The sequence below is a fragment of the Xanthomonas hortorum genome (assembly GCF_040279205.1).
GTDB classification, from domain to species: domain Bacteria; phylum Pseudomonadota; class Gammaproteobacteria; order Xanthomonadales; family Xanthomonadaceae; genus Xanthomonas; species Xanthomonas hortorum_F.
Map to the genome: position 1 here is coordinate 1 of NZ_JBEOLS010000006.1, position 115,343 is coordinate 115,343.

Here is a 115,343-nt window from a genome sequence, read left to right on the forward strand (position 1 = left end):
CAGTGGAGCGGCCGATTCATTTGTTGATGGACCGTGCTTACGAAGGCAACGAAACCCGCCAGTTAGCGCTCGATCTTGGCTTCGTGCCGGTGGTCCCGCCGAAATCCAATCGGGTCGAGCCTTGGGAGTACAACCGGGAGATGTACAAGCGGCGCAACGAAGTGGAGAGACTGTTCCGTCGCTTGAAAGGCTACCGCCGGATTTTCTCGCGCTTCGAGAAGCTGGATGTCATGTTCCTTGGATTCCTCAGCTTCGTCCTAGTCGTTGATGGGCTTCGGATGTGTTAACAGGCCCTAGTTGCATCCGTCGTATCCCTGTCAGGAGAACGCACCATGAGCGACACACTGCAGACCGCCGAACAGATCCAGCAGGACTGGGCCAGCAACCCACGCTGGACCGGCATCACCCGCAACTACACCGCGGCCGATGTGGTGCGCTTGCGTGGCACCGTGCATGTCGAGCATTCGCTGGCACGGTTGGGCGCGGACAAGCTGTGGAATTCATTGCACGCCACGCCGTTCGTCAATGCGCTGGGCGCGTTGACCGGCAATCAGGCGATGCAGCAGGTCAAGGCCGGTTTGAAGGCGATTTACCTGTCCGGTTGGCAGGTCGCCGCCGATGCGAATCTGGCCGGGCAGATGTATCCGGACCAATCGCTGTATCCGGCCGATTCGGTACCGGCGGTGGTCAAGCGCATCAACAACACCTTGCTGCGTGCCGATCAATTGCACCACGCCGAAGGCAACGATGACATCGACTTCCTGCAGCCGATCGTGGCCGATGCCGAAGCCGGCTTCGGCGGCGTGCTCAACGCCTTCGAGCTGATGAAGGCGATGATCGAAGCCGGCGCCGCCGGTGTGCATTTCGAAGATCAACTGGCCTCGGTGAAAAAGTGCGGCCACATGGGCGGCAAGGTGCTGGTGCCTACGCGTGAAGCGATCGAAAAGTTGAATGCCGCGCGTCTGGCGGCCGATGTGCTGGGCGTACCGACGCTGTTGATCGCACGTACCGATGCCGAAGCGGCCGATCTGATCACCAGCGATGTGGATACCAACGATCAGCCCTTCACCACCGGGCAGCGCACTGTCGAAGGCTTCTTCAAGACCCGCAACGGGCTGGATCAGGCGATCAGTCGCGGGCTGGCTTACGCACCGTATGCGGATCTGATCTGGTGCGAAACCGGCAAGCCGGATCTGGAATTCGCGCGCGCCTTCGCCCAAGCCATCCATGCCAAGTTCCCCGGTAAATTGCTGGCCTATAACTGCTCGCCGAGCTTCAACTGGAAGAAGCACCTGGACGACGCCACCATCGCCAGATTCCAGACCGAACTGGCGAGCTACGGCTATAAATTCCAGTTCATCACCCTGGCCGGCTTCCACGCCTTGAATTACGGCATGTTCAACCTGGCCCATGGTTACGCGCGCCGCCAGATGAGCGCCTTCGTCGAGCTGCAGCAGGCCGAGTTCGCAGCGGCGGACATGGGCTTTACCGCAGTCAAGCATCAGCGCGAGGTGGGCACCGGGTACTTCGACGCGGTGACGCAGGCGATTCAGCAGGGGCAGTCGTCCACCATCGCGCTGCGTGGGTCGACCGAGGAAGAGCAGTTTCACAGTGAAAAAGCGGCTTAGAGCGACTAACAAAACGTAGCGAGTGCCTGCCTGGCGGCCGTGCAATAGTTGTTGTTAGCCGCTCTTAGCCTGCAGCAAGCCGCCAGGTGCAGCTCGAGAGGGAGAGGGCTCGGGAAACCGGGCCCTTTTTTTTCACCTCATACCCGTCATTCCGTCTCTTCATCTGTGAGAAATAGTGTGACCTGGTGCTGAACAAAGGGGTCCTGTAGGATTTGTCCATGGGCTAACGTTGTAGGCCAGCCTAAGGGAATCTGGATGACTTGCCACAACACCGCAGGCGCGGTCGAACCGACTGGAGGCGTTGCCAAAACGTTGTCCGACGGGCTGCATGCGCTGATGACTGCCGAAGAGCTGGCGTTTTTCGCCCGCTTCGGCCGTGCGCGCGAGTTGGCGGCGGGCCAGGCGCTGTTCGAGCGTGGCGCCGTGGGTACGCAGATGTTCATCGTTGTCAGCGGCCAGATCGATCTGGATTTTGGCGAGGACCTGATGCTCAAGCATCTGGGCCCGGGCGAATTTTTCGGCGAACTCGGCTTGCTGATCGGCGACCACGCACGCAGTGCCGGCGCCAGTGCCTCCACCGACAGCCGTTTGATCGAACTGGCCCACGACGATTTTCAGCGCCTGGTCGATCACGACCCGTCGATGGTGGCGCATTTTCTGCGCCGCTCCATCGTGCGTGTGGTCAACAACGAGCAGTTGCTGATCCGTCAGCTGCGCCGTCGCAACCATGATCTGGAAGCGGCGCTGGACAATCTCTATGTCACCTCGCACAAACTCAACCACACCGAAGAGCTGAGCCGCACCGACGAGCTCACCGGCCTGCACAACCGTCGCGGTCTGGCGCTGCATCTGCAGGAATGTCGGCGTTCCGGCGCGGTGCCCGGTGTGGGCCTGATCCTGATCGATTGCGACCGTTTCAAGCGCATCAATGACGAATTCGGTCATCTGGCCGGTGACCGTGTGCTGCAGAACGTTGCCCATGCACTGCGCTCGGTGATCGCCGATGGCGATCTGGCCTGCCGGCTGGGCGGCGACGAATTCTGCGTGCTGGTCGCGCAAGGCACGCGGGAACTGATGCACCACATCGGCGAATGCATCGTGCGCGCAGTAGAAGCACGCCTGGGCAACAACCAGAGCGAGCAAGGCTGCTCGGTCAGCCTCGGCCTGTGCATGATCGATGCGGATGCGGCATGGAACGACTGGTACACGCTGGCCGATAGCGCGTTGTACCAGGCCAAGCGGCAGGGCGGTAACGTGTTGTGCATGCACGAAGCACCTGCGCCTGGCAGTACGCTGGTATCGGGCAACACGCTCGCCTCTGGCAATCACTGAGCAATGAGCACGCGCACCCACGCACGCAAGGATGCGTCGTCGGAAGCGATCCAGGCGCCGCGTCTGCGCACCTTGCTGTTGACCGATCTATGCGATTCCACCGCACTGGTCGAGCGTATTGGTGACAACGCTGCCGCCGCATTGTTCCGCGAGCATGACCGTCTGGTGGTCAAACTGCAGCAGCAATGGCGCGGCCGTCTGATCGACCGCTCGGACGGGTTGTTGCTGCTGTTCGATCGCCCCATCGATGGCCTGGGCTTCGCACTGGATTACGCACGTGGACTCAAGGCGATGGGCGATGCCCGCGCGCTGACGCTATGCGCGCGCCAGGGCCTGCACGTCGGCGAAGTGCTGACCTGGCGCAACAGCGACGAAGCGGTGAGCATCGGCGCCAAACCGCTGGAAGTGGAAGGCCTGGCCAAGCCCACCGCCGCCCGCTTGATGTCGATGGCACGGCCCGGGCAGATCCTGATCTCGGCGGTGGCCGAGTCGCTGACGCATCGCGCTGCGCGCGAACTGGGCGATCGTGGCACACAACTGTTGTGGAAGTCGCACGGCCGTTGGCGCTTTAAAGGCGTACCGACGCCGATGGAGATTTACGAAGTAGGAGAAGTCGGCCTGACGCCATTGCGCACGCCGAAGAATTCCTCCAAAGCGTGGCGAGATGTTCCATTGTGGCGGCGGCCGGCGGCGTTGGCGACCGAGCTTGCATTGATCTTCATCACAGTGGGTATTCTTTGGTTTTTCGGCCGTCCAGAACCTGCGATTGCGTTCGCCGAACGAGATTGGGTTGTGGTTGGCGATCTGCATAATCTTACCGACAGCGCGATGCTGGATGAGCCGTTGCAGCAGGCCTTGCGGCTCAGTTTGCAACAGTCCAAGCACGTCAATCTCATTTCAGAGAAACGTGCGCACGATATGCTGGAACTGATGAAGCAAAGTGAGCGCGCCAAGATTGATCGTGCACTAGGTGCTCAGATCGCACTACGTGCCGGCGCAAAGGCGCTCATATTGCCGAGCGTAGCGGATGTTGGCGGCAACCTGCGCGTCACGGTCGAGGTGATCGATCCAGCGACACAGGCAACGGTGTACATGTACAAGTCGGAGGGACGGGGGCAGCGCTCCCTACTTTCCTCGATTGACGCCGTCAGCTCCAATTTGCGCGAAGGACTTGGCGAGACGCTCGCCTCCATCAAAGCGAATTCTGCACCGTTGCCGCGCGTGTCTACTGCCAACATGGATGCATTGAATGCCTATGCGTTGGCTCAGCGCGAGTTTGGCACGGGACATTATCTGCGTGCTCGCGACTATTACCTGAGGGCAGTCGAGCTCGATCCGACGTTTGCTTTGGCCAATGTCGGCGTGGCGCGGTGTCATTTCTATCTGGAGGACACGCCAGTCGGCTTGCCGTATCTTGAGAAGGCCATCAGCTTACGGGCGAAATTGCCGCCGCGCGAGCAGGTGTATCTCGACGCGTGGTACGCGCAGATCAAGGACCCGACAAACGCCTACGAAAAATGGATGCAGATGGCCAATCTGTATCCCGATGATTTTGCAGCGGCCGAAAACACCGCATATGCTTTGGAAGTACGTAATCGCTATCAAGAGGCGCTTGTGTACGCCAAGCGCGCAGCATCGTCTCGTTACGACTTTGATCCGCTGTCTCTGGAGCTTGTCGGTCGGATGCAGTTGGCGTTGGGAAAGACGAAGGAAGCATTGGCGACATTCCGTTCTGCTAGATCCTCCGGTCTGGCTTCTGCAGCGGTATGGGAAGCGGTGACCTTGGCAGTGCTAGGCGACTTCCCGGGCGCACATGCCATCTGGCCTGCAGAGGACCGCCTGGATGTTGCGTATTTCGATCAGGTTTCGATTTATCTCGACGAAAATCGCAGCGAAAAGGCTCTTTCAGAGATAAAGCGTCTTTCGGGCGCGATTGATCGTACGTCCACGCGTTACCGGCAATCACTGGTTGCCAAAGCGGCAACGCAGTATGCACAGGGGCAACACGCCGATGCGCTGGCGACTATCAATGAATCATTCCCCGCAGCCTTGTCGAGTATTGCAACAAGTGGGGAAGGGGTCAGCCAGCGCTCTGATGCGGTAGTTGCGGCATCTCTTGCGCTGCTAAGCCAGCGCTTGGGGCATGCCGCTGCCGCCAAAGCAGTCCTCCAGGCTTTAACGAGCAGGCCGGAATTGGCCAAGATGCCCTCCGTGGCCGAACAGATAGTGCTGCTGCAAGCACGGATGGCACTTCTCGAAGGTCATGCCACCGATGCCATCCAATTGTTGAAGCCTCATCTGGATGGCAACGAAACGTACCAACACCACGTAGTCCTCAAAGAGGCCTACCTGGCCCTGGATGACCAGGGGTCTGCGTCCACCGAAACCAGATGGCTAAAAGATGCCCACGGCAGAGCATATGCGGAGTTCGGTGGGTGTGGATGGTGCCAGCAGCCAATGAATGTCTTCGACGCGGCGATGGCTGGCGGCAAGTAAGCGATGCTCTACTTGTCGCTCACTGTCATTTCTTGAGTTGCGGGGAGGATCCGGACGGAACATTCAACCGAATTGGCTGCATGTTGACCGAGGACGTCAGGCTGGCATACATCTCGTCACGTGCCTGCGCAATAGTGGCTTTGTCTGCCAGCTTTTCTACTCTGAGCTGAGAGGCAAGCAGCTCGATGTCTTCGGCCGAGTGCCCTACCTGTAAAAGGGCGTCTTTCGGATCTTTCTTGAATAGGTCGCGGAACTGATCATCAGTTGCTAGTAGGTCCAAGAGCTTATGCGCAACATCCGGCTTCAAGGGGGTAGGGCGCTTGTCTGTCTCTGTCATGCTCGTCAACGGTGAGGAAGTATTCAAGAAATCTAATTCCTGACCGTTAGAAGATCAATCTAAAGATGAGCGTAGAAGCATGCGGGTGAGTCGTTGTGCTGTTCTCTATCTTGAGCCGAGAGAATCTGTAGAGATTGACCTTGCCGATCTGTGTGCCGGGGGTTCGGGTGCTTCGCGAACGTTGCGTTGGGTAGCGCTCGCTCCGCACTTGGACCTGGAGTGCGTGCTGACCGAGGCAGAGGTCCTCTTACTAGGCCGCCTCAGTCCTAGCCAATGGCAGGATGAAGCCACAGCCGGAGAGGCGACGACGGTCTTGTCACTGGTGCGAAAAGGTTTGCTGTTGGCCGACGATTCGAGTGCGCATCCGGCACAGCAGCGCGATGCCGTGCAACGCAAGAGTCAATGGCATCCTCTGGCAGCGACCTATCATGCGTTCACTCGATGGAACGATGTGGACTCTGCGCAGGCTGCCAAGGATGCGGGCGCCGAAACGGCAGCCGCTTTGCTCAAGACCTTTGGGCCACCACCTCCCGAGCAGATCCTGCGTGGTACGACCGAGCAGATCTGCCTTCCGCGTGCCGTCGACGGCTACCTGGATGCCGTGTTACGGCGGCGTACGACGTGCAGAAATTTCGATACTGACGCACGCATGGAGTATGCGATTTTCGCAAAGATCATAGAGCGGACCTTTGCTGCAAATGCGGTGCTGGAAGCAGATTCAGAGACCGTTTTCCTCAAGCGCTCAAGTCCGTCGGGAGGCGGTTTGCATCCGTTGGATGCTTACCTTCTTATCAGGAACGTGTCGGGACTTGCAGATGGGGTTTACCACTATCTTCCGATCGACCACGCCTTGGAGCCGATAGACCTGGCTGTGCCGGATTTGCAGGGCGTGGCACTCACTATTCTTGCCGGACAGGATTGGTTCGCCAATGCACAGGTGATCGTAGCGCTGTGTCCGCGCTATTACCGGAATTTCTGGAAGTACCGCATGCACGCGAAAGCGTATCGCGCACTTGCCTTGGAAGCAGGCCATTTTTCCCAAACGCTCTACATGGCAGCGACAGATCTGGGCTTGGGCGCTTTTGTGACCTGTGCGATCAACGAGATCCAGGTGGAAGCACTGCTTGGTCTTGAACCGATCATGGAAGGTGTCTTGGCAATTTGCGGGTTCGGTATGCGCGGTGACGTCATGCAGACGATGGAGCTGGATCCGAACAACGAAGTGTGGGCCTGCAATTAGCCGGTCTCAGGTACTCGAAACGAGATGTGGTGGCAGCCGCATGAGGTGGTCGACATCGTGCGCTAAAAGATGCCCGTGATTCGGCGGCGGCGGCAGATCCGATCGTTCCGTATTGATGAATGATCAGCATTTGGCTCGCATGGGGCGACGAGGCCATGTCCAGCTCGTAAGACCGGCGACTAAGCCGCCGGTCCCGACAACACTTGCAGACCCAATATGGCGTCAACGCATCCTTAGTGGATGGCGCTACGACCACCGATTACCGCCGAATCGCCTGCGTATGCGTCTTCAACGCGTCACTCAAGCCCTGCACCTTGTCGGCGCCTTCCGGGACGGTGATGCTGGAGCCTGTCAGGTCTTCGCCGATGGGTTGCACGCGGCCGCCCAGGCATTGGCCCAGGAAACCCTCGGTCACCGCGTTGAAGGCCTTGCTGTTCTCCGGGCGCCGGAAGCCGTGGCCTTCGTCCGGGAACAGCACGTAGGTCACCGGAATGTTCTTGGCCTTCATCGCGTTGACGATCTGGTCGCTCTCGGCCTGTTTGACGCGCGGGTCGTTGGCACCCTGGCCGATCAACAACGGCTTGCTGATCTTGTCGACATGCGTGAGCGGTGAGCGATCGGTCAGCCATTGCTTGCCAGCCTCGGTGGCCGGGTCGCCCATGCGCTTGGTCGCCTGCTTGTAGAAGCTGGCCCAGTACGGCGGGATAGTGGCGAGCAAGGTGTTGAGGTTGGCCGGGCCGACGATGTCCACGCCGCACTTGAACGCGTCCGGGGTGAAAGTCATGCCGGCCAGCGTGGCGTAGCCGCCGTAGCTGCCGCCCATGATGGCGACCTCGTTGGGGGTGGTCACGCCCTGTTTGACTGCCCACTGCACCGCGTCGAGCAGGTCGTCGTGCATCTTGCCGCCCCACTCGCCGTTGCCGGCGTTGGTGAAGGCCTTGCCGAAGCCGGTGGAGCCGCGGAAATTGACCGCCAGCACTGCATAGCCGCGATTGGCCAACCATTGCTCGTACGGCCCGTAGCCGTAGCTATCGCGCGCCCACGGGCCGCCATGTACAGCGGCACCGGTTTATCCGCCTTGCCGTCGTGGTTGGCGTCGGCCTCCGCGGGTAGGGTGAGATAGCTGACCAGCTTGAGGCCGTCGCGCGAGGTCAGTTCCTGTGGCCACATCGGCACCAGCGGTTTGCCATCCAGCGCGGGCCGGGCGGAGAACAGCTTGGTCAGCTTGCCGCCATCGGCACGATCGTAGCGGTAGTAGGTGAGCGGTGTTTCTGCTGCCGAATACGCCACGATCCAGGTGCGGTCATCGAGCGTGCGTGATGCGATGCCGGCATCGCCTGCGCCAAGTGATTTGAGTTTCTGCAGATCGGCGGCGATGCCGGTATCCAAGGCCTTCCACTCTTCGCGCAGGTAGTCGGTGGACACCGCCTGCACCACGCCGGTTCTGGGGTCGTTCAAGGTGGTGCCGACATCGGCGCGCGGGTTTTCGAACAGCAGCGTGCGTGCATTGCTGGCGGTGTCGATCGCATACAGCGCCGAGGTGTCGCGGTTGCGCGAATCCTGCATGTACAGCGTCTTGCCGTCGTCGGTAAGCCCCTCGGGCGCGGTATTGGTGACGTCTTCGAACGGGATGCGGTCCACGCTCTTCCATGCCTTGCCGTCGGGCACCAGCAGTTCTCTGCCGGCATCGTCGGTGGCGCGGGTGGCGTAGCGCAGTCGGTAGTCGCCGTCGAGCAGATAGCTTTCCAGACTGTCGGTGTTCTTCTGCACCAGGGTGCGCTTGCCCGAGGCCAGGTCGACCCGGTACAGATCGTGCCACTTGGCGTCGCGGTCGTTCATGCCCACCATGATCGATTCGGGATTCTGCGCGCTGACGCGGTACATCTCGGCCGTGGTCTTCTTGAACGGTGTGAGGTCCTTGCTGCTGCCATCGGTTAGGTTGACCGAGAACAGATGGAAGTCTTCATCGCCGCCGTCATCGCGCAGATACAGCAGCGTATTGGGTTGATACGTCCAGAAATAATTGCGGATGCCGCGGGCGGTGTCCTTGGTGATCGCACGCGCCTGATCCGGCGCATCCACCGGCGCGACCCAGACATTGAGCACGCCCTCCAGCGGTGCGACCCAGCTGAGATATTTGCCATCCGGGCTGATGGTCACGTTGGCGCGCTCGGGATTGCCGAACAGCGCATCGCGGGTGATCAGTTCCGGGGGGGCTGCCGGCGCTGTCGCGGTTGCTGCGGGCGGTGCGGCCTGATCGCTCGTGGACGCGGTTTTGTCGCTGCAGGCAGCCAGCGCCAGCACGATGCTGGAAACAAGAAGCAGGCGTTGCATGAAAGCCTCCGGTGAGAATCGCGGCCACGCCGGCCGCTTTCCGCAACGCTAGGCGCAATGCCCGCGCACACGAGCGTGCCGTTGGTCACCCTTTGGTGCGGTGCTACGCAGACGCGGACACAAATTCCACTAGCGCGACGCCATCGGCGACCAGATCGCCTTCTGCGACCAGATACGCCTGCACGGTGCCATCGCCGGGCGCGTGCAGGGTGTGCTCCATCTTCATCGCTTCGAGCACCACCAGGGCTTGCCCACGTATGACCGGCTGGCCGACCGCGGCGACCAGCGACACGATGCGGCCCGGCATCGGTGCGGTCAGGCCGCCGGTTTCATGCGCGGGTTGATCTGCCTCGACCAATGCGTCGTGGTGGCGGAAGACCGCACGGTCTTCAGCGCCGATCAGGGTTAGCGTGCTGCCGTCGCGCAGCACCTGTGCGCGCCATTGCCGTCCATCTATCTCCACGCGTAGCGCGGTGTCCTGCGTTTGGTAGCGCAGTGCGTGCGTGTTGCCCAGGTCAGTAACCTGCCAACCATCGGCCAGCCGCCGCACGCCTAGCTGGCGCCGCTCGCCTGCGGCCTCCAGCGTGATGGCGTGCGCCGCATGCACGCCGATACGCCATCCATCGGTGTTTCCCCATGGCGAGAACGGGTCGGCCGGATCGGGCGTGGCGTTCGGCACCGCCTCGGCCATCAGCACGGCAGCCAGGCACCACCACGCACTGTCTGGCGCATGCGCTTGCGGAAACAGGGCCGCATGCTCGCGTTCGATCAATGCGGTGTCCAGATCCGCCGAGGCAAACGCCTTCGTACCGATCAACCGCAACAGAAACGCACTATTGGTGGTGACACCGACCGCATGGAACTGCGCAAGCGCCTCGCGCATGCGTGCAAGCGCAGCGGGGCGATCGACATCCCACACGACCAGCTTGGCAATCATCGGGTCGTAATACGGGCTGATGGTGTCGCCTTGCTCCACGCCCGCATCGATACGCACATGCGCACTGGGTGCAGGCAAGTGCAGTTGCCGCAGTGTGCCGGTCGAAGGTAAGAATCCGCGTTCGGCATCTTCGGCATACAGGCGCGCTTCCAGCGCATGTCCGTGGATGCGCAATTCGTGCTGACGCTGCGGCAACGGCTCGCCGGCAGCCACACGCAGCTGCCACTCGACCAGATCGGTACCGGTGATCAACTCGGTCACCGGGTGCTCGACTTGCAGCCGCGTGTTCATTTCCATGAAATAGAAATCGCCATCGGGGCCGGCAATGAATTCCACCGTGCCCGCGCCAACATAACCCACCGCGCGCGCCGCATCCACGGCGGCCTTGCCCATCGCAGCGCGGCGTTGTTCGCTCATGCCAGGGGCGGGCGCTTCTTCCAGCACTTTTTGATGGCGGCGCTGCACCGAGCAATCGCGTTCGAACAGATACACCACCTCGCCCTGGGTATCCCCAAACACCTGGATCTCGATATGCCGTGGGCGCTCGACATATTTTTCCACCAGCACCTGCGCATTGCCGAACGCCGATTGCGCCTCGCGCTGGCAGCTGGCCAATGCTTCTTCGAATGCAGCGCTGGCATCCACCCGGCGCATGCCCTTGCCGCCGCCGCCGGCGCTGGCCTTGATCAAGACGGGATAGCCGATCGCATCGGCCTGCGCACGCAGGAAAGCCGGCGCCTGTTCGTCGCCGTGGTAGCCCGGCGTCAACGGCACGCCGGCGCGTTGCATCAGCGCCTTGGCCGCACTCTTGTCGCCCATCGCGCGAATCGCGGCTGCGGGTGGGCCGATAAACACGATGCCGGCCTGCGCGCAGGCATCGGCAAACGCCGCATTTTCCGAAAGAAACCCATAACCGGGATGGATCGCCTGCGCGCCACTTGCGCGTGCGGCATCGAGAATGACCTCGCCGCGCAAATAACTCTGCTGCGCCGGTGCCGCACCGATATGGATCGCTTCATCGGCCAGGCGTACATGCCGCGCATCGCGATCGGCATCCGAATACACCGCCACCGTCGCGATGCCGAGCTTGCGACAGGTGGCAATGACCCGGCACGCGATCTCGCCGCGATTGGCGATCAGGATCTTGTCGAAGTACGGCCGATTTGCTGCGACAGGTTCGCGCTGGGTCATGAGCTGAGTCTCTGCACCTCGCCATGGCGGCGGGGATTGCGATGAAAAAACGGTTGCGTGCATTGCAAGATAAAGACGGCGATTGCTGCTGGTACAGGTGGTCTCCACCATGATCCGCTACTTGAAAACACGTGCGCGCTCATGCAGCGCCCCAGACAACATGCGACAAGCTGCTCGCACATGTGTGTGCAGCGCCAACCACTGAAGAGCTGCACATGCAGGCGCGCATCACCGCCTCACATCCGGAACACGCCAAAGCGTGTCGTTTCGATCGGCGCATTCAACGCAGCCGATAAGCCCAGCCCAAGCACACGCCGCGTATCGGCCGGATCGATGATGCCGTCGTCCCACAACCGCGCACTGGCGTAGTACGGATGCCCTTGCTGCTCGAACTGTGCCCGGATCGGCGCCTTGAACGTCTCTTCTTCCTCGCCCGACCAGGCCCCGCCCTTGGCTTCGATCCCGTCGCGACGCACCGTGGCCAGCACGCTGGCGGCCTGCTCGCCGCCCATCACGCCGATGCGCGCATTCGGCCACATCCACAGAAAGTTCGGCGAGTACGCGCGGCCGCACATGCCGTAATTGCCGGCACCAAACGAACCGCCGATTACCACAGTGAACTTGGGCACCTTGGCGCAGGCCACCGCCATCACCAGCTTGGCACCGTCCTTGGCAATGCCGCCATGCTCGTATTTGCGCCCGACCATAAAGCCGGTGATGTTCTGCAAAAACACCAGCGGAATGCCGCGCTGCGTGCACAGCTCGATGAAGTGCGCACCCTTGAGCGCGGACTCGGAAAACAGGATGCCGTTGTTGGCGATGATGCCGACCGGGTAACCATGTAGATGCGCAAAGCCGGTGACTAGGGTGCTGCCATAGCGCGGCTTGAATTCGTCCAGCTGCGAGTCGTCGACGATGCGTGCGATCACTTCGCGCACATCGAACGGCTTGCGTGTATCGGCAGGGATCACGCCGTAGAGTTCATCGGCGGCATGCCGCGGCGGTAGCGGTGCACGCAGTGCCAATGTTGCTGCCGGCTTGCGCCAATTGAGTTGCCCGACAATAGCGCGCACGCGCGCCAGGGCCTGCAGATCGTTGTCGGCAAAGTGATCGGCCACACCGGAGATGCGCGTATGCACGTCCGCACCGCCAAGGTCTTCGGCACTGACCTCTTCGCCGGTGGCCGCCTTGACCAGCGGTGGGCCGCCGAGAAAGATCGTGCCTTGCTCGCGCACGATCACCGTCTCATCGCTCATCGCCGGCACGTAGGCACCGCCAGCGGTGCACGACCCCATCACGCAGGCGATCTGCGGGATGCCGTTGGCCGACAGATTGGCCTGGTTGTAGAAGATGCGTCCGAAATGATCGCGGTCGGGAAACACTTCATCCTGCAGCGGCAAAAATGCACCGCCGGAATCGACCAGATAGATGCACGGCAGGCGGTTTTGCTGCGCGATTTCCTGCGCGCGCAGATGCTTCTTCACCGTCATCGGGTAGTAGGTGCCGCCCTTGACGGTGGCATCGTTGGCCACGATCACGCATTCCACCCCGGACACGCGCCCGATGCCGGCCACCACGCCGGCGCAGGGCACCTGATCGTCGTACATGCCGTGTGCGGCCAGCGGCGCGATTTCCAGCAAGGCGCTGCCCGGATCAAGCAAAGCATCGATGCGATCGCGCACCAGCAATTTGCCGCGGGCGGTGTGCTTGGCGCGCGCGGCCTCGCTGCCGCCCAATGCAGTCTGCGCCAGCGTGCGGCGCAGATTCTCGATCACTGCGCGCAGTGCGGCAGCGTTGTGTTGGAAGCTCTCGCTACTGATCTGCAGCTGGCTGGTGATCACGCTCATGATGGCTCCGTCAGGCGGTGCGTTCGAACAACTCGCGGCCGATCAACATGCGTCGGATCTCCGAAGTGCCTGCACCAATTTCGTACAGCTTGGCATCGCGCCACAGGCGCCCGGTGGGATAGTCGTTGATGTAGCCGTTACCGCCCAGCACCTGGATTGCCTGGCCGGTGAGCCAGGTCGCCTTTTCGGCCGCGTAGAGAATCGCGCCGGCCGCGTCCTGGCGCGTGGTCTGCCCGGCATCGCAGGCGCGCGCCACCGCATACACATACGCGCGGCAGGCGTTGAGCCCGACGTACATGTCGGCCAGCTTGGCCTGCATCAACTGGAAGGTGCCGATCGGCTCGCCGAACTGCTTGCGCTCGTGCACGTACGGCAGCACCACATCCATCGCGGCGGCCATCAATCCCAACGGGCCACCGGCCAACACCACACGTTCGAAATCCAGCCCCGACATCAGCACGCGCACACCACCGTTGAGCGTGCCAAGCACATTCTCGGCCGGCACTTCGCAATCGGCGAATACCAGCTCGCAGGTGTTGGAGCCGCGCATGCCGAGCTTGTCGAGTTTTTGCGCGGTGGAAAACCCTGGCATGCCCTTTTCGACGATGAAGGCGGTGATGCCGCGTGCGCCGGCGGCCGGATCGGTCTTGGCGTACACCACCAGCACATCGGCGTCCGGGCCGTTGGTGATCCACATCTTGTTGCCGTTGAGCACAAAGCGGTCGCCGCGCGCGTCGGCACGCAGCTTCATCGACACCACGTCCGAGCCGGAGCCGGCCTCGCTCATCGCCAGCGCGCCGACATGCTCGCCGGTGCACAGCTTGGGCAGGTAGCGCTGCTTCTGCTCGGGCGTGGCGTTCTTGCGCAGCTGGTTGAGGCACAGGTTGGAATGCGCGCCGTAGGACAGCCCGATCGCGCCGCCGGCCCGCGAAATTTCTTCCATCGCCACCACATGCGCCAGATAACCCATGCCGCTACCGCCGTAGTCTTCTTCCACGGTCAACCCGAGCAGGCCCTGCTCGCCGAACAGGCGCCACAGCTGCGCGGGGAAAACATTGTCCTGATCGGCAGCGGCCGCGAGCGGGGCAATATGGTGGCTGGCAAAGGCCGCCACGCTTTCGCGCAGCAGATCGATTTCTTCGCCAAGCGCGAAATTCAAGGACGGCACGTGCATGGAGCGACTCCGCAAGGATCGGGGGTGCCGGGTGGGAGCGGGCAGGCCGCACGGCGTTTGTGCGCAGCCTAGCGGTCCGCAGTGAAAAAGTGAACTAAAATTCAACTATTGAACCCAGAATCACACCATGGCTTATCGACGCTCCGCCCTGATGGAAGAACGCCTTGCCGGCAATCGCGAACGCATCCTGCACGCAGCCCGCGCCCTGATCGCCGAAGGCGGCTACCGCAATGCGCCGGTGACCGCCGTCGCCGCCGCAGCTGGCGTCTCGACCGGGCAGATTTACCGACATTTCCCTTCGAAAGCTGAGCTTTTCGTGGAAGTTCTCAACGAAGCCGTGCAGCGCGAGATGACCATCCTGCGCACCATCGCCACCACCCAGGCCAGTGCCGCCGAGCGCCTGCGTAACGCCATCGCCACCTTCGTGCGGCGTGCGCTGGCCGGCCCTGCGTTGGCCTACGCGTTCATTGCCGAGCCGGTGGAAAGCGAAGTGGATGCCGAGCGCATCCGCGGCCGGCGCCTGTTTGGCGAGGTGTTCCGCCAGTTGCTCGCCGAAGGCGTGGCGGCCGGTGAATTCCCGCAGCAATCGCTGGACGCAGCGGCGGCCTGCATCGTCGGCGCCTTCACCGAGGCCTTGGTGGGCCCAGTTGCCCCCAGCCGCGGCGACCCGCAACAGGGCGAGCAACTGGTCGAGGCGATCTGCGGCTTCTGCTTGCGCGCGGTGGGTGCGCGGCAGCCGGCCAGCTGACGGTGCACTGACCACGGAACGGCTGTGCTTCATTGGTGCGCCCAACTGTGCATATACTGTGCAAACCCCTTGCTGGAGTCGTGCGATGGTCGCCGTCCTCAATCCCCTGGCCCTGACCGAACGCCTGCGTGTCCCAGACCGCACCATCCTGTCGCCTTCTGCGATGGCCGGTTTGCTGGATCTGTCGCAACAGGAGCTGGCCGAACTGGCCGGCGTGCATCGCAACAGCCTGCGCGTGCACCCGGAAAGTCCGCGCGTGCAGGACCTGCTGCGCAACCTGTCGCGCTTGCTGGTGGCGATGGCGCAAGTCCAACCGGACGAACGCCAGGTGGTGTTCCACCTCAAGAACACGCCGATCCCCGCGTTCGAATTCGCCACCTTGCTGGAAGTGGTCAAACAGGGCCGCACCGACGATGCATTGACCTACCTGCGCACCGTTGAAGCCGGGGCTGCCGGTTGAAGCTGAGCGCCCCGGCGCATTGCACGCTGTATCGCGCCTTCACCCCGCGCTGGGCCGCCGAACCTCTCAGCGGCACCGGTGCCGCGCGCTCGGGCGGGCGCTTCAATCGCTTCGGTCAACCCGCCTTGTATCTCTCGCAGCAACTGGAAACCGCTGCCGCCGAATACGCGCAGGCCGCGCCGTTTCTACCGCCATTGACGCTGGTTAGTTACGCCGCCGATCTGCCCGCGCTGGCCGATTTGCGCCTGCTCGATGCAAGCTGGGATCCGCTCTGGGCCGATTGGACCGAGGACTGGCGCAAGGCCCTGGTCAACAAGATCGAACCGGTGAGCTGGGTACTCGGCGACATGCTGCGCGAGGCGGGCATCCCCGGCGTGATCTTTCCCAGCATGGCGTTGCCGGAGGGCATCAACGTGGTGCTGTTCCTGGACATGCTGCAGCCCGAGCAGGTGCTGCACGTGCTCGACGATGGCCGCCTGCCGCGCGATGGGCGGAGTTGGGGCGATCCGCCCATGGTGGTGTAACGGCTTGCGCGCGCGATGCATGACGCCACGCTCGAATTTTCAACCAACCAACAGCTGCACCACACCGGCCAGCACCGGCGCGGCCACTGCCGTCGGCAGAATCAATCCACGCCGATACGGCAGCAACCACAGCGACAGCAACGCCGCAGCACCGGTCAAGGTGCCAATCCACAACACCGAGCCGATGCCCCAGCCCTGCGCGTGTACCGCCAGGCCAAAGGTGAGCAGCAACAGCAGCCAACCCAGCACGCGGAGTTGCCGCGAACGCGCGGCGCCCAGCATGCGGCCACGCACTTCCTGCTGATGCTTGTCCATCGCCAGGCATAACGCAGCGAATCCCGAAAAATTCAGTGCCAGCAACAGCAATACACTCATGCGCTTTCCTGCATCGGCACGCTGTTTTGCGCAGGCGCAGGCGCAGTGGCGCGCGCGCGTCGCGCAGATGCCGATTGCGGCGCCTTCCAACGCTGCAAACGCCAGCCCGCCACGCCCAGGCACACGCCAAGGAACAGACACACCAGATCGACACCGGCCAGCGCCCATTGCCCGGCCGGCAACGTCACGCCCAGATGCACATCGGTGGTGATCGCGTTGAGCAGCGGCACCAGCGCGAACAACGCTGCGCCCAGATACAACTGCCAACTCCACATCGCGCGCCGTGGCCAGACGAAGGCGGCCAGCAATGCGGCGGCCCATGCAGCGAAAAACAGATTGGCCTCCATCGCTGCGCGCGCTTCCACCGTCACCGGCACTAAGCGGTTAGCCCAGAAGAAACTGGCAAAAGCGATCGGCAAGCCGGCGACCGTGCCGATGTTGAGCGCATCCACCAGACGCAGCCCGAAGCCGATGCGCCCGGCTTTCAGATGTTTGGGGCGTTCTTTCACTGCCCACATCACCACACCGCTGGCCACCATCAAACAACCGAGCAAACCGGAGCCAAAGAACAGTGCGCGCATCCATGGCCCGGCAAAGTGGGCGATATGCAGGCCCACCATCGTGCCGCGCGTCTGGCTGGCACCGCCCGGCGCGCTGCTACGCTGCAGGCGCTGGCCGCTGATCGCATCGAACAGAATGGACGGCGCATCGGTCGAGAGACTGCCGGCCACCTGAGTCACGCCGACCGCGGCATGCGCATCGTTGGGAAGCGACACCGCCACGTTGCCGATCTCGCCACCGCGCCAGTCGCTGTGCGCACGCGCCATGAACTGTTCCAGCGGCAGCATGCGCGCCGGTGTGCCCGATGCTTTGCGCGTATCGGCAACCCGGTTGGCGGATTCTTCGTAGAAACGCATTTCGTTGCCGGGGTACTGCGCCTTGATGCCCCACGGCAAGTACATGAACATCAATGTCACGATGCCGGTGTAGGTGATCATCGCGTGGTACGGCAACGCGGTCACCGCGCTGACATTGTGGAAATCCAGCCACGAGCGCAGGCCCTTGCCCGGGCGAAAGGTAAAGAAATCCTTGAAGATCTTCTTGTGCGTGATCACCCCGCTGATGATCGCCACCAGCATGAACATCGCGCAGAAACCCACGATATAGCGCGACCACATCACCGGCAGATAATGCAGATCGAAATGCAGCCGATAGAAGAAGTCGCCGCCCAGGGTGTCGCGTGCGGCGATCTCCTTGCCGGTGGCCGGGTCGATGATGGCGTTGCCATACATCTCGCGGCGACTGGCCGGTTTGCCATCGGCTGGCGCAGGATTTTGCCAGTACATGCTCACCACCGGATTGCGCGCATCCGGCAAGGTGATGTTCCAACTCTGCGCATCGGCCGCATGCGCTTGCAGATACTGTTCGGCGCTGCGCAGTGCGGTCGCGTTGCTCACCGTGGTGGTGGGCAGTTCCGGACGCATCCAGCGGCTAATTTCGTCGCGGTAATAACTCGCCGTGCCGCCCATGAAGATCAGCAGCAACACCCAGCCGACCAGCAGCCCGGTCCAGGTGTGCAGCCACGCCATCGACTGGCGGAATCCCTGCTTCATGCCACGCCCCGTTGCAGCCATGCGGCCAGCGCGAACATCAGCGCCGCCGGCACCGCGATGCCGGCCCACGCCCGCCACACGCTGGCGGTGGCAAAGGCCCACAGTGGGGCACATGCGCACACCACGATGCCGACCAGCATGCTGGTCAGCACCGCTTCGCTGGGGGGCATCGGCAGTACCAGCGCCAGCAACAGATTGGTGGCGCTGGCCAATGCATAGCCGCCCAAAATCGCGGCCAGCGTGCGCGCAAGCACGCCCAGCCAGGGGCGCCTGAACCAGGGAAGCGACAGGGGCGGTGCGGTAGACATCAGCTGTGCTGCATGTGCGGCCGACTTACTCGGCCAGGAAGGTCAACGTGCTGATGTGGTGGATCATCGCCACCTGCTTGCCGGCGATCTCGCGCTTCACCGGCTCCTTGTTGGTGGCGACCAGGATGTGGCGGCCGGCGCGCAGCTTGGGCAAGGTCACCTGGCCCTTGGCATCGGAGGTCAGCGTCTTCTGCCACTTCTGCGGGTCGATCACCGTCACCTCGACCTTGGGCAGCGGCTTGTTGCGATAGAGCACGGTCAGCGTGTTGCTGTTGGCGGCAGTGGGCACCAGTTCGAAATCGAGCTTGGCCGAGGGCGTGGCGCGGCCGGCGCGGGCGTAATAGCTCACCGTCTCGAAACCGCCAGCTTCGCCCTTCCAAGGCTCGAATACGCTGTCGTCGCTCAACCAGGCATCGCCGGTGCCGGACAGCGGCGCGGTGAGGAACTCGCCGCCGCGCTGCAACGCGCCGGCCTTGCCGGCCGTGCCGAACACGGTCGGCTTGACCACGCGCTTGATCTCGTCTTCGCCGTGGTCGAGGGTGTCCTGCGCCGGCTCGCCGAAGAAGATCCGCACCGGGCCGCTGCCGTCGCGCTCGATCCAGATTTCATGGGCCTGGGCAGACAGACTGATGCTGGCCAAGGCCAGGCAGGACAGCAGAAAGGACTTCATCGCGGCGACTCCTCGTAAGCGGGACCGGGCGAGGCGAGAACCGCGTCACCGTGGGTTGATGGGAATGATACGCAATTCCACGAAACGAGACCAACGCGCCATCCGGGACCTGCGGGGTTCGACCAGCGCCTGGTCATCACGCGGGGAAGCGGGTTCGGCCGTGGAGGGGTATTACCAAGCGGCACGTCATGCGGCATCGCGGCAATTTGCCGGCGGCACGCGAGGTGGCTGCGCACAAGACGTACCGCCCGCCAAGCTGCAGGACGTATCGCGGCGATAACTGTCATGCACAGTGGCCAGACTGGCGCGAACTGTGCTCTATACTCCGGCGCTAGCAGAGGTCTTCGACCAACAGCCAGGGGTGAGCGCGTGCGGAATTACGACCTCGAGTTCCTGAAAAAATTCTCGATGGTGATCGGACTACTGGTAGTGATCACCCTGGGCCTGATCGCCCTGGCAGCTTATTTGCAACGCGCCATTCCCGACGAAGTCTCGCCCACTGCGGCCAAACGCGTGCAGCAACGCATCGCACCGGCCGGTGCGGTGTATGCCGGCACCACCGGCGCATCCGCACAAGCGGCGGCTCAGGCAGCAGCACTGGCCAAGGCCTCCTCGCAGTCTGCCTACGGCGGCAGCACCGACGGCAAGACCATCTTCGACAATCTGTGCACCGCCTGCCATACCACCGGCGTAGGCAAGGCGCCGACGCTGGATCATTCGCATTGGGACGCGCGCATTGCCCAGGGCAAGGACACCTTGTACAAGCACGCGATCGAGGGCTACACCGGCCCGGACGGCGGCATCATGCCGGCCAAAGGCGGCAACCCGGCGCTGACCGAAGAACAGGTCCGTGCCACGGTCGATTGGATGCTGGGCAATCTGAAGTAGGCGCCTGAAACAAGGGCCTCCACGCACCATCTGGTCGCAGTTCGCAGCGGTTTGTTAGCCTGTTGCAACGCTCAGCCGCTCATGCGCCGCCTTCCGGGCGGCGTTTGCATTTTGGTCTACGTCTTTCTGGAGTGTGTCGATGTCGCGTTGCTCGCTTGTTGTGCTCGGTGTGATCGGTCTGCTGGCTCCGCTGCTGGGCAGTGCCGCCGATGGCGCGCCGCAACGCCTGTCGATTGCCGATGTGCAGGGCGAAGACACGCGTAGCCCCTACGACGGCCGCGTGGTGGAGGTCGAAGGTATCGTTACTGCCGATACCCGCATCGGCCTTGCCGGCCTGTTCGTGCAGCAGCCCGGGTTTGAGCCGCGGCGCTCGCACGGCCTGTTCGTCACCGGCGCCGGCGATGCCGAGGTGGCAGCGGGTGATCGCGTGCGCATCATCGGCACGGTGCGCGAAGTGTCGGCAGGCGGCGAGGCGAGCCTGACCACGGTGGACGCCAGCAGCATCGAGCGGCTTGCCAGCGGCCAGCCGGTACCGGTGCGTATGCTCAGCGGGCCGCCGGCCAACTGGGAAGCGCTCGAAGGCGAGCATGTGCGCATCGCTGCGTTGACGCTCAACGGCAGCGATCGCCTGGAGACTTATGGCGAGCTGGTCGCCGCCTTCGGTGGGCGCTTGTGGCAGCCGAGCGAAGTGGCCGCGACCGGCACTGCGGCTTTCACGCAGGTGGAGGCGGAGAACGCACGTCGCCGGGTGCTGCTGGACGATGCACGCAATGGCCGCAGCCCCAAGACGGTGGCCTATCTGCCGGCAGATGCGGTGTTGCGCGCCGGCAGCCTGCTCAAGTCGGTGGATGGCATCGTCGACCAGCGCTACGACGGCAACTACCGCATCCAGGTGCTGAATCCGCTGACGCTGCCGGCGATGCCGACCGCGGTAGCGCCGCAGGTCGGCGGCGATCTGCGCATTGCCTCGTTCAACCTGGAGAACTTCTTCAACGGCAATGGCCGCGGTGGCGGCTTCCCGACCAAGCGCGGTGCACGCACGCAGGAGCAGTTCCAGGCGCAGCTGGCCAAGCTGGTGTTCACCATCGTGCCGCTGCGCGCCGACGTAGCCGCGTTGATGGAGCTGGAAAACGACGGCAACGGTGCCGATACCGCAGTGGCGCAACTGGTGGCCGCGCTCAATGCCGCCGGCAAGGACAAGGACTGGCAGTTCGTCGACACCGGCAGCGGCCCGGGCGATGACGCGATCCGGGTTGGCATCGTCTACCGCAGCACCCAGGTCACCCCGGTCGGCAAGCCGGCCACGCTGACCGGCGGGCCGTTCGACAGCCACAGCCGTGTGCCGTTGGCGCAGGCGTTTCGCAGCACCCGCGGCGCGACCTTCGTGGTGGTCGCCAACCACTTCAAGTCCAAGGGGTGCGGCACCGCCAGCGGCGCCGATGCCGACCAGCGCGACGGCCAGGCTTGCTGGAACGCCACCCGCACCGAGTCGGCCAAGCGCCTGCACCAGTGGCTGCAGACCGGCCCCACCGGCGCGCAGACCAAACTTGCCGTGCTGCTGGGCGACTTCAACGCCTACGCCATGGAGAGCCCGATGCGCAGCCTGCGGGCCAGCGGCTGGCAGGATGCGTTCGCAGTGGCCGGAGTGAAACAGCCTTACAGCTACGTCTACGATGGCATGAGCGGGCGGCTGGACCACGCCCTGCTCAGCCCGGCGATGGCCAAGCAACTGCGCGGCGCGGTGGAATGGCATATCAACGCCGATGTCATGGACGATGCCGGCTACGCCAAGCGCAACCTGGCCGGTCCGTGGCGCAGTTCCGACCACGACCCGGTGCTGCTGGGCTTTTCGCTGTAGCGCAAGCTGGCGTTCGAGTCCCGCTGCAGGCGCGTGCGCGATACGTGCTTTCTGCAGCGTAGTTTTCGCGCGCTGCTGCGCTGCCATGGAAAGAAGGCAGGCCGCGAGCGCGCGCGGGGCTTGCACCTAGCTCGCGCAATGCCCCGCGCGGCGACGTAGCCGCAGATTGACCAAGTGCGTGCTGGCCAGTAGCAGGCTGCCGGTCACCGTGATCGGGGTCTCCAGCGTGCCGCCGGCCACCCCGCTTGCGCCGAGTACGAGGCCGGCCAGTCCGAATGCCGCCAATGCCCACACCGGCGCGGGCAGTGCGTGTCGGCGATGGCTGCTCCACAGCGCGTAGCCGCTCAGCGGCACGGCGGCGGTGGCGAACACCACATGCACCCATTCGGCCCGGCTCCAGGCGCCTAGCAGCGGGAGTGCGGCGGCCAGCAGCGGCAGGGCCAGACAGTGCAGCAGACACAGGCTGGACAGCGCGATGGCCGAGCGATCCAGCACAGAAGCGGTAACGCGCATGGAGCGTGTCCTGTCGAGCAAGTGTTATATAGTAACACTTCACTCCAGCCAGGCTCTCAGGATGTCCCTGTCCCCCAAGCGCGATTCACGTCTTCCCGTCACCGTGCTGTCCGGCTTCCTTGGTGCCGGCAAGACCACCTTGCTCAACCGCATCCTGCATAACCGCGACGGCCTGCGCGTGGCGGTGATCGTCAACGACATGAGCGAGGTCAACATCGACGCGCAGCTGGTACGCGACGGCGGCGCGGCCTTGCGACGCACCGAAGAGACGCTGGTGGAATTCAGCAACGGCTGCATCTGCTGCACGCTGCGCGACGATCTGTTGCAGGAAGTGCGGCGGCTGGCCGAGCAGAAGCGCTACGACTATCTGTTGATCGAATCGACCGGCATCGCCGAGCCGATGCCGGTGGCGGCCACCTTCGCGGTGCGCGATGCCGATGGCTTCAGCCTATCGGATATCGCGCGGCTCGACACCATGGTGACCGTGGTGGACGGCAGCCGCTTTCTGCAGGACTTCGGCTCGGCCGCCACGCTGGCCGAACTCGGTCAGCAGGCCGGCCCGGACGATAGCCGCGGGCTGGTGCAGTTGCTGGGTGAACAGGTGGAATTTACCGACGTGCTGGTGATCAGCAAGTGCGATCAGATCGAGGCACAGCAGCTGCAACGCCTGCGCGCGGTGTTGCGTGCGCTCAATCGCGAGGCGGCGATCGTGGATGCCACGCATGGCGAGGTGCCGCTGCGCAGCTTGCTCGATACCGGGCGCTTCGATTTCACCCGTGCGCAGCTGGCGCCGGGCTGGATGCAGGAACTGCGCGGCCAGCACACGCCGGAGACCGAGGAATACGGCATCAGCAGTTTCGTGTACCGCGCGCGCCGGCCGTTCCATCCGCAGCGCTTCGCGCGGATGGTGCACAGCGGTCTGCCGCAGGTGATTCGCAGCAAGGGCTTTTTCTGGCTGGCCAGCCGCATGGATTGGGTGGGTGAGTTGTCCAGCGTGGGCGGTGCCACGCAAACCAATGCCGCCGGCTTCTGGTTTGCCGCACGCCATCGCGTGGATGCACACGCGATCGGCGAGCCGCTGCAGACCAGCATCACCCCGCTGCCGTACACCGACATCGGCTGGCAACGTCAGCAGGCCGACTGCTGGACTGCACCCTTGCCCCAATTGCACGAAGTAGGCGATGCCAGCGAATACGCCGCGATGCAGCGGCTATGGCATCCGCTGTGGGGCGACCGCCGCCAGGAGCTGGCGGTGATCGGCGTGGACATGGATGCGCCGCGCACGCGCGCTGCGCTGGACGCGTGCCTGCTCAGCGATCACGAACTGCGCCAGGGCCCGGCGCAATGGCAGCTGCTGGACGATCCGTTTCCGCATTGGGAGCGGTGAAGCGACTTGGTCATACTGCCAAAGTCAGCCCGCCGGCAGACCGTATGTCATCGGCTACACGCTGTGCAAAACCTTTCGTGGCGTGCAGGATGCAAACCACATGGGCGCCTATTGCTGGCGGCATCTGCGCTGACCGCGTGGCTGCAGGGGCGTGCCGAGTTTCGACTCTCACAAATAACCATTGTCGATTGCCTCTTGATGATCGTTACGTTCTATGTCGTAAGACCGCTTACGCTCTTGCGCTGTGGTTGGCATCAATGACATCTGTCGCGGCGCTCCAATTTTATGCAGATGGTTGTCTGTTTGCTCGGTGATATTCTTCAGAGAAACCAGATTCTTGTAGCCCTGCATCATGCGTCGAAGACGCGCTATCCCGGGGGAGGGCATGGCGCCTTCTTCAAGGGACTCCAGGTACCGCTCGGCGAGCGCATAATTCTTCTTTAACATATCGCCATCGATGTTTTTATTGATGAACTCCCATAACTTGGCGCTGTTGAAGTTCACCGCGACTGCGTTGTCTTTGACCCATGACTTGGCGTTGTTGAAGGGAAGGGTGATGGGTTTCGGTGCAGGAATGTCTTCAACTGGTGCGAGCGCGGCCAATAATGTTTCGAGCTGAGGAACGCGGCCTTGCGATAGTGTGGGTGCGACCGGTACGAGCTGTGGTGTTGGCACGGTATGCTGCGGATGCTGCCTCTTATCACGGCGCATTTGCTGGGGGAGGGGGGCTTGCAATTGCGTTGCCGAACGTGCATCAGACGCCGCGTGCTGCGAGCGCTGCCCATCAGCACGGCGCATATTGTTGGAAGGTGCCAGTTGCACTTTCCCCGCTTCCTTCAGGGCAAGCATGTTTTGGTAACCCTGCATCATGCGCTTCAGTTGGCGCATCTTAGCAGGCGGTGCGCCGCTTTCCTCCAGACTGTCAAGGCGCCGCGCTGCGCGCGCGTAATATTTTTTCAGCACCTCTTCGTCAACAAACTGGAGTTGTTTCTCAAGCGATTTCAACTCGCGCTGATTATGTTCCCTGGCAAACTGCGGTATCGCGCCGGTCGTGGCGTGTGGTGCAGAGATGTCTTGCATCGGTGCGAGTGCGGCCAACAGTGCATTGAGCTCGCTGTCGCGGACTTCATTGCGCTTGGCGAGCAGCGCATAACGCTGCTCTATCACCTGCTCTTCTGCTGACGTTGCATCGCGATCCTCAACAAACAGCTGCTTGCTGATCTCGTTGTAGCGTTTGTTGATCTCCGCAAAATCCTGAGTCAAGCGGCGTAGCGAGGGTTGCCGTTCCATGCGGGCGCGCGGAGAGGCCACTGTCGACGACGCTGGCTCTACCGCAGGCGGCACAGATCGCGCACTCCCCGCGTTGTGTCGCGGCTTCGGCTGCTGCGGGGTTTCGCGATGCCTTGCGTTGGAAATGGGCCCTTGCAATTCGTGTTCGGTGCGAGGTTGCCGCTGCTGTGCCTGCTGCACATGCCCGGGTCCGGGCATGACCGGCGATGTCGCCAGTGGCGGAGAAACTATCGGAATAGGTGCCTGCCTGATCGGAGCTGGTCGCGGTATCAAGGCAGTCCGCTGTGGTTCGGGCCCCTTTACGCGCGCCGGCCCGGTGGCCTGTGGAGCAGTCTGCTGCCTGCGTGTATCGACAACTGGCTGCACGCCATGCCTTTGCGGTGGGCGAGCTGGCGTGACCACCTGCGTCACGTAAGGCCTGGGCGCAGCCGAGGTGCGCGTTGGCCGTAGCGCTGAGGAGCTCAAGTGCATTGACGGCAGCTGCTTGCGCAAAGACTCGAATGATTTGCGCGCGGACGCAAGAAGGGCTTGGGTAGACGTTTTCGCCGTGCCCTGCGCTTTGCTGGGCTTGTGCGCATGAGACAGCGGATGCTGCGTGGTCGTCTCAATGTGCTTTGTAGTCGTGGTCGAGGCGGGGCTGGGCGGTTCTGGAGCGATCTGACTGCGGCTGCTCGAAAACAGTTTCAGGCGCATGACGAACTCCTGTCGGTCGTATGTGCCCACAGTAGCGACCGCCTCCGATGGCGTGATGCAGGCTGCGAACCGCCGTCGCGCAAGCCGAAATGTCAATCTTCAATCGATGTGCACGCCGCAGGCGATCGCCACGCTTGCAGGTGCCGCTCTCCGCTTGGCGTCGAGGTATCCAACAACGTGGTCATGCATGTCCGTCGCCTTGGTTCCGCTGTTGGTTGACTTCCTTCAGGTTATTTATTCAGAGCCGACAGTCGTAGCCGCCAGGGTGCGGTAGCGTTGCATGAGCCGTTGCAGTTTCAGGATCCGCTCGCACGGCGCAGCGCTTTCCTGCAAGCCATCCAGCTGCACTTCGGCATGCCTGAAGACCTCGGCCAGGCAGGTCGAGTGAGCCATCGCTTGCAGTGCCAGCGATCGCACGTGAGCGCGCTGTATCGCATCGTTATGCGTATTCGTCAGCTGGTCGGCTGTCGTGGTCGGGGCATCCACTTGCTCCAACGGTGCAAGTGCCTGCAGCAGAAACTCCAATTGACTGTCGCGGACCTGATTGCGCCGCGCCAATAGACGATTGCGTTGATCGAGCACGCGTTGTTCCTGCGGCATCGCCTGGCGCTCCTCAAGAAACAAGCGCGTGGTGATGGCGTGGTATTGCGTGTTGAGTTGTATCAGACGGCGGTTCATGCCTTGCAACAGCGACCGCATTCCAGCGCGCGGCAATCGTGCATCGCCTGGCGGTGATGCGTGGGACGCAACACCAGCCAAGCGCGGCGATGATGGAAACCAGGCCTGCGCTGCCTGTTGCTGCGTCCGTTGAAGCGTGCAGGCAGGTGCTTGCTCCTGTCGTGCGCCAGCCGCATGCCGCAAATTTACGCCGCCAGCCGCCGCAGGCAGCCTGCGCGGTTGGGCAAACAGCCGCGATGTGCCTGAGCCGGTACCGGTTGCATCTGCGGCAGCGCTCGTTGCCTGCCGTTCTTTCAACCAGGGATTCAGCCGCATGACTCACTCCAACCGGACGACAAGCCCTGTGTGTGGTCGCTACGGTATCGAGCTTGTTTTACCGAACCCGGTACGCTGCGAACAAACGGCCCACTAACCGAACGGCTGATGTTTTCAAGCGGTGTACATGCCCCATGCAATGGCGGCGATCGCCGGGACCGCCAGCAGCAGACCCACGCGTACGCGTGTACCGAGACGCTCCTTGAACCCGAGCGCGCCCACCAGCACGCCAAGGACGACCACGCCGATGTTCATGCTCGCAAAGACCGTAGCGGGGCTGTGCGGCAATGCTTGATGGGCGCGCACATAACAAAAGATGTTGCCGAAATTGAGCATGCCCAGCAGCACGCCGGCCACGACGTTGCGGCCGTCCATCCGCACGCCGCGTGTCCAGCGCAGCCCCTGCAGCAGCGACATCAGGACGAAGGCGATGGCGAAGCACAGTGTGAGCGAGGTCAGCGACGACGTACCGGCCTGCGCGATGGTCTTGAGCAACAGATCGATCAGTGCAAAGCCCATCCACACACCCAGTAGCCACAGCCACGCAGACGAGGGAGATGGCGCCGCGCGGTCGCGCGGATCTGCGCGTTGCACGATGCATACGATGGCCAGCAGGCCCATGCCCAGTCCAGTCAGCTTCCATCCGTTGAACGGCTCGCCGAACAGGGTGAAAGCCGCCGCCAACGACAGCAGCAACGACAAACGTTGTGCCATCTCGGTACGCACGATGCCGGCGGTGGTCACGGCGCGCGCCAGCACCATGAAGATCGACGGCAGCGCAACCGAAAGCGCCAGCAATGCTGCCCACGGTGTGGACGGCGCATGCAACGTGTCCAACGCAGGATCCAGCAACAGCCACGCCAGGACGGCAGCGGTGGCGTAGTTCCAGGTGATGGTCTGGGCAGCATCCAGGCGATAGCGCGGCACCAATTTGAGAAGCACCGACACCAGGACACTGCAAACAACGGCAAACAGCAGGAAATACATAAGCAACGCAACGAAGTGTGCAGGCAGGGCGATGAATGCGGCCGGCGGGGCGGCTATTATGAGGGCATGTCCAATCTCCCATTCCCCACCGAATCGGCTGCGTTGACGTTGGAGGGGCCGGTCGGCCCGCTCGATATCGCGGTCGATCTGCCCGAGCCGGACGTCGCTGTGCAACCGGTCACCGCCATCGTCTGCCATCCGCTCTCCACCGAGGGCGGCAGCATGCACAACAAGGTCGTCACCATGACCGCGCGCGCGCTGCGCGAGCTGGGCGTCACCGTGGTGCGCTTTAATTTCCGCAGTGTCGGCAACTCGGCCGGTGCGTTCGATCATGGCGATGGCGAGCAGGACGATCTGCGTGCGGTCGCCGCGTGGGTGCGCAGCCAACGCCCGGGCGTCACGCTGTGGCTGGCCGGTTTCAGCTTCGGCGCTTACGTGTCGTTGCGCGCTGCCGGCTCGCTCGAACCGCAGGTGTTGATCTCGATCGCGCCGCCGGCCGGGCGCTGGGATTTCAGCGACATGCAGCCGCCTGCGCACTGGTTGGTGATTCAGGGCGATGCCGATGAAATCGTCGACCCGCAGGCGGTCTACGACTGGCTGGACACGTTGGAGCAGCAACCCGAGCTGGTGCGCATGCCCGACACCAGCCACTTCTTCCACCGCAAATTGATCGACCTGCGCGGTGCGATCCAGCATGGTGTCCGGCGCTGGTTGCCGGCCGCAGTCTGACCGCGGCATGGCCCACGCATAGGCGCATGGCTCTGCGATGCGCCGTTAAGCGGGCTTGGCAGCAGCCGGCCCGCGGAGAACACGATGACTGAGATGACCCCGTCGCAGCGCTACGCCGCCGGCGTACAACGCGGCGACTGGCGCGCCGATCCTGCGCAGCAGGCGGCACTGGCGGAGCTGGACCGTATCCATGAGGCCTTGGTGGACAGCGCGCAGGATGGCTGGCTGGACCGGCTGTCGGCCTTCTGGAAAAAGCCCGAGCCGGTGCGCGGCCTGTATTTCTGGGGTGGGGTGGGGCGCGGCAAGACCTTCCTGGTCGACCTGTTCTACGACGGGCTGCCGATCAAGCAGAAATACCGCACGCATTTCCACAGGTTCATGCGCGGCGTGCACGAGCAATTGCGCGAGCATGCCGGGCAGAGCGACCCGTTGGCCAAGATCGCCCAGCAGTGGCGCGAGAATCTGCGCGTGCTGGTGCTGGACGAATTCTTCGTCACCGACATCGGCGATGCGATGTTGCTGGCGCGCTTGCTGGAACGCTTGTTCGCCGAAGGCGTGACCCTGGTGACCACCTCCAATACCGCGCCGGAAAACCTCTACGCCAATGGCTTGCAGCGCGAGAGCTTCATGCCGGCGATCGGCTTGCTGCAGAAGTTCTGCGTCGAGCTGTATGCCGAAGGCACCGAGGATTACCGCATGCGCGCATTGACGCGTTCGCCGGTGTACCGCGCGCCGCTGGATGCGCAGGCCGATGAGTGGCTCAGCCAGCGCTGGAGCGAATTGAGCGGAAATGCCGAGGCACGTGGCGGCAATATCGAAATCGAAGCGCGCAAGATTGCGGTGCGTGCGCGCGGCAAAAGCATCGCCTGGTTCGACTTTGCTGCGCTGTGCGAAGGCCCGCGCGGCCCGGGCGACTACATCGAGATCGCGCGCGAATTCACCACGGTGCTGCTGGGTGGCATTCCGCACTTCGACCGCATGAACGAGGACGCAGCGCGCCGTTTCGTCAATCTGATCGACGAGCTGTACGACCGCCACGTCAATCTGGTCTGCACCGCGCAGGACGCGCCGCCCGCGTTGTACAGCGGCCAGCGCCTGGCCGGCGCCTTCGAGCGCACCGCCTCGCGTTTGATCGAGATGCAGAGCGCCGAATATCTGGCCACTGCGCATCGGGCGTGAGTTGATTGCGTGACATGCGTAGGCCAAAGGCGCACTGCACGGATTGCTTTGCTGGCCTGCGATCTTGCTGGGGCAGCAACGTCATCGCGCGTGCACCGTAGCCGTCAGGGACTTTCCCAGTTACTGCGGCTCGGGACAACGTCGAGGATTTCGGCATCGCCGTTCGGAAATCGGCGATAGATCAGAGTAAATTTTCCGCTGCAGGCGGGCGCCAGATAGGTTCCTGGCTGCACGCCTTTGCGATGGGTCATGACGCCATCAAGGGTCTGGCCCTTGTCGTATATTCGCTGATCCTGTGCGTCTGCAGTGCCTTCGTTGGTCGCTTCCATGCAACCGACCCAGTACTCGACCCTGGCTTCGTCCGCGCGTAGCGTCCAGTACACGGTCATGTCTTGGCGATGTGTTTCCTGGCCTGCTGTTTCAATGCCTGCAAGCGATCACGTGCGTGTTGGCCTGTCAGCGAGTCAGCCGGATTGGCATCGGCGGCCTCCACGGCAGAGCGCGTGCGGTCGGTCAAAAACCGCAGATACGCAGCATCCTTGTGCACGCCCGCGATGCGGCTCTGCTGATCTGCGCGCTTGCGCAATCTGATGCGCACATTGTTTGCCGGATCCGCTTGCCGGGTATTGTCGACGCGGTAGCTGTGGATGCCGATCTGGTGCAACGCTTTAGCTGCAGCCTCGATCCCGGCAAAGGTGCGCGGCTCTCCCAATTTGGAGATGAGCAGGCGCCGGCTATGGTCGCGCGCAAGCAGTTGCACCGCATAGCCATCGTCGGCCCCGAGCACGATCGCGTCTGACATGACGCCGGCTGCTACCAGCTCTTTGGCAGCCGCCAGCTTTACGGCCGGCATGTCTTTCACCAGAGGTGATGTTTTGCCCTTCAGGTGAAGTGATCGGAGGACAGATGTGAGGTCGGACATACGATTCTGGCGATACGAGCAGGATTCCCGATTACTTATAACTCAGGTGGCCGGCAGCTGCACGGCTGCAGCACATTGCGGATTTTTCTCAAGAGCGAATAAAATCGCTTGCTATTAAATAGCGCACTATGTAAATTGCAGCCATGGATACCGCCACAGCCACTACCGCCCGGACCAACGCGCTGCTGCAGCTCGACAACCAGCTGTGCTTTGCGCTGTATTCGGCCAACCTGGCGATGCACAAGCTCTACCGCGGGCTGCTGAAGGCGCTGGACCTGACCTACCCGCAGTACCTGGTGATGCTGGTGCTGTGGGAGACCGACGGGCGCAGCGTGTCGGAGATCGGCGAGCGCTTGTACCTGGACTCGGCCACGCTGACGCCGCTGCTCAAGCGCCTGCAGGCTGCCGGTTTGGTCACCCGCACGCGCGCCGTCAGCGACGAGCGTCAGGTGATCATCGGGCTGACCGATGCCGGTCGTGACTTGCGCAGCAAGGCGGGCGCGGTGCCGGAGCAGGTGTTCTGCGCGTCGGCGTGTTCGTTGGACGAACTGCGTCAACTCAAGCAGGAACTCGAAAAGCTACGCTCCAGCCTCGGCACGGCGTGAGTCGACCCACCCGTGGCTACGTTCTTGATTTACATGTCGCACACGATTCAATCGTCAACGATTCAATTACATCCTGCGCCGAGAGCGCTCACTCTGGAGAACCACCATGGCCTCACCTGAAAAGATCCTTTACACCGCCCACGCCACCGCAACCGGCGGCCGCGAAGGCCGCGCCGTGTCCTCGGACAAGGCGCTGGACGCCAAGTTGTCCACCCCGCGCGAGCTGGGCGGCGCTGGCGGCGACGGCACCAACCCGGAGCAGCTGTTCGCTGCCGGTTATGCGGCCTGCTTCATCGGCGCGATGAAGGCCGTTGCAGGTCAGGACAAGCTCAAGCTGCCAGGCGAAGTGAGCATCGACAGCAGCGTCGGTATCGGCCAGATTCCGGGTGGCTTCGGTATTGCGGTGGAGCTGCGCATCGCGGTGCCGGGCATGGACAAGGCCGAACTGCAGGCGCTGGTCGACAAGGCCCACCAGGTCTGCCCGTACTCCAATGCCACGCGCGGCAACATCGACGTCACCCTGACCCTGGCCTGATTCATGCCAGTGCCGCCACGCGCTGCGCGTGGTGGTGTCTGAAGCGGCCCGGCGCATGCGTCGGGCCGCGTTCGTTTGGACGTGCTGGCGATGCCCGCAGCCGCGCGGCACACTACGGCGATGACAGTGCTTGTTTCGCCGGCGCCAACCGGAATCTTCTGCGCATGAGCGCGCCGCGTCCCACCTTGTTGCTGCTGCCGGGCCTGCTCAACGATGCTCAGCTGTGGCAGGCGCAGCGCGTGGCATTGGCCGACGTTGCTGAGTGCGTGGTCGGCGACATCACCCAGGGCGAGAGCATGCGCGCGCTGGCGACGCAGGTGCTGGCGCAGATGCCGCCGCGTTTCGCATTGGCCGGTTTCTCGTTGGGCGGCTATGTGGCGCAGGAAATCCTGCGCATCGCGCCCGAGCGTGTGGAGCGCCTGGCGTTGCTGGATACCTCCGCACGTGCCGATTCACCCGAGCGTGTCGCGCAACGGCGCGCGCAGGAAGCGAGCGTGCGTGGCGGAAAGACGTTTCTTGGATTCGGCGAACGGCTGATGCGGCATTACGTGCATCCATCGCGCTGGCAGGACGCGGCCTTGCTGGAACGCGTGCGCGGCATGACCCAGCGCCTCGGGGTGGAAGTCTTCGTGCGCCAGAACCGGCTGGAGCGGGAAGATGGCCGCGCGTTGCTACGCGCTTACATCGGTCCGCTGCTGGTGCTGTGCGGCCAGGACGATACGATCACCCCGCCTGCATTGCACGAGGAAATGGCTGCGCTCGCTGCGCAGGCGCAGTTGGTGCAAGTACCTGCGTGTGGCCATCTGTCGCCATTGGAGCAGCCGCAGGCGGTATCGGATGCGCTGCGGGAATGGCTGCTGGCCTGATACGCGCTCTCAGTGCGCAGCCGTCACCACCACGCTGTTGGAAGCCGGCGCATCGTCTTGCTCGTTTTGCTGATGCGTCTTGAGCTCCAGCATCTGCAAGCGCTCGCCTTGAAAGCGATAGTCCAGTGCCTGTTGCACCGCGTACAACGCTTCTACCTGTGTGCATAAGGTGTGCGCCTGCGCCTCCAGCGCTTCGCTGCGTGCCTGCATCTGTTGTTCCATCCGCGCGTCCAACTGCTCCCCGTGGCGCTCCAGCTGCGCGGTGCGTCCGGTCATCACGGTCCACATCACGCTGCGGGTCAGGCCGCCGGCCAACTCTTCTGCGGCCTGTTCGACATTGGCTTCGAAGTGTTCGTCGAACAGCTCCTGCTCCCAGCGCCCGCGCCCCAGGGTGGTATCGACCTGCGCAAGTGCGGTGACGCGCAGCCGCTCCACCTTGCGCTCCTGGCGCGTGCTTCCGGTGAGCATCTGCACCACGCCGGCCAGCGCATCGAAGGTGATGTCAACCACCGACCGGGCGATGTCGGTCACTGCCGGCATCAGCGTGCGGGCGCCGTACTCGATGTCGCGCAGACGTTGCGCGTCTGCAGCGCTGACCGGTTGCGGTTGGCGGTCCACGTTGAGCTCGCCACCGTGGAAAAAGATCTCGCGCGGCACGCCCTGTTTGCGGCGTAGCCAGATGCCGCCGCTGTCGGCCAGCACGTCGTAGGACGTACGGACCTCGCACTGCTGCGAAGACACCTGAGGCTTGGCGGTTTCGGCCTGCGCGCTACAGGCCGCCAGCAATAACAGCGGCGCGAGAAAGGCAGTGGGGCGCATGGCGGCGACCTGGAATCGGAGGACCCCAGCATTACGCGTGGCGATGCGCACCGCCATGGGCAGGAAGTCAGGGTGCCGCACCCCTTTATCCGAACAAACGGCAACTGCAAAGCGTGAAACGGGTCGAGCACCTGCACGCTGACATCTTTTTAGCGGCTGGCTCACTTGACTCTCACGGCGTATGGTGTGAATTATGTTGCACAGCAGCATCGGAGCTCCGCAATGCTCGACTCACGCATCGAAAAGGTTGATCTGGCGCTGACCGAGATCGCCCAGAATCCATCGGAAAAGGTGGCGCTGTGGCAATGGGCTTGCCGCGAGATGTTGCACGAGACGCTGATCGGCATGCACCAGCTCTCGCATCTGGCCGGCATCGCCCGGCAGGTGGCCAACGACTGGCGCGAACCGGTGGATGTGATCGCGCCGGCAAAGCCCTATCTGGCTGCCTCGGCGTTGGCCGATCGGCGTCTGCCGCAGGTGCTGGATGGCCTGGGCAGCACCCACGACGATAACGACCGCGCCAACTTGTGGCGGCTGCGGTATGCCAGCCTGATCGCTGCCACCCTGCAAGGCATGCAGGCATTGGCCGAAAAACACCGCATCGATCGCCAGGCGATGGCGATGGGGCAGTTGAACTAAGCGTTTATTGCGGCACTGCGTGGCTGAGCGGCTGCGCAATTGTTCGAGGCGCCGCTTCAGTGCCGAACGGCCGCCTCTTCCATATGCCGCCACGCATGCCGCACGATCCAGCGCGCCTCATCCCAGGGCACCGACAGCATCGGTTGATAGTGGTAAAAGCCGTCCTGCAACACGCGGTAGAGCTGCGCCTCGGTAGCGCGCGGGTAAGCCAGATAAATGTCGTAGCCGAGCTTGAGCAGCCGAGCATAGTCGGCAAAATCGTAGCCGCCCAGATGGCCTTCGGCGTGGACATCGCGCCAATAGGCGATCTCTGCGTCGAGGTTGACGACGCGGCGGGTCAAGACGGATGCGGTGTGCATGGGTAGGACTCCGTTGTCGAGACTTACCCCCCTGTGGCTGGCACCGTAGCAGCGCCTGTCACGTGCAACCAGCACGCGACGACGAGCGGTCGTCGCGGCTGTTACGCCCCGTACCGGGCGATGCCACGTGGAAAACCGAGAACTCAATCCCAGTCGGGTGCGATCGCCTTCGGATTGGCCAGGCGCTGACCGCGTTCGAGTGCGGCAATCTCGCTCATGTCCTGCTCGCTCAGCTGCAACGACTGCGCCTTGAGATTGCTTGCAAGATTTTCGCGCTTGGTCGAGGACGGAATCACCGAATACCCCTGCTGCAACGCCCAGGCCAAGGTCACCTGTGCCGGTGTGGCGTCGTGGCGCGCGGCAATCGCCTCGATCACCGGATCCTTCAACACTTCGCCGACCGCCAGCGTCATGTACGAGGTGACATGGATGCCTTGCTCGCGAAGGAACGCGATCAGGGTGCGGTTCTGCAGGTAGGGATGCACTTCGATCTGGTTGGTGGCGATGGCGTCGGCGCCCAGGATCTCGATGGCCTGCTTGATCAGTGCGATGGTGAAGTTGGATACACCGATCGCGCGGGTCAGGCCCTGCTGCTTTGCCTGCGCCAGTGCTTCCAGATACTCGCGCATTGGCACCTGATCTTTCGGCGAGGGCCAGTGAATCAGGGTGAGATCGACATGCTCGGTGCCGAGCTTGCGCAGGCTTTCCTGCAGGCTCGGCAGCAAGGCATCGCGGCCGAACTTGTCGACCCAGATCTTGGTGGTCAGATACAGCTGATCACGCGGCACGTTGGAGGCGGCAATGGCCTGACCGACCTGTTCTTCGTTATCGTAGATCTGCGCGGTATCGACGGCGCGGTAGCCCAACTCCAGCGCATTGCGCACCGAGTCGATGACGATCTGGTCCTTGAGACGAAAGGTGCCGAGGCCGAATGCGGGGACTGTCATTGTGTTCCTTTGTTAATCGGGAATGGGGAATGGGGAATCGTAAAAGCGGGGGTATGCGAGGCGATGTCAGTTATTTAGTCGAGCGCGACGACGGCTTTGCCGAAGTTTTCGCCGCGCAGCAGGCTGATCAGGCCTTGCGGTGCGCTGTCCAGGCCGTGCAGCACGTGTTCGCGATACTGAATCTGGTCTTCGCGCAGCCACTGGCCCATTTCGCGCAGGAAGGCGGGCATCAGGCGAATGAAATCGTGCTGGATGAAGCCGCGCACGGTCAGTCGTTTGCGCAGCACCTGACCCATGAACTCCGGCAGACGGTCCGGCCCCGGCAGCGCCTGGCCACGGCTGTTGTAGGTGGCGATCACGCCGCACACCGGGATGCGTGCGAACGCGTTCAACTGCGGCAACACCGCGTCGAACACCTTGCCGCCGACGTTTTCGAAATAGATGTCGATGCCGTCCGGCGTGGCGGTGCGCAACTGCTCGGCAAAGTCGTCGGCGCGATGGTCCAGTGCCACATCCACGCGCAGCGTCTCGCGCAGGTAACGCACCTTTTCTGCGCCACCGGCAATGGCCACCACGCGCAACCCTTGCAGGCGTGCCAGCTGCGCCACGGTGGCGCCGACCGGGCCGCTGGCGGCCGCAACCACCAGGGTTTCGCCCGCCTGCGGCTTGCCGATTTCATGCAGGCCGGCGTAGGCGGTGAAGCCGGGCATGCCGTACACGCCGAGCGCGGTGCTCAGCGGCAAGGCATCGTCCTTGGGCAGCTTGCGTAATGGCGTGTCAGGGGTGAACAGGCTATGCGTCTGCCAGCCGCCCGGCAGCACAAGCAGATCGCCGGGTTGATAGTCGGGGTGATGGGATTCGAGCACTTCGCCCACGGTGCCGCCTTCCATCACCGCGTCGATCTCCACCGGTGCGGCGTAGGACGGGCCTTCGTCCATGCGTCCACGCATGTACGGGTCGAGCGAGAGAAAGCGATTGCGCACCAGAATCTGCTCGTGCCCGGTGGGCGGCAAGGCGACCTCTTCCAGGCGGAAGTTGTCAGCGCTTGGCTCGCCGTGCGGGCGTGAGGCCAGCACGATGCGGCGGTTGGTGATCGATGTCATGCGGAATTCCTCGCGGAAAGGACCACGCGTGCGCGGTCGAGGGAGCACAGCCGCACGGCGGCTGCGCGAGGGAGTGCGTGCGATGGGTTACATGCGCTGCAGAGGCGAGGCGTCAAGCGGCTTCGGAACGATCCGGCGCGCTTGCGCTATCCAGCTGCGCAATCTGATCGGCGCTCAGCGACACGCGCGCTGCCGCCAGTACGTCGTGTAGCTGGGTCACGCTGGTGGCACTGACGATCGGTGCGCTCAGGCCCGGCCGCGCGATCAACCAGGCCAAGGCGATCTGCGCGGGTGTGGCGGTGTGCGTGGCGGCCAGATCGTCCAGCGCCTGCAGGATGCGCAAGCCACGCGGATTGACGTACTGCTTGACCACCGACGCACCGCGCGCGCTGCTCTTGTTGGCGTCGTCTGCACTTCGGTACTTGCCGGTGAGAAAGCCGCTGGCCAGCGAGTAATAACTGATCACACCGATCTCGCGCTCGCGTACCAGCGGTTCCAGCTCGGCTTCGTAACCGACGCGGTCGTAGAGGTTGTATTCCGGCTGCAGGCTTTCGTAGCGTGGCAATTTGTATTGCTCGGAAATATCCAGTGCATCGCGCAGGCGTGCGGCGCTGTAGTTGGAGGCGCCAATCGCGCGCACCTTGCCTTGTTCGATCAAGCGGCCGAACGCGGCCAGTGTGGCTTCCAGCGGAATCGATTCGTCGTCTGCGTGCGCCTGATATAGATCGATCACGTCGGTCTGCAGACGCGTGAGCGAATCCTCCACAGCTGCGACGATGTTTTCCGGCGACAAGCCTGGATGTTCGCTCCACTTGCCTACCTTGGTGGCGATCAACACTTTGTCGCGCTTGCCACTGCGCGCGAGCCAGCGCCCGATGATGGTTTCCGATTCGCCGCCATGGTTGCCAGGCACCCAGCCGGAGTAGGCATCGGCGGTATCGATCAGATTGAAACCGGCATCGACGAAGGCATCGAGCAGCGCAAACGAGGTCGCTTCATCGGCGCTCCAGCCGAACACATTGCCACCGAAGACGATCGGTTGAATCTGCAGGCCGGAGCGGCCCAGCGCGCGGGAGTAAGTCATGGTGAAAGCTCCTGATTCCAAACTGCCGAACAGGATAGTCATGCACGCCGGCGTTGCGTGTGACACCAACGTGGATTCAGCGTTCCGCCTAGCTGCCGCAATGCCTCACAGAATTTGAACATGTGGTGCGTCGCGCGCAGTGCAGCATGCGAAGTCCTGCACATGGCAGGCTCCAAATCGCATGCTAGGCTCGCGCTACTTTTTCCCGTAAAGGGCGCTGTGATGATCCGCAACAAGCTGGTGTGTGCATGTGTGGTGGGGATGGCAGTGGCGATGAGCGCGCCGCTGGCAATGGCAATCAAACCGGCCGATAGCGCAACCCTGCCGGCGCCGGATGCGGCGCTGCAGGCGGCCATTGACGGCAACTGGCGCGACCGTGTGTATGTGCAGCGCGACGTGTATCGCCATCCGGGTCAGACGCTGGCGTTCTTCGGCATCAAGCCGACCCAGACCGTTATCGAGATCACACCGGGCGGCGGCTGGTATTCGGAAATTCTGGCGCCGTATCTGCGCGAGAAGGGCAAGTACGTAGCAGCGGTGGTCGACCCGGCGGCGGTGCCGGAAGGCCGTGGCCGCGATTCCGCGCAGCGCGGGCGCGACGAGCTGGAAAAGAAGTTCCAGGCCAAGCCGCAGGTGTATGGCAAGCCCGCGTTCGTGTCGTATGTGCCGAAGACGCCCTCGTTTGGCGTGGACAATTCGGCCGACCTGGTGCTGACCTTCCGCAACGTGCACAACTGGCGCATGGCCGGTAATGCCGAGGCGATGTTCAGTGGCTTCTACAAGGTGCTCAAGCCCGGCGGCGTACTCGGCGTGGTGGAGCATCGTGCCAAGGCCGATGTGCCGGCGGATGACAAGAGCGGTTACGTGGGCCAGGCGCAGTTGATTGCGATGGCCGAAGCGGCCGGTTTCAAACTGGCCGGCAAGAGCGAGGTCAATGCCAACCCGCGCGACACCAAGGACTATGCCGGTGGCGTGTGGACGTTGCCGCCGAGCAACAGCCATGACAAGGCCGACGATGCCAAGTACAAGGCGATCGGCGAGAGCGACCGCATGACCTTGAAGTTCGTCAAGCAGTGAGGCAGTGCCTGCATGCCGGCGCGCAGTGCGCGTTCGGCATGCAGCTGTTTGCACACCGCCAACCAACGCATGACGCCACGCACGCGCATTGCGTCCTGCTGGCGTTGTGCATCGCTCTGACGCAACGGGACTGGCATGTTGGTGTTGTTGAACAAACCCTATGGCGTGCTGTCGCAATTCAGCGACCGCTCGCAGCCGCCCAAACGCACGCTGGCCGAATTCGGCTTGCCCGCCGACGTGTACGCGGCCGGCCGTCTGGATCACGACAGCGAAGGGCTGCTATTGCTGACCGACGATGGCGCATTGGCGCACCGTTTGACCGACCCGCGCCACAAACAACCCAAGACCTATTGGGTGCAGGTGGAAGGTACGCCTGCGCCTTCGCAGTTGCAGGCCTTGCGCGATGGCGTGGTGCTCAACGACGGCCCGACCCGTCCGGCCAAGGTGCGCAGCATCGATCCGTCACCGCAGGTGTGGCCGCGCGATCCGCCGGTACGCGTGCGCAAGACCGTGCCCGACGCATGGCTGGAACTGCAGATCACAGAGGGCCGTAACCGTCAGGTGCGGCGCATGACCGCGTCGGTGGGTCTGCCCACCTTGCGTCTGATCCGCGTGGCGATCGGTGACTGGAGGTTGGATGCGCTCGCACCTGGGCAGTGGCGCGCGGATGAAACCCATCACGCGCGGCCAAGCAGAACGCGGCGCTAAATCGTCGCGGATGCGGTTGAATCCAGATCCACAAACGACAATGCCACGGCGCAGGGCCGTGGCATTGTCTGATTGACCTGGAGAGATGGCTTATTCGATGCCGTCGCTCGGGGTCACTGCACCGCGACGCTGGTAGGCCGCGCGACGTGCGCTGGCGTTGCTGGCGTTTTCGCGATCGAAACGATGCACATTGCCGCCAAGTACCTGCTGATCACGCTGGCGCTTGCGATACACCGCATAGCCGATCAGGCCGAGGCCGGCGACGGCCGCTGCCACGGTGATGGCGGGGTTGCGCTTGACCGCCTTGCTGACGACCTTGCCGCCGGTACGCACGGCACCCAGCGCGGCGCCGGTCTTGAGCCATTCGCTGGCGCCCGGGCTGAAATGACGCAGGCTGCTGCCCGCGTTGCGTGCCTTGTCGCCCGCATCGGACGCGGCGTGACGCAAATGGTCGCCGGCAGTGCCAGCCAGTTCCAGGGCACGCTCCAGGGCGCGTTCGGTGATCACAGTCAGCTTGCTCATTGGAGGCGTTTCCTTTCTGAGTACGTGGTCCGCAGTGTGTGGGCTGGTGCGTATAGACGGTGTTAGCGGTGGTGGAGCTTGTTTGGGTTGCGGTTAAGTAATGATGCGGGGTGTTGGTGCATGGGAGTCTGAGGTAGCGATAAAAACAGATCTGATGGGCATGTGCGGCACTTTCCTTCTCCCATCGGGAGAAGGTGCCCCGCAGGGGCGGATGAGGGTACGAGCGAAGCCACGTGCAGTTGAGCAACGCGAGTGCTTCGCCCGTACCCTCACCCCAACCCCTCTCCCGACGGGAGAGGGGCTATTACGTGCCGCGCGGTTTTGCTCTGTGCGTTGCCGCTGCTGTCCACGGATCGTCGGGCCATGGATGTCTGGGATACCGCCCCTTCATCTCCTTCCTGACCTCCGGATACGTCGTCACCCAGAAGCTTTTCAGATCCTGTGTGACCTGCAACGGTCGCCCACCTGGTGAGAGCAGGTGCAAGGTCAACGGGATGCGGCCGTCGGCGATGCGCGGAGTTTCGGCCAGGCCGAACAGTTCCTGCAGCTTGACCGCCAGCACCGGCGGCAACGGTTGCTCGGCGTGATCGACGGCGTAGCTGATCTGCCGCTCCATGCCCGAGGGCACGCTGATCCGGGTGGGCGCGTGGCGGTCGATCAACTGGCGGCGGTCCCACGGCAAGGCGGCCTTGAGCGCTTCGCCCAGGCTGCTTTCGTCGAGTGCGTCGAGCCGGGTTTTGCCGACGAACGCCGGGCGCAGCCAGGTCTCCAGCGTGGCCATCAGGGCTGCATCGGAGAGATCGGGCAACGCGAGTTCCGGCATCCAGGCGCACAGCGACTGCACGCGTGCGCGCCATTGGCGCAGGCCGTCGGTCCAGGGCAGGGCATCCAGGCCCAGTTGGCGTACCGCCTCGGTGAGTGCGCTGGCAGCCTGGGCGGGATCGACGCGGCCGGCCGGGCGGCTGTCGAGCACGATGCGGTCGAAGCTCGATTGCCGGCGCGCGACCAACGCGCGCTTGTCCGCATCCCACTGCACCAGATCCTGCTGCACGAAGCGCTCGGGCACGCTGCGGCGCAGATAGCCTTCGTCCACCGGTGCTGCGCGCAGCAGCAGCGCGTCCTTGGCCTCGTAACGCAATTCGCTGGCGACCAGCCAGGGTTCGCCGCGCAGGTCGCTGTGGTCGAACAGGCGCGCGCTGCGGCCGTTGGCGAGCAGGTAGCGCAGCGGGTCCGCAGGGTGGCGCGCAGCGATGCGGTCGGGGAAGGCGTGCGAGAGCAGATCGCCGAGTGCATGCGCCTCCACGCTGGCGGGCGGTGCGCTGTCGCAACGCAGCCGGCGTCGCCATTGTTTGGCGGCGCTGTCGATCGCGGCCAGGGCGCCGCGGTTCGCGTCGTGCCCACTGCGGCCTTGGCGGAATGCGGCCAGCGCACGCCAGCGCGCAGCCAGCCCATCGCCGCCCTGACGCAGCGGGTCGCGCGCTTCCAGCAAGGCGGCCAGGTCGCAGGCAAGCGCTACGCGCGGGGCATCGCCGGCTTGCGCCAGCATTGCGGCCAGGCGCGGATGCGTGCCCAGCGCGAGCATGCGCCGGCCTACGGCAGTGATGCCGCCGCTGCCGGTGAGTGCGCCCAGCCGTTGCAGCAATTCGTGTGCGGCGGCGAGCGCGCCGGCGGGCGGTGCATCGACAAAACGCAGCGCGGCGCTGCCCCAGGCGGCCAGTTCCAGTGCCAGGCCGGCCAGTTCCACCTGGGTGATTTCGGCACGCCGCTGCGGTTCCAGCCGTTGCGATTGCGGCCACAGCCGGTACGCCCAACCGCTGGCCACGCGCCCGGCGCGGCCGGCGCGTTGGTCGGCCGAGGCTTGTGCAATGGTGGTGATGTCCAGCCGCGAGAAGCCGCTGTTGGGGTCGTAATGCGGCTCGCGCGCCAGCCCGCTGTCGATCACCACGCGCACGCCGGGCAGGGTCACCGAGGACTCGGCCACATTGGTCGCCAGCACCACGCGCCGGCGCCCTGACGGGTCGGGTTGCAGTACCTGGCTTTGCGCCTCGACCGGCAGTTCGCCATGCAGCGGCAGCACCTGCACCGCCGGGTCCAGCACCTCTTGCAACGCGCTGTGCACGCGCGCGATCTCGCGCTGGCCGGGCAGGAACACCAGCACATCGCCCGGATGGGTAGACAAGGCGTGTTCCACCGCGCGGCGCGTCTGCGGCTCCAGCGCTTCGTCGCGGCGCGCGGGAAAGTGCGCGATCCCCACCGGGAAACTGCGCCCGGCGCTGCTCAGGCGTGGTGCGTCTAGAAAGCCGGCCAGGCGCTCGCCATCGAGCGTGGCCGACATCGCCACGATGCGCAGGTCTTCGCGCACCTGTGCCTGCACATCCAGCGCCAGCGCCAGACCGAGGTCGCCGGCCAGATGGCGTTCGTGGAATTCGTCGAACAGCAGTGCGCCGATGCTCTCCAGCATCGGGTCGTCCTGGATCAACCGGGTCAGGATGCCCTCGGTGACGACCTCGATGCGGGTGCGCGCGGAGGTCTTGTTCTCGAAGCGGATGCGGTAGCCCACCGTCTCGCCGACCGGCTCGCCGAGCTGGCGCGCCATGAACATCGCCGCGCTACGGGCGGCCACGCGGCGCGGTTCGAGCATCACGATCTTGCGACCGGCCAGCCATGGTGCGTCCAGCAGCGCCAGCGGCACTTGCGTGGTCTTGCCGGCGCCGGGTGGCGCTTCCAGCACCAGGCGCGGATGGGCGGCCAGGCTGTTGCGGATGTCGGGCAATAGCGGGGAGATCGGAAAAGCGGGGTCGGTCATGCGCGGGAAGGATACGGGGCCACCCGAATCGGCGCGATGGTCGGGCGGGTGGGTAAAGGCTGTCAGGGAATCGCGAGCGACGGCATGCCTGCCTAGGCATCCCTGGCTGATCCGGCGGTCGAGACCGCTTCAGACCCGCGCAGGCGCGTCGATAACTGGTGTAATCCCCGTTATTGGATTCACCCATGTCTGCTGCCACCCCGGCGTTCGTCAGCCTGCAAAGCAAACTGCTCGGCGCGCTCGCGCTGGGTCTGGCGGTCATCTTGCTTTGCGCACTCGGCGGCCTGGGCACGGCATGGTTGAGTCTGTCGGGCAAGGTGCCGCCGGAAGTGGCGCATGCCTCCAGCAGCGAGGAGATCAGCCGCGATTTCCGCCTGCAGGTGCAGGAATGGAAGAACGTGCTGATCCGCGGCCGCGATCCGGCGCAGCTGGACAAGCATCTGAGCGCCTTCCGTCAGGACGGCAAGAAGGTGCAGGCCGGTACCGAGGCGCTGGCCAAGGCAACCCAGGATCCGCAGGCGCGCGCGCTGGCGCAGGAGTTTGCCAAGGCGCATCTGGCCTTGCAGGTCAATTACGAAGCGGCGCTGGGCAAGTTTGCGCAGGCCGGCTACGACACCCAGGTGGGCGACCAGCTGGTCAAGGGCCAGGACCGCGCGCCCAGCCACACGCTCGAAGAACTGGTGACGCGCAGCAAGACCCTGGCCGATGCGGCGGTGCTGGCCAGTTCGCAATCGGCGCAGCACAAGCTGGTGTACTCGGCGGTCGCCACGATCGCTGCGGCGCTGTGCCTGGTCGCGGTGCTGGGCTGGTGGATCCGCCGCTCGATCGTGCGCCCGATCGAAACCGTTGCACGTGCGGCACGCCTGGTGGCAGCCGGCGATCTGTCGGCACGCGCGGCGGTGAGCAATCGCGATGAAATCGGTTTGCTCGGTCAGGCGATGGGCCAGGTGGTCAACACGCTCACCGATGTGTCCACCGCGCAGGCCGACATGGCGCAGCGCCATGAAGCCGGGCAGATGAGTTACCGCATGGACGCGCAGGCCTTCCCGGGCGCGTACGGCCGCATGGTCGACGACACCAACGGGTTGATCGGCGCGCAGGTGGAATTGATCGGCGGCATGCTGCAGGTGATGCAGCGTTACGCGGTGGGCGACATGTCGGTGGACATGCCGCGTTTGCCTGGCGAAAAAGCGCAGATCACCGAAGCGATGGATGCCACCAAGCGCAACCTGGCGGCGATCAATGGCGAAATCCGTGGCCTGGTCGACGCGGCTGCGGCCGGCGACTTCGCCACCCGCGGCAATGCCGAGGCCTACCAGTTCGAATTCCGCGGCATGGTCACCGGCCTCAATGGCTTGATGCAGAACGTGGACCAGAATCTGGCCGAGTTGTCGCAGCTGCTGAAGGCCATTGCCGAGGGCGATCTGACCGCACGCATGCACGGCAATCAGCAAGGCGTGTTCGCGCGCATGCGCGACGATGCCAACGCCACCGTGCAGCGCCTGACCGATATCGTCGGCGACATCACCGTGGCCGCGCAGACCATTCGCACCGCGTCGGCGGAAATCGCCGCCGGCAACAACGATCTTGCCCAGCGCACCGAACAACAGGCCGCCAACCTCGAAGAAACCGCCGCCTCGATGGAAGAACTCACCTCCACTGTGCGGCAGAATTCGGAGACTGCGCAGCAGGCCAGCCGCGGCGCGCAGGCTGCCGCAGAGATCGCCAGCCGTGGTGGCGAGATGGTGGCCAGCGTGGTCGACACCATGGGCGAGATCGAAGGCTCGTCCAGGAAGATTGCCGAGATCATCAGCGTCATCGACGGCATCGCGTTCCAGACCAATATCCTGGCATTGAACGCAGCGGTGGAAGCCGCACGTGCCGGCGAACAGGGCCGTGGTTTTGCAGTGGTGGCCTCGGAAGTGCGCGCGCTGGCCCAGCGTTCGGCCGGCGCGGCCAAGGAGGTCAAGCAGTTGATCGATGCCTCCGTGGCCAGCGTGGAGCGCGGCAGCGCACGCGTGGATCAGGCCGGACAGACCATGCAGCAGATCGTGCAGTCGGTGCAGCAGGTCACGACCTTGATCGCGGAGATTTCGGCGGCATCGCGCGAACAATCGTCCGGCATCGAGCAGGTCGCCCGTACCGTCAACGACATGGACGAAACCACCCAGCGCAATGCCGCACTGGTGGAAGAAGCCTCTGCCGCAGCACGTGCGATGGAAGAGCAGGCCGTGGAACTGAGCGAAGCGGTATCGGTGTTCCGCCTGGATGCACGCCGGCCGCGGTTGGCGGCTGCTGCGTGACACGGGACCACGAGTAGAAATGCCCGGCACCCGCCTGGATGAAGTTAACAGCTAGGTCAACAGCCTAGCTGGTCGAGGGCGCGGTGCCCTCACCGCTCGCGGGACACGCCGTGAACCCATCCCTGCGGGCTCGGTGGCGGCATCCATGCCGCCACACGGTCCCGCAAGCGGTGAGGACACCGCGCCATAAAGTTGGTCGGTGGTTGGATGAAAAGCGAGCCATCTCGTTGCATTGGCTTGCTGTTGCGGGTCGCACCCACATGAGAGCTGGCGAATCAGAAGCGCGTCATGCACTGCTTGCACCCTGCACACCAACCATCTCGATTGGTCCTTGCCCGCCCACCGTCGCGGGACCTTACGCGGCATGGATGCCGCGTAAGAGCCTACAAGGACGTACTTGCGGCGTGTCCTGCGATGGTGGGCGGGCAGGGGCCCTGCAGCAAACCCACAGATCATCCGCTCTGCAACTGATCTACCCGCGCTGAGCAATCACTTCGACACGCTGTGACTTGAGTCGTAGCGCCGTTTAGATGCAATCAGAATCTCAGGTAAAAGCCTTGTCGGTCGAGTGCGCGGTGCCTTCACCCTACCAGAGAAGTAGTCGGTTGCTTTCTTGAAAGCTGCGCAGACCGACCATTTTGACGAGTCCTTGCCCGCCCACCGTCGCGTAAGAGCCTACATGGACGTACTTGCGGCGTGTCCCGCGATGGTGGGCGGGCAAGGGCCCTGCAGCCAAGCCGCAGATCAGCTGCTCTGCTACTGACCTAGCCGCACCGCGTTGAAAAGTCCCAAGCTGCACCGGCAACCGGCAACCCGTTGCTCGTGACACGCGGCAGACGGCCAGGCCAGGCCAATCTCACCACCCAGGCATCAACCCGCTTCGCGCATCCGGGCGGTCAGGCCTTTGAGGAAGGCGCGCAGCAACTGGTCCAGGCAGGGGCGGAAATTCTTGTGGCCGGGCTGGCGGAACAGCGCAGACAGTTCCGGCTTGGACAACGGGAAGCCGGCGCTGGCGAAGATCGCGTGCATGTCCACGTCCTTCAGCTCGAAGGCCACCCGCAGCTTCTTCAGCACCAGGTTGTTGCCGACCTTGGTTTCCAGCGGGCGCACCGGCTGACTCTCGTCGCGGCCGCGGAAGCGCAGCACCAGGCCATCGAGAAAGCGCGCCATCATCGCGTCGGGGCAGGGCTCGAAGCCGGGCTCGTCTTCCTTCTTCAGCCAGGCCTGCAACTGCGCCTTGTCGAGCGCGAACTCCGGGTCGGCCAGGTGGGTGATTTCCACCACCTTGTCGTCGCTGAGGTCGAGCATGTAACGGATGCTGCGCAGTACATCGTTGTGGATCATGACAATTCCGGGGCCCCGGCCTGTCGCCGGAAAGGCGTCATTCTACGGGGCCGATGCGCAACGCGGCATATGCCGACCCTGTCCGTTGCGGACTTGAAGTCGCTCAGCTGCCGCGATAGGTGGAATACCCGTACGGCGAGAGCAGCAACGGCACGTGATAGTGGCCCTCGCCGGCGATGCCGAAGGCGATCGGCACCTGCTCCAGAAACGGCGGGTCGCTCAGCGCAGTGCCGGCCGTGCGCCAGTAGGCGGCCACCTCGAATTCCAGCCGATAACGGCCGGATTGCAGCGTGAGCGCGGCCAGTTCCGGGCAGCGCCCATCGACGTTGGTGACCCCCTCGAAGCACAGCGTCTCGCCGACGAACAGGCGCAATGCGACGCCTGCGGCGGGGCGGCCGCTGGCGGTATCCAGCACATGCGTAGAGAGCGTGCTCATGCTACCGCCTGGGTCGGTTGTGGCCATTGGCCGACGAATTCGGGCTGGTCGTAGGCCAGGTAGCTGTCGACGATGGCCTTGCGGTCGTCCAGAAACAGCTGATCGGCCACCGCGCGGGCCAGCCGTGGCAACGCGACCTTGAGCCCGGACAGTGCCGCCGCCGAGGGGCCGTGGTTGATCAGCGCCGAATAGTTGAAGGCGAACAGCCCATGCAGCAGCGCGGCATCCTCGGGCGTGCGTGGTAGCAATTCGAAGCCCGGCCCCAGATACGGGTGCGCATCCAGCACCGCATTGGCCTGGCCCGGCGGCGGCTGGTAGCGGTCGGCCCAGCAGGCGATGCGGCCGGACAGCGCGGCCAGTTCCGGGCGCAGCTGCGGGTCGGTGACCAGGCCGGTGGCTACCGCCAGAAAATCGAAGCAATGTTCGCCCTGCGGCGTGCGCACCACCACGGCGCCCTCGCGCTCGGCCACCTCCAGCCACGGCGCGCCCAGATGCAGCGCAAAGCCGGCATGCGCGCAGGCGCGTTGAAAGGTGTCGTTGGTGGGCGGCTGGTTGTGTGCGAAGAAGCTGGCCATCATGCGGTACTTGTCCGCATCGGGCAGCGTCAGAAAGCGCGGAATGATGCCGGCCTGCTCCATGTGGCGGAACGGATTGATACGCGGCAATTCGCTGCGGCGCACGAACACTTCGGCACGGGCGATGCCTTGATCCAGCGCGAAACAGGCGTTGTCGAATGCCGAGGCGCCGCCGCCCAGAATGCCCACGCGCTTGCCGGCCAGTGCAGCGAAATCGATATGGCCGGAGGTATGGGCGTAACGCTGCGCGGGCAGCGCGCTGCTGATCCACTCCGGCACCATCCATTGCCCGCCGCCCTGGATGCCGGTGGCCAGGATCAGTTTGCGCGTCAGCAGCGGCGCGCCCATCGCCAGATGCAGGCGGTGGATGCCTGGCGCCACGTCCGGTTCCACTCGTGCCAGTTGCGTGGCATTGCGCACCGGCAGGCGCAGCACGGCGCGGTACCAACGCAGATAGTCCATCCAGCTGCCGCGTGGAATCTTGTCGAGTGCGTCCCAGCCGGCGACGCCGTGTTGCGCCTCCCACCAGGCGCGGAAGGTCAGCGATGGCACGCCCAGGTCGATCGAGGTGATCTGCTTGGGCGTGCGCAAGGTCTGCATGCGCGCGTAGGTCACCCAGGGGCCTTCCTGCCCGACGGGGTTTTCGTCGATGATCAGCACGTTGTGCACGCGCTCGCGTTGCAGCGCGAACGCCGCGCCCAAGCCGCTCTGGCCCGCGCCGACAATCACCACGTCATAGACATGCCCGGCCGGATGAACGCGCGGCTGCGTCCATGCGTCGCCGCCGTGGGCCAGGCGTTGCAGATCGTGGTGGAGCTCGCGTTCGAGTTGGGCCAGGCTCATGGCAGTGCCTCCAGGCGCAGGTGAACGATCTTGCCGATCTCGGCGAGGGCAGTGGAAATTTCTTCGTTGCGCGATGCGTCCAGCCGCCGTTCCAGCGCGGCCAGAATGCCGGCCTTGTCGTGCAGCCGCACGCAGATCACGAATGGAAATCCGAAACGATGGCGATACGCCTGATTGAGCGCATGGAAGCGCTTGAACTCGGCTTCGCTGAGCCGGTCCAGCCCGGCCGAGGCCTGTTCGGCGGCCGAGGCGGCGGTGAGTGTGCGGTCAATGGCCGCCTTGCCGGCCAGCTCGGGGTGCGCGCGGATTAGGGCGATCTGATCCACCTGCGATGCCTCCAGCACCACCTGCATCAGTCCGCGATGTACATCGTCGAACGGGCGCCGTTGTGCGGCGCGTTCCACCACCCACGGCGAGTGCTCGAACAACTCGCGGTAGCGTGCCACGAAGGCGGCATTGTCCAGCGCGTTGGCATCGACCACGCTCATGCGTGCGTGCCTTGCAGGGAGACATGCGCGGCCACCACTTTCCAGCCATCGGCAAAGCGCACCCAGCTCTGGCTCTGGCGGCCGCGCGCGCTGCTGCCGTCGCGAACGAATTCCGCATGCGTGGTAGCGAAATCGTGGCCAAAGCCGTGCACTTGCACATGCGCGAGCTGGCGCTGCGGCGAGCCACCGCGGCCGATGCGGAACGCGCGGATCGCCTCGATGCCGTACAGCACTTCGCCCACGCCATAGCGCACCGTGCTTGGCGCGGCGTGAAACAGCGCGTCCATTGCGGCGATGTCGTCACCCATCAAGGCATCCTCGTAGGCATGGAAGGCGGCAGTCACTTGCGCGATCACCTCGGGCAGATCGATGTCGGAGGCGTGGATGCTCATGCCGGGTTTACCTGCAGCCAGTGGCGCGCGATGTCGATGCGGCGCGTGATCCAGGCATCGCCGCTGTCCAGCACGTGATCGACAAACCGTGCCAACGCCGCCGCGCGTGCGGGCTTGCCGACGATGCGCCCGTGCAGGCCGATCGACAGCATGCGCCCGCCTTCGCTGCGCAGTTGCTCGAAGCTGTCGCGCAGATAGCGGAAGAACGGCTCGCCATCGGCAAAGCCGTTGTAGGCGACGAACTTCATGTCGTTGGCATCCAGCGTGTACGGCACGATCAACTGCGCACGGCCATGGCGATTATCGTAATACGGCACATCGTCGGCGTAGCTATCGGCGTCGTAGACAAAGCCGCCTTCCTCGGCGACCAGCCGCGCGGTGTTGGGGCTGGTGCGGCCCTGGTACCAGCCCAGCGGGCGGCTGCCGGTGGCGCGGGTGTGCACGGCGATGGCTTCGGCGATATGCGCACGCTCGGTGGCCGCATCCACATGCTGGTAATCGATCCAGCGCAGGCCGTGGCTGGCGATCTCCCAGTCGGCGGCCTGCATCGCGGCGACTGCGTCGGGATTGGAGGCCAATGCCTGCGCAACGCCGAACACGGTCACTGGCACGTTGCGCGCAGTGAACAGCCGATGCAGCCGCCAGAAGCCGGCGCGGCTGCCGTATTCGTACAGGCTTTCCATCGCCATGGCGCGTGCGCCGGGTTGCGATTGCGTGCCGACCATTTCCGATAGAAACGCCTCCGAGCCGGCATCGCCGTTGAGCACGCAGTTCTCCGCGCCCTCTTCGTAGTTGATGACGAACTGCACCGCGATGCGCGCGCCACCGGGCCACTGCGCCGCAGGCGGGGTGGTGCCATAGCCGACCAGGTCGCGCGTTGTGCTCATGCATGCGGCTCCGCATGCCAGGCCGCCAGTGCGGCTTCCACCGCCAGCCCTGGTGTGCAGGCGTAACCTTCGGCGCGCAACACCGCTTCCAGCGCGGCCAAGGTAATCAACACCTTGTGCTTCATCGCGTTGTAGCCCATCGCGCCGATGCGCCAGATCTTGCCTTGCAACGGCCCAAACGCGGTGCCGATTTCGATCTCGAAATCCTCGCGCATGCGCCGGCGCACCGCATCGCTGTCGATGCCTGGCGGAATCACCACGCCGGTGACATTGGTCATGCGGTGCGCATCGTCACCGAACACCTCCAGCCCCAATGCGCGGATGCCGGCGCTCACCGCACGCCCGGCCGCAGCATGGCGGGCGAAGCGTGCGTCCAATCCTTCCTGCAGGGCCACGCGCGCGCATTCGCGGGCGCCGTAGAGCATGGTGGTGGCTTCGGTGTGGTGGTTGAGGCGTTTGTCGGACCAGTAATCCATGATCATCGCCAGATCGAAATAATTCGAAGCGATGCGCGGCCCGCTGCCGTTGACGATGTCGTCGCGCACGATGCCGCGTTCGACATGGCGGCGCGCGAAGATCGCTTCGGCCGCCGCGTTGGACACGGTGATCGGTGCCGAGCCGGATGGCCCGCCCAGGCATTTCTGCAGGCCGCCGGTGACCACGTCCACGTCCCAGCGATCGCTGGCGATGGGCATGCCGCCGATGGTGGCGGTGGCATCCACGTAACTCAGCGCGCCGGCCGCGCGGCATAGCGCGCCGAGGCCATCCAGCGGCTGCGCCATCGTGGTGGAGGTGTCGCCGTGCACGGTGGCCACCAGCTTGGGTGCCACGCGCTCGATCGCTTCGGCAATCGCGCTGAGCGGCACCACCTCGCCCCAGGGCGCATCCACCGTATGCACCTCGGCACCTAGGCGGCCCAGGATTTCGGTGAGCAACAAACCGAAGCGCCCGAAGTTGATGACCAGCACGCGGTCGCCCGGGGTGACCAGCGAGACCAAGGCAGCTTCGATGCCGGCGCGCGCAGTGCCATCGACCAGAAACGTCCAGCGATTCTCGGTGCCGAACAGCGGCCGGTACAGCGCCATCACCTCGTTCATGTAGGTGGTCATTTCCGGGTCGAACTGGCCGAGCAGATCGGCCGCCATCGCGCGCAGCACGCGCGGATGTGCGTTGACCGGGCCCGGGCCCATCAACAGCCGCTGCGGGGGATCGAGTTCGCCGAAGGTGTGCAGGTGACGCAGATCAGGTGACAAGGGGATCTCCCAGGTGTTCGATGAAGTGGCGCATGACCGCCAAGGCAACCTCGGCATCGGCCGGGGCGACGTGTTCGTCCGGATGATGGCTGATGCCGCCGGCGCAGCGCACGAACAGCATTGCGGTAGGGCACAGCGCTGCCATCACCATCGCATCGTGGCCGGCACCGGAGACCAGTTGGCGCGGCGCGATGCCTTGCGCGGCGACTGCGTGTTGCAGGCGCGCGATCAACGCCGGTGCGCAGGGGCTGGCGGCGAGTGTCTGCAACGGGTCGATGGCGATGGCGATGCCGCGTTCCTTGCTGATCTGTGCGAGTGCGTGTTCGATCTGTAGCACGGCCGCATCGCGGCTGACATCGTCGCCTGCGCGCACGTCCAGCGTGCAGTCCACCCGGCCCGGCACCACGTTGGTGGCGCCGGGCGCGACCTGCAGTTTGCCGACGGTGGCGACCAGATCGTCGCTGCCGGCGCGGGCGATGCGCTCGATCGCCAGGAGTGCGTCGGCCGCTGCGCTCAACGCGTCGCGGCGCAAGCCCATCGTGGTGGTGCCGGCATGGCCGGCGCGGCCGTCGAAGCGCAGCGCGAAGCGCCGTTGCGCGGCAATGGCGGTGACGATGCCGACCGGCAGGCCTTCGGCTTCCAGCACCGGGCCTTGTTCGATATGGGTTTCCAGATAGGCCAGCACGCTGCCCGGTGCGCGTGCGGCGTGGCCGATCGCTGCGATATCCAGGCCCCAGTTGGTCAGTGCGGCCGCCACCTCGACGCCGTCGGCATCGACCACGGCGAGTGTGGCCGGATCCAGTGTGCCGGCTACGGCGCGGCTGCAGAACATCGATGCCGGGAAACGCGAACCTTCTTCGTCGCCGAAGGCGATGACTTCGATCGCATACGGTAGGCGCCGACCCTGTGCATGCAGCGCGGCCACGCATTCGATGCCGAGCAGGATGCCGAGCGGGCCGTCGTAGCGGCCGGCATCGCGCACGCTGTCCAGATGGCTGCCGATCAGCAGTGCCGGCGCATCTGCATGTGCGCCGTCGTAGCGGCCGATCAGATTGGCCGCTGCGTCCAGTCGCACCTGCATGCCGGCCTGGCGCATCCACTCGCTCACCTGCGCGGTGGCCGCGCGATGCGCCGGGCTGAGCCAGGCGCGGAACAGGCCGCCGGGTGTGTCGCTGTACGGTGCGACGCCCAGTGCATCGCAGCGCGCCACCGCGCGTGCGCCGGAGCAATGGTCGGTTGCTGCGGTGATTGGAGCGCTCAGCATGTTGCGCCGTGCAGGTACTTTGTTTCACAGGCGCTGCGCGGACCGCAAGGCGAAAGATGCTGACGCATGGAACCTCCGCAGGCGGGGTGGAAAGGGGGGCGCGCCGACAGTTGGTCGCCCTTGCAGCGATGGCGACAGGAGCGTGCACGGCAGTCGGCAGCCGTCCAATCGACTATACGAACCCTCCCCCGTCACCCCAAAGCGGTTTTTTTAGGGTCAGGCGTTGCAAAAAATGCGACGGGCGGTGGCGGCTGCGGTTTTTCCTTCTCTCATCGGGAGAAGGTGCCCCGAAGGGGCGGATGAGGGTACGGCAGCGTCGAGAATGCTGGGCGGCCATACCCTCACCCCAACCCCTCTCCCGCAGGAGAGGGGCTTTGGTATCACCTCTCCTGAAGGAAAAAGGTGCCCATAGGGGCGGATAAGGGTGCGCCGCAGAGAGCTGTCAGTCTCTCAATGACAAACGCGTCGCCACGCGCCTTCAGACGTAACGCATCGCTTGCTTCGCCACGTACCGTCACCCCAATCCCCAATCCCCAATCCCCAATCCCCAATCCGCGCCCCGGCCCGGCCCGGCCCTCGCTTGCGGCGCGGGCGCACCAACGCACGCGCGCCATTGCTGCGCAAGCCGCGTGCATTGGTGCCCCGTAGGAAAAGCGGCAGAAGCGCCGCCGCCTCGCAGCCGAACGGCTGCTACAGTCGCCTACATTCCATGAATCGGATTCACCAATGGCCCGCGACAGTTTCAAGGACCTGCTGGCGCTGATCGCCATCGTTCGCGAGGGCAGCTTCACGCGTGCTGCAGCCAAGTTGGGTGTCTCGCAATCGGCGCTGAGCCACACCATTCGTGGGTTGGAAGCCAGCCTCGGGCTGCGGTTACTGACCCGCACCACGCGCAGCGTGGCGCCGACCGAAGCCGGCGAGCGCCTGATCCAGACGGTGGCGCCGCGCTTTGCAGAAATCGAAGAGGCGTTGTCCGCGCTCAGCGAGATGCGCGACACGCCTGCAGGCACGGTGCGCATCACCGCGACCGACTACGCCGCGCGCGCGATCCTGTGGCCCAAGTTGTCCAGGCTGCTGCGTCAGTACCCGGACATCAAGGTCGAGATCGTGGTCGACAACGGTCTGACCGACATCGTGGCCGACCGCTACGACCTGGGCGTGCGCCTGGGCGACCAAGTCGAAAAAGACATGATCGCCGCGCGCATCGCGCCGGACATGCGTATGGCGATCGTCGCGGCACCGTCCTATCTCGCGCGCCGGCCCATCCCCAAGACGCCACAGGATCTCACCGCGCACAGCTGCATCAACCTGCGCATGAAAACCGCCGGCGGCATCTACGCCTGGGAACTGGAAAAAGACGGCCGCGAGGTCATTGTGCGCGTGGATGGCCAGCTGACCTTCAACGGCACCTACGAAGCATTGGACGCGGCGGTGGATGGCTTCGGCATTGCGTTCGTGCAGGAAGATCTGGCGCGCCCGCATCTCAAGGCCGGGCGCCTGCGCTGGGTGATGAAGGATTGGTCGCCGACCTGGCCGGGCTTGCACGCGTTCTATCCCAGTCGCCGGCATTCCTCGCCGGCGTTCAACCTGGTGGTCGATGCGTTGCGCTACAAAGGCTGATAGATGCGCGGCTTGGATAGGCGTTCGATGCAAGCACGCCGTTGATGAGCGGGCTTCATAAGCCCGTGCGGATCAGCCATCTTTATCGCCGCCCGCTGCCTGCGTAAGCTGCAGCACCTCCAGATACGCGCACGCCCGAGCCGCAGCATCCTGCGCCCGTCGTGCGTCGCTGCAGTGGCATGTCGATGCGTCGCATCGCTGCTTGCAGCGCATCCCTCTCGAACGCCAGGTTCGCTCTCGAGCGGCGCTACATCGCGCGCTTGCGGCGTGGCGTTCTTGCCGCATCCACTCTTCGCGCAAGGCCCCCACATGCCAGCCAGTTCGCTCGCCACAGACACACCATCCCGTGCCGCACCCGCAGCAACACGCCAGACCTGGAGCGCGGTCGGCTCGATGTCGCTGTGCGTTGCGTTGTTGATCGCCTCCGAATTCATGCCGGTGAGCCTGCTCACGCCGATCGCTGCGGATCTGCACGCAAGCGCTGGCATGGCCGGGCAGGCGATTTCGATCTCCGGCCTGTTCGCCGTGGTCGCCAGCTTGCTGATCGCACCGCTGTCGTCGCGCTTCAACCGGCGCCATGTGCTGCTCACGCTGACCACGGTGATGTTGGTGTCGCTGTTGTTGATCGCCAACGCGCACAGCTTCGGCATGTTGATGGTTGCGCGTGCGCTGCTCGGCATCACCATCGGGGGTTTCTGGGCGCTGTCCACCGCCACGGTGATGCGCATTATGCCCGAGCATGCGGTGCCCAAGGCCTTGGGCATTGTATTTATCGGTAACGCGGTGGCTGCCGCATTCGCCGCGCCGTTGGGCAGCTATCTGGGCGCGACCATCGGCTGGCGTGGGGTGTTCTGGGGCATGTTGCCGTTGGTTGCGCTCACCATCGTCTGGCAATGGCGCAGCCTGCCATCGATGCCCGCGCAAGGCGCCACCTCGCTGAGCGGTATCGTCACCTTGTTGAAGCGTCGCTATGTTGCGCGCGCCATGCTGGCGGTGATGCTCGGGTTTGCCGGCGCGTTCTCCGCATTCACTTACTTTCGCCCGTTTCTGGAAACCATTGCGCAGGTCGACGTATCGCAACTGTCGTTGTTGCTGCTTGGCCTGGGTTTGGCCGGGTTCGTCGGGACCTATGCGGCCACCGCGCTGGTGCCCAAGCGCTTGTTCACCCTGCTCACGGTGCTGCCGGTCGCGCTGGGTGTGGCGACCATGTGCATGCTGCTCGCCGGCCACGTGGTGTGGGCTGTGGCAATTGCGATGATCGCCTGGGGCACGCTCAATGCGGCGATGCCGGTGGCGTGGTCCACCTGGCTGAGCCGCTGCATCAAGGATGCGCCGGAAAGTGGTGGCGGCTTGATGGTTGCCGCGATCCAGCTCTCCATCATGCTGGGTGGCGCCGCAGGCGGTGTCCTGCTGGATCATGTCTCCATTGGTGCCACCTTCGTGGGTGCAAGCGTGTTGCTGCTGGCATCGTCCTTGGTGGCAGGGCGGGGCGATCGTTTGCAGCCCTGAGTGAGCCAACCGCAGCCAATCGCGAGGCATGTCGCGCCTCCTTGTCGCCGCAAACCATCCGCGACTGGCAGTACGGCACCGGTGCCGACCCGAGCAAGCTGTCGCCCGATGGCTACACGCTGGACATCGCCTACATGGCGCGCCCGGGTGCTGAAGAGATCCAGCTCGATCTGATCCTGGACTACCGCAGCAATGTGGCCGCCTATCCGGGATTCCACGCGTATTTCCGCAACCATCAGCCACCGTTGCTGGCGGTGTGGGGCAAGCACGATCCAGCCTTCATTCCGCCGGGCGCGCAGGCGTATCGCAAGGATCTGCCGAAGGCCGAAGTGCATCTGCTGGATGCGGGCCACTTCGCGCTGGAAACGCATGCGCCGGAGATTGCGCAGTACATCGGCGAGTTCCTGTCGCGCACGTTCAAGGCATCGGCGTAACTGCGTCGTTTGCACGCGTCCTGCGGACGCAGCGACAGGGCTGCGTTCGCGCGCATATGAGCCGTTGTGTCGGCGTGCTAGGTTGCTGTGATCATTCCCCGGAGAACTACCGAGATGCTCACCGCGTACCGATGGAGCGGGTTACTGGTGCTTGCCAGCCTTTTGCCGGTGTCTGCGGTTGCCGGCACGCCCGATGGCGGTTACCGGCAGCCACCGGAGCCATTGTTGAGCGTGTTGCGCGCGCCGCTCAATCCGTCGCCGCGGTTGGACCCAACCGGCAAGACCTTGTTGCTGGTGCAGCGCACCCAGTACCCGCCGATCGCGCGCGTGGCCGAGCCGTATCTGAAGCTGGCCGGCGTGCGTGTGGAGCCGCGCACGCATAGCCGCCACGATATGTCCAACGGTTACGGCATTCGTTCCTGCCTGCAGGGCTTCAGCCTGGTGGATGTTGCAAGCGGCAGGCAGACCGCCGTGAACCTGCCGGCCGGTGCCTGTCCGGCAGCGCCGGTATGGTCGCCGGACGGGCGCCGCTTCGCCTTCAACAACACTGCGGCCGATCGCGTCGAGCTGTGGGTGGGCGAGGTGGCCACCGGCAACGTGCGCAGGATCGACGGTGTGCAACTCAACCCGGTGCTGGGCGGCGAGATCCAGTGGCTGGGCGGCAGCGACACCCTGCTGCTGAAGACGGTACCGCAAGACCTGGGCGCCGCCCCGCGCAAGGCCGCGGTGCCGCCAGGCCCGGAGGTCAAGGAAACCATCCAGGGCAAGGGCGAAAGCAGCACCTATGAAGCACGCGATACGCTCGCCAGCCCCGAAGACGAGGCCTTGTTTACCTACTACGCCACCTCCCAGCTGCTCACGGTGGATGTGGCCAACGGCAGCCAGCGCAAGCTCGGTACGCCTGCGGTCTACAGCAACGTGGATGGCGCGCCCGACGGCCGCCACGTGCTGGTGGAACGGTTGAAGCAGCCGTACTCCTACGTCACCACCTATGCGCGGTTTGCCCATGATGTGGCGGTGCTGGATCTGGCCAATGGCAGCGAGCGCGTGCTGGCCGATCTGCCGGTTGCCGACCGGGTGCCGGTGCAAGGCGTGTCGATTGGCCCGCGTGCGTATTCCTGGCGCGCCAACCAGCCGGCCACGCTGGTCTGGGCCGAGGCGCTGGATGGCGGCGACTGGAAAACCAGCGTGCCGGCGCGCGACAAGTTGATGACGCTGGCTGCACCGTTCACCGCCAAACCGCGTGAAGTCACCCGTGTACAGCAGCGTTATTCCGGCTTGTCGTGGTTTGCCGAAGGCGGGCAAGCGCTGCTGGACGAATACGACGAAAACCGTCATTGGCGGCGTACCACCTTGCTGGATGCCGACCGCCCCGGCACTGCCGGACGGGTGTTGTTCGACCTGTCCACCGACGACCTGTACGCCGATCCCGGCCTGACGGAGATGCGCGTTCTGGCCAACGGCCAGGCCGTGCTGCGCGAAGAGCGGGGTGCGTTGTTCCTGAGCGGGCAGGGCGCCTCGCCGGCGGGCGACCGGCCGTTTCTGGATCGCTATGAGCTGGCCAGTGGCAAGACCCAGCGGCTGTTCCGCAGCGATGCGAGTGTGGACGAGCTGTTCTTCGGTTTTGCCGGCGACGATGTGTCGCGCCTGTTGACCTGGCACCAGTCGCTGACCGACCCGCCCAATGTGTATCTGCGCACGCTGGGCCAGCCGCTGCCGACGGCGGCCACGGGCGAGGCGGTCCTTGCCTCGACCGCCACGCCGGTCACCCACTTTCTGGATCCGACCCCGTTGGTGCGGCAGATCAAGAAGCGGCTGGTGACCTACAAGCGCAAGGACGGCGTGGAGCTGTCGTTCACCCTGTACACGCCGCCCGGCTATAAGGAAGGCACGCGCGTGCCGGCGATCCTGTACGCCTACCCGCTCGATTATGCCGACCCCTCCAAGGCAGGCCAGGTCAGCGGCGCCAGCGAACGCGACTTCACCCGGCTGAGCTACTACCAGGTGCTGCTGCTGGCCGGTTACGCGATCATCGACGATGCCGCGTTCCCCATCGTCGGCGACCCCAAGACCGCGTACGACACCTACCTGCAGCAACTGGTGGACGACGCCACCGCAGCGGTGGACAAGGCGGTGGAACTGGGCGTGGTCGATCGCCAGCGGATCGGCGTCACCGGGCACAGCCACGGCGCGCTGATGACGGCCAATCTGTTGGCACAGACCGACCTGTTCCGCGCCGGCGCGGCTACCAGCGGCAGCTACAACAAGACGCTGACGCCATTCGGTTTTCAGAACGAGCGCCGTTCGTTCTGGGCCGCGCCGGAGGTCTACGCGCAGGCGTCTGCGTTCTTCCACGCCGACAAGATCAACGAACCGTTGTTGATCGTGCACGGCATGGACGACGCCAACCCCGGGACCGAAACCACCCAGGCACCGCGGTTGTTCCAGGCGATCCGCGGCAACGGCGGCACCGCGCGGCTGGTGCTGCTGCCGTTCGAACCGCATTGGTACACCGCACGCGAATCCACCGAAGACGTGGTCGCCGAGATGCTGGACTGGTTCGACCGCTACGTGAAAAACGCGCCGCCGCGCGATGCGGCTAGCAAGCCAAAGCAGGCGGCTGGCAAGCCAAAGCAGTAAGTGGCGTGCCAATGCAGCGTGTTATTCAAAGCTGGCATTGGCATCAGCGCGGGGTTGGAGCGTTCTTTGCAGGCAGATGCTGTCTGGTAAAGGGCGCTCCGGCCCCGTTTGGTGAGTGGCTGCATTGCCGGCCACAGCGCTGTGCACGTATCACGCAAACATGCCACGCACCACATCGGCATTGCTTTGCCCGTTGGGGTTGCCTACCGTGCTGTCGGAAGCAAGGTTCCAGCAACTCAGATGCGCCAGCGCGTTGACCAACGGATAGGAAAGATGCAGCTGGGTGACCGTGCCATAGAGCGGAAAATCGTCCACGCTTTGCAGATCCAGCTCAATCTGCGTTTCATCCGGCAATTGCTTCCACCATGCACGCACCAGATCGTTGTACACCCACAGCACTTCGACCGACTGCTGCGCCGGCACGTTGAACCAGCTGTTTGCCAGCACGCGCAAGGTCTGCCGTACCAGCAGCGCGCCACCGGATTTTTTGGCCGCCAGCAGCCCCTGTTTCAAGGCATCGAATGCGGCGGTGTCGAATACCTGGTTGTGCCGGAACATGCCGTTGGCGTCCTCGCACAATTGCTCGTTGGCGTATGCCGGATAGCTGCGCGTTTTCTCGCAGAACGGCTGCAGCCCGAACAGCGGCGGCAGGTCGTCGGCAACCACGGTTTCGCCCGATTCCGGGTCGATGTTCACCCCTTGATCGGAATTGACGAACACCAGCAGACGCGTAATGCCGCGTGCCAGCAGCGGCATGATGCCCAGGTTCTCCAGGTTGCCGCCGTCGGCGAAGCGGTAACTTAGCGTGGGTTGGCTCTCACGACCATCGACCGGCCAGTACGGATAACGCGGCACCAGGCCATTGATCTCGGGAAACTTCTCTTCGAAATCCTGCGCCGGCGCCATGCTGCTGCAACCGGCGATGTCATTGAGGCTGAAGACGCGCGGCGGCACGCTGGTAGTGACTCCGTCGGCACCAGCGTCGGCGATGTAATCGCTGCCCATCGCGAACGACTCGATCAGGCCTCCACCCATGACACCGAGTTGCTCAGGCTGGTTGAAAACGCCACGCACGCCAAGCAACCAGTTGGCTTCGAACGGCACCAGATCCGAGGTCACGCTGTCGTTGATGAAGACAGACGTATTGAAGATCGGTAACGGCCGCCCGTCGCGGATGGTGTAGAAGTTGTCGCTGCTCAACTGCGGATTGCGCAGCAGCGGGCCTTCCGCCAGATACTGCGTCGTGCCAGTGAAATAACGTGGATCCACGCCTGTGGCATCCGGATTCCACAAGCCGAAATCCTTCAGTACCAGCTTGCCGATCACCGCCTGCCACATATCCGCCGGCGCGTAGCGTTTGCTCAGCCGGTACTCGGCCAGTTCAGCGACGATCGGCAACGTGCCGAGCCGGTACGGCACCTGGCCGAGATTGTTGTCCCCCATTTGCCCCAGCACTTCCAGGGTGAGCTGCGATGGATCCAGCACCACCGGCCCGAGGAAGTCGTCATCGCTGATCGACGTCGGCAGATAGGTGAACAACACATTGGCCCATGTCCCGCCGGACACCGAAGAGATTGCGGCCACCTTGTCCAGAAGCCCCAGGGAGCGCAGCCCGCGCAGTTGACCCAGCGCACACGACAGCGCACGACTGCCGCCGCCGGAGAGACAGATGCCGACCGCATCCGACGAGGTCTCGCTTTGGGCTGCGCCCAGTGGATCGATTGCCACGCTGAATGTCGCCATGGTGTTCTCCCTGTGTGGCGCTTGGCCCTTTCAAAGCGCCGTTAAGCCTAGCGTCTGCGGATCCAATCGCCACGTGGCGTTGCGCACAGATCGCGTCGCGCAGCCGTCGGCGCTCGTGCCGATCTTTCAGATAGTCCTGTGTGAGATGACGGGCATCTCACACGAAGACCGAGCCTGCCAGCCCTAATCTGCCGAGAGCGACCCCAGGGTGAAACCGGAGACGGCATTCACTTTGCCGCGCCAAAGCACACCACGGTTGCTGGGCAATGGCTGGCCGCCGGGCGAGAAGCAACGCGACTCGATCAGGTGAAGGAACTGCGGCGGCGTGCTGCTTTGCTGAGCGTCCTCTTCCGTGTCGTAGATGCTGGCATGGCTGGCAAACGCGCGACGGATATCTTCTTTTTCTTCGACGCTGCCGGGATAGGCCGCAGAAAATTCCTGCGCGAACGCCTCGAAGTACTGCTTGCCGCTGACCAGCTGGCCAGAAACGATGATGCCTTCGACAAACAGCGTAATGCCGAACTGCACGTTCGAACTATTGACGGTCGCAACCAGCTTCTGCAGATACCAATCCAGGCTCTGGCCGTCGAACGCCAGCTTGACGTCTTCCAGGTTCGGTTGATTGTCGTCTTGATCTGTCATGTGGCTCTCCTTGGTGAAAGGTCTAACGCGTATGTTGCAATAAGCGCAGCGACGTGCCTACGCATCGCCCCGCATGCCCAAGAAAGCAAATGCGTCCTGTCCAGTGATCGGTGCGGTTGGGTCCGCTATCGTCGCCTAGGAGAGCATGCCCCAGAGTCTATGACATGTTTGCCTTGTCGGTCTGCCCTGGCTGGGGCTAGTGATCCGATGCGCCAGCCTGTGCTGCTGGGCAAGTTTTCTCTCTCTTGCGCGTGTGCCTGAGCGATATGCTTATGGCGGTTGCAGCAACGATAGACCGTCTTTTGATTCTTTCGACGCACTAGTGATCAGTGGTCGCACTTGAATTCCCCGGCAATCGTCTTGCCTGCGATCCTCATGAGAGTATTTTTTCCCACTCCCTTGAGAGTAAACGATGGCAACAGCTGCGGATTGCCAGGGTTGCGATACGTCAGGCTGATTTTCCTGGTCATTTCTTCGAATTCAATGACCTGGTAGGAGCCACTCGGTAGGCTTTTCGGCCCGTCTGATCGAGGCAGGTGAAAAAGAATTTGCTGAATTTCGCCGTAGCCAAGAAACTCAAGGTCATTAGCTGGACTACCGCTAGGGGCAGTGAAAGTACACATTGTGCTACTGGCGGTGGCTGGTGCCGCGACAAGAAAGAGTGCAGCTGAAATTGCCCAGGTAGTTTTCATGCTTGATCAGTTGGCCGGATGAAGTGCTTCGCGTTTGATGGAGTCGATGCCGTCTTGAGGGCCAGTGCAATGCTCCACGGAAAGTACGCTCAGGCTTTTGACCAGGACAGCATGAAGGCGTTTAAAGTCGAAGTTCTTGGGTTTTCGTTTGGCAAGCGCGATGCGTGAGACTGCATTGAGGAGTGATTCTTTGAAAAGCTGTAACTGTGACGCAGCCGTCATGTGTTTGACGTCATTCCAATCCAGTTGGCCGACAGAAATGAATGACTTGCTCTTGGGTCTATAACTCATGTAGCCCTTGGTCGATTCAAAATTGAATCCCTCCGCAATATCAGTCAGCTCAAAGCCGAAATAGAAAGCTTCGACAGATACGCCAAAGCTCTCTTCCGCAAGAGCATCTTTGATGTGGTACTCAATGCTATTTAGCCAAAGCCACCATGCACCTTTGGACGTGTCGAAAGTCCATCCAGAGCCGTCGGCACACTTGACTGTCCAGCTTTGCGAAATGAGAAGGCCGAATTTCATAATTGACTGACCGCTGCTTCGCAACAGGCAACGACGTGCAGGGTCGCTATCCCCACTGAATTCAGCGGTCTCAGTGGCTTCTTGTCTGCGCTCACCGTTGCGTCCGGTGGCGAAACGGGGTCCCTATTCGTGTTCATGGTGTAGCGCGTCCTTGGCTAACTGGGCATGACGCTATCATGAAGTTGCTGCGGGAAAGTTTGTTCAACGTGCCCAACCATCACCACCCAGCCACCACTCCATCCGATCGTGGGTCACTCGCTCCGCTGATCACGCCATCCACCTCGCGCACCAATGCACCCGCATGTCCCATGACCGATGTGTATGCGGGCAACAGCTCCACCGCATGTCCGGCATCGCGCAATGCTTGCACCACTGCTGGATCAAAGCGGTCTTCCAACTTCAACGAAGTGCTGTCTTCACCCCAGGTGCGGCCGAGCAACCAGCGCGGCGCTGTGATCGCTTGTTGCAGCGGTACGCCGAAGCGGGCGTAGCGGGAAAAGAGGGCGGCCTGGGTTTGTGGTTGGCCTTCGCCGCCCATGGTGCCGTAGGCCATGACGCGGCCATCGTCGAAGGTGGCGAGTGCGGGGTTGAGGGTATGGAAGGGTTTGCGCCCCGGGGCGAGTGCGTTCCAGCCGTCGGCGGCGAGGCGGAAGCTGCAGCCGCGGTTTTGCCAGGTAATGCCGGTGCGCGGGAGCACCAGGCCGGAGCCGAATTCGAAATAGGTGGACTGTATGCAACTGACGGCGCGGCCGTGCGCGTCGATGGCGCCGAACCAGACGGTGTCGCCGGCCTGCGAGGGCTGCGGCCAGGGCAGTGCAGTGGTCATGTCGATGCGTGCGGCGAGCGCGTCGAGTGCGGCGTTGTCGTCGAGCAGGGCCTGTGCGTCGAGCGTCATCCAGGCGGGGTCGCCGACGTGTGCGTCGCGGATCAGGAAGGCCTGTTTGGTGGCTTCGATCAGGCCGTGCAGGTGTGCGTAGCTGTCGGGGTGTTCGGCGTGCAGGCGATCGAACAAGGCGAGGATCAGCAGTGAGGCGAGGCCTTGCGTGGGCGGTGCGTGGTTGTAGATGCGTGCGCCGTGGATGGCGACCGAGAGCGGCACACTTGTTTCTGCATGATGGCTTGCGAGGTCATGTGCGTGGAGCGGGCTGCCGAGTGCTTGCAGATCGGCGGCGATGTCGTCGGCCAGTGCGCCGCGATAGAAACTCTCAAGGCCATGGTCGGCCAGCCGTTGCAAGGTGCGTGCGAGGTGCGCTTGTTGCAGCAGTGCGCCTTCGTGCAGGGGGACGCCGTGTGGTTCGAAGATGCTGGCGTAGGCGCCGGGTTGCACGCGCAGTTCGGCGCTCTTGCTGGCGGCGATGTGCGCGCCGCCTAACGTGACCGGCACGCCATCGCTGGCATGGTGGATGGCGTCCTGCAACAAGCGTTGCAGCGATAGCGTGCCGCCTGCGTGCTGCAGGGCGAGCGCCCAGCCTGAGACGGTGCCGGCGACGGTATTGGCCGCGCCGGGGCCGCGCCACGGAATGCTGCTGTGGCCGCGATAGAAGTCCAGGGTCGCCGCCTGTGCAGCGCGGCCGCAGGCGTCGATGGCATGTACGCGGCCGTCGGGTTCGTGGATCAGCCAGAAGCCGTCGCCACCGATGCCGGTCATGTGCGGATACACCACGGCCAGGCAGGCGGCGGTGGCGACGGCGGCTTCGATAGCGTTGCCGCCGTCGCGCAAGATATCGCGCCCGGCCTGTGCGGCCAGATGATGCGGGGCCACGACCATGCCGCGACGCGCGCGCAAGGTGTGCAGCATCAGCGTGTCTCCGCCGGTGGGCTGAAAGCGAGCAGACCGTCGCGTTCGAGTTGCGCGGCGAGTGCGAACAAGCGGTCTTCGCGGCCGGGCGCGGCGATCAATTGCACGCCCAGCGGCAGGCGGCCGGGGCGCGGCAAGGGTGCGGCCACTACCGGGCAGGCGGCAAGCCCGAGCGGTTGGGTGAAGATACCTAAGTTGGCGCGCGCAGACACCGGCAGGCCGTCGATCTGGATGGTGTCCTGATCGATGCGTGGTGCCACGCACGGTGTGGTTGGCGCGATCAGCACATCCACCTCGTCCCACAGGCGTTGCATGGCGGCGCTGAACCAGTGCGCGAAGCGGTGTGCATCGGCGACCGCGCTGGCAGGCAATTGCAGGCCGGCAAGCAGGCGGTCGCGGGTGGCCGGGTCGAACTGCTCGGCATGCGTGCTCAAACCGGCGCGATGACGATGGCCACCCTCGGCAGCGGTGAGCACGAAGGCGGCGGCGCGGGCGCGTTCTGCTTCGGGTAATTCGATCATGGTGGTGCTGTTGCAGGCGGTAAGCAATGCGCTAAGGCCGGCATCCAGGTCGGGGTCGAGATTGCGTTGGAACCAGCCGCCAAGGCGTGCGATGCGCAAGCTGCCGGGATTGCAGGAGGCAACGGCGTGACCAAGCATCACTTCATAGACGCGGCGTAGATCGGCGATGGAGGTGGCGAACGGGCCGACCACATCCAGCGCATCGACGAAGCCGAACACGCCGTCCAGCGGCAACGCGCCATGCGTGGGACGCAGGCCGTACACGCCGCACAATGCGGCCGGGACACGGATGGAGCCGTTGGTGTCCGAGCCCAGTGCGAATGGCACCAGCCCGGCGGCCACCGCAGCAGCCGAGCCGCCCGACGAACCACCGGCCAGATGGCGGTGATCGTGCGGGTTGGCGGTGGTGCCGTAATGCGCGTTGACGGTGGCAAACCCGTAGGCGAATTCGTCCATGTTGGCGGTGCCCACCAGCACCGCGCCCGCATCGCTCAGCCGTTGCACCACAGCCGCATCGCGGGTGGCAGGTGCGCATTGTGCGCGGACGACGGCACCAGCGGTGGTGACCTGGCCAGCGACATCGAACAGATCCTTGACCACGAACGGCACGCCGGCCAATGCGCCGCCGTCGCTGCCGCCGGCCAGCGCGGCCTGCACACGCGCGGCATCGGCTGCGGCGCGTGTGGGAAGCAGACGGGTGATCGCACGCAGGCGGTCGTTGGCCTGGTTGATATGCGTGAGCGTCTGGGTGGCATGGCGTGCGGCCAGTGTGGGCTGGCTGCGGGCGGTGCTGACGATGGAGGCGATCTGCCCGCGCGGAGTGGTGCTGCCCTGTTGCGTTGGACGCGGGGCGGTGAAGCTGGCGAGCAGCTGCACGTGGCCGCGCAGGACCTCGGTATTGCGAGCGATGCCGGCCTGCCACTGCACTGGGAGTTGCATGGGGTCACCTTGGGTTGCTGGGAGTTGCGGGTGTGGGTGTCGTTCAAGCCCCTCTCCCGCCGGGAGAGGGGTTGGGGTGAGGGTGTCCCGCTAGTTGGAGATGTATCAGGTACGCGTTTACCTTGCTTGCAGCCTACTCAACTGGCGCAGCATTTTTCTCAGTTGCCGTACCCTCATCCGCCCTTCGGGCACCTTCTTCCGACGGGAGAAGGGGTAACGGCAATCCGACTGCTGGTGGTTGCGGCGCAGTGAGGTGGTCGATCAGCAACTGCTCGAGCGCTTCCACATCCACCGCATGCACTACCGTCTGTGCCTGTTCGCCCAGTCCAGGCTGATAGCCTGGTGCCCACGACAGGATGTCGCCATAGCCGGCATCGAAAGCGGTATTGGTATCGACATAAAGCGTCTCGGTGTGCGTTGCCAATTCGGGGCGCAGCCACACCGCAGTGGCCAGCTCGTCCCACATCGGAAAGCCGGGTTCGCGACGGCGCAATGCGTGGCCGATGCTGGTGTCGGCCGCGCTCATGCGCGCCAGCAACTCGGGCGTGAGTTCGGTCGCAGTGGATGGATCCACCGGCACCATGGTGATCTTGCGCCAGGGCGCGCGCATGACGATGCTGGCCGCTTCCGGATCCCAGCGGATGTTGAATTCGCGGCGTGGCGAGTTGACGAATTCGCGCGCGAATTGCTGCGCGCTGATGCTGTTGCGTTGCTGCCGCGGGTTGAGGCTGCCGCCCATGTAGACAAGCTCGCGCGCCAGTGTGGCGAAGGCCGGATCCAGCGATTGTGCAAGCGCCAGATTAGTCAGCGGGCCGGTCGCAATGATGCTCACCTCGCCCGGATACAGGCGCACCATGCGCAGCATGAACAACGCAGCCGGTTCGTCGGATGCGCGCACCACGCTGGGATTGCCCAACGGCAGGTCGGGCACCACGTCGTGTGCGTGATAACGCGGCGCGCTCTGCACGGTGTCGCCATCCACCCAGTGTTTGGTCCATGCACCTTTCCAGACCAGCTTGCCGTACAGCGTTTCCCAACGCTCGGTGGCGAGCTCGCTGTTTAGCAGCGGATGCACCGGGCCGGGTAGTACCGGAATCTGCGGCTGGCCGGCCAGTTCCAGCAGACGGCAGCTATGTGCGAGTACCTCATCGCGCCAGATGTTGCCGCTGACCGCGCTGATGCCCAGCACCTCGACCTCGGGCGATTGCAACAGCAGCAACTGCGCAGGCGTGAAGCCGTCGATATCGTCTTCGAGAATGACGCGGCGTTTGGTGGGGGCGGCGTGCGAGTGGGTCATTGCGCTTTGGTCATGGGGGTGGAATGCATCGCGGCGAAGATGGAATGGAGGCTGCGTTTGATGGATGTTGCGTTTGTAGGAGCGCGCTTGCGCGCGATTAGGCGTTATCGGTAATGCCTCTTCGCGCGCAAGCGCGCTCCTACGGGTTATGCGTCAGCTGGTGTTGTCTGCACTTTGCGTTGCTGCAACAGCATGCGCTCGTACTGCGCCAGATCGGATTCAAGCTGCCATTGCAGCCGTGCCTTCTCGCTGCTCTGGCGAAATGCTTGGCACGCGGCATCATCGGTTTCGCGCTGCAATGCAGTGGCGCAGGCCTGCGCGGCCGTACCGTCTGCGCTCCACAAGCTGGTGCCCGGCAGGAAGCTGTAAGTCAGCCCGTTGCGGGCGAGCTGCTTGAGCGTGGGGTAATCGATGCCTTGCTCCTGCATCGCGCGTTGATACTCGTGGGTCATGTCCGCACGCGAGACGCCTGCATCGTCGGTAGACAGCACCACCGGCACACTGGCGTGCAGATACATCGCCAGCGGATGCGCGCCACCTTTGACGCCCAGAATCACATCGTTGCTGGTGAGGTTGATCTCCACCGCGATCTGGTCGCGGCGCATGCGCTGCAGCAATCCATCCACGTCGTCTTCGTAAGGCAGATCCACACCATGACCGATGCGGCGTGCACCCACGTCCACCGCCTGGCGGATATGCGAGCGCAGTTGCGCGGGTGGCACCAGGCCCAACGCCAGCTCTCCGGCATGCAGGGACAGCGGCACGTTGGGATAGCGCGTTGCGAAGAAACGGAACATCGCCATGTGGCGCGCGTAATCGGCCAGCGCCACCGGGTTGTCTTCGGGCGCAACGATGTTCAACGCCACCGCGCGGCTGCCGCCGGCAGCGATCAGCGCGTGCGCAAGCGCCATCTGCCCGAACACCATCGGCTGCGGCAACACGCGCAACACGTAAGGCACGTAGCGATACGCGACCCGGCAGCCGGGACGCGCATCGGGCTGGTCGCACTGCAGCACGCGGCGCACCTGGGTATCGGTGTCGGCAAGGTCGCGTTGCGCAGCCTGCACCAGCGGCGGCAAGGCATCCTGCAGGGCGCGCAGATTGGCTGCGTCGTCATCGGCCTTCCATGGCAGAGCCTGCATCTGTTTTGCTGCCTGATCCATCTGCGGCGGGTTGGCGATGATTTCCACATAGGGCACGCGGTCGCGTGCGGCCTGTTCCAGCACTGCGGCCACGGTGTCGGCCACACGCGCTCTCACTACCGCGTCGAACTTGCCGAAGGTGCTGAAGAACTGGTCATGCCCGGTGGGCTGGGTCGCACTGGGCAAGAACTTGCGCATCGACAACGCATCGACCACCCGCCCGTACAACGCCGCATTGCGCGCCGCCAGGCCGCGTGCGGGCTCCTGGCCTTTACCGCACGGCGGCGCGCGCAGGCTCAGATCATCCAGCTGCACGCAGGCGCCGTCGTCGCTGGCCCATTGCAGATAGTTCTCGGCATAGACCGAACCGGAGAGATGGTTATGCAGGTCGCCGCCCTTGGGCATGGCTTGCAGCCACGCGCGCAATTGCGCAGGTTGCGCGGCCGCGTCGTGAAACAGCTGCGCCACCTGCTGCTCGCGCTGTTGCGCAGGCGCCTGCGCCGGGCGTGCGAGCGTCATGCCCGGTAACAAGGTGCACAAGCTGAGGATCAGACAGCGATAACGATGTGGCATGTGGTGAGCTCTGGGAATGAGACAGCACCATCGTGGCGCTGCCGGTTGCGGTGCAGCTTGCCGCGCGACGCGGTGGGTGACCAGGGGGCAGGAGCTGAAATAGCTACGGCGATACGCTCACTCCAAGGCATAGCGCAGCACGAACAGGCCGGCAATCGCCCAGGTGGCCGGATGCACGGCGCGCCAGCGGCCGCTGCCCAGCTTGAGTGCCGCATAGGTGATGAAGCCGAAGGCCAGGCCGGTGGCGATGGAATAGGTGAGCGGCATGGCCAGCATGCAGATCGCGGCCGGTAGCGCGTCGCCGACATCGTCCCACTGGATCTGCGTGCACTCGCGCAGCATCACCGATGCCAGGTAGATCAGCGCCGGTGCGGTGGCATATGCCGGCACCATCGCCGCCAATGGCGAGAACAGCAGCGCCAGCAGAAACAGCGCTGCCACCACCAGCGCGGTGAGCCCGGTACGCCCACCCACCTGTACACCGGCAGCGCTTTCCACGTAGGCGGTGGTGCTGGAAGTGCCAAGCAGCGAGCCGGCCAGGATGGCGGTGCTGTCGGCGAGCAGGGCGCGGTCGAACTGGCGACGGTGCGCCTGTGTGTGCAATAGGCCGGCGCGCTGGGCCACGCCCATCAAGGTGCCGGTGGCATCGAACATTTCCACCAGCACGAACACCAGCACCACGTGCAGGACGGCGGTCAGTGCGCCGCTGCCACCATTGCCTTGCAAGGCGCCGGCAATATCCAGCTGCAGCAGCGTAGGCGCCAGGCTCGGCGGCAGCGACAGCACGCCCTGGTAGTGCACCAGACCCAGCGCCAGCGCAGCGACGGTGACCGCCAGGATGCCCAGCAACATCGCCCCGCGCACGCGGCGCACTTCCAGTACGCCGATCAGCAGCAGCCCAGCCAACGCAAGCAATGGCTCGGGCCGATGCAAGTCGCCCAGGGTCACCAGCGTCTGCGGGTGCGCCACCACCAGCCCGGCTTTTTGCAAGCCGATCAACGCCAGGAACAGGCCGATGCCCGCTGCAATCGCACTGCGCAAGGTGGGTGGGATGCCATCCACCAGCCAGCGTCGCGCGCCGGTGACGCTGAGCAGCAGGAACACGCAGCCGGACACGAACACCAGCCCCAGCGTCTGCTGCCAGCTGTAACCCAGCGTGCCCACCACAGAGAAAGCGAAAAACGCATTCAAGCCCATGCCCGGTGCCATGCCGATGGGATAGTTGGCCAGCACGCCCATCAGCAGCGAGCCAAGCGCGGCGGCCAGACAGGTCGCCACGAACACCGCGCCGTGGTCCATGCCGGTGGTGGCCAGGATGTCGGGGTTGACGAAGACGATGTAGGCCATCGTCAGGAAGGTGGTGGCACCGGCCAGGACCTCGGTACGCACGCTGCTGCCATTGGCGGGCAGCGCAAATCCGGGCCAGCGCATCAGCGTGCGCCCCGGCACGGGCGGGCGAAGGCGATCACACAAACAACCATCGGCAGGTATCTCATCGGCACAAAGGAGCACGCGCGATTGCGGTGGACGCGCGCGCGCCAAATATCTTGCACTGTGCGACGGCGGTTGCCACGGACCTTGGGCACCGATTGCGCTGACAAGTGCAATGCGTGTTGCGCGGCGTAATGGCATGACCGCAGGCTTTGTCTGTATCTGCGCCGGCGGCGCCTTGTGCACCCATCGATCAAACCGTGAAAGAAGATGCGGGGCTCACGTCCGTCCACAGTTGTCCTGCGAGGTTGGCGGCCGCTTCGCGCTGCAGCGTGACCGGCGTCAGCCACCTGCGCGCCCGCTGTCGTCCTGTCTGCGCAGGCGCACGACATACGGAGCGCTCAAAGATCCAGCACCAGGCGTGGCGAACGGCTGCGCGAGCAACACAGTGTGATCTGGGTATTGGCGGCGTGCGCGCTGTCGCTGAGCACGCTGTCGCGGTGATCCGGCGTGCCGGCCAGCACGCCGGTGAGGCAGGCGCCGCACATGCCTTGCTCGCAGGACAATGGCACCTCGATGCCGGCATCGAGCAAGGCGCTGGCGATGCTGCACTCGGCCGGCACCTGTACCACGCGGCCGCTGGCGGCCAGCTCCACTTCGAAGGCGCTATCGGCATCGTGTGCCAGGCTGGTTTCGGCAGCAGCAAAGTGTTCGCGGTGCAGTTGCTCCGACGCCCAGCCGTGGGTTTTGGCAAGCAGCGTGAAGTGGTCCATGAACGCTGCAGGTCCACACAGATACAGCTGATCGCGCGCACGCGCCTGGCCCAGTTCCTCGGGCACATGCACGCGCGGGCTTTCGCCGCCATCGCTCAGATGCACCTGCACCTGGCCATGCGTGAAGCCCTGCTGCAGCCGCTGCAAAAACGCTACATCGGCATGCCGGCGCGCGTAGTAGTGCAGCACGAAGGCCTCGCCGCGCGCTTCCAGCGCTTCGGCCATCGACAGCAGCGGGGTGATGCCGATGCCGGCGGCCAGCAGTACATGGCGTTCGCCCGGATGCAGCGGGAACAGATTGCGCGGGCTGGAAATCTGCAGGCGGTCGCCGGTGCTGAGCTGCTCGCACAGATGCCGCGAGCCGCCACGTGAAGCATCGGCCAACTTCACGCACAGCAGATAGTGATCACGCACATGCGGCGCACTGGCGATCGAATACTGGCGAATCAAGCCATCGGGCAGATGCAGATCCACATGCGCACCGGCTTCGAATGCCGGCAATTCCGCGCCCACCGGCTCCAGCCGGATCGCGCGTTGGCGATGGCCCTGGTCGAAGACGTCGGCGACGCGGACCTCGTGCAGTTGCATGGCGTGCTCCTCGGCCGTCAACGCAGAAAGAAGTCGCTATAGCCCTGACTGCGCAGGCCACGGCGGTAAGCGATCGAACTGCGGTCTGCGGGAATATGCACTTCCAGCAGCGGATCCAGTGGCAGGTATTCGGGGCGCTGCGCCTCCACCATGGCGCGGTCTTCCTCGAACACGCGCAGGTTGAAGGCGTGCACGTCTTCCACCGGCAGATGGGTGTCGAAGTTGCGCGCGATCGGCACCAGCAGGCGCGTCTTGTGCTTGGACACCGGGCTGGCCGCGTTCATGATCACCAGCCGCTTGCCCGGCACCGGGAAGTGGATGGTGAGGGTGGCGGTGAACGGCAGATGCACCTCGAAATGGCGCAGCCACTGGAAGTTGGGGTCCACGTCCGGCAGCGGCATGTCCACCGAATAATTGGCCACCGAGCTCAGGTAATCGGCGTTGAAGCCGGTGGGCGTTTCAGTGGTGGTGTAGGCCGGTACTTCGCGCTTGTCCGGCTGGGCGAAGGTCGCGGTGTGCACGAAGGCGAAATGCGCCACGTCGATGAAACCTTCCAGCTGGCGCGCGGCGCTGCCGCCGATATCGAAAGCCGGGCAGACGATCTGCTGAAAGCCATCCTCGTCCCAGCCGGGCATCGGTGGAATCTGCACCTCGGCTTCGCTGACTCCGGCCGGTTTGGACAGACACACCCAAATCAGCCCGTAGCGCTCGGCCACTGCATAGGTGTGCAGACGCATCTTGGCCGGGATGTTCTGATTTGGACTGGCGGGGATATGGTTACAGCGCCCACCGCTTCCGAAGCGCAGCCCGTGGTAGGCGCAGACCACGCCGCCGCCATCGGCGGTGCCCATGCTCAGCGGCACGCCGCGGTGCGGGCAGACATCGCGCGCGGCCACCAGTTCGCTGCCCAGCCGGTACAGCACCAGCGGCTCGTCCAGCAGGGTGGCCTTGAACGGTGCCTCGCTCACTTCGCTGCTCAGCGCCACCGCGTGCCAATGCTGGGCCAGGCGCTGCCAATCGGCGGCCTCGAAGGTGCAGTGCAGCGGCAAGGCGGGGACGGCGACATCCATGGGTCCAGTCTCTGGCGTAGGGCGGGAGCGGTGCCGGATTGACTCTAGGAAGCCGGAGGTGTGTTATCAAACATCGATTTTCAGCCAAGCCATTGCAAAAAATGCAACGCCAACCGAGCCCCACCGCATGCTGACCTTTTCCCGCTTCACCCGTTACTTCATCGAAGTGGCCCGCTGCGGCAGCATCCGCAAGGCCTCCGACGTGCTGCACGTGTCGGCCTCGGCGATCGACCGGCAGATCCTCAAGGCAGAAGAAGAACTGGGCGCGCAGCTGTTCGAGCGCCTGCCCGGCCGGCTGCGGCTGACTGCCGCTGGCGAGCTGCTGCTGGTGGACGTGCGCGGCTGGGAGAAGGCCTACGCGCGCACACTGGAGCGCTTCGACGAGCTCAAGGGGCTGCGCCGCGGGCATGTGGAGATCGCCATGATCGACGCGCTCAGCGAGGGCGTGGTGCCGGCGGCGGTCGCCGCGTTGGTGCAGGAATACCCCGGCATCACCTTCAACCTCTCCACCGCGCGCAACCAGCGGGTGATGGAAATGGTGACCTCGGCCGATGTGGACATCGGCCTGCTGCTGGACCCGGTGAGCAGCGTGGACCTGGAGGTGCGCGCATTCGCCGATATCCCGTTGGGGATTGCGATGCCGGTTGGCCACCCGCTCAGCACGCGTACCGAGCTGCAGCTAAGCGAGACGCTGGAGCACCGGTTGCTGCTGCCGGCCGCTCCGTTGATCGTCGGCGAGCATGCCAAGGTGCTGTATCAACGCCAGCACATCGACGTGAAGCGGCTCACCCACTGCAACGACGTGCGCACCTTGCGCGGCCTGGTGCGTGCCGGCGCGGGTGTGGGCTTGATGTCATGGCTGGATGCCGCCCCGGATGTGGCGGATGGGCGGCTGGCGTTCGTGCCGTTCCGCCGCCATTTGACCAAGCCGATGACGCTGGCGCTGTGTGTGGCGCCGCAGCGGCAGCTTTCACGCTCGGCACAATTGGCGATCCAGGCGCTGGCGGCGCGGATTGAAGCGATGGCTGTGCCGGTGGTTGGTTGAACCCCTCTCCCTCTTGGAAGAAGGGAGCAAAGCCCCTCTCCTGCGGGAGAGGGGTTGGGGTGAGGGTCCGGCGGCGCAGCAGTCGGTGCAGCACTTCTGAAGGCGCGTGGCGACGCGTTTGTCACTGCAGGCACTGGCAGATGTCTGAGGCGCCATCCGGCGCTGCGCGCCACCTTCTCCGGAGGGGAGAAGGGAAGCGAAGCGCACACAACCCCCACTCGTTACACTTGCCCGGCTCTCCCCACACGACACCGCAGCATGCAGTTGATCGATATCGGCGCCAACCTCACCCATGACTCCTTCGACCGCGACCGCGACGCCGTGCTGCAACGCGCACGCGACGCAGGCGTTGCGCAATTGGTGATCACCGGTGCCAGCCGCGAGCATTCGCCGCTGGCCTTGCAGCTGGCCCAGCAGCATCCCGGATTCCTCTACGCCACTGCCGGCGTGCACCCGCACCACGCAGTGGAGTTCACCGCCGAATGCGAGGCCGAAATGCGCACGCTGCAGGCGCACCCGCAGGTGGTGGCGGTGGGCGAATGCGGGCTGGATTATTTCCGCGATTTCGCCCCGCGCCCGGCGCAGCACCGGGCCTTCGAACGGCAACTGCAATTGGCAGCCGGCAACGGCAAACCGTTGTTCCTGCATCAGCGCGATGCGCACGACGACTTCCTCTCGATCATGCGCAGCTTCGATGGCCGCCTGGGCCCGGCCGTGGTGCATTGCTTCACGGGCACGCGCGAAGAGTTGTTCGCGTATCTGGACCGCGATTACTACATCGGCATCACTGGCTGGCTCTGCGACGAGCGCCGTGGTGCGCATCTGCGCGAGCTGGTGCGCACTATTCCCGCCAATCGCTTGATGATCGAAACCGACGCGCCTTACCTGCTGCCGCGCACGCTCAAGCCGATGCCCAAGGACCGCCGCAACGAGCCGATGTTTCTGTCGCATATCGTGGAAGAACTCGCACGCGATCGTGGCGAGGAGGTGGCGCTGACCGCGGCCAACAGCACTGCGGCGGCGCGGGCGTTCTTCCGTCTGCCCGCGCCTGCAGCGGCGGCATGACCTGCGCGGCGTGGGCGATCACGCCGCCAGCAACTCCCAGCCCTGCGCATCGCGCAAGCGCAGCCCCGGTTGCGGTGCATCCACGCTGACCCGCACGCCACTGGCCCAGGGCAGCTGCCGCTGCTGCGGAAACCAGCGCCGCGCCTGATCGACCACGATCAACAGGCCATCATCGTCGCCCAGCGCCACAAAGCCTTCCAGTGCCGGTGCAAACGGGTGCATGCCGAAGTGATTGGCGATGCTGCGGGTGACCGCTTCGACGTTGTTGCTGGGAAGCCCGATCTCGCTCAGGCACAGCAATTCCTCCCCATGAAAATCGCCTTGCCCGGTGGTGGCCTGTTGCAGCGCATTGCGCGCGATCAGTTCCAGCACCGCCCCGTCGGGGCCGGCGAAATACACCGACTGCGACTGCCAGACGCCACCCAGTTCAAACTGCCGACAGCCCTGCGGATCGGCCAGCAGCGTTGCGCGCGCGCCGATCCACTGCGCAGCTGCCTCGAAGCGGGACGGCGCCACGTTGAAGGCCAGATGCACACTGCCCACCGGCTGCTGTGCCTGCACGCATTCCAGCGTGCTCCAGCCGATACGCAACGTGTTGCCGTACTGCGGCAGCTGCAGCACATCGCGATAGAACCGCAGGCTGAGATCGGGGTCGAGGCAGGGCAGCAACAGATGGCGAAGATGCATGGCAGGCGCACGTGGCAGAAGGTGCATGTATTGGACAACCTCAATTGCGGTTGAGGTCAAGACGTGTTCAAGCCTGGATGCGGGTAGGAGCGCACTTGTGCGCGACGGGGCGTTACCGGGAAGGCCACATCGCGCACGAGTGCGCTCCTACAACAGCCGCGGTGCGTTCGCTGTCATTGGCTCAACTCAACCTCGCTTAAAGCACTTCTGCCAGCGCCCATAGATGCCGCACCAATGGCGCGGTCTCCAATGCGCCCGGCGACACCGCCAACGCAAGCCTTGCCAGCGGCATCTGTCCTTCGATGTCCAGATAGCGCACGCCGGGCAGTTGCAGTTGCGCGGTGGAGGCGGGCACCACCGAGACGCCCAATTCGGCGGCGACCAGATTGACGATGGACGACATTTGCGGCGCGTCCTGGGTGATGCGCAAGGTCACGCCGGATGCGCGGCAGGCGGCGAGAATCTCGTCGTACAGACTCGAACCGAAGCTGCGCGGAAACAGGATGAACGGCTCGCCCGCCAGTGCCGCCAACGGCGCGCTGCTGCGTGCAGCCAGGCGATGCGCGGCGGGTACGGCGATCTTCATCGGCTCATCGGCAAAGCGCAGCAGCTGCAGATCGGGCGGCGTGCTCAGGCCGTAACGCACAAACGCCGCGTCCAGACGGCCATCTGCCAGTGCCACCAGCAATCCGGCTGTGTTGGTTTCTTCCAGCAGCAACTCGACCTGCGGCCACTGCCGGCGAAAGTCGCGGATCAGATTCGGCACCACCGGGTTGAACGCCGCCGAGGCGGTAAAGCCCAGCCGCAACCGGCCGGATTCGCCACGCGCCACCCGGCGCGCCGTTTCGGCAGCGCGCTCCACATCGGCGAGCACGCGGCGCACCTCGACCAGGAATGCCTCGCCGGCCGGGGTCAGCTCGGCGCCGCTGTGGGTGCGCCGGAACAGGGGCGTGCCCAGATCGCGCTCCAGTGCCTGGATCTGCTGACTCAGCGGTGGCTGGCCGATACCGACCCGCGCTGCTGCCCGAGTGAAGTTGCCTTCTTCGGCAACGGCCAGGAAGTAGCGGAAGTGGCGAAGCTCCATGCTATCTGTTCTGCATATGGCAACTGCCAGCATCATATATTGGACAGGGGGTGGTGGCAGGCGAATACTCGCCGTCCCATGTCTCATCATCGCCCCCGTGTCCTGTTCTGATCGCCCCTCCGGCACGTCACCGGATACCGCCGCCAGCCGTGCAACCCAGCCGCCTGCCATCGATGCGCCCGCCAGCGGCCGCATCCGGTTGGCATTGTTTCTGGCCGGCTTTGCCACCTTCTCGCTGCTCTACAGCGTGCAGCCGGTGCTGCCCGAGTTTGCGCGCGCCTTCGGCGTGGACGCGGCCACCGCCTCGCTGCCGTTGTCGCTGGCCACCGGTGCGCTGGCGCTGGCGATCTTCTGCGCCGGCGCAGTGTCGGAGAACCTGGGCCGGCGCGGGCTGATGTTCGTGTCGATCGCACTGGCCGCAGTGCTCAACCTGGTCGCTGCGTTCCTGCCGCATTGGGGCGCGCTGGTGCTGGTGCGCACCTTGTCCGGTATCGCGCTGGGCGGGGTGCCGGCGGTGGCGATGGTGTACCTGGGCGAAGAGCTGCCGGCCAACAAGATGGGTGCGGCCACCGGGTTGTATGTGGCCGGCAATGCGTTCGGCGGCATGAGCGGGCGCATTGTGATGAGCGTGCTGACCGATCACTACGATTGGCGCACCGCACTGGCGGTATTGAGCGTGTTCGACCTGCTGTGCGCGCTGGCGTTCTTCTGGTTGCTGCCACCCTCGCGTCACTTCGTGCGCCGGCACGGCATCAATCTGCGCTTCCATCTGCGCGCCTGGGCCGGGCATCTGCGCGATCGCAATCTGCCGTTCCTGTTTGCGTTGCCGTTTTTGTTGATGGGCGTGTTCGTATGCCTCTACAACTACGCCGGCTTTCGGTTGGGCGGGCCGGAGTTCGGCTTGAGTCAAAGTCAGATCGGGATGATCTTCAGCGCGTATGTGTTCGGCATCGTCAGTTCGTCGGTGGCCGGTGCGGCGTCGGATCGTTTCGGTCGCGGCCCGGTGGTCACCACCGGCATCGTGTTGTGCGTGCTCGGCGTGGCATTGACCCTGGCGCATGTCCTGGCGCTGGTGGTAGCCGGCATCGTGTTGTTGACGATCGGCTTTTTCATCGCGCATTCGGCCGCCAGCGCCTGGGTGAGCCGGCTCGGCGGTGCGCATCGCAGTCATGCCGCGTCGTTGTATCTGCTGGCGTATTACGCCGGCTCCAGCGTGATCGGCGCGCTCGGCGGCTGGTTCTGGCAACACGGTGGCTGGGGCGCGTTGGTCGGCATGTGTCTGACGTTGCTGGCGCTCGCCTTTGCAGCGGCCTACGTGCTGCGCCAACGCGCCGACGACACGCGGCCTTACGGCCGGTTTGCCCCGCACCCTGCGCGGGGCGAGTGATGCAGATCGACCGACGCGATCATCTTGTATCGACCGTGGCCGACGTGGATGCCACCTGCGATTTCTATGCGCGCGTGCTCGGCATGCACGCGGTCACCTTCGGCGAAGGCCTGCGTGCGCGTCGGTCGATGTCTGCGCACCCATCTCGTCAACGGCGGTTACACACTTGGTGACGTGCCGGCAGGCGCGGATCCGGTCGCCGGGTCGTACTGCGGATGGCTTGGGTCCATGCTGCGCGGCAGCGTGGATGTGCCCGGCTGCAGCGCGCTTTCGCGCCAGGCGCGCACCAGCAGATCGCGTAGCATCGCTGCGCCATCGCCGGCAGTGAGATAGACCATCGCGCGGCCATCGCTGCGGGCGGCATCGTCGAAGGCGCCGGCTTTTTCCAGGCGATACACCTGCTCGACACGGCCGGTGCCGGTGTCGAGAAAACCCAGGATCTGCTCGAACACATCGCCCTGCTGATGCGCCAGGGCCGGCATGCGGCTCAGCAGGTCCTGCGGGGTCAGCGCAATCTTGTCGACATAATCGCTCTCGAACTTGCCGTGCACCTTCGGGTCGGTGCTATAGCCGTTCGGGTTTGGCCCTTGCCAGCCATCGTGATGGATGCTGTCGTGTTGCGGCTGCGCGCCATCGCCGATGTAGTGCGCAAACCAGCTGACGAAGAACGCGCAGGTGCGTTCGAGCTCGCGCGTGTCCTGGCCCTTGGCGCGCAGCGTGCGGATCTGACGCATGGTGGCGACGATGCGCTCGTAACCCTCGGTGGCTGCGTACGGCAGGGTGCCGGCCCAGCGCACGTTCATGCGCTGCGCCAGTTGCGGGTTGCGTTTGGCGATGCGGCGCTGCTCGTCGTAGAGCGCCAGCACGAAGGCGTAACGCGAACGCGGCGGGTGTTGCATGAAGGAAAACTGCTCGCGGAACCAGCCGTGGTTGGGGTCTTCTTCGATCTTGAGAAACGGCTCGCTTTCGCTGCGCCAGCCATCCGGCAGGGTGGCGCCGTCAGCAATCACCTGCGCGTAATGCTTGAGAAAGGCCGGGCCATCGTCGGGCAGGGCCTGCACAGCGGCGCGATTGATGGCGGCATGCGCGCGGTGGCCCCAGGCGGCGGCATTGCCGGAACACGTGGCTGCTGCAAACAGCAGCGCATAGGCAAGACGGGAAGGCGTCATGGCAGTCCTTGTGGCCTGCAGCGCGTATGCCGCGCTGCAGGCGATGCATCGAGAACGTAAGGCGCTGACATCGAGCGATACAGCACTCAACGTCAGCGCACTCAGAAGTGGTAAGTCACCACCAACCGCGAATTGCGCTCGTAGATCGGGCGGCCGTAGATCGGCTCGCGCGTGCCCTGGCCGGAGATGGTGTCGGTGCGCGGGTTGCCTTCGGTCAGTGCGAAGGTGTTGGTGAGATTGTCCACCGACAGCTGCACATCCCACGGCCCGCTGCGTACCAGGAGATTGGCTGCCAATGTGTCGTAGGCGGCCAGCTCGGTGGTGTTTTCAAGATCGGCGTAGCGCTTGCCCACATAGGCGTAGCGCAACGAGGTTTCCCAATCGAACTTGCCGGTGGTGAAGAACACCGTTGGCCCCGCATTGCCGTACAACTTCGGCTGGCGGTTGGGCATGTTGCCGTCCACATCGACCACGGCCACCGCGCCATTGGCCACCACTTCGGTCAGATCGGACACCTTGGTGTCGTTGTAGGTCAGATTCGCATCGAAACGCAGCCACTGCGCCGGCGTCCATACGGCCGCCAGTTCGATCCCCGGGTTGGTGACGCTGCCGCGGTAGTCCTTGGATTCGGCTGCGCCGGTCTGCGGGTTCACCGCGCTGGTGCCGATGTTGTACGGGTCGTACTTGGTGTAGAAGGCGGTGGCGAATACGTCCAGCGTGTCGAAGTTGAGCTTGGTGCCGAGCTCGAACTGGTCGGCGGTGGGGATGTTGACGTTGCCTTCGTTGGCGCCTTCGCTGGGCGCGCGGTGCGCACGCGAGGCGCGGCCGTAGATGCCGGCCATCGGGTTGATGTCGTAGTTGAAACCCGCCGTCCAGTTGGTCACGCCCACGTCCAGCGCGGTGTGCGCGCGGGCACCGGTGAACAGGCGTGCGGCATCGTCGGCCAGGGTATCGGTCATGCCCAGGTTGCCGGTGCTGCGCAGCATGCTCCAGGCGCGATAGCGGTAGCGCTCGTAACGCACGCCGCCTTCCAGGCGCAGCTTGTCGGTCACCTGCCAGGTGTCTGCGATGTAGGGCGCCAGCATGCTGGTGTAGGCCTTGCCCTGGGTGCGGTCGGCGCCGTAGATCACCACGCCGTCCTTGGTCACGCCACCGACCACGTTGCCGGCGGCGTCGTAGCCGAGCAGGTCGATCGTGCGCGGGTTCTGCCGCATCTCGAACAGATAGCTCTGGTAGCGCGAGTTGTAGGAGCGGGCGTAATAGGCGCCGTAGAGGCCCAACGTGATGTCATGGGTGTCGCCGCCCCAATCGAAGCTGCGATGCAGGCGCAGATCATCGGCAAACGAATCGGCACGCACGTTCATGGCGCGGTACTGGCCCTGGATCACCAGGCCGTCGGTGCTGGCCGGGTCGAAGCGGCTGCCATCGTCGGTGTACGCATAGCCGAGCGAGGTCAGGCCGGGAAATGCTGCCGTGGCGGCAGCGCGGCGGCTGTTGGCATACGCGGCGGCATCCTGCGGCGCATTGCTGGAATACAGCGCGTCGAAGGTCATGTCCAGGCGATTGACGATGGCCTTGTTGGACAGGCTCCAGCCATTGTCGAAAGCCAGGTCCAGATTGGCGCCCAGATGATTGAACTTCATGTGACGGCCATCGGAGAGATCGCGCAACTCGCGCTGCGGCGCGCCGTTGGCATCGCTGGAAATAATCGTGGCGCGTTTGAGTTGCGCGGTGCTCAAGGTGCCGGTGAAGCGGTCGATCAACGGGTCCAGCGAGCGCGTGGTGTCACGCGGGTCGTACAGCGGGATCGGCATGTAGAACGCGTTCTTGTCGTCCAGATGCTTGGCGGTGAAGGTGATCTTGCCGTGGTCCAGCGTGTGCGTGAGGTTCATGCGGAACTGCCCGCCCTCGTCGGCCGGAAAGCCCACATCGCGGTAGCCGTCGTTGCGCCGCACGAAACCGCCGGCAGCCAGATACCAATCCTGCGCCAGCTTGCCCGACCAATAGCCATCGAGCCGATACAGCCCGGTGTCGCCAACGGTGGTGCGCACCGCGCCTTCGGGCGTGTCGCCGCCCTGGCGGGTGACGAAATTGACGATGGCCGCGGCATTGGAGGCAAAGATCGGCGAGGGCCCGCCGCGCACGGTTTCCACCGATTCGACCATCAAATCCGGGCGCACCAGGCCTTCGGTCTTGTAGAAGTAGCCGTTGTTGTCCGGGTAAGGGCTGATGCCGTCTTCCTGGATGACCGCAAACGAGCCTTCGTCGGGAATGCCGCGGATGCGATAGACGTTTTGCACTTCACCGCCGGTGGACTCGGCATAGATGCCGGGCATCGAGCCGATCAGGCTGGCCAGGTTGAGCGGGGCCAATTTGTCGATCTGTTCGGCGGTCAGCGCGGTGATCGCATACGAGGCGTCGAACTGATTCTGGGCCTGGCCGGCGCCGGTGACGATCATCCGGTCCAGCGAGAAGATGCCGTCCTCGCTCTTGCGTGTGGCAGGCGTGGAGGGCGCGCCGGTTTCCTGCGCGAATGCGGGTGTGGCCAGGGTCAGTGCAAGGATGACGACGAGCGGACGACGCGACACAGCACGACGCACTCCGGAGCGTGTCCAGATGTGGGTGTAGGGCATGGCAAGGAGTGGGGCAGCGGGGGAGTTGCCCACTGTCGCGGCGACATGTTTCCGCAGCGTTGCGTGTGCACCGGATCACGCTAGCTTGGCGGACCTGCATGCCGATCTGTGACGTGGTGCATTTTTTCAAGCGGTTTCAACCGTGCGCAGCAGGTTTCCGGCTGTGCGTCATTCGGTGCGCATCACCAAGCCAGTCGTCCGCTCCAGTGTCATCGCGTCGGTGCCAAGCTCGGACATCGCAAGCTGCGCCACGCAGCTCCCTTGCCAGCAGCACGGTGAAGGCATCAGGCGCGGTCGGCACCGTCGCGCAGCGCAACAGGCGCGGAGCTGGACAGAAGACGCTTCCTTGGAATCACCAAGAAGGCCCCCCAGACTAGGTGTCATCCGACAGTGTGTACATTCGCATTCGTGAGCACCTCCTTGCCGCTGCAAAAAACGCGTAAATCCCCGCAGCAAGCGCGTTCGCGCGCCACCGTGGATGTCATCCGCCAGGCCAGCATTCAGGTTTTGGTGGCCGACGGACTGCAGGGTTGCACCACCACGCGGGTGGCCGAGCGCGCCGGTGTGTCGGTGGGCAGCGTGTACCAGTACTACCCGAACCGTCAGGCCATGTTGACCGCCTTGCTGGACTGGCATCTGCAGGCGGTGATCCATGCGGTGGAACAGGCCTGCGCGCAACACCATGGGCACACGCTCGCGCAGCAATGCGAGGCGCTGGTGCATGCCTTCGTACAGGCCAAATTGCAGCACGTGGATGTCTCACGCGCGTTGTATGCGATCTCCGAATTGCATGGTGGCGCCGCATTGGGATCGCAGGCGCGCAAGCGCTCGCAGCACGCGTTTGCGGCTGCGCTCGCCACTGCCTCGGATGTGCGCTTCGACGACTGCGAGGCAGTGGCCGAGATCGGTATGGCCGCCATCACCGGGCCGCTGAGAAGCCTGCTGGAAGATGGTGCGCCAGCGGCGCGTGTTGCACCGCTACAGGCGCAACTGGTGCTGTTGCTGCACAGTTATCTCATCGCCACCGGAGTTGCACGATGACTGCGGCACTCGTTCAGGACAGCTACGTGCTGCAGGACTTCATCGAGCGCCATCGGCGCCTGTTCGTGCTCACGGGTGCCGGTTGCAGCACCGATTCGGGCATCCCCGATTACCGCGATCTGCAAGGCGGCTGGAAGCGTCCGCAACCGGTGACCTTCCAGGCCTTCATGGGTGAGCTGTCCACGCGGCAGCGGTATTGGGCGCGCAGTCTGGTCGGCTGGCCGCGCTTCGGCCTGGCGCAACCCAACGCCACCCATCACGCACTTGCCGCGCTGGAAGCGCGTGGCCAGCTGGAGCTGCTGCTGACGCAAAATGTGGATCGCCTGCATCAGGCCGCCGGCAGCCAGGCGGTGATCGATCTGCATGGACGGCTGGATGTGGTGCGCTGCATGGGTTGCGAACGCCGCATGCCACGCACCGAGTTTCAGGGGTTGCTCGAACAGGCCAACCCCGGTTGGGCCGAGCTGGAGGCCGCGCAGGCGCCCGATGGCGATGCCGATCTGGACGATGTGGCCTTCGACAGTTTTGCGGTGCCGCCATGCCCGGTGTGCGGCGGCGTGCTCAAGCCGGATGTGGTGTTCTTCGGCGAGAACGTGCCGCGCGAGCGCGTGGAGAGTGCGTTTGCGCATCTGCAGGCGGCCGATGCGGTGCTGGTGGTGGGCTCGTCGCTGATGGTGTATTCGGGCTTTCGTTTCGTGCAGACCGCGGCACGAAACGGCTTGCCGATTGCCGCGCTCAACTTCGGGCGCACCCGTGCCGACGAACTGCTCAGTCTGAAGGTGGAGCAGTCGTGCGCGCAGGCCTTGGCGTTCCTGCATGCGCCGGTCGACCCGCCGCGGACGCGCGGCGTCAATGACGTGAGTGCGCGTTCGGCATGACGCAGTGATCCATCGCAGCGGTTGTGCGCACGCGCGCGGCGCAGTGCAATGGGCATCCCCGTGTCATCTGTGGATGCCCCCTTGAGCCAGCTGTTCTCCCCCATTCGCTTCGGTCCGCTTGCGCTTGCCAACCGGATCGTCATCGCCCCGATGTGCCAGTACTCCGCACAGGACGGCCGCGCCAGCGACTGGCACCGCATCCATCTGGGCACCTTGTCGCAATCCGGTGCCGGCCTGCTGATTCTGGAAGCGGCCGCAGTGCAGCCGCAGGGGCGCATCTCCTACGCCGATCTGGGCTTGTACGACGACGCCACCGAGCAGGCGTTGGACGAGGTGCTGCAATCGGTACGGCGCTGGTCGCCGATGCCGATCGGCATTCAATTGGCACATGCCGGGCGCAAGGCCTCCACCGATCTGCCTTGGAAAGGTGGCGAGGCGATTGCGCCGGATCACGCGCATGGCTGGCAGACCGTTTCTGCGTCGGCCGTGCCGTTTCGCGAGAATCAGCCGTTGCCGCAGGCGCTGGATGAAGCCGGCATCGATGCGGTGGTCGATGCATTTGTCACCTCGGCACAGCGCGCCGAGCGTTTGGGCCTTGAGTTGATCGAGCTGCACGCCGCGCATGGCTATCTGATGCATCAGTTCCTGTCGCCGCTGAGCAATCAGCGCAGCGATGCGTATGGCGGTTCGTTGGAGAACCGCATGCGGTTGACCTTGCGCATCTTCGATGCGGTGCGTGCGGCGGTGTCGGACAAGATCGCCATCGGCGTGCGGATTTCTGCCACCGATTGGGTGGAGGGCGGTTGGGATCTTGCGCAGAGCATTGCCTTGTCAAAAGCGCTGGATGCACGCGGTGCGCATTACATCCATGTCTCCAGCGGCGGGCTGGATCCGCGCCAGCAGATTCCGGTGCAGGCCGGCTATCAGATTCCGTTTGCGCAGCAGATCAAGGCGCAGGTCGACACGCCGGTGATCGGCGTGGGCCTGATCACCGAGCCGGCGCAGGCCGAGGCGATTGTGCAAGACGGGCAGGCCGATGCCATCGCACTGGCGCGCGGCATTCTGTACGACCCGCGCTGGCCGTGGCATGCGGCCGCTGCACTCGGTGCCTCGGTTACGCCCGCGCCGCAATATCTGCGCTGCGAGCCACGTGAGGCGCGCGGCGTGTTCGCCAGCTGATTTACGCTGGTGGTGGTAAACAAGCAGAGCGGGCCGGTGTTTGGATCGCCGCTCTTGACGCAAGATCGCATAAGGAAAACAGATGCCGATAGGATTTCTGGGCTTGGGCACGATGGGCCTGCCGATGGCACACAACCTGCTGCGCGGCGGGTTCGAGCTGAGTGTGTGGAATCGCTCGCCCGAGCGCGCGCAGTCGCTGCGGCAGGCCGGTGCAACGGTGGTGGACGCACCACGCGACGCTGCACACGGCCCGCTGTTGTTCTCGATGCTGGCCGACGACAACGCGGTGCGTGAAACCCTGCTGGAACGCGGTGTGCTGGACGCGCTGCCGGCTGGCAGCGTGCACGTCAATATGGCCACCATCTCGGTGGCGTTGGCGCACGAGTTGACCGCCTTGCATGCCGAACGCGGCGTGGCCTACGTGGCCGCACCCGTACTCGGCCGCGTCGATGTGGCCGAAGCCGGCAAGCTCAACATTCTGGCCGCTGGCGACGAGGCGGCATTGGCGCGCGTGCAGCCGATGTTCGATGTGCTCGGCCAACGCACCTGGGAGATCGGCCGCACCCCCGAGCAGGCCAATGCGGTCAAGTTGGCGGCCAACTTCTGCCTGGCCAGTGCGATCGGCGCCATGGCCGAAGCCAGCGCGCTGGCACGCGGCCACGGCGTGGAGGCCACCCAGTTCCTGGGCATGCTCACCAGCACCTTGTTCGCCGCGCCGGCGTATCAGGGCTACGGCCGCTTAATCATGCAACGCGAGTATTTGCCGGCCGGCTTCACCGCCACGCTGGGCCGCAAGGATGTGGATCTGGCGATCCAGGCCGGCGCCGACAAGCAGGTGCCGATGCCGTTGGGCGAGTTGCTGCGTTCCGGCCTGGACGAGGCGATCGCGCATGGCGACGGCAACGCCGACTGGGCGGTGCTGGCAGAGGTCTCGGCACGTCGGGCAGGGCAGGTGGCCTGATCGCAGCGCAGGGGCGCGAGTGGGTTGCGCGCATCGTGCTTCGCTTGAAGGCGATGCGCGATGCATCTTGCTCACCCCAACATGCAGCAGACCTTCTAAAATGCCGGCTCGTTATAGCCGCCGCTCCAGGGAGGATGCGATGCGACACCTGCATATCACGCTCGGTTCGACCGAGCGCACACCGCGCGCACTTGCCTGCGCCGGTGCTACACGATGACCGCCGCACCGGTCGTCGACCACGGCCCGGTAGGCCCGGAGCATCCCGAGCATCCGGACCATTATCTGTTCGCGCAGATCCGCGAAGCGGTGGCGGTGCTCGATGCCGAGTTGAACAAACCCACCGACGAGGCCAGCGTGCGCATGGCCGCGCGTCTGTTGCCGCTGGCCAAACAGCACGGCTTCGATCAGGTGGACTACGTGGTGCTCAGCCGGCATGTCGGCGAAGTGGGCGAGAACGTGTTCCTGGTGCGTGGCGAGCTCTCCGACCCCGCGCATCTGCGCGCCCACATCACCACGCACGAAGCGATGGAAACCTCCGTTGAGGCATCGATGGCGCAACTGGACGAGATCAATCGGCGGCTGATGCTGCGCCTGCCGCCGCGCTGAGTCGGATGTAAAAGTTACGGGCGCAAGCACCGCGCCCGCAGCTGCGCGCATTGGCTATCATTGTGCAGATGCGCTCCGACTACATCCTTACCCTGTCCTGTCCCGACCGTACCGGCATCGTCTATCGCGTGACCGGGCTGTTGTTCGATCTGGCCTGCAATATTCTCGACGCGCAGCAGTTCGGCGACGACGAAAGCGGCCGCTTCTTTCTGCGCGTGCACTTCAACAAGCCGCAGGCCACCGAGATCGCCGGTCTGGAGCGGCGCTTCGCGCTGCTGGCCGACGAATTCCAGATGCAGTGGCAACTACACGACGCGCGCCGTCGCGCGCGCTTGCTGGTGCTGGTGAGCAAGCAGGGGCATTGCCTCAACGATCTGCTGTTCCGCATGCATAGCCGGCAACTGCCGGTGGACATCGCCGCGGTGGTCTCCAACCACGCCGACTTCGCGCCGCTGGCGGCCTCTTACGGCATTGCCTTCCACCATCTGCCGGTAACGGCAGACACGCGCGCTGCGCAGGAAGCGCAATTGCTCGCACTGGTCGAGGCCTTGCAGATCGATCTGGTGGTGCTGGCGCGCTACATGCAGATTCTTTCGCCGGAACTGTGCCGCGCATTGGCCGGGCGCGCGATCAATATCCATCACAGCTTTTTGCCCAGCTTCAAGGGTGCGCAGCCGTATCACCAGGCGCACGCGCGCGGGGTCAAGATCATCGGCGCCACCGCGCATTACGTCACCGAAGACCTGGACGAAGGCCCGATCATCGAACAGGACGTGGCGCGCGTGGATCACGCAATGACGCCGCGCGATCTGGTGCGGCTGGGCAGCGATACCGAATCGCTGGTGCTTGCGCGTGCGGTGCGTCGTCATGTGGAACATCGCGTGGTACTCAATGGCCATCGCACGGTGGTGTTTCGCTAGCGGTTGATGCGTCTCATCCCATCGGCCAGGGACGGTTACAGCAAGCGTGGTGGAGCAGTGGTCACGCCACGCTTCAACCAGCGAGCGCCGGCTTGGCGGCCCCGTTGCCGTTTCTGTTCGCCGCTCCTATCGGAATTGTTTGCATGTCGCTTGCACCTATCTCCAGCGCTCGCGCGCAACAACACGCCACGCGCGCAGCGTTCTTCATTCCCGGCTTTGCTGCGGCCATCTGGGCGGTGCTGGTGCCGTTCGCCAAGGCCAGGACTGGCGTGGACGATGGTGCGCTCGGGTTGATCCTGCTGTGCCTGGGCGCAGGCTCGTTTCTGGCGATGCCGCTGGCCGGCGCCCTGTCGGCGCCCTTCGGCTTTCGCACGGTGATGGCGGTGACGACTGCATTGATCTGCATCAGCCTGCCGTTTCTGGCCGTTGTCGCCAACCCGTGGATGCTGGGCGCGGTGCTGTTCGTGTTCGGCGCCGGCGTGGGCGCGATGGATTGCGCGATGAACATGCAGGCGGTGGTGGTCGAACGCGATGCCAAGCGCGCGATGATGTCCGGATTCCATGCGTTTTTCAGCATCGGCGGCTTTGTCGGTGCCGGTGCGATGACGCTGCTGTTGTCGGCGCGCATTGGTCCGCTGAGCGCTGCGATCGCCGGTGTGATTGCCATGCTGCTTGTCGGTGCACTGTCCGTCCGGCATTGGCGTGCCGAGCGCATCTCACAGCAGGGGCCGTTACTCGCGCTGCCCAAGGGCATCGTGCTGTTTATCGGCATTCTGGCGTTTGTGGTGTTTCTGGCCGAGGGCACCATTCTGGACTGGAGCTCGGTGTTCCTGGCCGATGTGCACCAGGTCAACCCGAGCACCGCCGGCCTGGGCTATGTGGCGTTTGCGTTGACCATGACGGTGACCCGTCTGTTGGGCGACTCGGTGGTGGAGCGGCTGGGGCGCATCCGCTCGATCGTGCTTGGCGCGCTGCTGGCCAGTGCGGGTTTTCTGGTGCTCACGTTGGTGAGCCCGTGGCAGGCCTCGTTGGCCGGTTACGTGTTGGTGGGGCTGGGTTGCGCCAATATCGTGCCGGCCTTGTTCTCGCTGGCCGGCAACCAGACGCGCATGCCGGAGAGCATCGCCATCACTGCAGTCACGACATTGGGTTACGCCGGCATTCTGGCCGGGCCGGCATTGATCGGGTTCGCCGCCCACGGCATTGGCCTGGTCGGTGCCTTGATCGGCGTTGCGGTGCTGATGGTGGGCGTGGCGATTTCCACGCGGTGGTTGAAGGTGTGAGTGATGGGTGTCACCTGCCTGTCGTTGATGGGTTATCGGTAAAGCGTCGCGCGCGGGCGCGCTCCTACCAAGGGCGGAGCGGGGATTACGCCTCGGTGGGTAAATACTCGAAGCGATAGCCCACGCCGTACACCGAGCGCACCCACTCTTCGCCGCCCACATCGGCTAGTTTGCGGCGCAGATTCTTGATATGGCTGTCCACGGTGCGGTCGGTGACGATGCGGTGGTCCACGTACACGCGGTCCATCAGCTGTTCGCGCGAATACACGCGGCCCGGCGACGCGGAGAGCGTACGTAGCAGGCGGAATTCGACCTGCGTGAGATCCAGGTCGCGTCCGGCCACGCTGGCCCGGCAGGCGGCCTCGTCGATGACCAGGCCGTGCGTTGGCTCGCTGTTGGGATCATGCCGGTGCCGGCGTAGCACCGCGCGTACGCGCGCGATCACCTCGCGCGGGCTGAAGGGTTTGCAGATGTAATCGTCGGCGCCGATCTCCAACCCGAGCAGGCGGTCGATCTCTTCGGCGCGCGCAGTCACCATGATCACCGGTACCGTGCTGAGGCTGCGCAGTTCGCGGCAGATGTCCAGGCCATCGCGATTTGGCAGCATCAGATCGAGCAACAACAGATCCGGCGCCTGCGCGCGAAACGCTGCGATCGCCTGCGCGCCATCGGCCACCCAATGATGCGAATAGCCGGCCGCGTGCAGATACTCGCCCAGCACCGCGGCCAGTCGCGGTTCGTCTTCGACGATGAGCACATGTGCGGCCGGTGCGGTCTGGGTGTCCATTACGCCTCCAATGCCGGCAGCCGCAGCGTCACGCGCAGGCCGCCCAATGGCGAAGCGGTCGCGTGGATCTCGCCCTCGTGCGCGCCGACGATATTGCGGCAGATCGCCAGGCCCAGCCCGCTGCCACCGCTGGCGCGATTGCGCGACCCTTCCACGCGATAGAAGCGCTCGAACAGGCGATCCAGCTTGTCTGCCGGCACACCGGGCGCGCTGTCTTCCACCACGATTTCCACTGCATGCCCGCGTCGTGCGCAGTGCACAACGAGTTGGCCGCCGGCATCGGTATAGCGCAACGAATTTTCCAGCAGATTGGAGAGCAACTGCTGCAGGCGGCGCTCATCGCCGTTGACGTGCAGTGGCGCATCGATGCCGTCGGCGCGCAGCGTGAGCCCCGCTGCAGCGATGCGCATCTGCATGCCGGCCAGTGTGGATTGCAACACCACACTCAGATCGATCGGCGCGCGCCGATACGCCAACGCGCCCACATCGGTCAGCGACAGGTCGTAGAGATCTTCGATCAGCTTGCCGAGTTGGCCGACCTCCTGATGCAGCGAGGTCAGCGACTCACGCGTCATCGGCCGGATACCGTCCTGCAGCGCTTCCAGTTCGGCGCGCAGTACCGCCAGTGGCGTGCGCAGTTCGTGCGAGACATCGGCCATGAAATCGCGGCGTGCGCGCTCGTTGTTGTCCAGTGCCTGTGCCAGCTGGTTGAAGTCGCGCGCGAGCTGGTCGAGTTCATCGCGCATGCCCGCGTGCAATCGCGTGCCGTAGTCGCCGGCGGCCAGGCGATGGGTTGCCACGGTCAAACCACGCAGGCGGCGCAACAAGGTGCGCGACAACAGCCAGCCAAACAGCGCAGCGACACCGATCGATGCCGCGCCCACTGTCCACCACACACGTTGCTGGGCTTGAAAGAAGCGTGCGTCGTTGGCGGTCAGCACTTTCTCGAACGGCAGCATGCCCATCCAGCCCACCGTCTGCCCGCGCACCACCACCGGGCGCAGCGTGTCGGTGCGGCTGACATCGGGGTTGCCGATGATCACGCGGTAATCGCGATCCAGTAGCGCGAAGCGAAACACTGCGCCGGTCTGATCGGAGATCGGCGGCGCGCGCGGTGGCAGATTTTGCGCCAGCTCCGGGCGCATCAGCACGAACCAGGCATCGGGATTGTCGCGGATGAAGTTCCAGTCGCCATGCTTGGCGTAATCGGCCTGCACGCGCGGCAACACTTCCATCATCCGCTCGATGCCTTGCTCGCTCAGATAGTCGAGAAACTGCTTTCTGAGCAACAGCTGTCCGGCCAGGCCATTGATCAGCAGCACCGCGATACAGGCGCTGAGGATGGCGAGAAAGAGTTTGGCGGTGATTCCGAGTTTCATCGACGTTGGGAGAACCTTGTTGCGAATGAGGTCACGCACGTGCGCTTGCTGAAATGACTGCTTGCATTGAATGGCGACTGCAGCGGCGTCGACTGCAGACGCCAAGTGCGCCGTCTGTCTTGCACATCCGTATTGGGACTTCATTAAACCTCGAAAGCAAGCGGCTACTGTCTGTCAAAGCAAATCTTCAAATTTGCTCCATATTCGCAGCGTAGCGTGCGCATCCTCCGATCATTCCCGAGTGCGCCGCATGCGTTCCGTCGCTTCTTCCCGTTCTGTCGTGGTACCGCGCCAATGGCTGCTGGCCGCCATGATCACCGTCGCGCTGGCGGCCTGTTCGCCTGCGCAAGCGCCGCAGCAGCGGCAAGTGGAAGTGGGCGTGCAACGCGTGGACGTGCAGCGCCTGGCGCTGGACCAGACCCTGCCCGGCCGCACCGTTGCCTATCAAAGCGCGCAGGTGCGCCCGCAGGTGGGCGGTATCCTGCGCAAGCGGCTGTTTACCGAAGGCGAGCAGGTGCAGGCCGGGCAAGTGCTGTATCAGATCGAACCAGCCGCGTTCCAGGCCGCGTATGCCTCCGCGCAGGGCGAGCTGGCGCAGGCGCAAGCGGCAGTGCTCTCGGCCAAGCCCAAGGCGCAGCGGTATCAGACGCTGGTCAAGCTGGATGCTGTGAGTCAGCAGGATGGCGATGATGCGATTGCCACGTTGCGTCAGAACGAGGCCGCGGTGACTGCCGCAAAGGCCGCGTTGCAGACCGCAAAACTCAATCTGGATTTCACCCGCATCACCGCGCCGATCAGCGGCCGTATCGGCACCTCAAGCTTTACCCCGGGCGCACTGGTCACTGCCGATCAGACCGATGTGCTGACCACCATCAACCAGCTCGACCCGATCTATGTGGATGTCAGCCAATCCAGCGCGCAGCTGCTGCAGTTGCGCCGCAAGCTCGACGCCGGCCAGGTCAAGGCAGTGGACGGCAAGGCCGAGGTCAGGTTGCTGCTGGAAGACGGCAGCGCTTACGCGCGTACCGGCACGCTGGAAGTGGTGGACACCGCAGTGGATGCCACCACCGGCACGGTGAAACTGCGTGCGGTGATTCCAAATCCGGACCATCTGCTGTTGCCCGGCATGTACGTCAAGGCGGTGCTGTCGATGGCCGTCAACGAGCAGGCGATCCTGGTGCCGCAGCAGGCCGTCACCCGCAACAGCAAGGGCGAGGCGGTGGCGATGGTGGTCGGTGCCGACGGCAAGGTGGCGCAGCGCGTGCTCAAGACCGGCGATGCAGTGGGCGATCGCTGGGTGGTCAGCGAAGGATTGTCTGCAGGCGAGAGCGTGATCGTGCAGGGCCTGCAGAAAATCCAGGTCGGCATGCCGGTGAAGACGCGCGAAGTAAAGGCCGCTGCGGCCACACCAGCTGCAGCGGCGCCGGTTGCACCTACACCGGTTGCACCCGCAGCGGTGACGCCGAGTGCACCCGCCGCAGCTAAGCCCAATGCCAAGCCAACGCCCGCAACGCCGGCCAGCGCCACGCCCAAGGCCGACTGAGGAACTCTTATGGCTCGTTTCTTTATCGACCGCCCCATCTTCGCGTGGGTCATCGCCATCGTCATCACGCTGGCCGGCGCGATCTCGATCTTCTCGCTGCCGCTGGAGCAATACCCGGACATCGCACCGCCCTCGGTGACGGTCAGCGCCACCTACACCGGCGCCTCTGCAGAGACCGTGCAAAACTCGGTCACGCAGATCCTCGAGCAGCAGATGACCGGTCTGGACAATCTGCTCTACATGTCCTCCAGCAGCAGCTCGGCAGGCACCGCGCAACTCACGCTCACCTTCGACTCCGGCACCGACCCGGATACCGCGCAGGTGCAGGTGCAAAACAAGGTATCGCAAGGCGAGGCGTTGCTGCCCGACGAGGTCAAGACCAACGGCATCACGGTGACCAAATCGGCCAGCGGCAGCATGTTCATGGTGCTGGCCTTCACCTCCGAAGACGCCAGCATGGACAGCACCGACATCGGCGACTACATGGTGTCCTCGTTGCAGGACCCGATCAGCCGCCTCAACGGCATCGGCAGCGTCAACGTGTTCGGCGCCGAATACGCGATGCGCGTATGGCTGGATCCGGAAAAACTGCACACCTACGCGTTGATGCCATCGGATGTGAGCACGGCCATCGCCGCGCAGAACGCCGATGTGTCCTCCGGCGCGCTGGGTGCATTGCCGGCGCTGCAAGGCCAGCAGTTGAACGCCACGGTAACCTCGCGCAGCAAGCTGCGCACGCCGGCGCAGTTCGAGAACATCGTGCTCAAGTCCGATGCCAGCGGCGCCACCGTGTACCTGCGCGATGTCGCACGGGTGGAGCTGGGCTCGGAATCCTACGGCTCCAGTTCCAAGTTCAACGGCAAGGCCGCCTCGGGCATGGGCCTGCAGCTGGCGACCGGCGCCAATGCGCTGGACGCCGCCAAACTGGTGGAGGCCAAGCTCGACGCGCTCAAGCCGTACTTCCCGGCCGGGCTGAAGTACGAGGTCGCCTACGACACCACACCGTTCGTGCGTATCTCCATCGAGGAAGTGGTCAAGACCCTGATCGAAGCGATCGTGCTGGTGGTCGTGGTGATGTATCTGTTCCTGCAGAACTGGCGTGCCACGCTGGTGCCGGTGATCGCGGTGCCGGTGGTGTTGATGGGCACCTTCGGCGTGTTGTCGCTGCTGGGTTTTTCGATCAACACGCTGACCATGTTCGCGATGGTGCTGGCGATCGGCTTGTTGGTCGACGATGCCATCGTGGTGGTGGAAAACGTCGAGCGGCTGATGGCCGAGCAGGGCATGTCGCCGCGAGAGGCCACGCATACCTCGATGGGCCAGATCACCGGCGCGTTGGTCGGTATCGCGCTGGTGCTCACGGCGGTGTTCCTGCCGATGGCCTTCTTCGGCGGTGCCACCGGCGAGATCTATCGGCAGTTCTCGGTGACGATTGCCGCGGCGATGATCCTGTCGCTGGTGGTCGCACTGACCTTGAGCCCTGCGCTATGCGCTACCTTGCTCAAGCCCATCGACAAGGGCGGCCATGTCTCGCGCAAGGGCGTGCTGGGCAGGTTCTTCACCTGGTTCAACACGCGCTTCGATCGCGGCACCGACAGCTACGGGCGCGGTGTGGAGCGCATCGTCAGCCATCGCAAGCTGGGCTCGCTGATCTATGTGGTGCTGCTGGTGGTGCTGGGCCTGCTGTTCTGGCGCCTGCCCAGCGCGTTCCTGCCCGAAGAAGACCAGGGCATGCTGATGGTGATGTTCAGCGCACCGGCCGGCGCCACGCAGCAACGTACCCAGCAGTCGATCGACCAGGCCACCCAGTTCATCCTCAAGCAACCGGAAGTGCAGGGCATCATGACCATCTCCGGTTTCAGCCTGGCCGGTAGCAGCCAGAACTCGGGCATGGGTTTTATCCGTCTGAAGGACTGGGCCGACCGCGACGGCTCGGCGCAGGAAGTGGCGCAACGCATCACCGGCGCGATGATGATGACGTTGCCGGATGCGCAGGTGTTTGCGTTGACGCCACCGGCCATCAACGGGCTGGGCACCAGCTCCGGATTCACCCTGCAGTTGCAGGATGCCGCCGGCAACGGACACGAGGCCTTGGTGGAAGCACGCAAGCAATTGCTGCAGCTGGCCAACGGCAATCAGAGCCTGAGTGCAGTGCGCTTCAACGGGCTGGACGATGCGCCCACCTACCGCGTGCAGATCGACGACGCCAAGGCCGGCGCGTTGGGCGTTGCTGCGGCCGACATCAACACCACCTTGTCCACGGTGATGGGCGGGCGCTACGTCAACGACTTCCTCAACAACAACCGGGTCAAGCGTGTGTACGTGCAGGGCGAAGCATCTGCACGCATGTTGCCCAGCGATATCGACCGCTGGTACGTGCGCAACAGCGACGCCGCGATGGTGCCGTTCTCGGCCTTCGCCAGCAGTGCCTGGGCGTACGCACCGCAAGTGCTGACGCGCTTCAACGGCAGCGAATCGATGGAAATCACCGGCAGCGCCGCACCGGGCATCAGCTCGGGCGATGCGATGACCGCAGTGGCCGGCGAAGTTGCTGGAATGGGCAAGGGCGTGGGTTACGCCTGGTCGGGCATGTCGTATCAGGAGCAGGCCGCCGGCACCCAGACCTGGATGTTGTATGCGGTGTCGCTGGTGTTCGTGTTCCTGTGTCTGGCGGCGCTGTACGAGAGCTGGTCGATCCCGATCTCGGTGATGCTGGCGGTGCCGGTAGGCATTGTCGGCGCGCTGCTGGCGACCTGGATGCGCGATCTGTCCAACGATATCTACTTCCAGGTGGGCTTGCTGGCGACGATGGGGCTGGCCGCCAAGAACGGCATCCTGATCGTGGAATTTGCAAAAGAACTGGAAGAAAAAGGCCAGCCGTTGATCGAAGCCACCTTGCATGCCGCCCGCATGCGTTTGCGCCCGATCCTGATGACCTCGCTGGCCTTCATGCTCGGCGTGCTGCCGATGGTGATCAGCAGCGGTGCCGGCTCCGGTGGGCGTCATTCGCTGGGCACCGGCGTGCTCGGCGGCACCCTGGCCTCCACGTTGCTGGGCATCTTCTTCGTGCCGCTGTTCTACGTGATGGTGCGCAGCCTGTTTCCGGGTAAAGCCGCCGATCACTCCACCGTCGTCCGTACGTCCGAGGTGACCCCGTGAAGCGCAACCTGTCCGTAAGTCTGGCGGTAGCCTGTGCCATCGCATTGAGTGGCTGCGTCAGCATGGCGCCGCGGTATGCACGCCCGGATGCGCCGGTGCCCAGCGTTGTCGGCGACACCGGCAGCGCGGATAGCACTACGTCCAGTGCAGCTGCGCTGGATTGGCGGCAAGTGCTGGTCGACCCACGCCTGCAGCAAGTGGTCGCACTGGCGCTGGACAACAATCGCGATCTACGCGTGGCGGTGCTCAACATCGAACAGGCGCGTGCGCAGTACCGCATTCAACGTGCGGACCTGTTCCCGGCGGTAGATGTCACCGTCTCGCACAGTGCGCAACGTGCTGCGGCAGCGACCAGTTTCACCGGTGCGCCGCAGATCATCCGCAGCGCCACCGGGCAAGTGGGCATCACCAGTTGGGAGCTGGATCTGTTCGGGCGCATCCGCAGCCTCAAGAACGAGGCGCTGGAAACCTATCTCGCCAGCGAGCAGACCCAGCGCAGCACGCGTCTGAGCCTGGTGGCCGAAGTGGCCAGCGGCTGGCTCACCGTGGCTGCCGATCAGCAGCGGCTGGCGCTTGCCCAGCAGACGCTGGAGAGCCAACGCAAGACGCTCCGCCTGACCGAGTTGCAACACGATAACGGCATCGTCTCCGGGTTGGATCTGGCGCAGATCCAGACCAGTGTGGAAAGTGCGCGTGCCGATGTGGCCAGTTTCACCACCCAGCTGGCGCAGTCACGCAATGCCCTGAATCTGGTCGCCGGCACACAGGTGCCAGCGGCATTGTTGCCGGCTGCCGATGCGATCGATACCGGTGTGGCATTGGCACCGCTACCGGCCCAGCTGGAATCGCGCGTGCTGCTGCAGCGCCCGGACGTGTTGTCGGCCGAACACACCCTCAAGGCCGCCAATGCCGACATCGGCGCCGCCCGCGCCGCGTTCTTCCCCACCATCTCGCTCACTGGCAACGTCGGGCGCGGCAGCGATGCCTTGTCCAGCCTGTTCGAGGGCGACCACACCTGGTCGTTCTCGCCCAGCGTCAGCGTGCCGATCTTCCGTGCCGGCGCCTTGAAGGCCGAACTGGACGTGGCCAAGCTGCAGAAAGACATCACCGTAGCCCAGTACGAACTGGCGATCCAGACTGCCTTCAGCGAAGTGGCCGATGCACTAGCCGAACGCACACAGCTGGACGAGCGCATGGACGCGCAACGCGCCCTGGTCGATGCCGCACAACGCGGCTTCACCCTGTCGGATGCGCGCTATCGCAATGGTGTGGACAGTTACCTGGTGGCGCTGGACGCGCAACGCACGCTCTATAGCGCGCAACAGACCCTGATCAGTCTGCGTCTGACCGAAGCGAGCAATCGGGTGAGCCTGTACAAGGTGCTCGGCGGTGGAGCCGATGCGCAGTCGCAACCGTTGGCGCAACAGTAGCCCTGCATGGAGGCGAGAGCGTCGGGGAGTCGAGTGCGCGGCGCCCTCACCGCTCGCGGGACACGCCGCAAGTACGTCCATGTAGGCTCGGTGGCGGCATCCATGCCGCCACACGGTCCCGCAAGCGGTGAGGACACCGCACCAGAAAGTGAGTCGGTTGCTTTGTTGAAAGCCTGCCTGTTAATCGCGCTGCATTCGGCAGCTGTAGGACGCGCCGTCATTCAAACAATTTATGTCGTGCATTACTTGCACCTCGCACACCGGCCATCTCCACTGGTCCTTGCCCGCTCACCGTCGCGGGACCTTACGCGGCATGGATGCCGCGTAAGAGCCTACATGGACGTACTTGCGGCGTGTCCCGCGGTGGTGGGCGGGCAAGGGCCCTGCAGCAAACCCGCAGATCATCCGCTCTAAAAGCCGACGCACCCACACCGTTCAATCACCTCAAGGCAGCCGAGACTTGCGCTGCAGCATCGTTTTGCTGTTCCAACCCGAACATGTCGAGCGTGCGATGCCCCAACTCTTGCGCGACAGGCCCTGAATCCATCTCGACACTTCGCGATGGCCGACGCAAACGCCGGCCATCGCATTGCACGCCGCTAAAAACGCATTACTTCGCAGCGTTGGCGTTCATCACCGCATTGCGGCTAGCATCCAGATACTGCGCCGGATCACGCATGCCGGTGGTGTGGCATTGCCCCGTGGTGTGGCCGCGATTCACCCCGCCCGGTAGCTGCGCGTTGACCTGCTCCACCGTGCCGTCTTCCGGATCGTTCAACACCAGATCCGAGGCCGCATTGCAGTAGTCGTTGGTGTACCAGTTGGTCTTGGCGAACGAGGTCGTGTACTAGGGCCTGTTAACACATCCGAAGCCCATCAACGACTAGGACGAAGCTGAGGAATCCAAGGAACATGACATCCAGCTTGTCGAAGCGCGAGAAAATCCGGCGGTAGCCTTTCAAGCGACGGAACAGTCTCTCCACTTCGTTGCGCCGCTTGTACATCTGCCGGTTGTATTCCCAAGGCTCGACCCGATTGGATTTCGGCGGGACCACCGGCACGAAGCCAAGATCGAGTGCTAACTGGCGGGTTTCGTTGCCTTCGTAAGCACGGTCCATCAACAAATGAATCGGCCGCTCCACTGGCCCCAGGTGTTCAAGCAACGCGCGGCCTGCAGGTGCGTCATGCACGTTGCCAGGCGTCAATCCAAAGGTGATGGCTGTTCGAGCATCTGCGGCAACCATATGAATCTTGGTGTTCCATCCACCGCGGGACTTGCCGACGGCCTGCGGGCCGTTTTTTTTAATGCACCCGTGCCATCGGGATGCACCTTGACGCTGGTGGAGTCCAGCGAGACTGCTTCGATTTTGATGCGCACGATCTGGGATTTCTGCAATTGGGCGAACATCCGGTCCAGCACACCCGCCTTGGCCCAACGGTTCATGCGTGTGTAGACCGTATGCCAGTTGCCAAAGCGCTTGGGTAGGCCGCGCCATTTGCAGCCATGCTCGGCAACGTAAAGGATGGCGTTGACCACTTGCAGGTTGGTCATGCTGACATTGCCGCGCTGCGCCGGCAGGCAGTGTTCGATTAGAGAAAATTGTGCTGGCGTGATCTCCATGCACGATAGTTTAATCGCTCGGGCCATTAGTGTTAACAGGCCCTAATGCGAAGACATCAGAAGAAAAAGGACAGTCGAGCTTCATTGATGCGATGACGTCATCGCCATGGACTTTGACTCCAGCCGAATCCATCACGGCAACGTCATTCAGGTTCAGGGTGGTTGGCTTACCTGCCTTGGCCTCGATCAGTTCCTGATAGGAGAGTGGATCCACGGTCCAACGCGCAAGGCGATAGCTCTCTTTGGCTCCTTCATCACAAATGTCCAGCACAGGGGTGCCGGTAGGATCGGTCCGCGGGGTAACGACGAGCCGTTTGAAGGACAGGTTAGGCTCCCGGACCGGGCGGGAGTTTGGTGGGATCGCCTGATCGCCTCCGGTCCCCACCTCACACACTCATGGCTGGGGCTGACCTTCATGCTGTGGAAGTCCAGCGATCAGGGTGTATTGAATGCCGCGCTTGTTGAACTCCTCTTGCATCCAGAAGGTAGCTTTGATGGTGAGGAGTGCGCACATAATGAACAACTTTTTGGAGCTGCTCGATGACCAGCCGTGGACCTGATGGACACGAACGCCGTCTTGATCCAGACCGGAACTTTCGATCACGAACTCGCAGCAGCTCAGGACCTGAGCCTCTGGGACACTATTGTCGATCAGCGTCGACAATGATTCGAGATCCCCCGGTGAGGCCTTGAAGTTCAGCCTATGGGAGTACTTATTCCTGGTCACGTTCAACTTACCAAAGGCGCGAAATAGATCGCTTCCCATCCCCAGGTTTTTTGCAATCTGTAGTTTCGTCTTAAATGGCACAAATTCGAGATCGCTAAACAAATCCTCTACCCCTGCGATTTTGGAGCACCAGATGTTGAGAAACTCTTCCATGATCAGATGGAACTTCAGCGCGACTCCCGCTTCGTCGGTTGAGTTCAACATAGAAAGGAATGTTTCGTGATCGAAGATTTTGGTGAACTCGCCGCCGACCGCAATGTGTGAATTTCCTATCTCATTCATTATTCCCCCTTACTTCCTGAAGATCTCCCACTTGTCCTCACCATATCAAAGTCAGCGACAACCATCAGTCACCAGACTCTAGTCAGAGCAAGAGGCAACTTCTCGCTTGCAACCCGCAAAAGTCCCCTACGGCCAGATGCGGGCATTCACTCGACGTCCGCTTTAGGTCTCTTCAAGCCCAGATCGCACATGTCTTGGCAATACAAGCCGGCAGGACGCCATAGTCCGTCCGAACCCAACCAAACTATGGTGTTCTCCTCAGTCGCAGCGCCCACTCGCACCCCTGCCATCCGACCTATTGACTACACCTGTCGCCAGGCTTACGGTAGCGACAACTGTAGTCATGGAGAACGGCATGCGCGGCAAGACCATCGGGGACCAGGAGCTGGCCCTGCTGCAACACATCGAAGAACAGCGGCACGCCAGTGTCGGCGAAGTGGCGGCCGCGTTCGGTGAGCCGCGCGGGCTGGCGCGCTCCACCGTGCTGACCATGATGGAGCGGCTACGCGCCAAGGGCTTTTTGCGCCGCAAGCAGGTGGACGGCATGTACCGCTACAGCGCCACCACCGGCCAGGACGATGTGGTGCGCTCGGCTGTGGGGCAGTTCGTGGAAAAGACCTTGCAGGGCTCGGTGTCGCCGTTCGTGGCGTGGATGTCGCAGCGCGCCGAAGTCAGCGATACCGAGCTGGCCGAACTCGAAGCGTTGGTCGCCAAGCTGCAATCGCAGCGCAAGGAGGATTGAGCCATGTCGCCTCTGATCGAATCGCTGTTATGGAAACTCGGCGCCACCAGTGTGCAGACCGCGGTGCTGACACTTGCGGTGTGGGCGCTGTGTCGCGGGGTGAAGCGCTTGCCGGCCACCACGCAAACCTGGCTGTGGTGGTTGGTGGGCGTGCAGGCGGTGGTTGGCCTGCTGTGGAACGCACCGCTTCAGTTGCCGGTGTTGCCGGCGCACACGGTTGCATCTGCGCTTGGCAGCGCCGATGCGTTGGTGCCGATGGCCACGGCCACGGCCGCCGCATCGACAGCCGCCGCTGCCAGCGCGACGGCGCACGCCATGGATGTCGCGGTCTGGTCGTCGTGGGCCACGTGGTTGTTTGCGGTATGGGCGGCTGGCGTGCTGGTGATCTCGGCCGGCACGGTCCGCGCGTATTGGCGCAGCCGTGCGTTGGTGCGCGCTGCCCAGCCGTGCACCGACAAGGCGTTGGTGCAGGCACTGCAGATGGCGGCCGAGGCGCACGGCTTGTCGCACCCACCCGCGTTGCGGCTGTCCTCGCAGATCGATTCGCCGCAGTTGATCGGTCCGTGGCGGCCGGTGTTGCTGTTCCCGGCCAAGCGCCTGGCGCAGATGGCCGACGACGACCTGGACATGGCGCTGACCCACGAGTTGATCCACCTGCGCCGCCGCGACCTGTGGTGGGGGCTGCTGCCGTCGCTGGCCCAGCATCTGTTCTTCTTCCATCCGCTGGTGCACCTGGCCGCCCGTGAATACGCCATTGCCCGCGAAGCGGCCTGCGATGCGGCCGTGGTCGCCGGGCATCGCCATTGCCGTCATGACTATGGACGCCTGCTGCTGCAGTTCGGGGTGTCGCCACGTCCGCTCGGTGGCGTGGCAAGTGCCTCGCCGTCGTTTATCAGCTTGAAGCGCAGGCTGGTGATGTTGCAGGACACCAGCGCCTTTCCGCGGCTGGCCGCAGCGGTGATCCTGGCGACGGTGGCCGTCGCCGGCGTGATGCCGCTGCGCCTGGTCGCAATGCCGGTGCCGGCAACGTCCACCAGCATGCGGCCCATCGTGGTGACCGCCCCGGCAGCGCAGCGCACGCCCGGTACGCCCGGCGGTGTGTCGTTGGTGGATGCCGCAGCGCCGATGAGCGCACTGCCTGCACCGGCGCTGCCCGCACTGCCTGCGGCACCAGCCGCCCCGGCTTCGCACGGTGTCATCGCCGATGTACTGGGCGCCGCGTCACTCCCTGGCGCAGATGTGGATGCAACGCAGAACGGCTGGGATGAGCTGGACCGCGTCAGCCGCGAGGCCGCCGCCACGGCCCTGCGTGACGCGCAGAGCGCCATGCACGCGCTGGGTACCGACAATAGCGACCTTGAACGTCGGCAGGAACAGATGCAGGACGCGCAGGACGCACTGCAGGAAGCGCGCGAACAGCTGGCGTCATTAGGCCCGGAACTGGCGCAGGCCAAACAGGACGCGCAACAGCAGGCGCGCGAAGCCGAGCAACAGATCCGCGAGATGGCGCAGCAGCATCGCCAGGCGCAGTACGCGTATGCCGCTGCGGTGCGCCAAGCGGCCGCGCTGTCCCGGCAGCAGGCCGAGATGGGCAAACAGGCCGCACGTCGGGCCCGCATCGAGGCTGCGCGCGGGCAGAAGGAAGCGGCGCAAGCGCAGGCAGACGCCGAAGACGCGCAGAACAACTAGGAGTCAGTAACGCCACGACTGCGCTCACCGCCACGTGAGCACGGCCGCTGTGCGGAGTCGTCATTCACCACGCGCACGCACTGGTTCTGAGCGCACCATCCGCACCGAGCTGACGGCCGCTCGCTCCGTCATGCTGGCGACCCCAGATCGCCGAACACAGCGAGCCAACAGTCGCGAGCTCGCTGCAGACCGCACCTTGCGTCAGCACCGTCTCTAGCGGCCACGCCTCGGCAACGTGTGGTGTGCAGTCACCGATCCGCTCCTGGCCGTGCACGGCCGGCAGATCCGTGGCAGCGGTAATGACACCAAGCACCTGCCGGCATCGTGCGATCGCATCGCGCCAGGCAGCACCTGCATCGACACGGGCTCGCCACAGCCCGGCACTTCCTGCGTGACGACGCTGCGCAGCGTCGGCAACGCCGTGGCCGCGTGATCGCTGTGTCCCACCCCGTCTGCGTGTGCCGCGCAGGCGGTACCTACCGAGCTGTGACCTTCGTGGAGATCTCTCATGATCCAGACCGCTTCCCCATTGCTGTGCCTACGTACCGCGCTGCTGCTGGCTACCGCCGCACTCGCTGGTCCCTCGCTGATCGCAACTGCAACTGCAACCGCGCCTGCATCGCATCCGCTTGCGTTGGCTGTGGTGCCCGCATCGCCTGTCATACCGGCGCTGCCCGCGCCTGTAGTTTCTCCTGTCGCGCCAACCGCGATTGCGCCAACAGCGCCTTTGGCACCCGTCGCATCCAATGCATCCAATGCAGTACCAGCCCCGGTCGCACCGCGAGCCACAGCAAACGCACCGTGCGGCAAAGCCGTCGCAACCAACCAGGACGAAGGCGATGCCTATGTGTTGGTGCACGGCGAGCATCAGGTGATGCATGGCTCGCGCAGCGATCTGCAGACCGCACGCGCGTATGCCGGCAATGGCCAGCGCGTGTTGTGGTTCCGCGCCGATGGCGTGCAATACCTGGTGCGTAATCCGACGCTGATGCATCGGCTGAGCGCGGCGCATGTCCGCAGCCAGCAACTGGCCGACGCCCAGGCCACATTGGCGGCACGTCAGCATGCGCTGAGCGAGCGCCAGGCCGCACTGGCCGCACAGCTCTCTGCACAGACCGAGCCGCGTGCGCTCCAGGCCTCGACACGCACGCAATCTGCCGCTGCATCCGCATCCTCGCAACAGGGTGCGATGCCCGAGGCGCTGCAGGCATTGGCCAGGGAGCAACGTGCATTGGCCGACAGGCAGGCCGTGTTGGCGACCAAGCAGGCCGGTGCCTCCAAGCTCGCCACGCGCGAAGCGCTGAAGGTGCTGCGCGAGGCGTTGGACCGTGGCCTGGTGACACGGGTCTCCGGCTAGTCGCATCGTGTCGCCATCGTGCGCGGACAAGCTGGATGCGCTGGTGCCTGTCTGCTCGCCGATACTGTGCAACAGGCGCAGACGGCGAGCAGGCAATGACGTATCGGGTAGTGGTGCTTGGGGGCTTTGGGCATTTCGGCGCGCGCATCGTGCGGGCGCTGGCGGCAACGGCGCAGCTCCAGGTGATCGCGGCCGGGCGGCATCCCGGCGATGTGGCGGCCAAGTGGCCGGATGCCGTACCCGGCCGCATCTCCGCCTGCCGTTTGGATACCGAGGCAAGCGACTTCGCCGCGCAACTGGCGGCCACCGCGGCCGATGTGGTGGTGCATACCGCAGGCCCGTTCCAGGGTCAGGATTACGCCGTGGCGCGCAGCTGTCTGCAGTCCGGCATGCATTACATCGATCTGGCCGACGGGCGCGCGTTCGTACGCGATTTCCCGGCTGCACTGGATGCCGTGGCAAGGCAGGCGCAGCGTGTGGCCATCAGCGGCGCCAGCACCTTGCCCGCACTATCCAGCGCGGTCATCGACGCCTTGCTGCCGCGCTTTTCGGCGTTGCACGGCATCCGCATGGTCATTGCGCCCGCGCAAGGCACACCGCTGGGCCTGGCGACGGTGCGTGCGGTGTTGTCGTACTGCGGCACGCCGTTCGATTGGTGGCACGACGGCCGCTGGCAGACGGTGGTGGGCTGGGCCAGGCCCACACGCGTGCAGTTCGCCCAGCTTGCCCCACGCCTGGCGTCGCCATGCGATGTGTCCGACCACGATCTCTTGCTGCAGCGCTATCCCGGCGTGCAGAGCGTGCAGTTTCGCGCAGCGTTGGAGGTGACGTTTCTGCAGCGTTGTCTGGCTATCGTCGCCTGGCTGCGTCACCGCGGCGTGCCATTGCCGATGGCGCGGTTGGCGGAACTATTTGCACACGCCGCACGCTGGTTCGACCGCTTCGGCACCGACTTGGGCGGCATGCGCGTGGAGCTGCGTGGCACCGGGCATGACCAAACCAGCGATCGCCAACCGTTGCTTGTGCAGTGGGATCTCACCGCGCCGATGCTGCACGGCCCGGAGATTCCGTGTTTCGCTGCGATCCTGTTGGTGCGCAGGCTTGCCGCAGGGAAGGCGTTACCGATTGGCGCGCATGCCTGCATGGGTTTGTTGACGCTGGCCGAATTCGAGCAGGAGTTTGCGGCGTGGCAGATGACGACGGAGGTGTCGGAAGCGAGTGTGTGAGTACACGCTGTGCAATGCAGCTGCAGAAGCACGAATCACCAAACGGTGCGCAACAACTAAAACTATACGAACCACTAAGGTGCAATGGAGCAAAGCCCCTCTCCCCCCGGGAGAGGGGTTGGGGTGAGGGTACGGCAGCTAAAAATCCTAATTTCCTCCATTAACCACGCGCACAGATCTTGCCGTCACACGCAAAATTAAAAACGCTGCAAACGCCTGCCTAAATGAAAGGGTGCGCCTTGGCTGCAAATACCCCGGCAATTGTGAGTTGGCGAGATTGCGTACCCTCACCCCAGCCCCTGCTCCGCGCCCCGGCCCGCGCTTGCGGCGCGGGCGCTCCAAGGCACGCGCGCCAGTGGCACGCAAGCCGTGCCTTATCGCCCCGGAGGGAGAGGGGCTTCTGCATTCGCCATATAAGCCCAACTTCAAACCTCATACACCTCACGAAACGCGTCCATGTCCTTGAAAGTACAAAAGTGGAAACGCGGCACCGTGATCGGGCCTGCCGCCGCAAGCCGCTTCAACCAATCGCCCACCGCAAGGCGATAGGCCACCTGCTCGGCCGCATCGAGCGTCTCGCACAGGTAAGCCAACGAGATGTGGAAACGGAAATTGGTGTAATCCGGGCGCTGCAGTTTGGTCAACGTCATCAATGCCTGACGCGCCGTCTCCAAGCGCTGCGCGGTGGCTGCATCGGCAGGCAGCAACGGAATCAGCAGATTGTCGTGGCTGCCGGTCCTGGCCGCCGTGGGGTCGACCAGAAACCGGCACGCGCCGAGCGGTGCAGCATCGCGCTGCTGCAACCGCGCCAGGAAGCTGGCGTTGATGTCGGCCAACGCCACATCGCGCGCCAGATCGCTCGGCCATGGCCCGTGCGCGCGGTCGGTTTCATTGACCCCGCCCAGCAAGGTCACGTGATAGCTGCTCGGCGGCAACACGGCCAGCTTGTTGGCGAAGCGCTGCTCGGGCAATTCGCGGTAGATCTCCAGCACCCGGTCGAAACTGTCGTAGCCATCGCCCTGCTGTTCGAGATGGCCTACAAACGTATTGCCGGCAAATGGCATCGGCCGTTTCGAGCGCAGGAACTTGCGGCCCACATCCGGCGGCGGCGCTTTATCGGCGTGATCGGCGAGCACCGGCAACGCGGTGGACAGCAGCGAGGCGCCGGCAGCAGCGGCCAGCAGCCGGCGCCGGCTGAAGGTGGTATCCAGACATGGCGACATACACAGCTCCTCAAAGTTTGACATTGACGCCGACCATCACGGTGGGGGCCATTTTCCAGGCCGATTGCACATATTCCTGATCGCGGCCGATGCGGTACTGGTAGCCCTGGCCGGCCAGATTGAGCACGTCCAGGCTCAGCGACACCGCCGGCGACACTTCCCAGCCCAGTTTCAGATCGATGCGGTCCAGCGGTTGCTGGTAACGGTTGCGATAGAACTCGGGCAGGCTGCTGTAATTGGGAAAGCGGTCATCCCACAGCTCGCCGGTGCGGCTCCAGGCCAGCGTGGTGCGCAGTGGCCCACGGGCGTAATTCAAGGTCAGATTCCACAACTGCCTGGGCTGCTGCGGCAGTACGTCCAGGGTGGTGCGGGTGCCATCGCCGAGCACCACCGGGTACTCCACGTCCAGGAACGTGACATTGGCCGACACCGACAAGCCGTCCAGCGCAGGCAGCAACGGCCCCAGCTCCTTGATGGCTCCCAGCTCGGCGCCACGCAGGCGCACCGGCCGGTCCACATTGCGTGGCTGGGTGACCAGCACCTGCTCGCCGTCGATGGTGTCCATCTGGCCGTAGCGGAAGATTTCATCGTCGATGGTCTTGTGGAACAGCGCGATCGACAGCAGGCTGCCGCCGTCGTCGAAGCTCCAGTCGTGGCCGAGGTCCAGGTTCTGCGAGCGGCGCGGCTGCAGGTCCGGGTTGCCCTGGTTGAGCGTGGGCGGTGTGCTGCCCAGCTGCAGCACGCCGCCGTTCAATGCCATCTGGTCCAGGCGCGGGCGGCCGATCGAGCGCGAGGCACCAAAGCGCAGCGTGCCGTTGGAGCTGGTCTGCAGTTGCCCGCTGAGCGATGGCAACCAGTTGCGGTAGGTATGCACCGCGCTGACCGGTGTCCAGGTGGTTCCGCTCAGCTGCTGGCCGGCGCTGGCAAAGCGGGTCTGTTCCAGACGGATGCCGCCAGCCAGCAGCCAGCGCTCGCCGCGCCATTGCGCCTGGGCAAAGCCGGCGCGCACCTGCTCGTCGACGCTGTAGCTGCCGCTGTTCTGCGCAGTGGTGTCCACCACCCCGCGCGCCTGGCCGGCGAGCGCATCCCAGCGCGCATCGGCCAATGCCGGGTCGATGGTCATCATCTGCCTGTTGCAGCCCAGCGCGCAGGTGGGGCTGCCCAGCACGTCGGCCAAGGTGTCAGGCAAACCGTTCCAGGTGGTGCGCTGCACGTCGGTGCGCATGTGCGTGCGTACCTGCCGCGCGCCAACGGCCAGCCCCAGCCCACGGCTGTCCTCGTCCATGTTGCGACGTAGCTCCAGCTGCAGGTCGCCGACCCGTTCGGCGTAGCCGGTGCGTTCTTGCTGGTGATAGAGGTTTGCGTAGCGCCCCGGGTCGTCAGCCAGGGCCGGGTCCAGGGGCGTGAAGGCGGGCAGGGTGCCGCTCCAGTCAAAGCCGTACGCCAGGCGATTTTGCTGGAAGCGGTCCCAGGTCTGCGGGTTGTCCACCGTGGCGCGCGAAGTGCTCGCGCGCAGCGCGGCGCGCCACTGCGCCGGCAACTCGGCCAGCAGTTCGCCGTTGATGCCCGACAGCGCGCGCTTCCAGCGCAACTGCCCCAATTCCACGTACTGATTCACGTTGTCGAGCGTGCCGCTCTGCGGGCCGGTGCGGCTCAGGCGCGCGCTGTTCTGCACCTGGGCGTTCTGGGTATAGCGGTCCGAGGCCTCGCGCTGGCGGAAGCTGTAACCGGACACATGGCCGCTGAGCGGGCCCTCCGGCTGCCAGTCCACGCGCGCGGTGAGGCTGCGCCGTTCGCGGGTGTTGTCGTAGTTGTACCAGCGCCGCTCGCTGGGCACCGCATCGCCGGTGCCGCCATAGGCCACCGGATCGCGCGTGCCATTGGCTGCGTACCAGTTCAAGCCGCCGCCGTTTTCCTGCTGCGGCACCGAGATCTCGCGCCGCCATTGGCTGGCAGCGCCCAAAAAGGCGAACTGCCCGTCGCGACCGAAGCGCTTGCCCCACTTCAGGTCGCCCTCGCCAACCGGCGTCCTGCCGCCATAGCGGCTGCCCATCAGGTTGGCGCCGCCCTTGGCCGAGAAGGTGAGCAGGCCGTCCGGGCGGCCGAAGCCGGTGGCGGTGACCAGGTTGGTCACGCCGCCGATCGCGCCGCCGTCGTTTTCCGGCAGGAACGACTTCACCACATCGATGCGGTCGACAAAATTGGCCGGCAGCACATCCATCATCGCCTGGCGGCTGCCGATGTCGTTGCTGGCGAACGCAAAGCCGTCGATCAGCATGCTGTTGTAGTTGCCGTTGAGGCCGCGCACCGTCACGTAGCGCGGCTCGCCCTGGTACTCCACGGTGCTGACGCCGGTGACCCGGCGCAGCGCATCGCCCACATTGAAGTCCGCCAGTTGCCCGATGCTGTCGGCGGCGACCGAGTCCACGATGGTGGGCGCGGCCTGCTTGGTGGCGATGGCACGCGTGTTCTGCGACTGGAACGAGGTGCGCACCTGCACGGCATCCAGGGTCTGCGCCGAGGCATCGGCGGGCGCCTCGGCGGCCTGGGCCGGTGCGTGCATCCAGCCAACCACGGCCATGCCCAGCGCGAGCGACAATATGCGACGCTGCGGGCCGCAGGCCGGACCGGGCAGACACACAGGGCCAGAGGAAGAGGGATGAAACAGACGCATGGCACGATCCGCGATGTCGGGCGGCCCCAACGCGGTGCCGCAGGCGGATTAAATTAATCTGCTTAATTTAAGCTTATGTGACAACCACTGCCCTTTTGCTCCCTATGTCTTCCTTCTTCGCCCACGCGGCCATTCGTTCGCATTACCGCCGTCGTAGCGACGGGCAGGCCGCCGGTTCCAGCGAGCGCGCGTTGCTGGATCTGATCCGCAGTGCCGGCCAGCTGGCACGTGCCGATCTGCCGCGCGCCAGCGGGCTCAGCGTTCCCGGCACCAAGGGCATCATCGACCCGCTGGTCGCACAGGGCCTGCTCCAGCTCGGCCCGTCGCTGCGGCGTGGTCGCGGCCAACCGAGCGTGCAGCTGAGTCTGGTGCCCGGCTACGCGTTCAGCGTGGGGGTCTCGGTGATGGTCGATGGCATCGCGGTGGTGCTGATCGACTTCGCCGGGCAGGTCCGCGGCATGCGCCAGCTCACGGCGTTCCCGCTGACGCTGGATCTGCTCGCGGCGCGCTTGCCGGAATTGCTGGAGCAGTTGTTGCAGGCGGCCGGTGTGGACCGGCAGCAGCTGTTCGGGGTGGGTGTCAGCATGACCGGCCCGCGCATCGGCGACGGCACCCGGGTCAATCCGCCGCTCTCGCTGGCCGCCGAATGGATGCAGGTGGAGCTGGACCGGTTCATCGCCGAGCGTCTGCAGTTGCCGGTCTGGATGGACAACGACGCCCATTGCGCCGCGCTGGCCGAGGCCTTGTACGGGGTTGGCCGCCAATCGCCGGATCTGGTCTATCTGACGATCGCCGACGGCTTCGCCGCGGGCGTGATCGCCGCCGGCAGCGTGCACCGCGGCGCGCACGGCAACGTGGGCGAACTGGGGCGCATCTCGGCCATCACCGGCATGGCGCGGCCAACGCTGGAAAGCCTGCGCCAGGCGCTGGTCGCCGATGGCCATGTGCTGCCGGACCTGCACACCATGCTGCAGCACTACGACGCGGCCTGGCCGCAGATCGAGGCCTGGCTGGATGCGGTGCAACCCACCGTGACGCTGGCGGTGGCGGCGATCATCGCGTTGATCGACCCGCGCGTCATCGTCTTCGGCGCGCGCCTGCCGGCAGATCTTGCGCAACGGCTGATCGCCCGTATCGCCTTCGAATCCGCGCCACGGCGCGGCGTCGCATCGCCGTATCCGGCGTTGCTGGTCGGGCAGGTGCAGGCACACGCCACGGTGCTGGGCGCAGCGATGCTGCCGTTCAAGGAAACGCTGTTCTAGCGCAGGCGCCCGGCCACGTGATGCGGTGCGCCGGGGGGCATCGTTTCGCATTGCGGCGGCAGACTTCGCCTCGGTTGCGAATTGTCATATGCCACGCGCTTTACTGGCCGCCCGCAGTGCTCTTGAGGTCGTCATGCGTATTGGTCCTTTGCAACCAGCCGCCACGCACACCACCGCGCTGGCAACACCGTCGCACACCAGTGCAATCACCCCGATGGAGGTGCCGCACGCGCCAGGCGGCAATCTGCCCTTGCGTGCACGGCCTCGTCGTCAGGCCCTCATGCAACCACCGCTGGTGCCATTGAACGACAGCGCCATGACCGGCAAGCAGGCGTTGGTGGCGCTGGACAGCGAGTTTTCGGAGCAGCGGCTGGCTGAAGTACAGGCAAGGCAGATCACGGTGCAAGCGCTGCAAAGCAAGCTGGCCACCCACCTCGCGCAGGCCGGCATCGCGCCCGAGAAGGACAGCATTGCAGCAAAGCTTGCAGCTGGGGCGCTGCAGCCGGTGTATCTGGATAGAGCCGCGTTCAAAGCCATGGCCAAGGCGCTACCCGATTGCGCCAGTGCAGCGGCAGGCCCGGTGCTGGTCGATGCGCAGCAAGGCCGCATCATCTTCGATCTGCAGCGCGCGTTTGCGCCTGGCGACACCTTCAGCGACGCAGCCCACGCCGCATTGCGCAAGGCGCTGGATCTGCCCGGCCACGGGCTGACAACGCCACACTGGCTGCAGCCCGCCGCCTCCACGCAGCCGCGCCGCAAGTTGCAGCAAGCCGCGCGCTACCACGGCCACGAGGTGCCGGCGCGCGACGGCGGTGCAGCGTTCTTCAAGGCCAACGACCATCATCTGGTGGCCGGCAAGGACGCGCTGCTGCGCAAGCACCGCAAGGAGCTGGTTCACGACACGTATTTCCAGGCGCCGAGCACGCGCGCGCTGGGCAAGGACGTGATGGTGCACCGGGGCCTGTTCGACAACCACGCCGGCATTCCGGAGAACTCGCTTGCCGCCATCGATCGCGCCTACGCACAGGGGTATCGCAACCTGGAGCTGGATGTCGAAGTCAGTGCCGATGGCGTGCCGGTCTTGATGCACGACTTCAGCATTGGCCGCATGACCGACGACCCGCAGAACAAGCTGGTCTCGCAGGTGCCGTTCGCCCAGTTGCGCGACATGCCGCTGGTGATCCGCAACCCGGTCGATGGCAACTTCATCAAGACCGATCAGACCATTGCCGCCGTGGAGCAGGCGCTGGAGCACGCGTTGCAAAAGCCGGAGGCGATGTCGGTGGCGCTGGATTGCAAGGAAGACACCGCCGAGGCGGTGGCGATGCTGCTGATGCGCCGGCCGGATCTGCGTCAGGGGGCCGCGATCAAGCTGTATGCCAAGTACTACACGGGCGGCTTCGATCAATTCGTGTCCAATCTGTACAAGCACTACCAGATCAATCCGATGCACTCGCAGGATGCGCCCCGCCGTGCTGCGCTCGATCGCCTGCTGGCCAAGATCAATGTGGTGCCGGTCTTCAGCCAGGGCATGCTGGCCGACTCGCAGCTGCGCGATTTCTTCCCGGGCAAGGACGATGGCCCCGAGGGGCTGGCCGAGACCGCAGTGCAATGGTTGGAAAGCTGGAACAAGATGCGCCCGGTCATCGTGGAGGCGGTGGCCACCGATCAGCAAAGCGCTGCGGGCAAGGCCATGGAACTGACACGCACACGCTTGCGTCAGCCCGACTCGGCTTACGCGCAGGCGGCATTTTCGTCCGGTTATCGGTATGAGGATTTCTCGCTGCCGCGCGCCAACCACGACAAGGACTATTACGTCTGGCGCAACTTCGGCGAGATGCAAAAGCTCAGCGGCGAAGCCTTTGGGATCCAGCGCACCACCGCCGGTGCCTTTCGCGATGCCGGCGAAAGCCTGTTGACCGACCAGCCCGAGGAAGAACTGCTCGCGCTGCTGGAAAACCGCACGCTGGCGCGTGGCCACACCGGCATGGAACTGGACCTGCCGCCGGAAACCCCCATCGACACCGCACGCGATGCGGCGATCGTGGAGCAGCGCACCAACGAGTTCCGCGCCGCGTCCAGGCCAGCCGACCCGGCCCATGTAGCGGCAGTGCGCGAAGGCCGCCGTCTGGATCGTGCGGCACAAGGTCCGCACGACGCCGCCGCAAGGCAGGCGGCGGATGCACGCGCCGAATCGCTGGGGCGATTGACCGATCAGTACCGCGGCGCACCGGTGACCCATTACCTCAACGAGCAAGCCAAACAGATCGAGCCGGAGCAGTGACACCGGTGCAGTGATCCTGCGCTGGCATAGCGTGGCCCGGCGGCATGCGGGCCAGGCCGTGCCAGCGCCGCGCCTGGTCCAGCGCTACGGCATCTCCAGCATCGGAATCACCTCGCGGTCCTGCGCGTCCACCGCCACCAGGCGTTGCAGCAACAGCGACAAGGTCACCACGTCCTGATGATTGTGCTCGGCCACGCGGCGCAGGTTGCGCGCGCTGCCGCCGCGCAGGTAACTCAACCAGGCGGCCGGGGCTTCGGAGCCGGGCAGGTCGTCCTCGCGCACTACCCGCAGCAGCTGTCGTTCGATGGTGGCCAGCTTGCAGTTCTCCCAGGTGCCGCGATAGCGGCGGCGCGTGGGAAAGAGCAGGTCCACATGATCCAGCGCGGAGATCGGGTCGCCGCGGCGTGCCAGCCGATAGCGCGTCTTCAGCAACGGTGCGTCGTAGCAGCGGCCGTTGTAGCTGGACAGCACCGTCTGCGGCGACAGCCAGCTGCGGAACAGATCCAGCATCGCGCTCTCGGCCGCCATCGTGGACATCATCAACTGACGCACGCGCAGGCCGCTGCCGTGCGCATCGTCCATGTACCAATCGGCCACGCCGATCATGAAGGCGCGCGTGCCGGTGCCGCCGGCAAGGCCGGTGGTTTCGGTATCGAAGAACAGCAGATCCATCGGGTCTACCGCGTCCTCGCGTTTTGCGAACGCCAATGAAAAGGCTTCGTGCGGAATCGGCTGCGGCAGAAAGTCCTCGATCAGATGCAGACCGGGTGCGATCTCGTTGCCGGGCAGATGGCGATCGGTGGACGCTGCACGCGCCGGCATGTGCGTTGACACCGCACGTTCGCGCAGGCCGATCATCTTGCGCAAGCCGGCGATATCGGTGCGTCGCTGCGAAGCGGGCATCGGTGCGATAGACGCTTCATGCGATGCAGGCAGACGCTTCGCAGCAGCGACAGCGACATTTGTATCGGCATCGGCATGCGCAGTCGATTGCGACGGCGACGGCGACGGAGATGCCGGCCGGTGGCGCACGTCGTGCTCCACCCAGGCAAACACGGAGGCATCGCGCGCTGGCGTTGCAGCACCCGGTGCCTGCAAGGCGTGGCGCGTCATTGCCGGTGTCTGTGTCTGTGTCTGGGCACGCCGGTCACTGCCAGCGTCCACGTTGCCTGCCTGCGCGCTTGGCGCAGCAGCATCGCGCGGCGCAGCGCGCCACCCCTGCGAGGTGGCACCTGACGCAGGCTGACGCTGCGCACGCGTGGGCATCACTGCCTCGTCCTTGCGCGCTGCAGGCGTCAGCCCGCCGACCTGACGGCGTAGCAAGCGCAGACGTTCTGCGCTGACACCAGGGCCGCTGCCAGCCACCGGCGTTGCCGGGTCACACGTCGGCTGTGCCGTTGCAGGCATTTCACTTGCGGCACGCGTGCGTGCATCGCCCACAACAACTGCTTTACCAGATGTTCGTCCGACCACTGCGGAGTGCATCTGTTGTGCAGGCGAAAGCATCATGCATTCGGTCGCGAACGCATCCGCATCAACCGCAGCCGCTGCCTGCGCGCCATGCGGTGCAGCGCCGTCTGCAATCGTCACCGGCGCACCAACATCCGCATGCCCGGCCTGCCGGCGCAGCAAGCGCAGCCGGTCCGCACTCACACTCATGCAAGCACGTCCAGCGCCAGGTCCTCGTCCACCTGGGTGGCGTGGCGCAACGGCGCATCCGCATCGAACAACAGCGCCAGCACCGTCAACGCCAACGACTTGGGCGACTCGCCCTTGCCTTCTTCGTGCGCGGCCAGCACCGGGCCCACGCAGGCCGGGCAGCCGGCGCTGCAATCGCAACGCCGTACCAACTCGTCCGCGCGCTGCAGCAACTCGGCCTGGCGCAGCCATAGCGGCTCGCTCAGGCCCACGCCGCCGGGGAAGTTGTCGTACAGATACACCGTGGGCACGAAGGCCTGCTGCAATTCCACCGCGCCTTCTTCGCCTTCTTCCACACCGCGCAGTTGCCCGCGCCCGGTCTGGTCGGCCACCGCAAACCACGCGCCATCGCCGTTGCCCACGGCTTTTTGCAGGTCGCGCGCATCGGCCATCACTGCCACCGTGGCCACCACGTGCAGCGCATACGCGGCTCCCAGAAATCCGTCCAGGGCATCCTGTTTGGAGGCGAACGCCTTGCCCAAGGTGGCCTGCGGCAACTGCCACCACACCGCCGTAGTGTGCAACTCCTGGTCAGGCAAATTGACCGGGCCGTAGCCGATGTTTTCATGCGTGTAGTAGCGGATCTTCTTGTAACCGGAGACGCGCCGCACCACATGCACCTCGCCGTGATGCGAGTCGCCGCGCCCGGCCACGCCGCCGTCGAAGCGGTCCAGCACCTTCAACTTGGTGTAGTCGATGCTGTCGGTGTAGTAGTCCACGTGGGTGCGCGTGACATAGGCCTTGCGGCCTTCCCAATCCAGCCGCTCCACCTGGTACGGCGTGCTCTGCACCATGTGGATGGCACCTTCGTAAAGCGTGAGTGCTGCGGCCGAATAATCCATCTCGGCGATGATCTGCTGCTTGCCATCGGTCTTGTCCACCACCACGAAATTGCCGTCGGCCACCGAGCGCAGGCTCACCGCATTGGCCGGGTAGCTGTCGGCGATCCACTCCCAGCGGTCGCCTTCCTGGTGGATCACTTCGCTCTCGGCCAGCGCTTCCAGAAACACCAGCGGGTCGATCGGCCCGAACGGTTCGCTGGCAATGAACGGCAATTCGAATGCGGCGCAACGGATGTGGTCGAACAGAATCAGCGGCTGGTCCGGCGCAATGCGCGCATGCTCGGGCGAGGCATCGGCGAAGAAATCCGGATGCCGCACCACGTATTGATCCAACGGTTGCGAGCTGGCCACCAGCACGCCCAGCGCCGGTTGCTGGCGGCGCCCGGCGCGGCCGAAGCGCTGCCAGGTCGCCGCCACGCTGCCGGGGTAACCATTGAGAATCACCACATCCAGCGCGCCGATATCCACGCCCAGCTCCAGCGCCGAGGTGGAGACGATGCCGTCGATGTTGCCGGCCCGCATCGCACGCTCCACTTCGCGCCGCTCGGTGGGCAGATACCCACCGCGGTACGCACGGATGCGCGGCGGCTTGCGCGGGTCGTTGTCGAAGATGTCTTTCAAGTATTTGGTCAGCACTTCCACCATCAAGCGCGTCTGCGCGAACACCAGCGTTTTGAGCCCGCTCTTGATCGCGATGCGCGCAATACGGTTGCTCTGCGAGCGTGCCGATGCACGCAGCCCCAGGTCTGCATTGACCACCGGCGGGTTCCACAGCAGCACGTGCTTGTCGCCGGTGGGCGCGCCCGATTCGGTGATGGCATGCACCTGTTCTTCGATCAGTGCCTGCGCGTGCGCATGCGGGTTGCCGATGGTGGCCGAGCACAGGATGAACTGCGGGTTGGCGCCATAGAACGCGCAGATGCGCTTGAGCCGGCGCAGCACGTTGGTGACGTGGCTGCCGAACACCCCACGATAGGTGTGGATCTCGTCGATCACCACATAGCGCAGGTTCTCGAAGAACTGCGCCCACTTGGT

At 64.5% G+C, this 115,343-nt stretch carries 95 protein-coding genes, 1 other RNA gene and 4 pseudogenes (1 of these 100 running past the window's edge); 45 read left to right on the top strand and 55 right to left on the bottom strand.

Annotation, left to right across the window (positions count from 1 at the left end):
- The 4 genes from ABS769_RS04110 to ABS769_RS04125 form a co-directional block, all read left to right on the top strand.
- Positions 1-287, top strand: a 287-nt coding sequence (locus ABS769_RS04110) for a transposase (protein WP_317061036.1), incomplete at its 5' end; no start/stop codon positions are given.
- Between the two features lie 45 nt (positions 288-332).
- Positions 333-1,628 (top strand): isocitrate lyase, encoded by a 1,296-nt coding sequence (gene aceA / locus ABS769_RS04115; protein WP_317061037.1) that lies wholly within the window; start codon positions 333-335, stop codon positions 1,626-1,628.
- Between the two features lie 255 nt (positions 1,629-1,883).
- A complete protein-coding gene (locus tag ABS769_RS04120) occupies positions 1,884-2,960 on the top strand; it encodes a GGDEF domain-containing protein (protein ID WP_229010168.1) in 1,077 nt (358 codons plus the stop codon).
- 3 nt (positions 2,961-2,963) lie between these two features.
- Positions 2,964-5,456 (top strand): putative peptide modification system cyclase, encoded by a 2,493-nt coding sequence (locus ABS769_RS04125; protein WP_317061038.1) that lies wholly within the window; start codon positions 2,964-2,966, stop codon positions 5,454-5,456.
- A gap of 25 nt (positions 5,457-5,481) precedes the next feature.
- Here ABS769_RS04125 and ABS769_RS04130 read toward each other — a convergent pair whose 3' ends face one another.
- A complete protein-coding gene (locus tag ABS769_RS04130; protein WP_317061039.1) occupies positions 5,482-5,820 on the bottom strand; it encodes an NHLP-related RiPP peptide in 339 nt (112 codons plus the stop codon).
- Between the two features lie 52 nt (positions 5,821-5,872).
- On the opposite strand from ABS769_RS04130, the gene ABS769_RS04135 reads away from it, so the two are divergent.
- Positions 5,873-7,033, top strand: coding sequence for a putative peptide maturation dehydrogenase (locus ABS769_RS04135; protein ID WP_317061040.1), 1,161 nt, complete (start codon positions 5,873-5,875; stop codon positions 7,031-7,033).
- 259 nt (positions 7,034-7,292) lie between these two features.
- On the opposite strand, the pseudogene ABS769_RS04140 reads toward ABS769_RS04135, so the two are convergent.
- The 4 genes and pseudogenes from ABS769_RS04140 to ABS769_RS04155 all read right to left on the bottom strand — a co-directional run bounded on the left by ABS769_RS04140 (position 7,293) and on the right by ABS769_RS04155 (position 14,516).
- Positions 7,293-9,367, bottom strand: a pseudogene (locus ABS769_RS04140) (alpha/beta fold hydrolase).
- A 103-nt stretch (positions 9,368-9,470) separates the two neighbouring features.
- Positions 9,471-11,495 carry an acetyl/propionyl/methylcrotonyl-CoA carboxylase subunit alpha gene (locus ABS769_RS04145; RefSeq protein WP_317061041.1) on the bottom strand — a complete coding sequence of 675 codons (2,025 nt, stop codon included), beginning with the start codon at positions 11,493-11,495 and terminating at the stop codon, positions 9,471-9,473.
- A gap of 236 nt (positions 11,496-11,731) precedes the next feature.
- Positions 11,732-13,342, bottom strand: coding sequence for a carboxyl transferase domain-containing protein (locus tag ABS769_RS04150; protein WP_317061042.1), 1,611 nt, complete (start codon positions 13,340-13,342; stop codon positions 11,732-11,734).
- Positions 13,343-13,352: 10 nt separating this feature from the next.
- Positions 13,353-14,516, bottom strand: a complete 1,164-nt coding sequence (locus ABS769_RS04155; protein WP_317061043.1) for an isovaleryl-CoA dehydrogenase — start codon at positions 14,514-14,516, stop codon at positions 13,353-13,355.
- Between the two features lie 127 nt (positions 14,517-14,643).
- Here ABS769_RS04155 and ABS769_RS04160 point away from each other — a divergent pair, with 127 nt between their 5' ends.
- The 3 genes from ABS769_RS04160 (at position 14,644) to ABS769_RS04170 (ending at position 16,248) form a co-directional block, all read left to right on the top strand.
- Positions 14,644-15,264 carry a TetR/AcrR family transcriptional regulator gene (locus tag ABS769_RS04160; RefSeq protein WP_104549931.1) on the top strand — a complete coding sequence of 207 codons (621 nt, stop codon included), beginning with the start codon at positions 14,644-14,646 and terminating at the stop codon, positions 15,262-15,264.
- 85 nt (positions 15,265-15,349) lie between these two features.
- Positions 15,350-15,724, top strand: a complete 375-nt coding sequence (locus tag ABS769_RS04165; protein ID WP_006450089.1) for a hypothetical protein — start codon at positions 15,350-15,352, stop codon at positions 15,722-15,724.
- Positions 15,721-16,248, top strand: a complete 528-nt coding sequence (locus tag ABS769_RS04170) for an RES family NAD+ phosphorylase (protein ID WP_317061044.1) — start codon at positions 15,721-15,723, stop codon at positions 16,246-16,248. Before ABS769_RS04165 ends, ABS769_RS04170 begins: the two co-directional genes overlap by 4 nt.
- A 39-nt stretch (positions 16,249-16,287) precedes the next feature.
- Here the strand turns inward: ABS769_RS04170 and ABS769_RS04175 are convergent, their stop codons facing one another.
- Genes ABS769_RS04175 through ABS769_RS04190 form a run of 4 tightly spaced genes read right to left on the bottom strand, consistent with a single transcriptional unit; the run spans position 16,288 to position 19,214 of the window.
- Entirely contained in the window at positions 16,288-16,623 is a 336-nt protein-coding gene (locus ABS769_RS04175) for a DUF3325 domain-containing protein (protein ID WP_317061045.1), read from the bottom strand.
- Complete coding sequence (locus ABS769_RS04180; RefSeq protein WP_317061046.1) at positions 16,620-18,236, bottom strand: PepSY-associated TM helix domain-containing protein; 1,617 nt, start codon at positions 18,234-18,236, stop codon at positions 16,620-16,622. Before ABS769_RS04180 ends, ABS769_RS04175 begins: the two co-directional genes overlap by 4 nt.
- A complete protein-coding gene (locus ABS769_RS04185; protein ID WP_317061047.1) occupies positions 18,233-18,544 on the bottom strand; it encodes a DUF3649 domain-containing protein in 312 nt (103 codons plus the stop codon). Before ABS769_RS04185 ends, ABS769_RS04180 begins: the two co-directional genes overlap by 4 nt.
- Positions 18,545-18,569: 25 nt before the next feature.
- Positions 18,570-19,214, bottom strand: coding sequence for a DUF4198 domain-containing protein (locus ABS769_RS04190; protein WP_317061048.1), 645 nt, complete (start codon positions 19,212-19,214; stop codon positions 18,570-18,572).
- A 369-nt stretch (positions 19,215-19,583) separates the two neighbouring features.
- Between ABS769_RS04190 and ABS769_RS04195 the strand changes: the two genes are divergently transcribed.
- Both ABS769_RS04195 and ABS769_RS04200 read left to right on the top strand, forming a co-directional pair.
- The gene (locus ABS769_RS04195; protein WP_074058609.1) at positions 19,584-20,102 is read left to right on the top strand and encodes a c-type cytochrome; all 519 of its coding nucleotides are present in this window, start codon (positions 19,584-19,586) and stop codon (positions 20,100-20,102) included.
- Positions 20,103-20,241: 139 nt separating this feature from the next.
- The gene (locus tag ABS769_RS04200; protein WP_317061049.1) at positions 20,242-21,960 is read left to right on the top strand and encodes an ExeM/NucH family extracellular endonuclease; all 1,719 of its coding nucleotides are present in this window, start codon (positions 20,242-20,244) and stop codon (positions 21,958-21,960) included.
- A gap of 126 nt (positions 21,961-22,086) precedes the next feature.
- Here ABS769_RS04200 and ABS769_RS04205 read toward each other — a convergent pair whose 3' ends face one another.
- Positions 22,087-22,473, bottom strand: coding sequence for a MerC domain-containing protein (locus ABS769_RS04205; protein WP_317061050.1), 387 nt, complete (start codon positions 22,471-22,473; stop codon positions 22,087-22,089).
- Positions 22,474-22,534: 61 nt separating this feature from the next.
- Between ABS769_RS04205 and ABS769_RS04210 the strand changes: the two genes are divergently transcribed.
- Entirely contained in the window at positions 22,535-23,860 is a 1,326-nt protein-coding gene (locus tag ABS769_RS04210; RefSeq protein ID WP_317061051.1) for a GTP-binding protein, read from the top strand.
- A 168-nt stretch (positions 23,861-24,028) separates the two neighbouring features.
- Here ABS769_RS04210 and ABS769_RS04215 read toward each other — a convergent pair whose 3' ends face one another.
- The 3 genes from ABS769_RS04215 to ABS769_RS04225 all read right to left on the bottom strand — a co-directional run bounded on the left by ABS769_RS04215 (position 24,029) and on the right by ABS769_RS04225 (position 27,823).
- On the bottom strand, positions 24,029-25,150 hold the full coding sequence (locus ABS769_RS04215; protein ID WP_317061052.1) for a hypothetical protein: 1,122 nt from the start codon (positions 25,148-25,150) through the stop codon (positions 24,029-24,031).
- Between the two features lie 927 nt (positions 25,151-26,077).
- Positions 26,078-26,521, bottom strand: coding sequence for a hypothetical protein (locus tag ABS769_RS04220; protein WP_317061053.1), 444 nt, complete (start codon positions 26,519-26,521; stop codon positions 26,078-26,080).
- A 429-nt stretch (positions 26,522-26,950) separates the two neighbouring features.
- Positions 26,951-27,823 (bottom strand): hypothetical protein, encoded by an 873-nt coding sequence (locus ABS769_RS04225; protein WP_317061054.1) that lies wholly within the window; start codon positions 27,821-27,823, stop codon positions 26,951-26,953.
- A gap of 66 nt (positions 27,824-27,889) precedes the next feature.
- Between ABS769_RS04225 and ABS769_RS04230 the strand changes: the two genes are divergently transcribed.
- Complete coding sequence (locus ABS769_RS04230; RefSeq protein WP_350498087.1) at positions 27,890-28,552, top strand: alpha/beta hydrolase; 663 nt, start codon at positions 27,890-27,892, stop codon at positions 28,550-28,552.
- 84 nt (positions 28,553-28,636) lie between these two features.
- Positions 28,637-29,731 carry a cell division protein ZapE gene (gene zapE / locus ABS769_RS04235; protein WP_317061056.1) on the top strand — a complete coding sequence of 365 codons (1,095 nt, stop codon included), beginning with the start codon at positions 28,637-28,639 and terminating at the stop codon, positions 29,729-29,731.
- 104 nt (positions 29,732-29,835) lie between these two features.
- Here zapE and ABS769_RS04240 read toward each other — a convergent pair whose 3' ends face one another.
- Together ABS769_RS04240 and ABS769_RS04245 are read right to left on the bottom strand one after the other, a co-directional pair.
- Entirely contained in the window at positions 29,836-30,120 is a 285-nt protein-coding gene (locus ABS769_RS04240) for a hypothetical protein (protein WP_317061057.1), read from the bottom strand.
- On the bottom strand, positions 30,117-30,653 hold the full coding sequence (locus tag ABS769_RS04245; protein WP_176340057.1) for a hypothetical protein: 537 nt from the start codon (positions 30,651-30,653) through the stop codon (positions 30,117-30,119). The genes ABS769_RS04240 and ABS769_RS04245 overlap by 4 nt, the downstream gene beginning before the upstream one ends.
- Positions 30,654-30,796: 143 nt before the next feature.
- On the opposite strand from ABS769_RS04245, the gene ABS769_RS04250 reads away from it, so the two are divergent.
- The 3 genes from ABS769_RS04250 (at position 30,797) to ABS769_RS04260 (ending at position 32,659) form a co-directional block, all read left to right on the top strand.
- Positions 30,797-31,258 carry a MarR family winged helix-turn-helix transcriptional regulator gene (locus ABS769_RS04250; protein WP_317061058.1) on the top strand — a complete coding sequence of 154 codons (462 nt, stop codon included), beginning with the start codon at positions 30,797-30,799 and terminating at the stop codon, positions 31,256-31,258.
- A 106-nt stretch (positions 31,259-31,364) separates the two neighbouring features.
- Positions 31,365-31,793, top strand: a complete 429-nt coding sequence (locus ABS769_RS04255) for an organic hydroperoxide resistance protein (RefSeq protein ID WP_023902199.1) — start codon at positions 31,365-31,367, stop codon at positions 31,791-31,793.
- A 164-nt stretch (positions 31,794-31,957) separates the two neighbouring features.
- Entirely contained in the window at positions 31,958-32,659 is a 702-nt protein-coding gene (locus ABS769_RS04260; protein WP_345785017.1) for an alpha/beta fold hydrolase, read from the top strand.
- Between the two features lie 9 nt (positions 32,660-32,668).
- Here ABS769_RS04260 and ABS769_RS04265 read toward each other — a convergent pair whose 3' ends face one another.
- Positions 32,669-33,478, bottom strand: coding sequence for a DUF2884 family protein (locus ABS769_RS04265; protein ID WP_317061059.1), 810 nt, complete (start codon positions 33,476-33,478; stop codon positions 32,669-32,671).
- A 222-nt stretch (positions 33,479-33,700) separates the two neighbouring features.
- Here ABS769_RS04265 and ABS769_RS04270 point away from each other — a divergent pair, with 222 nt between their 5' ends.
- Positions 33,701-34,117, top strand: a complete 417-nt coding sequence (locus ABS769_RS04270; protein ID WP_043888840.1) for a hypothetical protein — start codon at positions 33,701-33,703, stop codon at positions 34,115-34,117.
- Between the two features lie 56 nt (positions 34,118-34,173).
- Here the strand turns inward: ABS769_RS04270 and ABS769_RS04275 are convergent, their stop codons facing one another.
- The 4 genes from ABS769_RS04275 to ABS769_RS04290 all read right to left on the bottom strand — a co-directional run bounded on the left by ABS769_RS04275 (position 34,174) and on the right by ABS769_RS04290 (position 37,610).
- Positions 34,174-34,476, bottom strand: a complete 303-nt coding sequence (locus ABS769_RS04275; protein ID WP_023902203.1) for a hypothetical protein — start codon at positions 34,474-34,476, stop codon at positions 34,174-34,176.
- 143 nt (positions 34,477-34,619) lie between these two features.
- The gene (gene dkgB, locus ABS769_RS04280) at positions 34,620-35,423 is read right to left on the bottom strand and encodes a 2,5-didehydrogluconate reductase DkgB (RefSeq protein ID WP_317061060.1); all 804 of its coding nucleotides are present in this window, start codon (positions 35,421-35,423) and stop codon (positions 34,620-34,622) included.
- 74 nt (positions 35,424-35,497) lie between these two features.
- The gene (locus tag ABS769_RS04285; RefSeq protein WP_317061061.1) at positions 35,498-36,526 is read right to left on the bottom strand and encodes an NADP-dependent oxidoreductase; all 1,029 of its coding nucleotides are present in this window, start codon (positions 36,524-36,526) and stop codon (positions 35,498-35,500) included.
- Positions 36,527-36,638: 112 nt separating this feature from the next.
- Complete coding sequence (locus ABS769_RS04290) at positions 36,639-37,610, bottom strand: aldo/keto reductase (RefSeq protein ID WP_317061062.1); 972 nt, start codon at positions 37,608-37,610, stop codon at positions 36,639-36,641.
- A 222-nt stretch (positions 37,611-37,832) separates the two neighbouring features.
- Between ABS769_RS04290 and ABS769_RS04295 the strand changes: the two genes are divergently transcribed.
- Together ABS769_RS04295 and ABS769_RS04300 are read left to right on the top strand one after the other, a co-directional pair.
- Positions 37,833-38,687 carry a class I SAM-dependent methyltransferase gene (locus tag ABS769_RS04295; protein WP_043908307.1) on the top strand — a complete coding sequence of 285 codons (855 nt, stop codon included), beginning with the start codon at positions 37,833-37,835 and terminating at the stop codon, positions 38,685-38,687.
- A 135-nt stretch (positions 38,688-38,822) separates the two neighbouring features.
- Positions 38,823-39,395, top strand: a complete 573-nt coding sequence (locus ABS769_RS04300; RefSeq protein ID WP_205393325.1) for a pseudouridine synthase — start codon at positions 38,823-38,825, stop codon at positions 39,393-39,395.
- 90 nt (positions 39,396-39,485) lie between these two features.
- Here the strand turns inward: ABS769_RS04300 and ABS769_RS04305 are convergent, their stop codons facing one another.
- A complete protein-coding gene (locus tag ABS769_RS04305; RefSeq protein ID WP_317061063.1) occupies positions 39,486-39,917 on the bottom strand; it encodes a hypothetical protein in 432 nt (143 codons plus the stop codon).
- Between the two features lie 304 nt (positions 39,918-40,221).
- Complete coding sequence (gene hrpB / locus ABS769_RS04310) at positions 40,222-42,723, bottom strand: ATP-dependent helicase HrpB (RefSeq protein ID WP_317061064.1); 2,502 nt, start codon at positions 42,721-42,723, stop codon at positions 40,222-40,224.
- 185 nt (positions 42,724-42,908) lie between these two features.
- On the opposite strand from hrpB, the gene ABS769_RS04315 reads away from it, so the two are divergent.
- A complete protein-coding gene (locus ABS769_RS04315; protein ID WP_317061065.1) occupies positions 42,909-45,026 on the top strand; it encodes a methyl-accepting chemotaxis protein in 2,118 nt (705 codons plus the stop codon).
- Positions 45,027-45,896: 870 nt separating this feature from the next.
- Here the strand turns inward: ABS769_RS04315 and ABS769_RS04320 are convergent.
- From ABS769_RS04320 to ABS769_RS04355, 8 genes are all read right to left on the bottom strand, one after another.
- Complete coding sequence (locus tag ABS769_RS04320) at positions 45,897-46,370, bottom strand: DUF1456 family protein (RefSeq protein WP_023902212.1); 474 nt, start codon at positions 46,368-46,370, stop codon at positions 45,897-45,899.
- A gap of 103 nt (positions 46,371-46,473) precedes the next feature.
- Positions 46,474-46,833 carry a hydroxyisourate hydrolase gene (uraH, locus tag ABS769_RS04325; protein WP_317061066.1) on the bottom strand — a complete coding sequence of 120 codons (360 nt, stop codon included), beginning with the start codon at positions 46,831-46,833 and terminating at the stop codon, positions 46,474-46,476.
- On the bottom strand, positions 46,803-48,224 hold the full coding sequence (gene hpyO / locus ABS769_RS04330) for an FAD-dependent urate hydroxylase HpyO (protein WP_317061067.1): 1,422 nt from the start codon (positions 48,222-48,224) through the stop codon (positions 46,803-46,805). The genes uraH and hpyO overlap by 31 nt, the downstream gene beginning before the upstream one ends.
- The gene (gene uraD, locus ABS769_RS04335; RefSeq protein WP_317061068.1) at positions 48,221-48,712 is read right to left on the bottom strand and encodes a 2-oxo-4-hydroxy-4-carboxy-5-ureidoimidazoline decarboxylase; all 492 of its coding nucleotides are present in this window, start codon (positions 48,710-48,712) and stop codon (positions 48,221-48,223) included. Before uraD ends, hpyO begins: the two co-directional genes overlap by 4 nt.
- On the bottom strand, positions 48,709-49,104 hold the full coding sequence (gene hpxZ / locus ABS769_RS04340; protein ID WP_317061069.1) for an oxalurate catabolism protein HpxZ: 396 nt from the start codon (positions 49,102-49,104) through the stop codon (positions 48,709-48,711). Before hpxZ ends, uraD begins: the two co-directional genes overlap by 4 nt.
- Positions 49,101-49,991, bottom strand: a complete 891-nt coding sequence (puuE, locus tag ABS769_RS04345; RefSeq protein ID WP_317061070.1) for an allantoinase PuuE — start codon at positions 49,989-49,991, stop codon at positions 49,101-49,103. Before puuE ends, hpxZ begins: the two co-directional genes overlap by 4 nt.
- Positions 49,988-51,244 carry a pyridoxal-phosphate-dependent aminotransferase family protein gene (locus tag ABS769_RS04350; RefSeq protein WP_317061071.1) on the bottom strand — a complete coding sequence of 419 codons (1,257 nt, stop codon included), beginning with the start codon at positions 51,242-51,244 and terminating at the stop codon, positions 49,988-49,990. Before ABS769_RS04350 ends, puuE begins: the two co-directional genes overlap by 4 nt.
- Positions 51,234-52,508 carry an allantoate amidohydrolase gene (locus ABS769_RS04355; RefSeq protein ID WP_317061072.1) on the bottom strand — a complete coding sequence of 425 codons (1,275 nt, stop codon included), beginning with the start codon at positions 52,506-52,508 and terminating at the stop codon, positions 51,234-51,236. The genes ABS769_RS04350 and ABS769_RS04355 overlap by 11 nt, the downstream gene beginning before the upstream one ends.
- A 726-nt stretch (positions 52,509-53,234) precedes the next feature.
- On the opposite strand from ABS769_RS04355, the gene ABS769_RS04360 reads away from it, so the two are divergent.
- The 4 genes and pseudogenes from ABS769_RS04360 (at position 53,235) to ABS769_RS04375 (ending at position 58,711) form a co-directional block, all read left to right on the top strand.
- Positions 53,235-54,128: a LysR family transcriptional regulator gene (locus ABS769_RS04360; RefSeq protein ID WP_317061073.1), complete on the top strand. Its 894-nt coding sequence runs from the start codon at positions 53,235-53,237 to the stop codon at positions 54,126-54,128.
- A 309-nt stretch (positions 54,129-54,437) separates the two neighbouring features.
- Positions 54,438-55,637, top strand: a complete 1,200-nt coding sequence (locus ABS769_RS04365; protein ID WP_317061074.1) for an MFS transporter — start codon at positions 54,438-54,440, stop codon at positions 55,635-55,637.
- Between the two features lie 2 nt (positions 55,638-55,639).
- Positions 55,640-56,071, top strand: a pseudogene (locus ABS769_RS04370) (alpha/beta fold hydrolase); the annotation flags it as partial.
- A gap of 114 nt (positions 56,072-56,185) precedes the next feature.
- Positions 56,186-58,711 (top strand): S9 family peptidase, encoded by a 2,526-nt coding sequence (locus ABS769_RS04375; RefSeq protein WP_317061075.1) that lies wholly within the window; start codon positions 56,186-56,188, stop codon positions 58,709-58,711.
- A gap of 150 nt (positions 58,712-58,861) precedes the next feature.
- On the opposite strand, the gene ABS769_RS04380 is transcribed toward ABS769_RS04375, so the two are convergent.
- The 11 genes from ABS769_RS04380 to ABS769_RS04430 all read right to left on the bottom strand — a co-directional run bounded on the left by ABS769_RS04380 (position 58,862) and on the right by ABS769_RS04430 (position 72,445).
- On the bottom strand, positions 58,862-60,454 hold the full coding sequence (locus ABS769_RS04380) for a hypothetical protein (protein ID WP_317061076.1): 1,593 nt from the start codon (positions 60,452-60,454) through the stop codon (positions 58,862-58,864).
- Between the two features lie 183 nt (positions 60,455-60,637).
- Positions 60,638-61,096 carry a gas vesicle accessory protein GvpU gene (gvpU, locus tag ABS769_RS04385; RefSeq protein WP_317061077.1) on the bottom strand — a complete coding sequence of 153 codons (459 nt, stop codon included), beginning with the start codon at positions 61,094-61,096 and terminating at the stop codon, positions 60,638-60,640.
- 326 nt (positions 61,097-61,422) lie between these two features.
- On the bottom strand, positions 61,423-61,788 hold the full coding sequence (locus ABS769_RS04390; protein ID WP_317061078.1) for a hypothetical protein: 366 nt from the start codon (positions 61,786-61,788) through the stop codon (positions 61,423-61,425).
- A 6-nt stretch (positions 61,789-61,794) separates the two neighbouring features.
- Positions 61,795-62,313 (bottom strand): hypothetical protein, encoded by a 519-nt coding sequence (locus ABS769_RS04395; protein WP_317061079.1) that lies wholly within the window; start codon positions 62,311-62,313, stop codon positions 61,795-61,797.
- Between the two features lie 217 nt (positions 62,314-62,530).
- On the bottom strand, positions 62,531-64,111 hold the full coding sequence (locus ABS769_RS04400; RefSeq protein ID WP_317061080.1) for a gamma-glutamyltransferase family protein: 1,581 nt from the start codon (positions 64,109-64,111) through the stop codon (positions 62,531-62,533).
- A complete protein-coding gene (locus ABS769_RS04405) occupies positions 64,111-65,571 on the bottom strand; it encodes an AtzE family amidohydrolase (protein WP_317061081.1) in 1,461 nt (486 codons plus the stop codon). The genes ABS769_RS04400 and ABS769_RS04405 overlap by 1 nt, the downstream gene beginning before the upstream one ends.
- 133 nt (positions 65,572-65,704) lie before the next feature.
- The gene (locus ABS769_RS04410; protein ID WP_317061082.1) at positions 65,705-66,868 is read right to left on the bottom strand and encodes a nucleoside hydrolase; all 1,164 of its coding nucleotides are present in this window, start codon (positions 66,866-66,868) and stop codon (positions 65,705-65,707) included.
- Between the two features lie 146 nt (positions 66,869-67,014).
- Positions 67,015-68,583, bottom strand: a complete 1,569-nt coding sequence (locus tag ABS769_RS04415; RefSeq protein ID WP_317061083.1) for an adenosine deaminase family protein — start codon at positions 68,581-68,583, stop codon at positions 67,015-67,017.
- 117 nt (positions 68,584-68,700) lie between these two features.
- Entirely contained in the window at positions 68,701-70,014 is a 1,314-nt protein-coding gene (locus ABS769_RS04420) for an NCS2 family permease (RefSeq protein WP_317061084.1), read from the bottom strand.
- Positions 70,015-70,415: 401 nt separating this feature from the next.
- Entirely contained in the window at positions 70,416-71,375 is a 960-nt protein-coding gene (locus ABS769_RS04425; RefSeq protein WP_317061085.1) for a PDR/VanB family oxidoreductase, read from the bottom strand.
- A gap of 17 nt (positions 71,376-71,392) precedes the next feature.
- Complete coding sequence (locus ABS769_RS04430; RefSeq protein WP_317061086.1) at positions 71,393-72,445, bottom strand: aromatic ring-hydroxylating dioxygenase subunit alpha; 1,053 nt, start codon at positions 72,443-72,445, stop codon at positions 71,393-71,395.
- A gap of 127 nt (positions 72,446-72,572) precedes the next feature.
- Here ABS769_RS04430 and ABS769_RS04435 point away from each other — a divergent pair, with 127 nt between their 5' ends.
- Both ABS769_RS04435 and ABS769_RS04440 read left to right on the top strand, forming a co-directional pair.
- Positions 72,573-73,490, top strand: coding sequence for a LysR family transcriptional regulator (locus tag ABS769_RS04435; protein ID WP_043888849.1), 918 nt, complete (start codon positions 72,573-72,575; stop codon positions 73,488-73,490).
- 258 nt (positions 73,491-73,748) lie between these two features.
- On the top strand, positions 73,749-74,555 hold the full coding sequence (locus ABS769_RS04440) for a TatD family hydrolase (RefSeq protein WP_317061087.1): 807 nt from the start codon (positions 73,749-73,751) through the stop codon (positions 74,553-74,555).
- An 18-nt stretch (positions 74,556-74,573) separates the two neighbouring features.
- Here the strand turns inward: ABS769_RS04440 and ABS769_RS04445 are convergent, their stop codons facing one another.
- Entirely contained in the window at positions 74,574-75,242 is a 669-nt protein-coding gene (locus ABS769_RS04445; protein WP_317061088.1) for a hypothetical protein, read from the bottom strand.
- A 196-nt stretch (positions 75,243-75,438) separates the two neighbouring features.
- Positions 75,439-76,326 carry a LysR family transcriptional regulator gene (locus ABS769_RS04450; protein WP_317061089.1) on the bottom strand — a complete coding sequence of 296 codons (888 nt, stop codon included), beginning with the start codon at positions 76,324-76,326 and terminating at the stop codon, positions 75,439-75,441.
- Positions 76,327-76,423: 97 nt separating this feature from the next.
- On the opposite strand from ABS769_RS04450, the gene ABS769_RS04455 reads away from it, so the two are divergent.
- Together ABS769_RS04455 and ABS769_RS04460 are read left to right on the top strand one after the other, a co-directional pair.
- Positions 76,424-77,713, top strand: coding sequence for an MFS transporter (locus ABS769_RS04455; RefSeq protein ID WP_317061090.1), 1,290 nt, complete (start codon positions 76,424-76,426; stop codon positions 77,711-77,713).
- Positions 77,713-77,832, top strand: a pseudogene (locus ABS769_RS04460) (VOC family protein); the annotation flags it as partial. The gene ABS769_RS04455 and the pseudogene ABS769_RS04460, both read left to right, overlap by 1 nt.
- 39 nt (positions 77,833-77,871) lie before the next feature.
- Here ABS769_RS04460 and ABS769_RS04465 read toward each other — a convergent pair.
- A complete protein-coding gene (locus ABS769_RS04465; protein WP_317061091.1) occupies positions 77,872-78,882 on the bottom strand; it encodes a nuclease in 1,011 nt (336 codons plus the stop codon).
- Positions 78,883-78,983: 101 nt separating this feature from the next.
- Positions 78,984-81,470, bottom strand: a complete 2,487-nt coding sequence (locus tag ABS769_RS04470) for a TonB-dependent receptor (RefSeq protein ID WP_317061092.1) — start codon at positions 81,468-81,470, stop codon at positions 78,984-78,986.
- Positions 81,471-81,935: 465 nt separating this feature from the next.
- Between ABS769_RS04470 and ABS769_RS04475 the strand changes: the two genes are divergently transcribed.
- From ABS769_RS04475 to ABS769_RS04505, 7 genes are all read left to right on the top strand, one after another.
- Positions 81,936-82,556 (top strand): TetR/AcrR family transcriptional regulator, encoded by a 621-nt coding sequence (locus tag ABS769_RS04475; protein WP_317061102.1) that lies wholly within the window; start codon positions 81,936-81,938, stop codon positions 82,554-82,556.
- Positions 82,553-83,434, top strand: a complete 882-nt coding sequence (locus ABS769_RS04480; RefSeq protein WP_317061093.1) for an NAD-dependent protein deacetylase — start codon at positions 82,553-82,555, stop codon at positions 83,432-83,434. Before ABS769_RS04475 ends, ABS769_RS04480 begins: the two co-directional genes overlap by 4 nt.
- Positions 83,435-83,494: 60 nt before the next feature.
- Positions 83,495-84,613: an NADH:flavin oxidoreductase/NADH oxidase gene (locus tag ABS769_RS04485; RefSeq protein WP_317061103.1), complete on the top strand. Its 1,119-nt coding sequence runs from the start codon at positions 83,495-83,497 to the stop codon at positions 84,611-84,613.
- 82 nt (positions 84,614-84,695) lie between these two features.
- Positions 84,696-85,574, top strand: a complete 879-nt coding sequence (locus ABS769_RS04490; protein ID WP_317061094.1) for an NAD(P)-dependent oxidoreductase — start codon at positions 84,696-84,698, stop codon at positions 85,572-85,574.
- A gap of 213 nt (positions 85,575-85,787) precedes the next feature.
- Entirely contained in the window at positions 85,788-86,180 is a 393-nt protein-coding gene (locus tag ABS769_RS04495; protein ID WP_317061095.1) for an XVIPCD domain-containing protein, read from the top strand.
- 68 nt (positions 86,181-86,248) lie between these two features.
- A complete protein-coding gene (gene purU, locus ABS769_RS04500; protein ID WP_317061104.1) occupies positions 86,249-87,100 on the top strand; it encodes a formyltetrahydrofolate deformylase in 852 nt (283 codons plus the stop codon).
- Positions 87,101-87,243: 143 nt separating this feature from the next.
- The gene (locus tag ABS769_RS04505) at positions 87,244-88,383 is read left to right on the top strand and encodes an MFS transporter (RefSeq protein ID WP_317061096.1); all 1,140 of its coding nucleotides are present in this window, start codon (positions 87,244-87,246) and stop codon (positions 88,381-88,383) included.
- An 85-nt stretch (positions 88,384-88,468) separates the two neighbouring features.
- Here ABS769_RS04505 and ABS769_RS04510 read toward each other — a convergent pair whose 3' ends face one another.
- Together ABS769_RS04510 and baeS are read right to left on the bottom strand one after the other, a co-directional pair.
- On the bottom strand, positions 88,469-89,170 hold the full coding sequence (locus ABS769_RS04510) for a response regulator (protein ID WP_317061097.1): 702 nt from the start codon (positions 89,168-89,170) through the stop codon (positions 88,469-88,471).
- The gene (gene baeS / locus ABS769_RS04515; protein ID WP_317061098.1) at positions 89,170-90,549 is read right to left on the bottom strand and encodes a sensor histidine kinase efflux regulator BaeS; all 1,380 of its coding nucleotides are present in this window, start codon (positions 90,547-90,549) and stop codon (positions 89,170-89,172) included. Before baeS ends, ABS769_RS04510 begins: the two co-directional genes overlap by 1 nt.
- A gap of 250 nt (positions 90,550-90,799) precedes the next feature.
- Between baeS and ABS769_RS04520 the strand changes: the two genes are divergently transcribed.
- The 3 genes from ABS769_RS04520 to ABS769_RS04530 are packed head-to-tail and all read left to right on the top strand — an operon-like array spanning position 90,800 to position 96,681.
- Positions 90,800-92,092 (top strand): efflux RND transporter periplasmic adaptor subunit, encoded by a 1,293-nt coding sequence (locus ABS769_RS04520; RefSeq protein ID WP_317061099.1) that lies wholly within the window; start codon positions 90,800-90,802, stop codon positions 92,090-92,092.
- Between the two features lie 9 nt (positions 92,093-92,101).
- Complete coding sequence (locus tag ABS769_RS04525) at positions 92,102-95,251, top strand: efflux RND transporter permease subunit (protein WP_317061100.1); 3,150 nt, start codon at positions 92,102-92,104, stop codon at positions 95,249-95,251.
- 8 nt (positions 95,252-95,259) lie between these two features.
- On the top strand, positions 95,260-96,681 hold the full coding sequence (locus ABS769_RS04530) for an efflux transporter outer membrane subunit (protein WP_317061105.1): 1,422 nt from the start codon (positions 95,260-95,262) through the stop codon (positions 96,679-96,681).
- Between the two features lie 610 nt (positions 96,682-97,291).
- Here the strand turns inward: ABS769_RS04530 and ABS769_RS04535 are convergent.
- The 4 genes and pseudogenes from ABS769_RS04535 to ABS769_RS04550 all read right to left on the bottom strand — a co-directional run.
- Positions 97,292-97,528, bottom strand: a pseudogene (locus tag ABS769_RS04535) (choice-of-anchor X domain-containing protein); the annotation flags it as partial.
- Between the two features lie 10 nt (positions 97,529-97,538).
- A protein-coding gene (locus tag ABS769_RS04540) for an IS5 family transposase (RefSeq protein WP_350498088.1) occupies positions 97,539-98,302 on the bottom strand; the annotation gives its coding sequence in 2 pieces (ribosomal slippage) (positions 97,539-97,987 and positions 97,987-98,302; 765 coding nt in all).
- 10 nt (positions 98,303-98,312) lie between these two features.
- Positions 98,313-98,516, bottom strand: coding sequence for a hypothetical protein (locus ABS769_RS04545; RefSeq protein WP_317062775.1), 204 nt, complete (start codon positions 98,514-98,516; stop codon positions 98,313-98,315).
- A gap of 180 nt (positions 98,517-98,696) precedes the next feature.
- On the bottom strand, positions 98,697-99,311 hold the full coding sequence (locus ABS769_RS04550; RefSeq protein WP_317062774.1) for a hypothetical protein: 615 nt from the start codon (positions 99,309-99,311) through the stop codon (positions 98,697-98,699).
- A gap of 343 nt (positions 99,312-99,654) precedes the next feature.
- Here ABS769_RS04550 and ABS769_RS04555 point away from each other — a divergent pair, with 343 nt between their 5' ends.
- The 5 genes from ABS769_RS04555 (at position 99,655) to ABS769_RS04575 (ending at position 104,325) form a co-directional block, all read left to right on the top strand.
- Positions 99,655-100,053, top strand: coding sequence for a BlaI/MecI/CopY family transcriptional regulator (locus tag ABS769_RS04555; protein ID WP_180336578.1), 399 nt, complete (start codon positions 99,655-99,657; stop codon positions 100,051-100,053).
- 3 nt (positions 100,054-100,056) lie between these two features.
- Positions 100,057-101,742: a M56 family metallopeptidase gene (locus ABS769_RS04560; protein ID WP_317062773.1), complete on the top strand. Its 1,686-nt coding sequence runs from the start codon at positions 100,057-100,059 to the stop codon at positions 101,740-101,742.
- 62 nt (positions 101,743-101,804) lie between these two features.
- A non-coding RNA gene (locus ABS769_RS04565) (sX9 sRNA) lies at positions 101,805-101,881 on the top strand.
- 708 nt (positions 101,882-102,589) lie between these two features.
- Positions 102,590-103,099, top strand: a complete 510-nt coding sequence (locus ABS769_RS04570; protein ID WP_434801680.1) for a hypothetical protein — start codon at positions 102,590-102,592, stop codon at positions 103,097-103,099.
- Between the two features lie 95 nt (positions 103,100-103,194).
- Positions 103,195-104,325 (top strand): saccharopine dehydrogenase family protein, encoded by a 1,131-nt coding sequence (locus tag ABS769_RS04575; RefSeq protein WP_350498089.1) that lies wholly within the window; start codon positions 103,195-103,197, stop codon positions 104,323-104,325.
- Positions 104,326-104,750: 425 nt separating this feature from the next.
- Here the strand turns inward: ABS769_RS04575 and ABS769_RS04580 are convergent, their stop codons facing one another.
- A complete protein-coding gene (locus tag ABS769_RS04580; protein WP_350498090.1) occupies positions 104,751-105,548 on the bottom strand; it encodes a DUF1868 domain-containing protein in 798 nt (265 codons plus the stop codon).
- A gap of 10 nt (positions 105,549-105,558) precedes the next feature.
- A complete protein-coding gene (locus ABS769_RS04585; RefSeq protein ID WP_350498091.1) occupies positions 105,559-108,222 on the bottom strand; it encodes a TonB-dependent receptor in 2,664 nt (887 codons plus the stop codon).
- Positions 108,223-108,326: 104 nt separating this feature from the next.
- Here ABS769_RS04585 and ABS769_RS04590 point away from each other — a divergent pair, with 104 nt between their 5' ends.
- Both ABS769_RS04590 and avrBs2 read left to right on the top strand, forming a co-directional pair.
- Positions 108,327-109,484 (top strand): ROK family protein, encoded by a 1,158-nt coding sequence (locus tag ABS769_RS04590; protein WP_350498092.1) that lies wholly within the window; start codon positions 108,327-108,329, stop codon positions 109,482-109,484.
- A gap of 133 nt (positions 109,485-109,617) precedes the next feature.
- Positions 109,618-111,768, top strand: coding sequence for a type III secretion system effector avirulence protein AvrBs2 (avrBs2, locus tag ABS769_RS04595; protein WP_350498093.1), 2,151 nt, complete (start codon positions 109,618-109,620; stop codon positions 111,766-111,768).
- An 84-nt stretch (positions 111,769-111,852) separates the two neighbouring features.
- On the opposite strand, the gene ABS769_RS04600 is transcribed toward avrBs2, so the two are convergent.
- Complete coding sequence (locus ABS769_RS04600; RefSeq protein WP_350498094.1) at positions 111,853-113,427, bottom strand: ribonuclease H-like domain-containing protein; 1,575 nt, start codon at positions 113,425-113,427, stop codon at positions 111,853-111,855.
- Positions 113,424-115,343, bottom strand: the 3' portion of a protein-coding gene (locus ABS769_RS04605) for a DEAD/DEAH box helicase (RefSeq protein WP_350498095.1). Its footprint extends 576 nt past the window's final position; the window shows 1,920 of its 2,496 coding nt (coding positions 577-2,496); its start codon lies off the right edge, out of view; it ends in the stop codon at positions 113,424-113,426. The genes ABS769_RS04600 and ABS769_RS04605 overlap by 4 nt, the downstream gene beginning before the upstream one ends.

What these genes read in the sequence shown, in the direction of transcription:
- aceA (WP_317061037.1), top strand. Translation starts at nt 333, where the DNA reads ATGAGCGACACACTGCAGACCGCCGAACAGATCCAGCAGGACTGGGCC.
- ABS769_RS04120 (WP_229010168.1), top strand. Translation starts at nt 1,884, where the DNA reads ATGACTTGCCACAACACCGCAGGCGCGGTCGAACCGACTGGAGGCGTT.
- ABS769_RS04125 (WP_317061038.1), top strand. Translation starts at nt 2,964, where the DNA reads ATGAGCACGCGCACCCACGCACGCAAGGATGCGTCGTCGGAAGCGATC.
- ABS769_RS04135 (WP_317061040.1), top strand. Translation starts at nt 5,873, where the DNA reads ATGCGGGTGAGTCGTTGTGCTGTTCTCTATCTTGAGCCGAGAGAATCT.
- ABS769_RS04145 (WP_317061041.1), bottom strand. Translation starts at nt 11,495, where the DNA reads ATGACCCAGCGCGAACCTGTCGCAGCAAATCGGCCGTACTTCGACAAG.
- ABS769_RS04150 (WP_317061042.1), bottom strand. Translation starts at nt 13,342, where the DNA reads ATGAGCGTGATCACCAGCCAGCTGCAGATCAGTAGCGAGAGCTTCCAA.
- ABS769_RS04155 (WP_317061043.1), bottom strand. Translation starts at nt 14,516, where the DNA reads ATGCACGTGCCGTCCTTGAATTTCGCGCTTGGCGAAGAAATCGATCTG.
- ABS769_RS04160 (WP_104549931.1), top strand. Translation starts at nt 14,644, where the DNA reads ATGGCTTATCGACGCTCCGCCCTGATGGAAGAACGCCTTGCCGGCAAT.
- ABS769_RS04165 (WP_006450089.1), top strand. Translation starts at nt 15,350, where the DNA reads ATGGTCGCCGTCCTCAATCCCCTGGCCCTGACCGAACGCCTGCGTGTC.
- ABS769_RS04175 (WP_317061045.1), bottom strand. Translation starts at nt 16,623, where the DNA reads ATGAGTGTATTGCTGTTGCTGGCACTGAATTTTTCGGGATTCGCTGCG.
- ABS769_RS04180 (WP_317061046.1), bottom strand. Translation starts at nt 18,236, where the DNA reads ATGAAGCAGGGATTCCGCCAGTCGATGGCGTGGCTGCACACCTGGACC.
- ABS769_RS04185 (WP_317061047.1), bottom strand. Translation starts at nt 18,544, where the DNA reads ATGTCTACCGCACCGCCCCTGTCGCTTCCCTGGTTCAGGCGCCCCTGG.
- ABS769_RS04190 (WP_317061048.1), bottom strand. Translation starts at nt 19,214, where the DNA reads ATGAAGTCCTTTCTGCTGTCCTGCCTGGCCTTGGCCAGCATCAGTCTG.
- ABS769_RS04200 (WP_317061049.1), top strand. Translation starts at nt 20,242, where the DNA reads ATGTCGCGTTGCTCGCTTGTTGTGCTCGGTGTGATCGGTCTGCTGGCT.
- ABS769_RS04205 (WP_317061050.1), bottom strand. Translation starts at nt 22,473, where the DNA reads ATGCGCGTTACCGCTTCTGTGCTGGATCGCTCGGCCATCGCGCTGTCC.
- ABS769_RS04210 (WP_317061051.1), top strand. Translation starts at nt 22,535, where the DNA reads ATGTCCCTGTCCCCCAAGCGCGATTCACGTCTTCCCGTCACCGTGCTG.
- ABS769_RS04215 (WP_317061052.1), bottom strand. Translation starts at nt 25,150, where the DNA reads ATGGAACGGCAACCCTCGCTACGCCGCTTGACTCAGGATTTTGCGGAG.
- ABS769_RS04220 (WP_317061053.1), bottom strand. Translation starts at nt 26,521, where the DNA reads ATGAACCGCCGTCTGATACAACTCAACACGCAATACCACGCCATCACC.
- ABS769_RS04225 (WP_317061054.1), bottom strand. Translation starts at nt 27,823, where the DNA reads ATGTATTTCCTGCTGTTTGCCGTTGTTTGCAGTGTCCTGGTGTCGGTG.
- ABS769_RS04230 (WP_350498087.1), top strand. Translation starts at nt 27,890, where the DNA reads ATGTCCAATCTCCCATTCCCCACCGAATCGGCTGCGTTGACGTTGGAG.
- zapE (WP_317061056.1), top strand. Translation starts at nt 28,637, where the DNA reads ATGACTGAGATGACCCCGTCGCAGCGCTACGCCGCCGGCGTACAACGC.
- ABS769_RS04240 (WP_317061057.1), bottom strand. Translation starts at nt 30,120, where the DNA reads ATGACCGTGTACTGGACGCTACGCGCGGACGAAGCCAGGGTCGAGTAC.
- ABS769_RS04245 (WP_176340057.1), bottom strand. Translation starts at nt 30,653, where the DNA reads ATGTCCGACCTCACATCTGTCCTCCGATCACTTCACCTGAAGGGCAAA.
- ABS769_RS04250 (WP_317061058.1), top strand. Translation starts at nt 30,797, where the DNA reads ATGGATACCGCCACAGCCACTACCGCCCGGACCAACGCGCTGCTGCAG.
- ABS769_RS04255 (WP_023902199.1), top strand. Translation starts at nt 31,365, where the DNA reads ATGGCCTCACCTGAAAAGATCCTTTACACCGCCCACGCCACCGCAACC.
- ABS769_RS04260 (WP_345785017.1), top strand. Translation starts at nt 31,958, where the DNA reads ATGAGCGCGCCGCGTCCCACCTTGTTGCTGCTGCCGGGCCTGCTCAAC.
- ABS769_RS04265 (WP_317061059.1), bottom strand. Translation starts at nt 33,478, where the DNA reads ATGCGCCCCACTGCCTTTCTCGCGCCGCTGTTATTGCTGGCGGCCTGT.
- ABS769_RS04270 (WP_043888840.1), top strand. Translation starts at nt 33,701, where the DNA reads ATGCTCGACTCACGCATCGAAAAGGTTGATCTGGCGCTGACCGAGATC.
- ABS769_RS04275 (WP_023902203.1), bottom strand. Translation starts at nt 34,476, where the DNA reads ATGCACACCGCATCCGTCTTGACCCGCCGCGTCGTCAACCTCGACGCA.
- dkgB (WP_317061060.1), bottom strand. Translation starts at nt 35,423, where the DNA reads ATGACAGTCCCCGCATTCGGCCTCGGCACCTTTCGTCTCAAGGACCAG.
- ABS769_RS04285 (WP_317061061.1), bottom strand. Translation starts at nt 36,526, where the DNA reads ATGACATCGATCACCAACCGCCGCATCGTGCTGGCCTCACGCCCGCAC.
- ABS769_RS04290 (WP_317061062.1), bottom strand. Translation starts at nt 37,610, where the DNA reads ATGACTTACTCCCGCGCGCTGGGCCGCTCCGGCCTGCAGATTCAACCG.
- ABS769_RS04295 (WP_043908307.1), top strand. Translation starts at nt 37,833, where the DNA reads ATGATCCGCAACAAGCTGGTGTGTGCATGTGTGGTGGGGATGGCAGTG.
- ABS769_RS04300 (WP_205393325.1), top strand. Translation starts at nt 38,823, where the DNA reads ATGTTGGTGTTGTTGAACAAACCCTATGGCGTGCTGTCGCAATTCAGC.
- ABS769_RS04305 (WP_317061063.1), bottom strand. Translation starts at nt 39,917, where the DNA reads ATGAGCAAGCTGACTGTGATCACCGAACGCGCCCTGGAGCGTGCCCTG.
- hrpB (WP_317061064.1), bottom strand. Translation starts at nt 42,723, where the DNA reads ATGACCGACCCCGCTTTTCCGATCTCCCCGCTATTGCCCGACATCCGC.
- ABS769_RS04315 (WP_317061065.1), top strand. Translation starts at nt 42,909, where the DNA reads ATGTCTGCTGCCACCCCGGCGTTCGTCAGCCTGCAAAGCAAACTGCTC.
- ABS769_RS04320 (WP_023902212.1), bottom strand. Translation starts at nt 46,370, where the DNA reads ATGATCCACAACGATGTACTGCGCAGCATCCGTTACATGCTCGACCTC.
- uraH (WP_317061066.1), bottom strand. Translation starts at nt 46,833, where the DNA reads ATGGCCACAACCGACCCAGGCGGTAGCATGAGCACGCTCTCTACGCAT.
- hpyO (WP_317061067.1), bottom strand. Translation starts at nt 48,224, where the DNA reads ATGAGCCTGGCCCAACTCGAACGCGAGCTCCACCACGATCTGCAACGC.
- uraD (WP_317061068.1), bottom strand. Translation starts at nt 48,712, where the DNA reads ATGAGCGTGGTCGATGCCAACGCGCTGGACAATGCCGCCTTCGTGGCA.
- hpxZ (WP_317061069.1), bottom strand. Translation starts at nt 49,104, where the DNA reads ATGAGCATCCACGCCTCCGACATCGATCTGCCCGAGGTGATCGCGCAA.
- puuE (WP_317061070.1), bottom strand. Translation starts at nt 49,991, where the DNA reads ATGAGCACAACGCGCGACCTGGTCGGCTATGGCACCACCCCGCCTGCG.
- ABS769_RS04355 (WP_317061072.1), bottom strand. Translation starts at nt 52,508, where the DNA reads ATGCTGAGCGCTCCAATCACCGCAGCAACCGACCATTGCTCCGGCGCA.
- ABS769_RS04360 (WP_317061073.1), top strand. Translation starts at nt 53,235, where the DNA reads ATGGCCCGCGACAGTTTCAAGGACCTGCTGGCGCTGATCGCCATCGTT.
- ABS769_RS04365 (WP_317061074.1), top strand. Translation starts at nt 54,438, where the DNA reads ATGCCAGCCAGTTCGCTCGCCACAGACACACCATCCCGTGCCGCACCC.
- ABS769_RS04375 (WP_317061075.1), top strand. Translation starts at nt 56,186, where the DNA reads ATGCTCACCGCGTACCGATGGAGCGGGTTACTGGTGCTTGCCAGCCTT.
- ABS769_RS04380 (WP_317061076.1), bottom strand. Translation starts at nt 60,454, where the DNA reads ATGGCGACATTCAGCGTGGCAATCGATCCACTGGGCGCAGCCCAAAGC.
- gvpU (WP_317061077.1), bottom strand. Translation starts at nt 61,096, where the DNA reads ATGACAGATCAAGACGACAATCAACCGAACCTGGAAGACGTCAAGCTG.
- ABS769_RS04390 (WP_317061078.1), bottom strand. Translation starts at nt 61,788, where the DNA reads ATGAAAACTACCTGGGCAATTTCAGCTGCACTCTTTCTTGTCGCGGCA.
- ABS769_RS04395 (WP_317061079.1), bottom strand. Translation starts at nt 62,313, where the DNA reads ATGAAATTCGGCCTTCTCATTTCGCAAAGCTGGACAGTCAAGTGTGCC.
- ABS769_RS04400 (WP_317061080.1), bottom strand. Translation starts at nt 64,111, where the DNA reads ATGCTGCACACCTTGCGCGCGCGTCGCGGCATGGTCGTGGCCCCGCAT.
- ABS769_RS04405 (WP_317061081.1), bottom strand. Translation starts at nt 65,571, where the DNA reads ATGCAACTCCCAGTGCAGTGGCAGGCCGGCATCGCTCGCAATACCGAG.
- ABS769_RS04410 (WP_317061082.1), bottom strand. Translation starts at nt 66,868, where the DNA reads ATGACCCACTCGCACGCCGCCCCCACCAAACGCCGCGTCATTCTCGAA.
- ABS769_RS04415 (WP_317061083.1), bottom strand. Translation starts at nt 68,583, where the DNA reads ATGCCACATCGTTATCGCTGTCTGATCCTCAGCTTGTGCACCTTGTTA.
- ABS769_RS04420 (WP_317061084.1), bottom strand. Translation starts at nt 70,014, where the DNA reads ATGCGCTGGCCCGGATTTGCGCTGCCCGCCAATGGCAGCAGCGTGCGT.
- ABS769_RS04425 (WP_317061085.1), bottom strand. Translation starts at nt 71,375, where the DNA reads ATGCAACTGCACGAGGTCCGCGTCGCCGACGTCTTCGACCAGGGCCAT.
- ABS769_RS04430 (WP_317061086.1), bottom strand. Translation starts at nt 72,445, where the DNA reads ATGGATGTCGCCGTCCCCGCCTTGCCGCTGCACTGCACCTTCGAGGCC.
- ABS769_RS04435 (WP_043888849.1), top strand. Translation starts at nt 72,573, where the DNA reads ATGCTGACCTTTTCCCGCTTCACCCGTTACTTCATCGAAGTGGCCCGC.
- ABS769_RS04440 (WP_317061087.1), top strand. Translation starts at nt 73,749, where the DNA reads ATGCAGTTGATCGATATCGGCGCCAACCTCACCCATGACTCCTTCGAC.
- ABS769_RS04445 (WP_317061088.1), bottom strand. Translation starts at nt 75,242, where the DNA reads ATGCATCTTCGCCATCTGTTGCTGCCCTGCCTCGACCCCGATCTCAGC.
- ABS769_RS04450 (WP_317061089.1), bottom strand. Translation starts at nt 76,326, where the DNA reads ATGGAGCTTCGCCACTTCCGCTACTTCCTGGCCGTTGCCGAAGAAGGC.
- ABS769_RS04465 (WP_317061091.1), bottom strand. Translation starts at nt 78,882, where the DNA reads ATGACGCCTTCCCGTCTTGCCTATGCGCTGCTGTTTGCAGCAGCCACG.
- ABS769_RS04480 (WP_317061093.1), top strand. Translation starts at nt 82,553, where the DNA reads ATGACTGCGGCACTCGTTCAGGACAGCTACGTGCTGCAGGACTTCATC.
- ABS769_RS04490 (WP_317061094.1), top strand. Translation starts at nt 84,696, where the DNA reads ATGCCGATAGGATTTCTGGGCTTGGGCACGATGGGCCTGCCGATGGCA.
- ABS769_RS04495 (WP_317061095.1), top strand. Translation starts at nt 85,788, where the DNA reads ATGACCGCCGCACCGGTCGTCGACCACGGCCCGGTAGGCCCGGAGCAT.
- purU (WP_317061104.1), top strand. Translation starts at nt 86,249, where the DNA reads ATGCGCTCCGACTACATCCTTACCCTGTCCTGTCCCGACCGTACCGGC.
- ABS769_RS04505 (WP_317061096.1), top strand. Translation starts at nt 87,244, where the DNA reads ATGTCGCTTGCACCTATCTCCAGCGCTCGCGCGCAACAACACGCCACG.
- ABS769_RS04510 (WP_317061097.1), bottom strand. Translation starts at nt 89,170, where the DNA reads ATGGACACCCAGACCGCACCGGCCGCACATGTGCTCATCGTCGAAGAC.
- baeS (WP_317061098.1), bottom strand. Translation starts at nt 90,549, where the DNA reads ATGAAACTCGGAATCACCGCCAAACTCTTTCTCGCCATCCTCAGCGCC.
- ABS769_RS04520 (WP_317061099.1), top strand. Translation starts at nt 90,800, where the DNA reads ATGCGTTCCGTCGCTTCTTCCCGTTCTGTCGTGGTACCGCGCCAATGG.
- ABS769_RS04525 (WP_317061100.1), top strand. Translation starts at nt 92,102, where the DNA reads ATGGCTCGTTTCTTTATCGACCGCCCCATCTTCGCGTGGGTCATCGCC.
- ABS769_RS04550 (WP_317062774.1), bottom strand. Translation starts at nt 99,311, where the DNA reads ATGAATGAGATAGGAAATTCACACATTGCGGTCGGCGGCGAGTTCACC.
- ABS769_RS04555 (WP_180336578.1), top strand. Translation starts at nt 99,655, where the DNA reads ATGGAGAACGGCATGCGCGGCAAGACCATCGGGGACCAGGAGCTGGCC.
- ABS769_RS04560 (WP_317062773.1), top strand. Translation starts at nt 100,057, where the DNA reads ATGTCGCCTCTGATCGAATCGCTGTTATGGAAACTCGGCGCCACCAGT.
- ABS769_RS04575 (WP_350498089.1), top strand. Translation starts at nt 103,195, where the DNA reads ATGACGTATCGGGTAGTGGTGCTTGGGGGCTTTGGGCATTTCGGCGCG.
- ABS769_RS04580 (WP_350498090.1), bottom strand. Translation starts at nt 105,548, where the DNA reads ATGTCGCCATGTCTGGATACCACCTTCAGCCGGCGCCGGCTGCTGGCC.
- ABS769_RS04585 (WP_350498091.1), bottom strand. Translation starts at nt 108,222, where the DNA reads ATGCGTCTGTTTCATCCCTCTTCCTCTGGCCCTGTGTGTCTGCCCGGT.
- ABS769_RS04590 (WP_350498092.1), top strand. Translation starts at nt 108,327, where the DNA reads ATGTCTTCCTTCTTCGCCCACGCGGCCATTCGTTCGCATTACCGCCGT.
- avrBs2 (WP_350498093.1), top strand. Translation starts at nt 109,618, where the DNA reads ATGCGTATTGGTCCTTTGCAACCAGCCGCCACGCACACCACCGCGCTG.
- ABS769_RS04600 (WP_350498094.1), bottom strand. Translation starts at nt 113,427, where the DNA reads ATGAGTGTGAGTGCGGACCGGCTGCGCTTGCTGCGCCGGCAGGCCGGG.